A 113,737-nucleotide genomic window follows, 5' to 3' on the forward strand; every position below is an offset into this window, starting at 1 on the left:
CATCAATGGGTTCTACAATCCACGCAGGCGGCATTCATCCCTTGGCGGGAAAAGCCCCTTGGCATTCGAACGAAGGACTGCATAACATAAGCTGAGAGACCGGAACTTTTGCGCGGCAAGACCAGTTGCAGCTTGCATGAACGCATGCAGCAGTCACAGACTGGCCATATTCGCACGATATCGCCATCATATAAAAAAAACGATCTTAGTACTTTTTGTTGCCTTAACGGTCTTGGTGGCCTGGCAGAATAAACTTCTGAGAACGGCAAATCAGCAGCTTGCAGTACCCGGAAGATAGACGCGCGGGCTGCGACCGCCCCAGTCCACGAAAAGGTCCGCCATGATGGTTCGGAACTGATGTTCGGACCGGACAATATCGATGCATTCCTGTCCCTGTTGGCCAAAAACCACGGCTTCGTCACCGCTTTGCACCTCGGTCAGGCCGGTGACATCTGCGATGATCGTGTTCATAGATATTTTGCCCAGGATCGGCACCTTCTGCCCCCGGATCAGGATCTCTCCGCGACCGAAGCTATCGCGACCAAAACCATTGGCATACCCAAGTGACACATTCGCCAGCCTGCGCGGTTGATCCAGAGTCACGGCCCGGTCATATCCGATTGTGCTGCCCTTGGGATAGCTGCCCACATTGGTGATATGTGCCTTCAGTTCAATCGTCGGGCGGAAGCCAAGTTCACGGTTGATAATGCCGTAAAGAAGGGCGCCGCAGCGATACATATCAGTTGTCACAGGTTGCCGCGACCCAAGCGTCAGGGAACTGCCGGCGTGCACCAGAACATCCGTTCGTTTCAGCCGGGAATGTTCAATAACCCAGCTGACATCCGCCTGAAAACGCTGATCACTGTGGCGCAGATCTTCCGGTGTGTTTGACGGAAAATGTGTGCAGATGCCCGCGATATGGCCCCCGACCAGATCAAGAATGCGCAAACAGGCCTGCTGTCCTTCAGCTGTGGAAAGTTCCAGCCCGTCCCGCGACATGCCATCCGCATTCAGGGCCAGATGCAACCCGGGGTTCGGATGCCCTTCCTGCGCCAGCTTTGCAAAGATCTGCGCGGCCTCTGGTGAACTGACCTGTTCCTGCACCCTGTCCTGCAACGCATCACGTATTTCAACCGGCGTTGCAGATCTCAGTCGCAGCAGGTTTCCGGCAAAGCCCGCATCCCGCACAGCGCGGGCTTCGGCATTTGAGGTGATCCCGATATGGTTCACGCCCGCAGCCATAACAACCGGCACAACCGCATTGATCCCATGACCATAGGCGTCGGCTTTCAGCACCGCACAAAACCCGGTTTCAGGCGGGATCAGATCAAGCCCAATTTTCAGATTATTCGCAATGCGATCCGGGTAAATTTCACACCAGGACGCTTTTACAGGTTCAGTCATGGCAGTTTATCCCACGGCTTTACCAAGTATCTGTCGGGTGATTTCCAGGAAAACTGCGGGACCAATGGTCAGCAGACTGTCAGGGAAATCATAATCCGGATTGTGCAATTGCGGATGGGTTTCACCTGCGCCCAGAAACAGCAGACAGGCCTCGGCCCCGTCCTGGCCGAAGCGACCGAAATCCTCGGACCAACGCATGGGGTGATCCATCTCACGTGTGATCGCGCCCGCAGTTTCAGCGGCGGTTCCGGCAATGGCCGTGGCCTTATTGCCGTTGGTCACAGCGTGAAACACGTCGTGCCAGGTGACATCTGTCTGAAGCGGGCCACGCGCTGCATCCAGTAGCTTTTCAGCACCTTCGGTCAGAAATGTCATGCGATCATCCGTCATGCTGCGCAGCGTGACGCGCAATTCCCCCGTCCCCGGAGAAATGCCAAAAGCCGCCTCGCCGATATTCACATGGGTCAGCGTACTAAGCCCGAAATCTGGATCCGAAATCGTGCCGGAAGACAATTCAGGCAGGGCCCCGATCAGCTGGGCAATCGCAGGCGCAGGCGAAATTCCGTCTTCAGGGGCGGCGGCATGTGAACTTTTGCCATCAAAATTAATCTGCATGCCACGTGAGGCGCAGTTCGCAGGCCCGTTGCGCAGGCCAATTTCACCCAACGCATGACCGGGCACATTGTGATAGGCAAAGGCATAATCCGGTCGGATTTCAGGCCAGCGGGGATCGTCAATCACGGCCTGTGCGCCAAATCCGGTTTCCTCGGCGGGCTGAAACAACAAGATGACACGACCACATGCCGGACGTTGTGCAAGCGCCATGCCAAGGCCCAGAACCATGCACATATGCCCATCATGACCACACAGATGCCCCTTACCGACCACTTCTGATTTATAGGGCAGTTCGGACAATTCGGTGATCGGCAATCCATCCAGTTCGCAACGAAACAGCACTGTGGGGCCAGCTTCCGCCCCCCGAAACTCAGCTGCAACACCTGCGCCACCGAGACCTTCCCAAATGCGATCGGCACCCAGATCTTTCAGCTCACGAACAATACGTGCAGCGGTCTGGACCTCTTCCCCTGATATCTCAGGCTGACGGTGCAGATCGTGACGCAGTTCTGTCAGATATGTCAGCTGCACCCGTGACAAAACACTCATGCAGCACCTTTTTGCGCCGGCGTTGCGCGCAGAACCATGCCGAACAGATCACGCGGGTCATCGGGATCTGCCAGTAAGTCAAGCTGCTGGAACAGGCCAGTACCTTCCAGCTGATCACGGATATAGCGCAGGGCGGAGAAATCCTCAGTCGCGAAACCAACGCCATCAAACAAGGTAATCTGACGATCAGAGGTGCGGCCTTTTTCTTCGCCCCGGATCACTTTCCACATCTCTGTCACCGGGAAATCTTCCGGCATGTTCTGAATTTCACCTTCAATGCGGGTTTGCGGGGGGTATTCCACAAAAACATCCGCACGTTTCAGGATATCAGCCTGCAGTTCAGTCTTGCCCGGGCAGTCGCCGCCAATTGCGTTGATGTGGATGCCCGCGCCCACCATATTGTCGTTCAGCACGGTCGCGTTTTGCTTGTCCGCGGTGCAGGTCGTAATGATTTGCGCGCCCTGAACGGCTTCTTCCGCGGTCTTGCAGGGATGCAGTGTCATGCCCAGACCCTGCAGATTGCGCATCAGTTTTGCGGTTGCGGCCGGGTCTGTATCGTACAGGCGCAACGTGTCGATGCCGCAGATCACCTTCATCGCCAGGGCCTGAAATTCCGACTGCGCGCCGTTGCCAATCATCGCCATAGTGCGGGCGTTTGCCGGTGCCAGATGCTTTGCAACCACTGCCGAGGTCGCCGCTGTGCGCAGGGCCGTCAGCACGGTCATTTCGGTCAGAAGCACCGGATAGCCAGTGTAAACATCCGCCAGCAGGCCAAAAGCCGTCACGGTCTGCAGGCCTTCTTTGGTGTTCTTCGGGTGACCGTTCACATATTTGAAACCATAAGTCGTGCCGTCAGAAGTCGGCATCAGTTCAATCACGCCTTCCTTGGAATGCGCCGCCACGCGTGGGGTTTTGTCGAACAATTCCCAGCGTTTGAAGTCTTCTTCAATATAAGCAGCGATCCCGGACAGCATGTCCTCAATGCCAATCCGGTGGATCAGCTGCATCATGTTATCAACGCTGACGAAGGGAACCATCGCCAGTTCGGACGGAGAAGTATTGGTCATTTTCAGGAACTCTTATCGAAGGTTTAACCAAAGATCGCAGTGGGCAGCCACAGTGCAATCTGGGGAATGAAGGTTGTCAGCATCAGGGTCGGCAGCCAGGCAAAGGCGATCATCAGCAGGGTTGGTTTGATCATCTTATTCACCGGCGTTTCAGTCACCCGCGCACCCAGATACAAAAGCGGCGCAGTTGGAGGCGTGATATTGGCCATGCCAAGGTTCACCCCCAGAACGGCCGCGAAATGCACCGGATCCATACCCACACTTTGCACGATCGGCAAAAGCAGCGGGGCAGACAAAAGCAGGCCGGAAATATCATCCATCAGCATGCCGATCAGGATCATCACAAGGTTCACCATCAGAAGAATGATGATCGGATTGTCCGACACGGAATAGATCAGATCTTTTGCCATCGCCGGGATGTTTTCAAACACCAGGAACTGACTGACGATCAGCACCATAAAGACCATCATCATGACAACGCCAATGGTCGTGCCAGCATAGCGCAGAGTTGGGAAAAAATTTTCTTTTGTCAGCCCCTTATAGACGAAAAAGCCAATCGGGATCGCATAGACAACGGCCACGCCTGCGGCTTCAGTCGGGGTCATGAAACCACCGTAGATGCCGCCCAAAATGATTACGGGCATCATCAGGGCCGGCATTGCTTTCAGGCCGCGTGCACGGAATTCAGCGCTGAAATTGCCATCCACGCGACCGATTTTCAGGTCTTTGACTTTGCGCAGCATGACGAAATTCACAATGCACAGCATCACGATCAGGATCAGCCCGGGCACAACCGTCGCCAGGAAACATTTCAGAACCGATTGCTGGGTCGTCCAGGCATAGAGGATCTGGGATGAACTGGGTGGGATCAACAGGCCAAGCGGGCTGGCGGATACGATCAGGGCGGCGGCCATACCTTCGGGGTAATTGGCCTTGCGCAGATGCGGCATCATGATCGACCCAATGCAGGTCAGCGTCGCGGCAGCAGACCCGGAAATCGCACCGAAAATACCGCTGGCGACCACCGCAGCCGCACTAAGGCCCCCGCGAATATGGCCAACCATCAGTTCCGCCAGCGACACCAGAGGGGCGGCAATGCGGCCGCGTTCCATGATGGCACCGGCCAGGATAAACAGCGGGATCGCCAGCAACACAAGCGAGCTGACCTTCCAGTGACCGGTGGGCAAAAAGCCCGACACATCATGCCCACCAAAGACGGAAATAAAGATCAGGACGCCGCCAAAGGCCAGGGGAACGCTGACACCGATCAGCAGCAGCACACAGATAAGAATGAGACTTCCGAGGATAATCACGTCAGATCCTTTCGATAGATTGGGGGAAAGGTGGCTTAGCCAGCCTCAGAACTTGTCACGTCACCGGTCTTTTCAGATGGGCCAGATTTCCACAGCGCCCAGAGATGCAGCGCGCTGTAAAAGGCCATCATGGCAAAGCCGACAAAGATCGCGATACGGGGCACAAGGAAGGGGATCCGCAGGGCGATTGTCGTGCGCCAGCGCGGGTAACTGTCGATTTCATCAATCAACATCAAAAGCGCCCAGTAGATCAGGAAACAGGTCACGAACAGCTCAATTGCGCCAATGGTCAGGGCCCGGACATGGGCCTTTTTCGGGTCGGTGATGACATAAGACAGCAGATCCGCCGTCACATGTGATCCGTCATGGGTGGCGACGGCGCTGCCGACAAAATACATCCAAAAACAGATGATCAGCAGCCATTCTTCATAGGCGAAAAGATCAGCATTCAGCACATAGCGAAAGATCACCACAAAAAAGAAGGTCACAGCCATAATCAGGCAGCTGAACACGAGAAACCAGGTTTTGACCTTGATCATCCGGTCTACAAACCGCGCCAGGCCTTGCGACAGATGGGGATGCAGATCCTGCATGGGGCCGTCCTTCTTTCAGAAACATAACAGAAGAGAGGCAGGCGACCAGAACATCAGGCCGCCTGCGAAAGCAATCTATTGATTACATGTCGTTTTTCAGGGCGTCGATCACGTCCTGGCCTACGATTTCTGCAATCTGTGGCCAGACATCGCTGCGCACTTTATCGGCAATCGCAGCGCGTTCTTCTGCGCTCATTTCCAGAACTTCATATCCCATTTCGGTCAGCTTCCCGAGGTAGGATGATTCATTGTTACGACCCCATGCGGCGTAATCCGTGGCGGCCTTATCAAAAGCTGCCTGAACAACGGTCTGCTGTTCTTCGGTCATCTCATTCCAGGTATCAAGCGACGCGTAATATGTGGTGTTCTCAACAACAGCGTTATACGGCAGATAGGCTGCGCCAACGTTCGACGTTGCAAAGGCGCTATAGGCCAGTTGCGCTGTGCAGCAGATCGCGCCGTCAACAGTGCCGGATTGGATCGCCGGGAAGATTTCACCCCAGTTCATGGTGGTCGCGTTGAAGCCTATGGCTTCGACAGTGGCTTTGATCACCTGTGAACTCCAGACACGGATGTTCATGTCTTTGTCGCCGGTGCCGGCTGCATCTTCAGGAATGCTGTTGGCAACAACGCCGACAAAACCTTCGGGGGCATTCGCCAGCAGGTGCAGGTCAAGCGCGGCCAGACGTTCAGCAAAAATGGTGTTAAACGCAGAATCTTTGCGCAGATATACGTTTTCAGCTTCGTCCCAGTTGCTGACCAGGAAGGGCAGAGAATTGATTTCAAGCACCGGGTCGTTGTGGGCGTAAACCACTGCATGCACCAGATCGACATTGCCCCGCGCCGCAGCTTCGAACAGTTCTTCACCGGAACCAAGCTGACCCGCAGGGAAAACGGTGACTTCGATGCCAACGCCTGCGCCTTCGATGTCTGCTTCGATCTGAGACAGCAGTTCATTGCCGAAATGCTCAACCGGAACAACGCCAGCCAGCTTCAATGTGATATCGTCGGCAAATGCGGTGCTGGTCAGGCAAAGACCCATGGCCGTCGCGGTTGCAAAGTTTTTCAGTGTAGTCATCAGGATTACCCTATGTTTGACGCGCCGGGCGTCGTTCCATTTCGCGGGAAGTAGTCTGCAGGATGCACGGCCTCCTCCCAAAGTCGCGCCTTTACACTGAAACAGTCGCCCATCTATAAATCAAATTCATAATGATTATGCTGGCATAACCATGGATTATGAAAAATGAACCGCACGGACATCGAACATTTTTGCCGAAACCTTGACTGGAACCTTTTGTTTTCATTTATGATTATCGTCGAGGAAGAAGGCGTAACACGGGCTGCATCGCGTCTTTTAGTGTCTCAGCCTGCGGTAACCAATTCTCTCAAACGGCTCGAATCCCATCTGGATTGCACCCTTGTGGATCGCAGCGCATCTGAGTTCACGCTGACCCCAACCGGTCAGATCGTCTATGAGGAATGCCAGGAAATCTACAGTGCGGTATCGCGGATGGCTGGCGTTCTGCGCACCGTGCGCGACGAGGTTACAGGCCATGTATCCATCGAAGCACCCACACATGTGGAAACCCCGATCCTGGACGCGGCCCTTGTACGGTTTCACAAATCCCACCCCAAAGCGACCCTGTCGATCAAGGTCGTGACATCCGGCGATGTCATCACATCTGTGAAACGCAAAAATGCATCCTGCGGACTGGCACTGGTCACCGAACGCCCTGCGGGTCTGGAATATGAGGTGATCTACCGCGAACGTTTTGCGCTGTATTGCGGGTATGGCAGCGATCTGTTTGGCCGGAATGACATCACACTGGAGGAAATATGCCACCAGCCCTATGTGACATTCCCAACTGATATTGTGGGAGGGGAGTTGCATAACTTTACGCTGGCCCGCCAGAAGTACGGTATCAATTCACCGCCCGTCGGGCGATCTTACCACCTGGAAGAACTGCGTCGTTTTATTGAGATCGGCATCGGCATCGGCCCCCACCCTGTCCACGTCGCCCAACGCTTTGTTGATCAGGGCCGTCTCTGGCAACTGACCGCATTTGACGACCTGCCGGTGTTTGAGCTTTGCCTTGTCACAAACCCCCGCACCCGCCTGAACCATGCGGAAAAAGCATTCATCCGCATTCTTCAGGAGGAAATAGCTAAGATCCCCTTACCAGATCGCAGCTACTGAAGCCGGGATAGGAAAGCGACCACTTCCGCTTGCCTGATTGAAACCAACTGATTGTGACGTTATAGCTCAGCGATGCTCAAACTGGACCGGATTGATTTCCAAATACTCAGGGTTTTATCCGACAACGGACGGATCGCGAAAGCAGCTTTGGCGGCTAAGGTCGGGCTGTCACCTTCCCCCTGTTGGGAACGTCTGCGTCGTCTGGAAAAATCCGGATTGATTTCAGGCTATCAGGCGCAAATCAACCTGCGCAAACTGCCCGGTGTCATCACCGTTTTTGTCACGATTGAGCTGGATTCACACGCCGCCGCCCGCTTTCAGTCTTTTGAACGCACCATCGGCGCCCACCCCGAAATCACCGGATGCTGGGCCATTGGCGGGGGCTATGATTACCTGATCCAGGTCGTCACGTCATCCATCGAAGCCTATCAGGAACTGATCGAAACCATCCTGGAAACCTCAGGCGATATCGCGCGTTATTATTCCTACATCGTCACCAAAACCGTGCGCAGCCCCGGCCCGCCATTACATCTGCTGGCTGGTGGCGCAGATGAATAAACTGACTTGAGACAAAAATTCAGTTAAATATTCTGCAAACTCAGGCAACTTCAGCCCCATCATCTTTCGCTTCTACGTAGGGTTCTTCCCAACACAGGAACCGAAATATGCTGCACAAAGATCCCTCTGCTCAGGACACCAATATTCCGACGGGCCCGCTGGTGAAAACCCGCGCCTTCATCAATGGCGAATGGGTGGCCGGAACCGAAACATTCCCCGTGACAGACCCGGCGACCGGCCAGACCATCGCAAATGTCAGCGCCATGACCGCCGCCACGGCAACCGATGCGGTGAACGTCGCCCAAAACGCCTTTGCACCCTGGGCCGCTCTTTTACCCCAGGACCGCGCTGCATTGCTGAAAAAATGGTATACAAAGATCATTGAAAACCGCGAAGAACTGACCTGGATCATGGTTGCGGAACAAGGCAAACCCATCTCTGAGGCCCGAGGCGAAATTGACTATGCCGCCAGCTTTGTTGATTTCTACGCCGAAGAGGCCCGCCGCCCAAACATCGAAGGCATCACCAGCCATCTGCCCACAGCCGAAGTCGAACTCTGGCGTGAACCCATTGGTGTTGTTGCGCTGATCACGCCCTGGAATTTCCCATCCGCCATGCTGACCCGCAAAGCCGCCGCGGCCCTGGCTGCCGGATGCACCATCGTTGCGCATCCATCAGCGGAAACACCTTTATCCGCCCTGGCGCTTGCCCAGCTGGCCGATGACGCAGGCCTGCCAGCTGGTGTTTTTAACGTCTTGCCGGGGGACGCGAAAACCATCGTCATCCCCTGGTGCGACGACACCCGCGTGCGCGCGTTGTCTTTTACCGGATCAACCGAAGTCGGTCGCCTTTTGTACCGCCAATGCGCAAACACCGTGAAACGTCTGGTGATGGAACTAGGCGGCCATGCCCCCTTCATCGTCTTTGAAGACGCAGATCTGGACCGCGCCGTCGCTGAGGCCATCAAAGCCAAATTCGCAACCGGTGGCCAGGACTGCCTGGGCGCAAACCGCATGTTTATCGCACGCAACATTTATGATGAATTTTGCACCCGTTTCACCGACGCCGCCCGTCAACTGACCCTGGGCGCAGGCAAAGACGACCCGGACATTGGCCCCCTGATGCACGACCGTCTGGTGCAAAAACAGGAAGAACAAGTCGCAGACGCCGTCTCAAAAGGGGCAAAACTGGCCCTTGGTGGTACGCGCCTTGCAGAAGGATCACTGTTTTACCCCCCAACGGTCCTGACCGACGTGCCTGCAAGCGCCGATATCATGCATGACGAAACCTTCGGCCCCGTCGCAGCACTGACACCGTTTGACACTGAGGGCGAGGTCATCAAGCGCGCCAATGACACGGAATATGGCCTGGTCGCCTATGTCCACACCCAGGCCCCCCGCCGCATTTATCGCATGTCACGGGCGCTGGAATTTGGCATGGTCGCGATCAATCGCACCTCTGTCACTGGGCCACCCATTCCGTTTGGCGGCGTCAAACAGTCAGGCCTTGGGCGCGAAGGTGCGCGTCAGGGCCTGGAAGAGTTTACTGAAATCAAATACATCTGCCGGGACTGGAGCTAAGGAAAACACATGCTGCACAATGATCAACTCAGCCAATGGGATCGCGAAAATTTCTTCCATCCCTCAACCCACCTTGCCAAACACGCACGCGGTGACATGCCAACCCGCGTCATTTCCGGTGCAAAAGGTGTCTATATCGAAGACCGCGACGGTAAAAAACTGCTGGATGCCTTTGCCGGTTTGTATTGCGTAAACGTTGGCTATGGCCGCACCGAAATCGCAGAAGCAATTTCTGCGCAGGCGCATGAACTGGCCTATTACCATTCCTATGTCGGCCACGGCACCGAAGCCTCCATCACGCTTGCAAAAATGGTGATGGACCGTGCCCCCGCCAATATGTCCAAGGTCTATTTTGGCCTGGGCGGATCTGATGCGAATGAAACCAATATCAAATTACTTTGGTATTACAACAACATCCTGGGTCGTCCGAAAAAGAAAAAGATCATTTCCCGTTGGCGCGGCTATCATGGATCTGGTCTTGTCACCGGTTCTCTGACCGGCCTTGAACTGTTCCACAAGAAATTCGACCTGCCCCTTGATCAGGTCATCCACACAGAGGCGCCATATTATTTCCGCCGCGATGATCTGGACATGTCCGAAGCAGATTTCACCAATCATTGCGTGCAAAAGCTGGAAGAGCTGATCGCCCGTGAAGGCGCTGAAAACATTGCCGGTTTCATTGGTGAACCCGTGCTTGGCACCGGCGGCATTGTGCCCCCGCCCGAAGGATACTGGCCCGCCATTCAGGCCGTGTTGAAGAAACATGACATCCTTCTGATCTCTGACGAAGTTGTCACAGGCTTCGGTCGCACCGGGTCCATGATGGGATCCACCCATTACGGTATGGAACCCGACATCATCACCATCGCCAAAGGTCTGACCTCTGCCTATGCGCCTTTGTCCGGATCCATCGTATCCGACAAAGTCTGGAAGGTTCTGGAAGACGGCACCGATGAATTCGGCCCGATCGGCCACGGCTGGACATATTCCGCCCACCCCATCGGGGCGGCTGCGGGTGTGGCCAACCTGAAACTGATCGATGATCTGAACCTGATCGAAAACAACACGGTCACCGGTGATTATCTGCGCGCAGGTTTCATGGAACGTCTGGGCGATCACCCGAATGTCGGTGACATCCGTGGTGTTGGCATGCTGGCAGCGATTGAATTCGTTGAGGAAAAACAAGGTCGTAAATTCTTTGATCCGTCCAAAACAGTCGGTGCACAGGTGTCCGCCGCTTTGGCTGCTAAAGGTGTGATCGGGCGTGCAATGCCACAAGGCGACATCCTTGGTTTCGCCCCGCCCTTCTGCCTGACAAAAGACGAAGCAGACATTGTCATCACAAATACTGAGATGGCCGTACGCGAAGTATTGGGCTAAAACATCGTCGCGCGGGCCCGTCCCGCGCGACCTCCTGCTGTAGAAAAGGGCACCGCGTTGAACGTCAATTTGGATCAGCTGATCAGCCTGCGTCACTGGCTTCATGCCCATCCCGAAATCTCCCGCCAGGAGGTTGAAACAGCCAAACACATGCGTGGCTTTCTAACCGAACACGCCACCCCGGATGACATCATTCCTCTGGATGGGGCCGGGTTTGCGGCGATTTATAATGGTAACCCCCCCGGTAAAACTGTGCTTTTGCGCTGTGAACTTGACGCGCTGCCCATCCATGAAATCAACACTGATCTGCCGCATCTCTCCCTGACAGACGGCGTCGGTCACAAATGCGGTCACGACGGTCATATGACCATCCTTGCAGGTGTCGCCCAGGCCCTGAAACAGCGGCCAGATCAGGGGCGGGTGGTTCTGTTGTTCCAGCCTGACGAAGAAACCGGAACCGGTGCGCGCAACTGCGTGGCGCACGAAAACTTTAAACAAATCACCCCTGATTACGCCTTCGCCCTGCACAATCTTCCGGGTTTCCCAGCGGGTGCAATCATTTGTAAACATGATACTTTTGCGTCTCAGGTGCGCTATGGCGCGATCCGTTTCAACGGCAAAGAAGCCCACAGCGCCCAGCCCGAAACCGGCGCAAGCCCGTCGTTCGCCATGGCCGAACTCACCCTGAAAGCCCGCGAAATTCAGGCGATTTATGACCGCCCCGACGCCTATGCGCTGGTTGTGCCCGTCTATAATCAGATGGGTGTTCAGGCCTCGGGTATCTGCCCCGCCCGGGGTGAAGTGCAATTCACCCTGCGTTCCCCCCATGCGGACATCGTTATAAAAATGTGGGATGAACTGTTCCAGTTCGCAGACACCCTGGCGGACCGCTACAACCTTGAAGTATCACAGGAAATTCTTGAAGAATTCACCGCAACCGTCAATCACCCCGATGGTTTTGATATGATCCGGCAGGCCGCCGCATCCACAAATAACGCCCTTCACACCATTGATCAGCCTTTCCGCTGGGGCGAAGATTTTGGCGAAATCACCAGCCGTTACAAAGGCGCGATGTTCGGCCTTGGCGCAGGCGAAAATCGTCCGGATCTGCACAACCCGGACTATGATTTTCCTGATGAGATTTTAACAAACGGCATCGAAATGATGGTTGCTCTGATCAAGCTGTCGTTAAAAGGTTCTGCCGCATAGTTTGCACAATCGCGCCAGTCGGATTATGCGACGGGCTTCACAGGGGCGACTTCCCCCCATCGCGCCAGATCCTCTTTTCCTTTTGGCGTCAGGGCATAAATGCCTTTTTCCACCTTTTCAAACCAGCCATAGTGATCGTTGCGCATGATCGTGGTGGCTGTCGGGGCACCGGTTTCTCTGGCAACCACAGCCCCCTTTGTCGGGCCATGCGCTTCCAGATATGTGGCGCAACGCAGGGCATCCTGACGGTAAGCGGTCATCAGCCCGCGCCGGGTGGAACCGCCCGCATTCGGGTCCCCCACACGGCGTTGAAATTCCCGCAACAGACGTTGTTTGCGCTGTTTTGATTTGATGGGCTTATAGGGGGCCGGATCCAGCAACACCTCGGCAAAGCCATCGCGCAGACGCACAAGGATCAGGCCAAGACCCAGACGGCGACACAGGGCGGTATTGTCTTTCAGATTGCGCTGAAAGACCTTTCCTGTCTGGCGCGGCACGGCGATATACACGAGATCCGTGACTTTCAGCCGTTCCACCCCCTGGTGAAACAACGCCAGCGAAAACCCGGTCTTGAGTTCGACAATCACAGGGTCTTCCGACCCGCGACAGGCCATGACATCCGCATCGCCAATCTCGCCCTTCACCTCATAGCCCTGGGTTTCCAGCAGGGCTTTGACGGGCGGATACAGATCCGTTTCAGAAGGTTTGGTCATTTGGCTTTATCGTTCACGGTCAAATAATTGATTTTCATCTTAACCCTCTCAACTCTCTTAATCCTTGCATAAACCTGATCATCGCCTCAACATAAACCCATATTCACGAGGATCCCATGAACCAATCCGATTTCAACGCCTTTTGCAAAAGCCTTCCGCAGACCACCCATGTGGTGCAATGGGGGAATGCGGATGTGTGGAAGGTTGGGGGCAAGTTGTTTGCGGTCGGTGGCTGGAACAAGGATACTGACCAGTTCGCCGTCACGTTCAAGGTCACTAACATGGGGTTTGAAATCCTGCCCGAAATGCCCGGCGTGCGCCCTGCCCCCTATCTGGCCTCACGCGGGATGAAATGGGTGCAGCATTATGATCTGCCCGGCCTGTCAGAAAGCGAGCTGCGCAATCACATCACCGCATCTTACGAGATGATCCGCGATAAGCTGACAAAGAAACTGAAACGCGAATTGGGGTTTGAGACCTGAACCCGTGGCCAATTGTCCACCTGCAGCGCAAACATAGCGGCCTTGCGTCTGATGCAGGTGACAAGGCCGCGCGCCCTGCGTATAAGGCGGCAAAATCACCTCCCGTAACATGGACATTCTGATGACCGTAAAAGTTTTTGGCCATAAGGCCCCCGATACAGATTCAACCGGCTGCGCTATTATCCAGGCCTGGTATATGAACGAAGTCTTGGGCGTTGCCGCTGAACCCCGCCTGCTGGGCACCCCAAACACCGAAGCCGCTTTTGTTGTGGAAAAATGGGGCTTTGAAACCCCTGCGCTGCTGGAAGATGTCCAGGACGGCGAAGCTGTTGTCATCGTTGACACCAACAACCCGGCTGAACTGCCAGCGAACATCAACAATGCTGACATCCGTCAAATCATCGACCACCACGCGCTGATCGGCGGGTTGACCACCAAAGGCCCGATCGACATCACCATCCGTCCGCTGGCCTGTGCTGCGACTGTGATTTATGATCTTATGGGTGATGACGCCGCGGAAATGCCAGACAACATCAAAGGCGTGATGCTGTCCTGTATCCTGTCTGACACGCTGGAATTCCGCTCCCCGACCACCACGGAACACGACAAGGCGCTGGCGATCAAACTGGCGTCTGAACTGAACCTGGATCTGGCAGCATATGCTGGCGAAATGTTCGAAGCGAAATCCGACGTTTCTGCATTCTCAGACGCGGAACTTCTGCGCATGGACAGCAAAGAATACGCTGTAGACGGCACCAAATTCCGCGTGTCCGTTCTGGAAACCACAGCGCCAAAAATGGTTCTGGACCGCAAGGCAAGCCTGATGGAAACCATGACCACCGTGGCGTCTGAAGACGGCGTTGACCAGGTTCTGCTGTTTGTCGTCGACATCCTCAATGAAGAAGCCACCATGCTGATCCCGAACGATCTGACCAAAACAGTGGCAGAGAAAAGCTTTGGCGCATCTGTGGACGGCGACACCGTGGTTCTGCCGGGCGTTATGTCCCGCAAAAAACAGATCATTCCGAACCTGGCTGTCTGAGACTTGCGCAACAGGCGTTAATCTGATTTCTGCAAAGGGCCCTGATTGTGGGGCCCTTTTCTTTTGGGAACACACGCCATGACACAGATCATCGAACACCTGTCTGAAATTTCCGATCAGTATGACGCATTGTTTGTCGATCTCTGGGGCTGTGTGCACAACGGCTTAACCCCCTTCCCCGCCGCTGTCGCCGCATTGCAGCAATATCGCGCAAAAGGTGGCAAAGTGGTTCTGGTCACCAATTCCCCCCGCCCGCATGCATCGGTTGAAATTCAGCTGGAACAAATCGGCGTGCCGCGTGACGCCTGGGACACGATGGCGACCTCTGGTGATTCCGCCCGCGCCGCGATGCATCTGGGTGCTGTGGGCGATAAGATTTACTTCATTGGTGATGGCGAAGTTGACATGGGCTTCTTTGATCACATGTCGATCATCGACACACCGCGCGACATTCTGCAGGTGCCGCTGGCTGAGGCCGAAGGCATCGTCTGCACCGGGCCGTTTGATCCCTATGCTGATCCGTCTGTTTACCGCGCCGATTTCCTGATGGCGAAACAGATGGGGCTGAAATTGCTCTGTGCGAACCCGGATATCGTTGTAGATCGGGGCGAAAAGCGAGAATGGTGTGCCGGCGCGCTGGCGCAATTGTATACGGAGATGGGCGGTGAAAGCCTCTATTTCGGCAAGCCGCATCCGCCGATTTATGACCTTGCCCGTCGCCGCCTGGCAGCCCTTGAGGTAGACGTGGCTGACGATAAAATCCTGGCGATTGGTGACGGGATCATCACGGATGTCGCCGGAGGTGTGGGGGAAAACATCGACGTTCTGTTCATTTCCGGCGGTCTGGCCGCACTGGAAACAGCGACGAAATATCAACCGGATGAGGCCCTGTTGAACCTATGGCTGAAGGATCAGGATCATCATCCGACCTATACAATCGGCTTCCTGCGATAAAATCCACCGCGCAACCAAATTACAAAACAGATAAATCCAACGACACAAAGTTACCTTAACGATTGATTTCATACTCACGCGGGGTTATGCTGCACCGCAGTATAACCCGGGAATCGGATCAGGATGGCTAAGATGCTGGATACAACACAACAGCGCGGCACGATCTTCATTGAAGATCTGGAAATCGGCACGCATCGTCACCTGACAAAGGTGGTGACGGATGAGGATATCCAGATGTTCGCCGAGGTCTCAACCGACCGCAATCCCGTGCATCTGGATGATGAATACGCCGCCGGCACCATGTTCAAAGGCCGCATTGCGCACGGCATGCTGACCGCCGGGTTGATTTCAGCTGTGATCGGCGAGCAACTGCCGGGTCATGGCACGATTTACCTGTCCCAGAACCTGAAATTCATGGGCCCCGTGCGCCCAGGAGATGAGGTTCGCACCGATGTGATCGTGACCGACATCAACCGTGAAAAACGCAAAGTCACCATGGAAACCAAATGCGTGGTGGACGGCAAACCCGTCCTGATAGGGGAAGCCGTGGTTCTGGCCCCGTCGCGGGGATGATGGTCTTTTCCGAACAGTCCTGACCAGCTTCAGCCTCGTGCTTGCCGGGCCTGAATAACAGGTTCCACGACGTCCTGCAGCAACTCTATCAGTTCCGGATCCATGAACTGATAATCATCCGGGATATCGAGAACGTGCAGATCTTTGTGAGCGACCTCGCCTCGAAAATCAGCCCGAAGCCGTGACAAATGTTTATTTTCCATGACGCAGATTACATCTGCCCAGCGGATATCGGAGACGGTGATATGATGTCGTGCTTTCCGGCTGGTGCCAGCAGATCGCACGCTGACACCTTCTGTTCGACGAAGCACTTTCTCGGCCGTGGGACTGCGCCACTTATTCATGCTGCAGACAAAAAGAATATTCATACTTCAGCTCCAGTCATCTGTAAGTGCAAAATAGCCTTCCTTCCGGCGCAGAAACATCTTGTCGCGCCTTCTACACAGATATTTCCGTGGAAACCCCAAACGCCGGGCTGGATGCCCCTCAGGGTTTCTGCGGGAAACTACGCGTCTTGCATGCGCTCTTCTCCAGGCGCGGCTTCTGACTTTTGTCATTCTTAACTCCTGTTTTGGTGGTTCAGCAGCCACGGCAATACAGGATGGGAACTGCGTACATTCTCATGCTGCCTGATGTCAACGAAATGGCACCAAAACCCACAAGATCTCCGCGATGCACCTCTTGCACCGGGGCGCATTGCGGGCTAGGCCCTTGGCATGAGAATTATCCGAGATACCAGCTTTATGGCGCCTGAAGATGGCGGCGCCTCCGTTGCGATTGGCAACTTTGACGGGGTGCATCTGGGTCACCAGGCGGTGATTGATATCGCGCGTGCAAAGGCCACCAGCCTGAACTGCCCGCTGGGCGTTATGACCTTTGAACCGCACCCGCGTCAGTTCTTTGCACCAGATGCGCCGCCCTTCCGTCTGATGAATGCACAGGCGCGCGCGCACCGGCTGGAAAAGCTGGGCGTGGAACGTCTGTATGAGCTGAACTTTGGCGGGGCGCTGGCGGAACTATCGGCTGAGGAATTCGCCCGTGATATCATCAGCGGTGCGCTGGGACTGCGCCATGTGGTTGTCGGGGCAGATTTCTGCTTTGGCAAAGGCCGCAGTGGCAATGTGGAAGACCTGCAACGCTTTGGTGCAGAATTTGGATTTGAGGTAACCGTGGCCGAACTTGTCAAAGATGCGAAAAGCGAATTTTCATCCACCAATATCCGGCAGGCTCTGAGTGATGGCCGCCCCGGTGATGCGGCGCGTATGCTGGGCCACTGGCACCGGATGGAAGGCGAAGTCATTCGCGGGGATCAGCGCGGGCGTGATCTGGGCTTCCCCACCGCCAATATGTCAATCGACGGACTGCACCTCCCGAAATTCGGTGTTTACGCGGTGGAGGTCGACGTGATCGACGGCCCTCATGCCGGACAATATCATGGCGCGGCCAGCATGGGCGTGCGCCCGATGTTCGGGGAAAACCTACCGAACCTTGAAACCTTCATCTTTGATTTTCAGGGCGACCTTTATGGCTCCAACATCTCGGTCGCATTGGTGGAATATCTACGTCCCGAGGAAAAATTCGACAGCCTCGATGCGCTGATTGCCCAGATGGATGCGGATTGCACCCGCGCCCGCGACATTCTGAAAGCCCTGCCATGAGTCTGCGTGAAAAGTTCTGGGAGAAATACCCGTTCGACAAGCTGACCGCCGGAGAATGGGAAGCGCTGTGCGATGGCTGCGGCAAATGTTGTCTGAACAAACTGGAAGATGAAGACAGCGGCGTTGTTGTCTTCACCCGCGTCGCCTGTCGTCTGCTCGATGATGAAACCTGCCGCTGTTCACAATATGAAATCCGCCGTCAATTCGTGCCGGAATGTATCGTGTTGACGCCAAAGACCCTACCCGATGTGTCCTATTTCATGCCCTACAGCTGTGCCTATCGCCGCTTGCATGAAGGGCGCGGGCTGGCCGACTGGCACCCGCTGGTTTCCGGCGATCCCGAAAGCGTCCATAAGGCCGGGATTTCCATGCAGGGGCAGACTGTCCCGGAATTTGAAGTTCCCGAGGAGGAGTGGGAACATTATCTGATTGAGGAGCAACTCTGATGTATTTCGCCTCTGATAACGCGGGCCCCGTGCACCCGAATGTGATGGCTGCGCTGGAAGCCGCCAATGACCATTACGCCATGCCTTACGGGGCGGACCGTATCAATCAAGAGGTCGTGAAACGCATCCGTCAGATGTTTGATGCTCCGGAAGCGGCAGTCTACCTGGTGGCAACAGGCACGGCGGCGAACTCCCTTGCTCTGGCGACACTTTCCAATCCCTGGGAGACGGTTTTCTGTTCCCCAATGGCGCATATCCATGAAGATGAATGCAATGCCCCGGAATTCTACATGGGTGGCGGCAAGCTGACGCTGGTGCCTGCTATGAATGCCAAAATGACGCCGGACGCCCTGCGCGCCAGTATCGCCAAAGAAGAAAGCCGCGGCGTACACGGCCCGCAACGCGGCCCTGTGTCGATCACCCAGGTCACGGAACGCGGCACAGTTTACAGCATTTCTGAAATCCGGGCGCTGACAGCTGTGGCAAAAGAATACGACCTGCCTGTGCATCTGGATGGCGCACGTTTCACCAATGCGATGGTGTCGCTTGGGTGCAGCCCGGCGGATATGACATGGCGCGCCGGTGTGGATGCGGTCAGCTTTGGCGGCACGAAAAACGGACTGATGGGCGTGGAAGCCGTGATTTTCTTTGACCCGAAGCACGCCTGGGAATTTGAGTTGCGCCGCAAACGTGGCGCGCATCTGTTTTCCAAGCACCGCTATCTGTCAGCCCAGATGATGGCTTATCTGGCAAATGATCTCTGGGTGGAACTGGCCAATTCTGCCAATACCAATGCCCGCCGCCTGGCCATGGGGCTGCGCCAGTCTGAACATGTGCGCTTTGAATTTGAAACCGAAGCCAATATCGTTTTCGCCAGTTTCCCCCGTTCCGCCCATAAACGTCTACAGGATGCCGGGGCGCTTTATTACGTCTGGAACGATGATCTTGAAGGCGAAGATCCCGATGAAATGTTAATGGCCCGCATGGTCTGTGACTGGTCCATCAGTGACGCGCGCATTGATCGATTTGTCGGACTTGTAAAAGGCTGACCACATTCCGGGCCTGAAAGCCCGGATTGCTTCACAGCCCCATTAGGTCCTGCACAAGTCCTGCAACCACGTCCGGATGTGTGATGGGCACCATGTGACCTGCACCGGCAACCACATGTTCCCGGATACTAAAGGCCTTTTCCAGTTCCTGATGGATCAGGGTGATATCCGCCGGGGAATGTTCGCCGCGAATGATCTGTACCGGACAGCGCAGGCCCAGTAGGCGTTCCGGCGCGAAATGACCATCTTCGTCAAAATAGATCGTATGCCAGCTGGCCGGGATCAGGTGGATGCATTGCGTAATATATGCGCGCTGGTTCTCTGGCAGGTCTTCCCAGATCGTGCCATTGCCCCAGAGGTTGGTGAATTGCCGTGCGGCTTCTTCCCGCTGGCCCGCATCGATCAAAGCTTTCAGAGGTTGTGCCAGAGCGAAAGACTTAGCGTGGGCTTCTGTTCCCTTCAGCATGTAAAACAGCACCGGTTCAATCAGGGTCAGGCTGCGCACACGATCCGGGTTTTCCAGTGCCAGGCGCAGGGCCACCGTGCCCCCAAAGGAATGCCCGATCAAATCCAGCGGACCATTTGCCGGGAACGCGCCCAGGGCAAATTCTGTGGCCTGATCGTGCAGGGGGCGGCTTTCATCCCAGGCAGGCGATCGGCCGTGCCCCGGGTGATCTGTTGCAACCATATGCAGGTCAGCTTCCAGGTGCGCCGCCAGCCCTTTCCACGCCCCGGAATGGGCGTTACCGCAATGCAAAAGCAACGCTTCGCGCGGATTACCCGCGCCCCATTCACGCCAGTAGGCATCTGTTGGTAATGTCATTGGCCGGATCCCTGATCAGTCTCCGGCCGTTGATGTCAGAGTTTGCCGGACAGGTGAAGGTCCAGATCTTCCAGTTTGTCATGTCCCCAGAATAACGTCCCGTCATCCAGCACATAGAACGGTGCCCCAAAGACACCGGCCTCGACTGCGTCCTCGAGGTTACGCGCATAGGTTTCCGCGCCGGCAAGGAGACCGCTGTCGGCAAGCGCGGCATCAAAGCCGGCGCCTGCAAGGCAATCCCGGATCACATCCTCATCGGCGACGTTTTTCTCTTCCGCCCAGCAGCCCGTCAGCACGGAATGCACAAGCTTGCCCATATCCCCGCCACCGGCGTTTTGCGCCGCGATAATCGCATAGGAAGACGGCGCCATATTGGTTGGGAAATGCGCGGGCTGCATGTTCATATCCATCCCGGCCTTTTTCGCCGCGCGCGCCAGTTCCTGGCCCCGGTAAGCAATCCGGTTCGGGTGGCGATCTTTGGGGGGAACACCACCGGTGCGGGCAAAAAGCGCCATAATGTCCAGCGGTTTGTAAGTCACAGATGCACCGTGCTTTTCTGCAATCGCTTCAAGCCCTTCCCCCGCGAGGTAGGTGAAGGGGGAAATTGTCGCGAAGTAGTAATCGATATGGGCCATTTGGGCACGCTCTCCTGTCTGAATCGGCAAGTCTTGCTGTCTTTTCTTTATTTGAACCTAGCGCGGTGGTAAGCGGTGTCACGTCACGATTCTGTTACGATCTGCGCCAACCAGGACCTCATCATGCCCACACCCACCTCTGAGCCGAAACTGATCGCCGGTAACGCCAACCAGCCCCTTGCCAAGGCCGTTTCCCGCCGCATTTCTATGCACCGCGGTCAGCCGATCAATCTGCTGGATGCCCGCGTTGAACGCTTTAACGACGGCGAAATCTTCGTCGAAGTTTATGAAAACGTCCGCGGCGAGGATATGTATATTATCCAGCCGACGTCAAACCCTGCCAATGACAACCTGATGGAACTGCTGATCATCGCGGATGCCCTGCGTCGCTCATCCGCAGATCGCATCACCGCTGTGATCCCTTACTTCGGCTACGCCCGTCAGGACCGCCGCGCCAAGGCCCGCACACCGATCTCTGCCAAGCTGGTTGCCAATATGCTGGTCGAAGCCGGTGTGGAACGCATCCTGACGCTGGATCTGCACGCAACCCAGATCCAGGGCTTCTTTGATATTCCAGTCGACAACCTCTACGCGTCCCCGATCTATGCGCTGGACGTACAGCATCACTTCAAAGATCAGATGGAAGACATCATGGTGGTGTCCCCTGATGTGGGTGGCGTCGCCCGTGCCCGTGATCTGGCGCAACGTATTGGCGCGCCCCTGTCTATTGTGGACAAACGCCGTGGTAAGCCGGGTGAAGTGGCTGAGATGACCGTGATCGGTGATGTGAAAGACAAAGTCTGCCTGATCATCGATGACATCGTGGATACCGCTGGCACGCTCTGTAAGGCGGCTGAGGTCTTGATGGAGAACGGTGCGAAGGAAGTGCACTCTTACATCACTCACGGCGTTCTGTCGGGTCCTGCGGTGGAACGTATCACCAATTCTGTAATGAAGAACCTGGTGATCACGGATACCATAGAGGCAACCGAGGCTGTGAAAGCCGCGCCAAATATCCGTATCGTTCAGACGGCACCGATGTTTGCCCAGGCGATTATCAACACCTGGAGCGGCACCTCTGTGTCTTCCCTATTTGACCACCAGACACTCGTGCCGCTGTATGAAGGGCACTATTCTCTGGGCTAACCCCGGGCGCATAAATTGCAAAAGCCGGTGTTTCACGACACCGGCTTTTTTATTGGGCAGCACAAATGCCGGTGCAAAGCCCCTGCCCTGCCCGGTCGCTGCTATATCTGTCAGGTATGGTGATCGTGCCGTTGGTAAAATGGCGGCGCCGCCCATACGGAGAATGAGACCGGGATGGTTAATCCCGGCGAGGAAGCTTATTTCGCCCGGTATTTTATCGGGCCTCGTTCCGTTTATGGTTCCCGGGCCTTGTGGTCCGGGTGTGATCGATCAGGCAAGACTATGCCGCCCACATCTTGAGAAATCATAAGGGGGGCGTACGGTGGTTACCCAGGAAATTTCAGATCAGAGAAAAAGCGAGACACCCCTGCAAGGGCGCAACGCGCTGATCAGTAAAGATCCCATTCTTCTTCATGGCCCACGGGACCAATTGCCAGCCAGGACGCACGGATCCGGGCCACGCGGGAATCGCCCCAGGTGCGGAACACCAGTTCAAATCCGTCACGGGTAATTTTTTCAGCCTGAAGATCGCCACGCAGATTTGTTTTGCTGTCTGCATCCCACATGGTCATGTTCACCTGGACCACTGGCGTTGCATTAAAACGCTGAGAGAACTTAACCTTGTGACGGCTCTGGCGTGGCCCCTGGCCTTTCCACATTTCGCCATCATGTTCGAAATCAGAGAACATCACCTGCTCTCCGGTATCAATCCCGGTCATATGGCTTTCAATTTTCAACATGGAATCAATTCTCACTCGCTCTCAGATAACAAATACAGCGAATTTCCTTTCTAAACAGCAAAAAGCCCCACAATCAGGCGGGGCTTTTAAGAATTTTTTTCCCCGTGACGTTTAGTCAACGGTCTGCCGTGCTACAGATCAGGCGGAAAGGCCCAGTTCTGCACCCATAGCAGTCAGGTCATTCAGACGCTTGTCAGCCACATCGCGGCCGGTGTCAGACGCCTGATCACGATCTTCTTTTGCTTCCGCGATAAGCGCAGCAAAAGCATCCTGTGTCAGGTCAGACGCCGGAATTGCCTGTTCAGCCAGCACGGAAGTCGCGCTGGCAGACACTTCGGCAAAACCACCGGTTACAGCGAATGCCTGCGTTTCACCACTGCCCTGGATCTTGAGGATACCAGGACGCAGAGTGGTGATCAGCGGGGCGTGGCCGGCCATTGCGGTGAGGTCACCCTCGGCCGCCGGAATCTGAACCTCAGTGGCTTCCAGAGAAGCCAGGTTCTTTTCCGGTGAGACCAGATCAAATTGCATTGTATCGGCCATGCGACCCTCCTTTAAGCGGCGTCAGCAGCCATTTTTTCGGCTTTAGCGATCACTTCGTCGATGCCGCCAACCATATAGAAGGCGCCTTCTGGAAGGTGATCGTATTCACCGGCTACAACAGCTTTGAACGATGAGATTGTATCTTCCAGTTTCACCTGTTTGCCGTCGGCACCGGTGAAGACCTTCGCCACGTCGAATGGCTGGGACAGGAAGCGTTCAATCTTACGCGCACGGGCAACGGTCAGTTTGTCTTCTTCAGACAGTTCGTCCATGCCGAGAATCGCGATGATGTCTTGCAGCGATTTGTAGCGCTGAAGGATCTGCTGAACGTCGGTTGCAACTTTATAGTGCTCGTCACCAATGATCAGTGGGTCCAGAAGACGTGATGTGGAACCAAGTGGGTCCACCGCAGGGTAGATGCCTTTTTCAGAGATGGAACGATCCAAAACTGTTGTCGCATCCAAGTGCGCAAAAGACGTCGCAGGTGCAGGGTCGGTAAGGTCATCCGCAGGAACGTAAACGGCCTGAACGGAAGTAATGGAACCGGATTTGGTTGAGGAAATCCGTTCCTGCATCGCACCCATGTCGGTTGCCAGTGTTGGCTGGTAACCCACAGCGGAAGGAATACGACCCAGAAGCGCGGATACTTCGGAACCAGCCTGTGTGAAGCGGAAGATGTTGTCCACGAAGAACAGAACGTCAGAACCGGATTCGTCACGGAATTGTTCCGCCAGCGTCAGGCCGGACAGAGCAACACGCATACGCGCACCGGGAGGCTCGTTCATCTGACCGTAAACCAGAGCAATCTTTGAGTCAGGCAGGTTATCAGGAACGATAACGCCGGATTCGATCATCTCGTGGTAAAGGTCGTTACCTTCACGTGTACGTTCACCCACACCCGCGAATACGGATACACCAGAGTGCACTTTCGCGATGTTGTTGATCAGTTCCATGATGAGAACGGTTTTACCCACACCCGCACCACCGAAGAGACCAATTTTACCACCTTTGGTGTAAGGGGCGAGAAGGTCGATCACTTTGATACCTGTTGTCAGGATCTCAGTTTCAGTGGACTGCTGGTCGAACGCTGGCGCTTCACCGTGGATCGCACGGGTGCCGGTTGCTTCAACAGGGCCCTGCTCGTCAACTGGTTCGCCAGTTACGTTCAGAATACGACCCAGAGTGCCCGGACCAACTGGTACGGAAATAGGCGCGCCTGTATCTTCTACCGCAGCGCCACGAACCAGACCTTCGGTCCCGTCCATCGCGATGGTACGCACAGTGTTTTCGCCAAGGTGCTGGGCAACTTCCAGAACCAGTTTCTTACCATTGTTGCTTGTGGTCAGTGAGTTAAGGATGGCCGGCAGGTCATCTTCAAACTGAACGTCAACAACGGCGCCAATCACCTGGGTGATTTTGCCTTTTGCATTTGCCATGTTTTCGTCTCCGATCTCTAGAGCGCTTCCGCGCCCGAAATGATTTCAATAAGCTCGTTTGTGATCACTGCCTGACGGGATCGGTTGTACTGAATGGTCAGTTTGTCGATCATATCGCCTGCGTTGCGTGTCGCGTTATCCATAGCGGACATACGCGCACCCTGTTCAGAGGCGCCGTTTTCAAGCAGAGCCGCGAAGATTTGCGTGGCAACGCCGCGCGGCAGCAGATCCGCAAGGATTGCTTCTTCTTCTGGCTCGTAATCATAGAGCGTTGCTTCTTCACCCGACACATCTTCAAAAGATGCAGGGATGATTTGTTGTGCGGTCGGGATCTGGCTGATCACGGACTGGAAGCGGTTATAGAAGATGGTCGCCACGTCAAATTCGCCCGCATCAAAGCGGTGCAGAACGTCACGTGCGATGTCATGCGCATTGGCATAACCCAGGTTTTTAACCTCAGAGAGGTCAACATGGTCGATCATCAACTCGCCGAAGTCACGCTTCAACTGTTCACGGCCTTTTTTACCGACAGTCAGCATCTTCACAGTTTTGCCGGCGGCCAGCAGCTCGGAAGCTTTTGCGCGCACCAGTTTAACGATGGTTGAGTTGAAGCCGCCACAAAGGCCACGTTCAGACGTCATTACCACCAGAAGATGGACCTGGTCTGCACCAGTGCCCGAAAGCAGTTTTGGTGCAGTATCAGACCCGCCGACGGAAGCCGCCAGCCCACCCAGAACCGCATTCATGCGATCTGCGTAGGGGCGACCCGCTTCGGCTGCTTCCTGTGCCCGCCGCAGCTTAGCTGCGGCGACCATTTGCATAGCCTTCGTGATCTTACGAGTGTTCTTGACACTCCCGATCCGGTTTTTCAGGTCCTTCAGGTTTGGCATTTAAATATCCAGTCCTGGTTTAAGCGAAGTCAGCTGCGAATTCGTCCAGCGCGGCTTTGATCTTGTCAGCAAGCTCACCTTTAACCTTACGGTCATTTTCGGTGATGTCTGCCAGAAGGTCAGCGTGCTTGGAACGCAGGTGGTTCAGCATGCCTGCTTCATAACGGCCAACGTCGGAAACTTCGATTTTGTCGAGGTAACCATTGGTGCCCGCGTAGATCACGCAAACGATTTCAGAGTTGGTCAGCGGGGAATACTGCGGTTGTTTCATCAGCTCAGTCAGACGTGCGCCACGGGCCAGCAGCTGCTGGGTTGCGGCGTCAAGGTCGGAACCAAACTGAGCAAACGCTGCCATCTCGCGGTACTGAGCGAGGGACAGCTTAACCGGGCCAGCCACAGAGGACATAGCTTTGGTTTGCGCAGAAGAACCCACACGGGATACGGACAGACCGGTGTTCACCGCAGGACGGATGCCCTGATAGAACAGTTCGGTTTCCAGGAAGATCTGACCGTCGGTGATGGAAATCACGTTGGTTGGAATAAACGCGGAAACGTCGCCGCCCTGGGTCTCAATAACTGGCAGAGCAGTCAGGGAACCGGAACCGTTATCTTCGTTCAGCTTGGAAGAACGTTCCAGCAGACGGGAGTGAAGGTAGAAAACGTCACCTGGGTAAGCTTCACGTCCAGGTGGACGACGCAGCAGCAGGGACATCTGACGATAAGAAACCGCTTGCTTGGACAGGTCATCATAGATGATCAGTGCGTGCTTGCCACTGTCACGGAAGTATTCCGCCATGGAAGTCGCAGCATATGGTGCCAGGAACTGCATTGGTGCAGGGTCAGAAGCAGTCGCAGCAACAACGATTGAATAGTCAATCGCGCCGGATTCTTCCAGTTTCTTCACCAGCTGTGCAACGGTGGAGCGCTTTTGGCCGATCGCAACGTATACGCAGTACAGTTTCTTGGAATCATCATCGCCAGCAGCCTCGTTATAAGACTTCTGGTTCAGGATGGTGTCGAGCGCGATAGCTGTTTTACCAGTCTGACGGTCACCGATGATAAGCTCACGCTGGCCACGGCCAACAGGGATCATCGCATCAACAGATTTCAGGCCGGTTGCCATTGGCTCGTGCACAGATTTACGCGGGATGATGCCCGGCGCTTTCTGGTCAGCGATGGCACGCTTTTTGGTTTTGATCGGACCTTTGCCGTCGATCGGGTTACCCAGACCGTCAACAACACGACCCAGCAGTTCTTCACCAACTGGCACGTCCACAATCGCGTTGGTACGCTTAACTGTGTCGCCTTCTTTAATGTCACGGTCGGAACCGAAGATAACAACACCTACGTTGTCAGCTTCAAGGTTCAGCGCCATGCCGCGGATCCCGCCAGGGAATTCGACCATTTCACCAGCCTGGATGTTATCCAAACCGTGTACACGCGCAATACCGTCACCAACGGAGAGCACGCGGCCCACCTCGGCAACTTCGGCGTCCTGGCCAAAGTTTTTGATCTGCTCCTTAAGGATCGCAGAGATTTCGGCTGCCTGGATTCCCATTATCCGACCTCTTTCATTGAATTCTGGAGTGCTGCGAGTTTGGAGGCAACCGAGCTATCGATCATCTGCGAACCCACTTTAATAACAAGACCACCGATGAGTGCATCATCTACGGTCGCGTTGATTTTCACGTCTTTCCCAACAGTGCCTTTCAGCACTTTGGCAAGCTTTTCAGACTGCGCTTTGGTCAGAGCTTTCGCGCTGACAACATCCGCAGTCACTTCGCCCTTTTCTTCAGCAATCAGATCGCCCAGGGCGCTGATCAGCTGCGGCAGTACAAAAAGACGACGCTTAGACGCCATCAGCGCCAGCGCGTTTGCAACTGCAGGGGAAAGTTTCATTTTCTTGGCGATAGCGCCAACAGAGGCACCTTGCTCTTCGCGGGTATACACCGGCGAATTGATCAGATCGGCGAATTCGCCGCTTTCAGCAAGTGCCGCGCCCAGCGCGTCGAGGTCGCTTTCCAGCGCCTTCAGTTTCTTGCTTTCTTTGGCCAGTTCGAAAACCGCCGTGGCATAGCGGTTTGCAATGCCAGTTGATACAGAAGCAGATTCAGACACGTCCACCCTTCCGATTATTGGCCTGTGCCCCTTCCCGATGAGCCGGAGATCGCGCAGACAGCGTGAGGCGCGCCGGTTTCCCTGCGCACAAAATCGAGAGCGATGTAGCAGAGCAGACGCGTTGTCGCAACATGGTTTGCGCTATCTCTTGTGGATGGCTTTTACTTTTTGGGAAGATTTTCCGGGCGCGATGCCTGGGTGCGACGCTTTGACATGGGTAAAGCGTCAATTTGGCGATTTTCAGCAGTTTCCCTGCACATGGGCGATTCCCTTGTCGGGACCGATTGTTCTTTCACGGGATCCGAGCGTTTCTTATGATAGCAGCAGGCAACAGAAGGAAAGCCTGTGCAGGTTCTGATTTTACCCGGCCTTGATGGGCAAGCTGCGCTGCGCGCCGGTTTTATGGCCTGTCTCGCTGCATCATGTCCGACGGAATGTCTGAGCTACCCGGATCATCTGTCGGGTTATGATGATCTGTTTCCCATCATTAAGGCCAGGATGGCTGAAATTGATGAAGATTTCGTCCTGATTGCCGAATCTTTCTCAGGCCCTCTCGCCCTGCGCATTGCGCAAGACCCGCCTGCCGGTCTGAAGGGGATCATATGGGTTGGCAGCTTTATCTCTGCCCCGCGGCAGCTTCCGTCGTGGTTTGCTGATTTTGCCTGCATTGCCCCGATACACCGGACACCCTTCCGACAACTCATGAATGTCGCGGGATTTGGGCCTTATGGCTCAGCTGAGGCCCGAAATCTTTGTGCAGATGTCCTGCAAGGCCTGCCCGGCAAATCCATTTCGGCGCGCCTGAAAAAGATCCTCGCGCTCAGGACGACCCCGGCGCGTCACCCGCTGCGCATGCCCACCATTGCCCTTTGTGCTGATGAAGACCGGTTATTGCACAGACGCACGCGGCAGGTATTTGATGATCACGGCATACCAACCGAATTAGTCGCTGGTCCGCATTTTCTGCTGCAATCCTGCCCCGCTGAGATCGCCGGCCGTGTCCGCAGGTTTTGCGACACTCTCTGATGTCTCCCGCCCGATGGGCTTGACCTCTGGCGCGACCAGCCCTTCCAGCACGCGCAGAGGTTTGCGGGCACGGTCCACAAGCCCGGGCGGACGTGGGGCCAGCATTTGTTTCTTTACTTCCACCATAAGCACGCCACCAGCAAGCCATGGCGCGGCTTTGCCAAAACGTTCCCACAGGGTCGTGCTGCGCAGCCAGAAACGTTTGTCAGAGGGTGGCGCAAACAGGGCCGACATATGACGACCGGGTATGAAATCATGGGCTTTCAGCTGCCCCTCAAGCTGGCTGTTGCTGTAAGGACGGCCATAACCAAAAGGCGTACCATCGCGCCGCGCCCAGAGCCCGGCCCGGTTCGGCACAATAAAGACGGCACGCCCCCCGGGTCCCAATACGCGCCAGCATTCATCAAGCAGGGTTTTCGGGCGGTCTGATGTTTCAAGCCCATGCATCAGAACCAGTCGATCCACAGACCCTGTTTCCAGCGGCCACATGGTTTCTTCTGCCAGCACCGCAACGTTCTGTTCCCCCGCGGGCCAGGACATCACCCCCTGCTGCGCAGGCATAAGACCAGTGACCCGACGCGCGGTCGGCAGATAGGGCCGCAGCAGCGGAACAGCAAAGCCAAAGCCCACGATACTCTGTCCCTTCACATCCTCTGGTGACCAGAACTGTAACAGGCGATCCCGCACGCCTTTCTGCGCCGCCCGCCCCAGAAGGCTGCGATAGTAAAATTCACGAAGGTCGAGAACATCAAGGTGCATAGGTGGTCCGTCAGAAGATGTGGTTATCCCAGTCTAGGCCGTAGAGAAGGACAGGCGCAACAGGCAGTCACAACGCCGCACGAAAACCAGAAAACCAGAAAACCAGAAAACCAGAAAACTGGTATTCCCGCATTCCTTAAAGTCAAGGCGCAGCCAGGGGATCTTCAGCTGCCAGACAGCCAAAACTTCAGGAACAGGAAGATTTCACGGCATACAGGATCAGGTTATTCGCCGGCATCTGCCGTTCAGACAGATCCTTCAGCCCCGCAGCCTCCAGTCGCGACAGCACCCATTGCGAATCTTTATATCCAATCTCAGGATCCTGACTTTGCAGGCTGGAATGAAAAGACGCATCCCCTTCACTGCGGAATGCGCTGTTGTCAGAAAACGGCCCGTAGATCATCACCTGACCACCGGGGCTCAGAGCCCCCGCCATACCCGACAACACCGCCGCTGCCTGATCGTCAGAAATCAGATGCAGAAGGTTCACCACATAGATGAAATCATAGGTCTTCCCCAAGGCATCCCAGCCACCCACCGCATCCAGGCGTATCGCCTCACGCAGGTTCGCAAGCTTGGCCTCACGCCCCCAGGCCCCAACGCTGTCCAGGCGGTCATCTTCGACATCACTGGGCTGCCAGGTCAGATCCGGCCAGCGGGCGGCAAAAGCACAGATATGCTGGCCTGTGCCACTGGCCAGTTCCAGAACATCGCCCCGCTCTGGCAGAATCTGCGCCAGCACCTCCGCAATCGGTTCCTGATTGCGCGCAGCTGAGGGCGCATGCAGACGGCCATCGCCGGTCTGATCCTTCAGATGCGGACTGTCAGGCAATATCAGAGGTTTTTTCATGACGTCATCCTTTTACTGCCTCCTCTGTTGCACCTCCTGACGATTTGGGCAAGTCTGTCGACAAGGCTATAAAAGGATCAGATATGTCTCTGGAAATTGTCACCCTGCCCGCTCTTGCAGACAACTACTTCTTTCTGATCCACAATTCAGAAACCGGTGAAACCGCGCTAATCGACGCGCCCGAGGCCGCCCCCGTGAAAGCCGCCCTCGCGGAACGTCGCTGGCAGTTAACGCAAATCCTGCTGACACATCATCACTATGATCACATCGACGGTGCGGAAGAATTGCGCAGTGCGACCGGTGCCAAAGTTATCGGGGCAAAAGCCGATGCACACCGTCTGCCCGCGTTGGACCTGGAGGTTTCTGAAGGCGATCGCTTTGAGATCGCCGGAACGTCCTGCGAAGTCTTTGATGTCTCTGGCCATACACTCGGTCATATCGCTTTTTACCTGCCAGATGAAAAAGCCGTATTCACCGCAGACAGCCTTATGGCCTTTGGCTGTGGCAGGTTATTTGAGGGCACGCCTGAGGTGATGTTCGAAAGCCTTGCAAAACTCACTGCCCTGCCCGCTGACACCACGGTTTATTCTGGTCATGAATATAGTGCGGGCAACGGCACCTTTGCCTTATCTGTCGACGGGGACAATCCGGCCGTTCAGGCCCGGGTTGCAGAAAATGCACGTAAGCGCGATGCAGGAGAACCCACTGGCGTTTCCACATTGCAGCTTGAGCTGAACACAAACCCTTTCCTGCGCTGCCAGGAAAAAGCGCTGATCCGGGCAGCGGGTCTGGGGACAGATGCCGCCCCTGCTGCGGTCTTTGCTGAAATCCGGCGACAGAAGGATAACTTCTGAAACCACCGAGAAAGTGAGATCGCAACCAGACAGCAGAGGTATTTTCGGAAAAAATCACCCTAAAAACACCGAATGTGATGTAATTTGAACAAAAAGCACTTGTATCGCCCCGGATCACAACCGAACTTTAAGAGTAATGGACCATCCTGGGAAAGCACGCAGACTTCCTGCGCGCCCCATGGCCGGAAGGATAAGGAGCACAATCGCCATGCCTTCATTTTCTACGACGCTTGAGCAGTCTATTCACGCGGCACTTGCTCTGGCAAACGCCCGCCGCCATGAATTTGCAACCCTGGAACATCTTTTGCTGGCCCTGGTCGACGAACCGGACGCTGCCCGGGTCATGCAGGCCTGTGAAGTCAACCTTGATATATTGCGCGGCGAACTTCAGGATTTCATCGACGAAGAACTGACCGGCCTGATTACAGACATCGAAGGATCAGAAGCCGCACCGACAGCCGCCTTTCAACGCGTGATTCAGCGGGCCGCAATTCATGTACAATCATCCGGCCGCACAGAAGTGACCGGTGCGAATGTGCTGGTTGCTATCTTTGCGGAACGGGAAAGCAATGCGGTTTACTTCCTGCAGGCCCAGGATATGACCCGTTATGACGCGGTGAACTTCATCGCCCATGGCATGGCCAAAGACCCGGATTTTTCTGAAGACCGCCCGCTGACTGGCGCATCTGCTTCGGCAGAAGACCATGACGGGTTTTCAGGTACTGAGCCTGAAGAAAAAGAAACTGCGCTGTCCAAATACTGCGTTGATCTGAACCATAAGGCGGAAGAAGGCGAAGTCGATCCGCTGATCGGGCGGGAACACGAAGTCGAACGCTGCATTCAGGTTCTGTGTCGTCGCCGCAAGAACAACCCCCTGCTGGTTGGTGATCCGGGTGTTGGTAAAACCGCGATTGCGGAAGGGCTTGCACGTAAGATTGTTCAGGGTGAAACCCCTGAAATCCTCGCCGAAACGATCATCTATTCCCTTGATATGGGCGCACTTCTGGCGGGTACCCGCTATCGTGGTGATTTTGAGGAACGCCTGAAAGCAGTGATGACCGAGCTGGAAGAACACCCCAATGCCGTTCTTTTCATTGATGAGATCCACACCATCATAGGTGCCGGTGCCACATCCGGAGGGGCGATGGATGCATCAAATCTGCTGAAACCCGCACTGCAGGGCGGCAATCTGCGCTGCATGGGGTCCACCACCTATAAGGAATTCCGCCAACATTTTGAAAAAGACCGCGCGCTTGCACGGCGCTTCCAGAAGATTGACGTGAATGAACCCTCTGTCCCGGATACGATCAAAATCCTCAAGGGGATCAAACCCTATTTTGAGGAACATCACGACATTCGCTACACCCTGGATGCGATCAAATCCGCGGTGGAACTGTCCGCGCGCTATATCACCGATCGCAAACTGCCGGATAAGGCCATTGACGTGATTGACGAGGCAGGTGCCGCCCAGCATCTGGTGGCGGAAAGCAAACGTCGCAAAACCATCGGCACGAAAGAAATCGAAGCCGTGGTTTCGAAAATCGCCCGTATTCCGGCGAAGAATGTGTCAAAAGACGATGCCGAAGTGCTGCGCGACCTGGAAAAATCCCTGAAACGGGTTGTCTTTGGTCAGGATACGGCGATCGAAGCGCTGTCCAGCGCGATCAAACTGGCGCGTGCAGGCCTGCGTGAACCTGAAAAACCCATCGGGAACTATCTGTTCGCCGGGCCGACCGGTGTGGGTAAAACCGAAGTCGCCAAACAGCTGTCCAGCACGCTTGGTGTGGAAATGCTGAGGTTTGACATGTCCGAATATATGGAAAAACACGCGGTTTCCCGTCTGATCGGTGCACCTCCGGGCTATGTTGGTTTTGACCAGGGCGGTCTGCTGACCGATGGCGTCGATCAGCATCCGCATTGTGTGCTTCTGCTTGATGAAATCGAAAAGGCCCACCCGGATGTCTTTAACATCCTGCTTCAGGTTATGGATAACGGCCAGCTGACGGACCACAACGGGCGCACTGTGGATTTCCGCAATGTCATTCTGATCATGACATCAAACGCCGGTGCCGCAGATCAGGCGAAAGAAGCCGTTGGTTTTGGTCGTGACCGTCGCGAAGGCGAAGACACCGCTGCGATTGAACGCACCTTCAGCCCGGAATTCCGCAACCGTCTGGATGCAGTTGTAAGCTTTGCGCCACTGGGCAAAGACGTGATCATGAAAGTGGTTGAGAAGTTCGTTCTGCAACTTGAAGCGCAGCTGATGGATCGCAACGTGACCTTTGAACTGACCCCGGAAGCCGCCGAATGGTTGGGTGAAAAAGGTTATGATGCGAAAATGGGCGCGCGTCCTCTGGGCCGTGTGATCCAGGAACACATCAAGAAACCGCTGGCGGAAGAACTGTTGTTCGGATCGCTTGCAAAAGGTGGCGTTGTTCGGGTTGGCGTAAAGAAAGATGAGCTGGACCTGGAAATCCTGCCGCAGGAAGCCAAACAGCTATCGGGTAAGTCCCCGCGCCTGCTGACAGCTGAGTGATCCGTTTCACATAAAAAAGAAAAGGCCGCCCGTCACTGGGCGGCTTTTTTATTGCCTGCCGGAACTCAGCGGCTGGACCTTGCAAGCACCAAAACCGCGCAAAGCCCGGTCAAAATCACCAGCATTGCTGCGGGGGCCGCCTGTTCCAGGTTTTCAAGTGAGGCCTGTTCATACACACGGGTTGCCAGCGTGTTAAAGTTGAACGGGCGCAGCAGCAGGGTCGCGGGCAGTTCTTTTGAGCAATCAACAAAGACCAGCAGGACGGCCGTCGTCACAGACCCCCGGATCAGCGGCACATGCACGGATCGCAATACACCGCCTTCGGTACGTCCAAGGGAACGCGCGGCCATGGGCAGGCTTGGCGCAACACGGCCAAGCGCTGAATCCGCTGCCCCCTGGGCAATCGCGAAGAAGCGCACACAATACGCAAAGATCAGGGCGAAAGCCGTGCCCGTCAGCAGCAGCCCGGGATCATATCCTGTCAGGGCCAACACGCCATCCGCCAGCATATGATCAAGCCCCGCCAGCGGGATCAGAATGCCCACGGCCAGAACCGCACCGGGGGCGGCGTAACCAATCGTGGTGATCGGCATCAATAGCCGTGGCAGACGTCGCCCGCTGAGGCGGACACCATAGACCATAAACAGCGCCGCAGTTACAGTCAGCAGCCCCGCGCTGATACCAGTAAACAGCGTGTTCCAGAGTGCTGAAAACAGCGATGCATCCAACCAGAAATCATAATTTTTGAGACTGTGCCAGGAAATCACGCCCGCTGGCAGAACAAACCCGATGGCAAATGGCACAAGACAGAACATCATCGCCGCCAGGCCTCTGGTACCTTTCAGGCGTACCTGCGTCAGCGGGCGCGGATTACGGGCCGGGTTGTGATAGCGATGTTTGCGACGGCTGATCCGCTCGAACCCCAGCAGCAAAAGCACAAGCGTCAGAACCACACAGGCAATTTGCGCCGCCCCGCCGGCATTGTTGCTTTCCAGCCAGGTTGTGAAGATTCCGGTTGTCAGGGTCTGGACCGCGAAATATTCAACCGTGCCGAAATCAGCGACGGTTTCCATCATCACGACGGCACAGCTGGCTGCAAGTGCCGGGCGCGCCAACGGCAGACCCAGCCGGAAGAACCGCGCAAAAGGCCCTGCACCCAGGGCACGCGCCACATCATACCCGGCGGATGACTGTTCCCGGAAAGACGCCCGGCACAGCAGATAAACATAAGGATACAAGGCTCCGGCCAGCACGATGACAGCTGCGCCACGGGACCGGATGTCAGGGAACCAGTAGTCGCGCGATGTCGCCCATCCAAAGGTTGATCGCAACGCAGTCTGCACAGGTCCGGCATATTCCAGAAAATCCACTAGCGCATAAGCACCGACATAGGCCGGGATCGCCAGAGGCAGAAGCAAAAGCCATTCGAGAATTCCTGCGCCCGGAAAACGGTACATGACGATAAGCCAGGCCGTCGTAACACCGGTGATCCCGGCAAGTGTCCCAACGCTGAGCATCAGAAACAGCGTGTTTGAAAAATAGCGTGGCAGGGTTGTGTTCAGAAGATGTGGCCAGATGTTTTCGGTCGGGAAAAACGCCAGAAAAACCACGGCCAGAACCGGCAGCACAACACAGACTGCAATCAAAAATGCCCCAAGGGACCATCCTGATATACCGCGCCGCTTCCGGGCGGCCTGACCTCTGGTGGCTTTTTTTGCCACACCTGCGGGCTCTGCCTGTCTCATCAAAGGATCACCACCTTTTTTCCCTGATATTTTTGTGCTTATACTTGGCGCGTAATCGCCATGCCAGCAGAGTTTGATGAAATGGGCGACGGAAATTAATTGGGGCAATGGGTATATATGAAGATCGCTTATCACATTGGTGCGCATTCGGCGGATGGCGACAATCTGTTGCGGGGGTTGCTGAAAGACCGGGAGCGTCTTTCAAAAGGCGGCATTGCTGTCCCTGGCCCGGGAAAATACCGACGCAATCTGCGTGAAGTGCTGGCTTACGCCGAAGGTGGGAAGCTGAACAAAACTCAGGGGCAGGAAATCCTGAGCAACATCCTTGAAGATGGCAAAGCCGACAGGCTTGTTCTGTCAGCCCCTAACTTCATGGGGTTTCCGAAGTTTGCGGTCAGAGGCAACGTCTTGTATCCGGAAGCCCCTGCTCGTGTGGCCACGCTGGTGAACCTGCTTCCTGCGACTGATATTGAACTTCACCTGAGCATCAGTAACCCTGTGACCTTTGTACCAACCTTGCTGGAACAAAGTTCCGGCCCCGGAGACAGGGCAGAACTTCAGCAAACCGATCCACGCAAATTGCTCTGGTCAGAATTGATCGGGCGCCTGCGCCAGGCCTGCCCGAATGCACAAATGGTGGTCTGGTGTCAGGAAGACACCCCGCTGATCTGGTCTGAGGTGCTGTTGTCTGTCGCTGGCCTGCCTGCCAACGTGACCCCACTGCACGGCGCAAACGATGTTCTGGCCGAGATCATGACAAAGGAGGGATTGCAGCGGTATCAGGCCTATATGAAGGCCCGATCCCCCATGACGCAGCAGCAACACAGCGCTGTTGCCACCGCTTTCCTTGATAAATTCTCAGTGCCGGATGCACTTGAACAGGAAATCAATATGCCTGGCTGGGATATGGCTTTGATTGATGAAGCCACCCGAAACTATGAAGAAGACACGCAGCGTATCATTGCAATGAATGATATTGATGTGATCCTGCCCTGATCAGAGGGCAGGACTGCTTCAGTGCATGCCCAGTGCTTCTTTATACATTTCAAGCACGGCTTCTTCTTCCGCAATGTCATTTGGTTCACGCTTGCGCAGCGCGATCACTTTGCGGATGATCTTGGTGTCGTAGCCACGACCTTTGGCTTCGGCCAGCACTTCTTTCTGCTGTTCCGCAAGATCTTTCTTTTCGGCGTCAAGACGCTCGATGCGCTCAATAAACTGGCGCAGTTCATCCGCAGTCACGCGATAGCTGGAGTCGGCAGAAAAATCGTTCATAACAGCATCCTTTGTTTCGAGCCTCTGATTACCGCGCCTTTTCCGCCACCGCAAGCCCGTGCCGTACATCCGGTCAGCTTGCGTAATTCCCTGCCAGGCAGTAGAGGAGACAGCAAGTTCAAACGGAGCAAAATATGTCCTTCCTGATCTGGCCCGGCGCGGCCCTGTCCTTTCTTGGTCTCTGTGGCATCTTCTGGTGTATTTTCCGGGCGATGAAAGCCCGCAACGCTGGCCTGGAAGACGATGAACTGCGCGCCCGCCTGCAAAAAATCGTCGCGGTGAACCTGGGCGCACTGGGTGTGTCGGCGCTGGGTCTGATGCTGGTTGTGATTGGAATTATTCTGGGCTGATCCTGCGGGATCAGATTGCAATCAGATGATTGTCCCACTGCCGCGTATGTTGTGACAATTTCTGATACTTTCCGCTGGCATCAATTTCTGCGACTTCACCTGTGCCCGTGGTCACAATAAAACCAGTGCCTGTCGCGGGGGCTGCACCACAGACATCTTCCAGACTGTGCTGCGTCAGAAACGCGCCGTCCCGGTCAAAGATCTGCGCCACGCCGCCGCGCGGGGATGTGACCGCAATATGTGATCCATCGCCACTAAAGCTGACAGACCCGCCATAGGCCTGCATCTGCAAATGCTGCGTATCAGACGCCATAGCGAACTGCAAAGCCCCGCCCTGCCGATGGATCGCCAGCAAAGCAGGCGCATCAAAACGATCCCCCTGCCATTGCAACGCACAGGCCACCAACCCATCTGCATTCACGGCCAGATGCCGCAGGGAATTCATGTGATCCGCAACGGGTGGTTCAACCTGTTCCAGAAGATGGCCATTGGCAGTTATATAACTGAGGTTCGGACGCATATCCGGGATGTTCAGTTTCGCACGTCCTGTTTCCGGGTGGGTTTCGATCCCGCCATTCGCCACCACCAGCACATCCTGCCCGGGCAGCCGGGTGATTTCATGCGGGCCAGTGCCGCCGGACGAAAACGCGCCGACCCGGTCCCAATGCGCGCTGCGATCCCAGACACCAATGACACCTGTCCCGTTGTCGTAATCATTTTCAGGTGTGAACAGCAGATTTCCATCCTGCGAGAACACCCCATGCCCGTAGAAATGCCGTCCTTCCGGCGCTTCCAGCCGGGTAATTTCGCGACCTGCAAGGCAATCAATCACCAGGGCGAATGTGCCGGGACGGCGGGCAAAGGCGATGGCTTCGGGATGCTTTGGGTGGGCCGTCGCCGCATGGCCGCGTCCGGGCAGTGGAATACTGAAACGCCCTGCCCCGTCACGTGCAAGCCCCGCCAGATGATACGCCCCGTCGCTATCCCGTGCAGCCGCCAGATAGGCCGGATTGCCAGCTTCGGCCCATGACGTTGCAGGCACAGCGCCCGCAGCCATCATACCCGCCAGAAAACCGCGCCGCGTCGATTGCATGATCAGTCACCATCCAGTGCGTTGAAGCCGATCCCAACACCCATAGCCGGACCCAGTTCCATCACCAGAATTTCGCGCAGACGTTCCACCGATTGCTGAAGGATCTCGACCTTCAGGCGACCGGAAATCTCATCGACTGAGGCAAAGACCGGATCGTCGGGATTGGCAGCATGGCCAAGCGCCACTTCAAATTCCGCCGCGAACAGCGCCGCGATCGCAGGATGATCCGCGGACAAAAGCGCTGCCAGTTCAGAAAGTTCTTCAAGCGCGACAATCACCTGATGGCGGGACCGGTCTGACCGGTGCAGCTCTGCCCGGCGCGGACGCGGGCGGTCAAAGCTGCCCAACGGGCGACCAATACGGGTTTCTGCCGTGAACTGAAGCCCGGTCGACAAAGCCTTGAACAATTCCCGGAACACTTCTTCTTCATTGCGCCAGGCACTTTCTTCAACCGGGTTCAGCATCTGATCTGCGTACTCACTTTCCCAGTCACCCAGGATCACAGCGCTGGTTTCCACAAGACCATTGGCAATAGCCCGGATCAGGGCGCAGCGGTATTCTGGCGTGGCCTGTTCGGCATAGGCCGGATCATAAAGCAGGAATTCCAGCGCATAGAGCCCACGGGCCGCAACGGAAACTTCGGCAAATTCTTCCGGCGTGCCGACAGAAGGGTCAAGATCTGTCAGAATCTGGTTCAGGGCTTTGGCGGTTTTACCGCGCGGATCCGGCCAGAAGGCAATGGCAAAAGCACGCCCGTCAACCTCGGACGGACCAAAGCGCAGGTGGCTGACCCGTGTCCAGGCATCCATCATTCCGCCCCAGGCATCGCGCAGATCAGGATCGCTGGCGGCACAATGGCTTGCCGTCGCAAGCGACAGAGATTGTGCGTGATTGTGCAGGGCCTGATAGCCCGGCAGGATCTGATCCTGCACCGTGTTTTCAATAATCGTTTTCATGTCTGCCTGCGCGCCTGCAGGCAGCAACCCCATAAGCGCAAAAACAGCAGGTTTTAAAATACGGCGCATGGCCAATCCTTCATATCTACCCGCTGCCCCCAGGCCTACAGGCTTTCTAAAAATGCGATCAGATCCGCACGCGCATCCGGTTCCATAGCAACCACAGCATCCCGCATATTCTGCGCTTCGCCCCCGTGCCAGAGAATCGCTTCTAACAAAGAACGCGCCCGACCGTCATGCAGGAAGTATGTGTGCCCGGAAACCTGGCGCGTCAAGCCAATCCCCCAAAGCGGCGGCGTGCGCCACTCACGTCCCGTTGCGCGGGCTTCGGGGCGGTTATCCGCAAGCCCTTCACCCATATCGTGCAACAGCATGTCAGAATAGGGCCAGATCAGCTGAAAACTTTGTTCCACCTGATCTTCCAGACGATGGGTGACAAAAGCCGGTGTGTGACAGGAAATGCAGCCGGTTTCATAAAAGACCTGTTTGCCGCGCAGAACCTCTGGCGCATCCACGTTGCGCCGCGCGGGCACACCAAGGTTGCGACTGTAGAAGGTGACAAGTTCCAGCCCTTCAGAGTCGACTTCAAGGTTTTCACGGTTGTCCGGTTCCTCGCCATGCACGGCGTTGCGACAATGTTGTTGTGCTTCGGTGCATTCGCCCCAGCCACCAGGGAACAGCGGGTTCGAGATGCCGATATCACCGGCGAAAGCCCCCGCAGACTGTTCATTCACCGTCGCGGTGCCTGCCTTCAGGCCAAAGCGCCCAAGCATGGGCATGTCAAATTCACGGGACCAGACAATATTGGGGCGACCGGAAACACCATCACCATCCAGATCATCCGGATCCGCGTTTGCCAAGATATCCGCCGCTGGGATGGATTCCAGCAGGCCAAGGCCAATCATTTGCGGGGCAATACGCGGGCTGAACATCGCGTCAGGATGAAACGCCCCATAAGCCGGATCAGCAGGCGTATAGGTCGGTACACGCAGACTGGCGGTCTCACCGTTCAGTTGTATCTCACGTTCTTCATAGCTGATCTCAAGCCGGATTTCCGGATCATGTCCGGGCAGGGCCAAATCCTGAAGCTGGCTGCCATAGGTCGGCTCAGGCAGGGTCGCGAGATAACCTTCGATCTCTGCCATGCCTTCCGGCAACTCGTAACCAATCGGTGCAGGAATGGAGGTGCGCAGGAAGATTGAAACATTGCTGGTCTCACCCGCTTCCGGCGGATGGCCGCGCCCATCTTTCAGGTGGCACCGCTGGCAGGAACGTGCGTTGTAAAGCGGCCCAAGGCCGTCGGAGGCAAGCGTTGAGGCAGGCGAAGACACCCAGAGTTTGCGGAAAAACCCATTGCCGATCTTGAAGGTCAGCTCGTCCTCGAACGGCATATTGCCGGAGGATTGAGAAAAGGCATTGGCATCGCGGCGCGCACGCACCGTGGCAGCACCGGCGGAGTTCACTTCGAACCGGTTGGCTTCAGAGAAATCAGTCATTGGCGTGGTGACAGTTTCGATCCGGGCAGCTTCTGCCCCGGTGCGGGGAATGATGTTCAGGTGGGGTTCATCTGTAACGCCGGCAAAGGCGGATGAAGTTGCACTGATGAGCATGACTGTCGAAGCAACGCTCAGGGCTGTAACCGGCATGTTTCGCACGGGCACTGGCATCCTGTATCGGGGCATGAATTTCGCTTTTCTTTCTGGCTGTCACCTCGCGCAAGTCACAGCGTTTTGCCTGATATGGACAGGCGGCCAGTGGATGGGCAAGGGGCAATATGCCCCCTGCCCGTTTGTATTATTCGAACACAGAGCCCGGGTTGTCGAGGGAGTCAGAACCTTCGAACTCAATCCCGTCAAGACCCAGAACCGCAACAACGCGTTCAATAGACTGGGTCTGATCAACCAGGCCGTTCACACCGCCCATGATCAGGGCTTCACCGGCTTCATTGCCCTGCGCCAGCATCTGGTCGTAGGAGAAACCAGCTTCCGCAGCGGTCTTGATACGACCCAGCGCCATCATAGTGGTGGACAGTTTGGACTGCATTTCCGCATCCAGAGCCGCATCTTCATGGGACACAAGATCCGCAAGGGACGCGCCAGACACCAGTTCGCCGTTCACACGCACATATTCGCCGAGGTACACGTTCTGCACGCCCAGACCATCGTAATAGTGGCTGTTGTGGGTGTTATCAGAGAAACAGTCGTGCTCCTCCTCAGGGTCGTTCAGCAGAACGCCAAGCTTCATACGCTCGCCCGCTTGTTCACCATAGGACAGGGAACCCATGCCGGTCAGCATCGCAACGATGCCGGCATCTTCATTGCCCAGAACGGTGCCGCGTGCTTCGCCGCTGTCCGCCCATTCAGCAGTCATGAACTCAAGATCAGAGATCAGCAGATCTGTCGCCGCTTTCAGGTATTCACCGCGACGATCACAGTTGCCGCCGGTGCAGGCATCGCCCGCCGCATAATCTGTCCAGGACCGATCGCCTGCGCCGTGATCGGTGCCGTTGTTGTCCTGCCCCCAGAGCAGAAATTCAATAGCGTGGTAACCGGTTGCCACGTTTGCTTCGACGCCATCTGCTTCGTGCAGCGTGCCTTCCAGCAGTGCAGGTGTGATCGCGGATGCGTCAATTTCAGCACCGGAGAGGGAGAATGTCGGGTTTGCAATCACGTTCAGCGCAGCCAGTTCGTTTTCATCCGTCGGGCCACCGTAAGCGGTGCCAACATAGTCGATCAGACCTTCATCCAGCGGCCAGGCGTTTACTTTGCCTTCCCAATCATCAACAGCAGCGTTACCAAAACGGTAAACTTCGGTCTGCTGATAAGGCACACGTGCGGCCAGCCAGGCTTCTTTTGCGGCTTCGAGGTTTTCAGCAGATGGTGTCGCAATCAGCGCGTCTACAGCGTCGCCCAGCACACGTGCGGTCAGCAGGCTGTCTTCATACTTCGCATGCGCAATATTCGCATAGTTGGTCAGAACGTCAGATTTGCTGACAGCATGGCCGTCTGCAAATGCAGCACCGGCCGTCAGCGCCAGAGCGGAAGTCGCAAGAATAAGAGATTTCATGTTATGTCCCTGTGTTTCAGACAGGCCGCAAAAGGCAGCCAGATAAGATTCTCGCATAACTTACTAAAAAAATCAGGAATGACAATCTGATTATTTTACCTGGGTATTTTCTGTCGCACCCCGACCTATATATATGTATCGATAATTTCCTGCATCGAGGCATAGCATTCGCGAAATTCAAACGATCCCAACTGTCCCCCGATCCGCACAGCGATATAGAACGACGTCGCCAGAAACAGCGCCGGAAGCCGTGTAATCAGAAGGTATTTCTGGCAAAACGCATCTCTGAGCATTGCCGCGTAGAACTTCCAGTCACAGCGCGCCCGGTCCCACCGGCCACCACCCACCGCATAACCAAAATCGTGATGCCGCCAGCTTACGGAATTGAAGAACCAGCTCGCGGTCCTTGTAATGAATTCCCGCATTCTTTCCGGCAACCAATGGGGGCCAACGCCGTTTCCGAAGTTCAACTGTTGTTCTGGTGTAAGATCTTCAAACTGTGGTCTTTTTATAAATCACTCCTCGTTACTTTAAGAACAATAGTATGGTCTTCATACCAGAAAACGATGTTTACCCTCTGTCACGTAGCTGATTCAGGATGCCGCAAAGCGCCTCCGCCTGATCAATAAACTCAGCATCTTCCCGGAAAATCAGAAAGAGCGGCATTTCGATCTGTACGCCCAGATGATGCGCACCGTCGACATCTGTGATGAAAGTCTGCGGAAAGAAACCACGCCCGCCCCGTCCGCGCAAATAGCGCAAAGCCATGGTGCAATTGCCGAGAAACACAGAATGCCCCGGCGCATCGGCGACATAGCGTTTGACCGCCACATCATACACCCCGCCCAGACGCAGATCAATAAACCGCTCCGGCACCTGACCATCAGGCCCGGCAATTTCCACCAGATGCAGAATTTCGGTTGGCAACGCCACCGTATGCAAGCCAGCCTGCGCGGGACGATCCGGCGTCAGAGCGATATCAAGAATATGCCCGGCCACGGCCTGATGCACATCCATGGTGTGATCAAAATTCAGAGTCAGAAGGTGATCTTCGCCCGCGCCATCCAGCTGCACCGCAAGATCGGTCAGCAGCGGATCCCAGATACTCAGCGCAGCGCCCATACGCAAAGGCCGCCTGCCCCGCGCACGCCCTGGCAGATCCCGGCTGGCCATATGCCAGAGATGCACCATTTCGCGGGCGTAGGTTTCAAATTGCCGGCCAAAATCCGTGACGCTGACCCGCCGCCCGTCACGCGTGAACAGATCCGCACCAAGGCGGTCTTCCAGCGCCCGGATACGCGCGGTCACTGTTGTCTGTGCGACGGACAAGCTGCGGGCGGCGGCGTGAAAGCTGCCTTCGCGCAGGATCACCAGAAATGTTTCGATCGCTTCAATCTGCATCTGATCACTATTTTCGCTTAGACTGATAAAATCAATTCGTTTTATTTATCAGCGTATGCGCGGCATTCTGTGGGCAACAGATAATGGAAGGACAGCCCCATGCCAGACACCCTTCACGCGCCAGATGACGCGGAACACCGCCACAAACCCACCTGGACCAGTTTTGAAAACGCCACCCGGGAAGATTTCCTGGCGGTGATGGATTATGAAGACGCCTATAACGCCGCCCTGCCCAACCGGATCCTGGAGGCGATCAAATCGCTGGACGAGGCCTGGACGCCTTACCCTGTGAACCGCTATCAGCACTCCCTGCAAGCCGCGACGCGCGCTCATGCGGACGGCGCAGATGAGGAAATCATCGTTGCGGCCTTGATCCATGACACCGGCGATATCCTTTCCCCTTACAATCACGGCGAACTGGCCGCGGCGATGATGAAGCCTTACGTCAGCGAACGCTGTTACTGGATCCTGAAGCATCACTGCGTGTTCCAGGGCTACTACTACAATCACCACCTGGGCGGGGATCGCAATGCCCGCGACAAATACCGCGACAGCCCGTTTTGGGAAGACTGCCGCTATTTCTGTCATGAATATGACCAATGCGCCTTTGATCCGGACTATCCGACCAAACCGCTCACGTTCTTTGAACCCATGCTCCGCCGACTGTTGTCCAAAGGCGAAGGACATATGGAACTGAATGAAACCGCTGAAGATTAAAACACAAAAGACCGGGGATCATCGCCCCGGCCCTTTTTTATTCTGTGATCAATGATCAGTCGCTTTCACTCATATCCACGCCAAGGGCCTTGGCCACGGTGAAGATGTCTTTATCCCCGCGACCACACATGTTCATCACGATGATGTGGTCTTTCGGCAGGGTCGGCGCCATTTTCATCACATGGGCCAGCGCGTGGGAGGGTTCCAGCGCCGGGATGATGCCTTCCTGCGTACAGCAGAACTGGAAGGCTTCCAGTGCTTCGGTGTCGGTGATCGACACATATTGCGCACGGCCAATGTCATGCAGCCAGGAATGTTCCGGCCCAATACCCGGATAATCCAGACCCGCAGAGATCGAGAACCCTTCAAGGATCTGACCGTCATCATCTTGCAAAAGATAGGTGCGGTTGCCATGCAGAACACCCGGACGGCCGCCAGTCAGCGATGCGCAGTGTTCCATCTTTTCATTCACGCCTTTGCCGCCGGCTTCAACACCAACGATATTGACGCTGTCATCATCAAGGAACGGGAAGAACAGGCCCATGGCGTTGGATCCGCCACCAATCGCCGCGATGATGGTATCGGGCAGACGGCCTTCGCCTTCGTGTTCTGGCAGCTGCTCGCGCACTTCTTTACCGATGATCGCCTGGAAATCGCGCACCATCGCAGGGTATGGGTGCGGACCGGCCACGGTGCCGATGCAGTAGAACGTGTCGCGCACATTGGTCACCCAGTCACGCAGCGCATCGTTCATCGCATCTTTCAGCGTGCCACGACCAGAAGTCACAGGCACAACTTTTGCGCCCAGCAATTTCATGCGGAACACGTTGGGTGCCTGACGTTCAACGTCATGCGCGCCCATGTAAACGATGCATTCCAGGCCGAAACGCGCACAGACGGTCGCGGTTGCAACACCGTGCTGACCTGCGCCAGTTTCTGCGATGATCCGGGTTTTGCCCATACGACGCGCCAGCAGGATCTGACCCAGCACATTGTTGATCTTATGCGCGCCGGTGTGGTTCAGCTCGTCGCGTTTCAGGTAGATCTTAGCGCCACCCAGAGCTTCGGTCATGCGTTCGGCATAATACAGCGGGCTTGGGCGACCGACGTAATGTTTCCACAGGTCATCCATTTCCGCGTGGAATTCCGGGTCAACTTTCGCACGTTCGTATTCTTCCTCAAGGTCAAGGATCAGCGGCATCAGGGTTTCAGACACGAAACGCCCGCCAAAATCACCAAAACGGCCGTTTTCATCCGGTCCGTTCATAAAGCTGTTGAACAGATCATCCATAGTTTTTCCCCTCAGAAACGTGGCACGGGATTTGTCGCTGCCTGGACGAAATCCGCTATCTTCTTTGCATTCTTTACGCCTGGCGCGCTCTCAACACCAGAGGAAACGTCAACCTGCGTTGCGCCCGTCAGGTGGATGGCCTCGGCGACATTTTCCGGGTTCAGCCCGCCCGCCAGCATCCATGGTGTGGCCCAGCGACGCCCGGCCAGCAAACGCCAGTCAAAAGCCAGACCATTCCCCCCGGGCAGATCGGCGTGTTTTGGCGGTTTGGCGTCGATCAGCAGCTGATCGGCAACCTGGGTGTAGGTGCTGATTTGCGCAAGATCCGCTTCATCCGCAATCCCAATGGCTTTCATCACCGGCAGACCATAACGCGCACGTACTTCCTGCACACGTTCAACGCTTTCTTTCCCGTGCAGCTGTAACATATCCAGCGGCACTTGCGCGGTGATCGCATCCAGCGTGGCATCATCTGCATTCACGGTCAGGGCAACCTTCGCCACCCCTTCCGGAATTTCAAGCGCCAGGTTGCGCGCCTGGTCAATCTCAAGATGTCGGGGGGATTTCGCAAAAAATACGAGGCCCGCATAACGGGCCCCGGCGGCAGCAACTGCAGCCACATCATCAGTGGTCTTCAGACCGCAAATCTTAACACTGGTGGTCATATTCTGATGCCCTGCCTTTTCGTGGCAGCTTATGCTTTGCTTTCCAGAAGCGCCAGCACATCATCGGCCTTGCCGCCTTTTTCTGCCGGCGTCGTCGCCCGCAGCGTTTCCACTTCTTTCTTCAGCTTCTCAGCCTGACGCGCTGTACCGCGGAATTTCATTTCGCGCAGCCATTCCCAGACAAAGCCGATCAGCAGACCGGCGATGATCCCGCCAACGACAACCACAAAAAGCGGCAGTTGCAGCGGTGCACCTGAAAGGCCCAGAAAAGCCGACAATTCCGGCGGCAGCAGATAAAGCGAAACAAATCCGCGATTGGCCAGTGCAACTGTAATCAGCACAAAGGCCAGAGCGGCAAGAAACAGATATTTAAGATAGCGCATTCGTTACTTTCCGTTAAGCCGGTCTCGCAGTAGTTTACCTGTCTTAAAGAACGGCACATTTTTCGCGGGCACTTCAACAGATTCACCGGTGCGTGGATTGCGACCCGTACGTGCCTCACGTTGTTTAACAGAAAATGCACCGAAACCACGTAGTTCTACGCGGTCGCCACGGACCATTGCTTCTGTTATTTCATCAAATACAGTGTTTACGATGCGTTCAACATCGCGCTGATAAAGGTGCGGATTTTCATCCGCGATAGATTGAATAAGTTCCGAACGGATCATTCCTGTTTTCCCCTGGCTGGATTAGGCACATTTTAACATGTGCTCATTTGGAATTCGTCATGTGGACGTTTCTATATTCACCGCTGCAAACTAAAACCGCAACGGGAAAGGCCCTTTCAAGCCGGGCTTTCAGCGATTTGAGACAAAATTATGCCTATTTTCCGACCAGTATCGGCGAATTCCACCCTATTGTACACGAAATTAGACGGCTTTAAGGAAATTTGATTCGTTTAAAAAGGCGGCCCGATATATCACCAGGCCGCCTTTCAATGTTTTTTTCAGTCTACGGACTGAATGATCAGTCGTCAGACTTCAGAGCTGCGCCAAGGATATCGCCCAGGGACGCGCCAGAGTCAGAAGAACCATACTGTTCCACTGCTTCTTTCTCTTCAGCGATCTCACGTGCTTTGATGGAGAGACCCAGACGACGGGTTTTCGCATCAACGTTGGTTACACGTACGTCAAGCTTGTCACCAACCTGGAAGCGCTCTGGGCGCTGCTCGGCACGGTCACGGGACAGGTCGGAACGACGGATGAAGGATTTCATGCCTTCATAGTCAACTTCCACGCCGCCATCTTCGATCGCAGTCACTTCAACAGTGATGATAGAACCGCGCTTCACGCCGTCAGCAACTTCAGCGAACGGATCGCCGCCCAGTGCTTTAACGGACAGAGAGATGCGTTCTTTTTCAACGTCCACTTCGGTTACAACAGCCTGAACCATTTCACCTTTGCGGTAGTCGCCGATCACATCTTCGCCACGGCCTTCCCATGTCAGATCTGACAGGTGAACCATGCCGTCGATTTCATTGTCGAGACCGATGAACAGGCCGAATTCAGTGATGTTCTTAACTTCACCTTCAACTTCGGTACCAACTGGGTTGTTCTCAGCGAACACTTCCCATGGGTTGCGCATGGTCTGTTTCAGACCAAGGGATACACGACGCTTGGAACCGTCGATTTCCAGAACCATGACTTCGACTTCTTGTGAAGTAGACACGATTTTGCCCGGGTGTACGTTCTTCTTTGTCCAGGACATTTCGGAAACGTGTACGAGGCCTTCAACACCGGCTTCGAGTTCAACAAATGCACCGTAATCGGTGATGTTGGTGACGCGACCCTTGTGGACGGAATCCAGTGGGTATTTCGCAGCAACAGCATCCCATGGATCGTCCTGCAGCTGTTTCATGCCGAGGGAGATACGGTGGGTTTCTTTGTTGATCTTGATCACCTGAACCTTGATGGTCTCACCGATTGTGAGGATCTCGGATGGGTGGTTCACACGGCGCCATGCCATGTCGGTCACGTGCAGCAGGCCGTCAACGCCGCCGAGGTCAACGAATGCACCGTATTCAGTGATGTTCTTAACAACACCGTCAACTGCCTGACCTTCGGAAAGGTTGCCGATAACTTCAGCACGCTGTTCTGCGCGGGACTCTTCGAGGATCGCACGACGGGATACAACGATGTTGCCACGACGACGGTCCATTTTCAGAATCTGGAACGGCTGCTTCAGACCCATCAGTGGGCCTGCGTCACGTACTGGGCGTACGTCAACCTGGGAACCTGGCAGGAACGCAACAGCGCCGCCGAGGTCAACAGTGAAGCCGCCTTTAACGCGACCGAAGATAGCACCGTCAACACGCTCTTCGTCAGCATATGCTTTCTCGAGGCGATCCCATGCTTCTTCACGGCGTGCCATCTCACGAGAGATAACAGCTTCACCGCGGGCGTTTTCAGCTGCGCGCAGGAACACTTCTACAGTGTCGCCGACAGCGATTTCAGCTTCTTCACCAGGGTTTGCGAATTCTTTCAGATCAACGCGGCCTTCCATTTTGTAGCCAACGTCGATGATAGCCTGGCCCGCCTGAATAGCGATAACCTTGCCTTTGACAACAGACCCTTCCTGAGGGGTGTCAATCTCGAAGCTTTCCTGCAGCAGGGCTTCGAATTCTTCCATAGATATATTTTGAGCCATTTGGTCTCAGTTTCCTTTACAGTCGTTTTTCCGGCCGTGCGGTTGTCTCCGCCGGTCTTGGTTTCAGTTGGTCAGCGGGCAGCCTGAAACAAACAGACCAAACACAAACAAAGAGGGCCGGTATGTGCCGACCCTGCCCGTCATTTTTTTTGTTTTATGGCATATATGCCTTACTGACCCGGGCTATATAGCGTTAACTGCAAGGAAACACAAGCCTGCATCCTCTGCAAAACAAGGCCATTCTCTTGCTTTTCGGGGGCTGTGACAGGCCAATCACAGTAAAGCCCGAAAGGTCAGAAATGATTCGGATGATCAATATCGAACAGGCCCTGCCTCTGCGCCAGGGCGTTCTTTGGCCGGGGCATCCGCTTTCGCATGCGATGGTGCCCGGCGATGAGGCTGCTTTGCATTTTGGTCTGTATCATGAAGAAACCCTGGTTTCAGTTGCGTCATTGTTTCCGGATGATCATTCCGGCATCCAGCTGCGCAAATTTGCCACCCTGCCCCACCTGCAGGGCCAGGGCTTTGGTCGCCGGATGCTGGATCACCTTCTGACACAGGCACGGGACAGCGGGGCAACACATCTTTGGTGTGATGCGCGTGTGTCTGCCCGGGATTTTTATGCAAAATCAGGATTTCGGGAAGAAGGTGAGGTTTTTGAACGAAAGGGCCAGTCTTATATCGTCATGCAGCACACGTTCGACCGGCCCTGACCCAAAGAACGTGCGCAGTCCCTGGCAAATCTTAACCCTCCTTTGCGATAAATCCCCCGTTGCGCAACACCGGGAAACCCCGGACCCAAGATCGGATGAGAGGCCCCGGCGAAAGCATAAGGGGCGGATCACAGCTTACCTGTCAGGGCGTAACGATCCCTGGCACTTAGATCATATCCGCAAAGGCGGCGCCGCCATCTTTACTGGTCCTGCAAACAGGCCTGCGATGGAATGCTTCATCTGAACAGCTTTCAGGAACCGCCGGGACCACCCGCGCGGACAAAACCTGTGCGTTCAACAATCAGCCTGCGTTCCGGACAGCATCCACGGCAGCGACACACCGAGCGACAGCGTCGTCGATGGACAATTCAGATGTATCCAGAAGAATAGCATCCTCCGCGGCCTTCAAAGGGGCCGTTGCGCGTTCACTGTCACGTTTGTCCCTGGCCTGCAGATCTTCCAGGACACCTTCCGGTGTCACATCCTGACCCTTCGCCGACAATTCCAGATATCGCCGTTCTGCCCGTACCTCATCGGAAGCCGTAACATACAACTTCACCTCTGCTTCGGGGCAAATCACTGTGCCGATGTCACGCCCGTCCAGGACCGCGCCCCCGGCCCGGCGCGCAAATGCCCGCTGAAAATCAAGCAAAGCCTGGCGCACTTCCGGAATTGCAGCAACTTTAGACGCGGCCTGCGCCACAGCCGAATTGCGCAACGCGTCTGCATCAATATCTTCCGCACGCAGAGATCTCGCCGCCTCCAGCGGGTCAGCGCCCTGCAACAACTGCGCGCCAACCGCACGATACAAAAGCCCGGTATCAAGGTGCGCAAAGGCAAAATGCGCGGCAAGCGCTTTGGAAATTGTCCCTTTGCCCGATGCTGCCGGGCCGTCAACTGCGATGGTAAGTGCCATATGTTCTGCCTCCGTCTGGTCGGGGTACCTTTACAGAGGCCAACTGTCAAACCCGGGCAGGTCGCATACGTCTGTGTTCCCGGAAATGACACAGTGCCAGCCAGAACAGCAAAATCAACGCCCCGGCAGAACACAGTGTTTTCAATACGGTCCATTGATTGGCCTGCATCACCATCACATGGGAAGGCGCACCTTCTGTCACAAGCAACCGTGTGATCACCATATTTTCGAAATAGTCTGCCGTTGCGCTGCCAATGGCCAGCCCCATTCCGACAAGTGCCCCGGCACCATCGGAAATTCTGTTAAAAATCAGACAAAGCGTCAGCGCAAGGGCCCCGGGAAACACCATATCCAGCAAATGTTGGGGGCCCAGATAGATCTGACGCGCACCGGGTGTTAAAGCTGTCAGGAACGCATGGGCTTCTTCATAGGTGTAACCTGTCAGCCTCTGATCGAACGGCACCAGCCCACCTGCCCCGTCTGCAATCGACGGAAGCGTCCAAAACACCATCGCAGCATATAAAAACGCTGTGACGGAAAACAAAGCCGTAAAAAGCATCGTAAACCGCATCGTATCCTCCGGCCTACAGGGTACTGAACAATCCTTCAGTCAAAGTTAACATATCTTGCCATCTCTTGTGCAGATATTGCCAACCCGGGGACCGCCCCCTCGAAATGCAGGAAACAGCCATTTAATCAGAAACAGACAACAAAAGGAAACACGATATGTCGATCTGGTTTTTCGCCGGCGTCGCGCTCACACTTTGGGTGCTATACGATCTTCTGATGGGCTACACTTACCTGTGGGAACCCGTCGTACGCGCCGAAAACCCCTGGGGGTACTGGGCCGTCCTAACCCTGTGGTCAGGGGCTGCGATCAGCTGCTTTGTCGTCGCCTGAACACGTCAGTCTTTGATCATGGTTGTCAGCTCTGGATCATATCCCGCTGACTGTGGTGCATCCGTGGGGATATCGTAGTAATCCCCTTTATACTCGCAATAGATATGTCCACGGATGTCCAGGCCTGTATCCCCATCAAGGGTGCCGGCAAAAACTGAAATATTCGCACCGGTCCCATCCCAGAACAGATTGCTGCCACAGGTCGCACAAAATCCGCGCCGGGCCGTGTCTGAGGATTGATACCAGGTAACCTCCCCCTGCACTGTAATCTGATCTCGTCGTACAGAGGTCGCCGCAACATGATGGCCCGAGGTTTTCCGGCACTGCACACAGTGACAAGCTATCACGGGGCGTAATTCACCCGTCAGTTCAAAACGCACATCGCCACAAAGGCAGGACCCGGTTTTCATCACTTTTTCCTCCTGATATCAGGAGCAGGATCAAAGGAAACATCCCGCTGATGCCCTCTGAAAACGACACACCCGGAACATTTTCAGTCCCGGGTGTATAAAAATTCCTGCGAATTGCCCTGCCTGTGTCAGGCGTTATCGCGTGTGATCTGTGCGCCCAGGGTCTTCATCAGATCCTCAAACACCGGGAAGGATGTGGCAATTGGCGTGCCGTCATCGACAGACACAGGGTTCTGCGCCGCCATGCCAAGCACCATGAAAGACATCGCAATCCGGTGATCCAGGAAGCTTTCGCAGGTTGCACCACCCGGCACACCGCCCGGCCCCATGCCATGCACGATCATCGTGTCTTCATCTTCCTCAACCGTCACGCCACAGGCGCGCAGACCACGGGCCATGGCGTCAATACGGTCGCATTCCTTCACGCGCAGTTCTTTCACGCCGCGCATCACGGTTTTACCGGTGGACAGGGCCGCAACAACGGACAGCACCGGGTATTCGTCAATCATCGACGCCGCACGTGCAGGTGGCACTTCGATGCCATGTGTTTCAGCGTAACGCACGCGCAGGTCGGCGACGGGTTCACCACCCTCAAGGCGTTCATTTTCAAACGTAATATCCGCGCCCATTTCAACAAGCGTCGTGTAGATCCCGTTGCGCGTCAGGTTCTGGGACACGCCAGGCACGAACACTTCGGACCCGGGCACAATTGTCGCCGCACAGGTCGGAAAAGCAGCAGAGCTTGGGTCGCGAGGCACAGAGATCACCTGCGGTTTCAGTTCTGGCTGGCCGGTCAGGGTGATACGACGGCCGTCCTCTGTTTCTTCAACGGAAATCTCAGCCCCGAAACCTTCCAGCATGCGTTCGGTATGGTCACGGGTGGCTTCTTTTTCGATCACCACAGTCTGGCCCGGCGCATTCAACCCCGCCAGAAGCACCGCGGATTTCACCTGCGCTGACGGCATTGGAACGGTGTATTCCACCGGCACAGGTTCGGTTGCGCCCACAATGGTCATCGGCAGACGACCACCGGACCGGCCCACGGATTGCGCGCCAAACAGCGCAATCGGATCGGTCACACGGCCCATCGGGCGCTTGTTCAGGCTGGCGTCACCTGTGAAAGTCGCATTGATCCCCTGGGTCGCCATAACGCCCATGATCAGACGCACGCCAGTGCCGGAATTACCGCAATCAATCACATTGTCAGGTTCGGAAAAACCGCCAACGCCCACACCGTTCACGGACCATTCGCCGGGGCCATGTTGGGTAACGGTCGCACCAAAGGCCCGCATGGCTTTTGCCGTATCCAGCACGTCTTCGCCTTCCAGCAGGCCGGTGACTTTGGTTTCACCCACAGCCAGCGCGCCAAAGATCAGCGCGCGGTGCGAAATGGATTTATCCCCAGGTACAGCAGCTTCGCCGTTCAGCGGGCCGCATTTACGAGAGGTCATCGGGATCGGGGTGCCATGGCCGGACATTTGCGCTTCCTTCATTCAGTCTGACGACACTGATAGCGCAAGCAAAGGGGGGCGTAAATCATGCAAATGATCCACGCCCACCCTTATCTTTTATGTTTGCGTCAGGTCACCTCGTTAAACCGTGGTCCTTTGAAGGTGCGATGGGCATTCCCGCGTTTCAGAGCATGGTGGCGCAGGTTCGCATCCCGGGCCTGATCAGCCGTATCAATTTCCGCCTGCGCGGCCCTCAACGCGGCCAGCCGTTCCACAGCCAGGGCCTTGTTGCGATGCTGCGAACGCCCGTCCCGCACGACCACCGACACGCCGCTTTGCAGGCAGGTCGCCCGCACAGCGCTGTCGGTGGTGTTCTGATGCTGGCCACCTGGGCCACCGGCACGGAAGGTATCAAAGCGCACATCCCCCGTTGCCGCGATGGCTTTCACCGCCGCAAGACGCGAAACACCCGCAAACCAGTTCTGGCGCTTATAACCGGGGCGCAGCGTGCTTTTGCTGATCCAGCGGATGGTACCAACCCAATGCTGTGCAAAGCAATCCGCGCAGGGCCCGTGCAATGTCACGACCGCAGATTTCACACCGTGTTTTGCAGGCACTTCACTGATGTCCAGATCCGCACCCATGTCTTCCGCTTCTTCCCGCATCCGCGCCAGGATATGTGCCGCCGCAAGACAGCACTCTCCCGGCCCGTTGCCGCTGGTCACAAGAAAAGTCACGCGATCAGTCGTCTTCTCAGTCATGGCGGCCCCCGGTCTTTGCGTGCTTAAACGTCATCAGCGGTGCAAGCGTCGCCACCACATTTGCCACATCAAAACGCGCCAGATCATTCGCCACATCCGCGGCGGATTTATAGGCCTGGGGCGCTTCTTCAATCAGCATGGCTTTATCTTCGCAGATCACCCGCCCATTGGCGGTTGGCCTGCGCAGAGCCTCAAGCGAAGACTTCGCCTTTGACACACGCCCATGCATAGAGGCGCGATCATAGCGTCGCCCTGCCCCATGCGCGCAGGAGTTCAGCGCAGTGCCGCCACCCGCTCCGGGCTTCAGCAGAAAGCTTTCCGTCGCACGCGTACCGGCCAGCGGCACCAGATCCTGCAATTGCGCAGCCCCTTTCCGATGCAGCCATGCACCCTGTTTCTGCGTCACCAGGTTATGCGCGCAATCGCTGATTGGGGTGAGATTGCAACGCAGGGCATGCGCCGCACGTTCTGCGATGATCTGACGGTTCAGCCGTGCCCAAATCGCCGCCTGGTCATGACGCTCAAGCCAGGCCCGGCCCTCTTCGGACGCGGGGTCATAAGCGACCAGCCCATCAGCCAGGACATCCTGCAAAAATTGATGTCCAAGGCCACGAGACCCCGAATGCACAAGCAGACAAAGCTGATCTTTCTTCAACCCGCTTTCCGGATCCGCCTGTACCACCCGCTGCACTTCACAGAAATGGTTACCAGTGCCGATTGTACCCAGCGCCCCTGCGAACAGATCCCCAGGCAGACCAGATTGCAGCAGATCCCCTGACACATCCCAGCCATTCGGTTCAGCCAGGCAGCGCAATTTGGCCGCCATCTTATCCGGCTTCCAGCGGCGCAGCGGCAGATCCAGCGCATACAGCGCCATGCCACAACCGATGTCAGATCCCACAAGCTGTGGGTGCAGCTTGTCTGACAGAACCGCGCAGCCTACTGGTCCGTATTTTCCCGGATGCAGGTCTGGAAACGCCGCAACCGCACGCACGCCTTCAAGACACGCAACCTGTTGCAACTGATCTTCCGCACGCCCTTCGATCCAGGCATTTTCATTGTAATAGAGATGGATCGCAGCCCCGCCCTTTTTGGCAGGCAGCACACGACCCGAGGCAAAATTGCCCATGGTATATTCCAGTATTTTGATTTTGTCGGCCGCTGTCACCAGCGCACCTGTACAAAGTCTGGGGCTTATGTGGCCTTAAACTTTGCGAACCCCGGCAGGGATGAATGTAAGTGTCGTCATGTTATTCTCCCTTGCTTCTGAGGATACGGAATGCCCGATGGGCGGTGTGTCTGCCTTTTAGCGGCAGATATGAAAACAGCAAAGCCCCGCTCGAGCGACAGGGCCTGCATGTGGTTTAGCGGTAACAGTGGTGTCAGCCCTTACGGCGGAACGTCATATAATGTGGCGTCCGGCCTTCGCGCAAAGCCTTTTGTTCATAGCGTGTGGAAATCCAGTCATCCCAGGAATTGCGCCAGTCGTCCGCGCTTTCCGCCAGCCATTCAAACCCGGCCTTTGGCACTTCTTCCATAGTCTGACGCACGTAATCTTCAATATCCGTCGCAACCCGGAAAATCGCACCCGGTTTCAGAACCTTCGCCAGTGGCTCCAGGTGTTCCTGGGTCACAAAGCGGCGGCGGTGGTGACGTTTCTTGGGCCAGGGGTCCGGGTAAAGCAGGAAGGCTTTGTCAATGGATTGTTCCGGCAGCACATCAAACATGTCACGTGCATCCCCGGGGTGGATCGCAACATTGCTGACACCGGCTTCGCGGATTTTACCAAGTAGCATAGCAACGCCGTTGATATAGGGTTCACAGCCGATGATGCCGACATCCGGGTAGGTCTTTGCCTGATGCACCATATGTTCGCCACCGCCAAAACCAACTTCCAGCCAGACAGGTTTATCGCCAAACAGCGCCTTCAGGTCGATATTCTCACGGGTCGGATTGTCTTCCCAGGTCACTTTCCCCGGAGAAAGTTTCGCGAGATCTTCGTCGAGATAAGTCTGCTGAGAGTCCCGCAGGCCTTTACCCTTGAAACGACCATAGAAGTTACGCCAGGGCGCGCCGGAGGGATGATTACCTTCAGGTTTTTTATCGTCAGACATGGTCACTCCGCAGGCAAGAGAAAGGCAGGCAAATTGCCCGCCTTCCCTAAACTTTAAGCCCGCAAAGTGCAATCCACCCTGTGAGAGGGTTAGAGGTCACGAGCCTGAGCAAGCTTCAGAGCTTTATTCAGGGGCTTTGCTTCTTTCGCCGGAAACGCACACAGTGTAATTTTCCAACCTGCGCCCATAGCCTTCAGAAAGTGATGGGATTCCCGGATGGCAATCACTGCGGCCTCATCTTTGGGAAACCCGTAAACGCCAGTAGAAATCGCGGGAAATACGATGCGTTTCAGACCGTGTTCAGCTGCCAGTTTCAGGCTGTTACGATAGGCATTGGCCAGCAGTTCCGGTTCATCATTGCCGCCACCACGCCAGATTGGACCGACGGTGTGAATGATATTGAGAAAGGGCAGATCATGGGCACCGGTAATAACGGCGTCTCCGGTTTCACATCCACCAAAGGCCCGGCATTCTTCTTTTAGCCCGGGGCCGGCTGCGCGATGGATTACGCCATCAACGCCGCCGCCCCCAAGCAAAGATTTATTGGCCGCGTTCACAATTACATCGGCAACACACTCAATGATGCTTCCGACATGAACAACCGGCCACATGCTTAAACCGCTTTCTTAAGCGCCTCGGCCAGATCCGTGCGTTCCCAGGAGAACCCGCCATCATCGGTCGGGGTCCGCCCAAAGTGACCATAAGCAGCCGTGCGCTGATAAACCGGTTTATTCAGGCCCAGGTGGGTCCGGATGCCCTGTGGCGTCAGATCCATACAGGCCGCGACCGCTTTTTCGATCTCACTTTCATGCACCTGACCTGTGCCATGGGTATCGGCGTAAATCGACAGAGGTTTTGCAACACCGATTGCATAAGACAGCTGCAGCGTGCAGCGATCAGCCATACCGGCAGCAACGATGTTTTTCGCCAGATAACGCGCCGCATAGGCTGCGGAACGGTCAACCTTTGTCGGATCTTTCCCGGAAAATGCACCGCCACCATGTGGGGCTGCACCGCCGTAAGTATCCACGATGATCTTACGACCCGTCAGACCGGCATCCCCATCCGGGCCGCCAATGACGAATTTCCCGGTTGGGTTCACGTGCCATTCCGTCGCCGCAGAGACCCAGCCTTCCGGCAGTGTTTCGCGGATGTAAGGCTCTACAATCGCACGCACATCATCCGAGGTCAGATTTTCATCCAGGTGCTGTGTGGACAGAACGATGGAAGACACGCCAACTGGCTTGCCCCCTTCATACACAACGGACAGCTGGCTTTTGGCGTCCGGGCCCAGCGCTGGTTCTGTGCCGTTTTTGCGCACTTCCGCAAGACGACGCAGGATCGCGTGGGAATACTGAATCGGGGCTGGCATCAGGGCTTCGGTTTCATTTACCGCATAGCCAAACATGATACCCTGATCACCTGCGCCTTCGTCTTTGTCAGCGCTTGCATCTACACCCTGGGCGATATGGGCGGACTGTTCATGCAGCAGGTTGGTGATTTCCACGGTTTCGTGGTGGAACTTATCCTGCTCATAGCCGATGCCTTTGATGCAATCGCGCACGATGGCATCGGTCTTTTCAAGATATTCTTTAAGTTTCGCCTGATCAGACAGGCCAACTTCACCACCAATCACAACACGGTTTGTTGTGGCGAAGGTTTCACAGGCAACCCGTGCTTCGGGTTCTTCAGAAAGAAAGGCGTCAAGGATGGCATCCGAAATCTGGTCACAGACTTTATCAGGATGCCCTTCGGAAACGGATTCCGAAGTGAACGTATAGTTTTCACGAGTCATTTGAAAGTGCTCCGGTACAAAATGAAACCGCCACGCCAGGAAGCCGTTGTGGCAGCAGATGCATCGCCCCTACGCCTGTAATGGTGGAGGGTCAACCGTGCTTAGCGCGAAGTTGTCTCAAAAAGATTAATACGCAACCGAAAAACAACAAAAACAGGAATACAGGCCTGTCGCCTGTTGAACGGTATAAGGTTTCGCTGCGGGCCTCTGGCAGATACGCATCCAGAAAACCTTCAGTCGCAAAAGGCAGCTGCGCAGTGATCGTTCCATAAGGATCAATCATCGCAGTCACACCTGTATTGGCCACCCGCACCAGCGGTTTCCCCTGCTCGACCGCCCGGAACTGCGCCTGAACCAGATGTTGCCAGGGGCCGGAAATCTGGCCGAACCAGGCATCATTGGTGATCTGCAAAATCCAGTCCGCGCCATCCGGGGCGGCATTCACATCCTGGGGAAACACGGCCTCATAACAGATCAGGGGCAGCGCCTGCCCAAGCGGGCCCAGATCAAACAGTTTTGCCTCAGCACCAGCGGTGAACCCATATCTCTGATTGGCCGCAAGGCCGTAAATCCCAAACTGCGCCATAACATCACCAAAGGGCACATATTCCCCGAAGGGCACCAGATGACGCTTGTCATAGCTTTGGTCCAGGCCGCCTTCTGCATTCATGTGAACGATGGAATTATAAAAACCTTCGTCGCGCGCATGCCCGATCCCAAAGAGCACCGGCACGCCATTCGCCGCATCCCGCAACAGCTGCATGCCATATTCTTCCTCAGAAAGGCGCACAGGTACGGATGTTTCCGGCCAGACGATCAGATCCGGGCGGCCCTGTGCACCAGGATCCGCGGTGAAGGCAAGGTTGCGATCATAGAATACAGAAACCCATTCCGGATCCCACTTCAGGTGCTGTGGCGCATTGGGTTGCAGCAGACGGATCAGAGGTCGCTCATCCGACACAGGAACAGCATCCCAGGTGAGATAACCAGAAACAACGGGCGCCACGCCCCAGACTGCAACCCCCAGGACAAACGCAGCATTCCGGCTGATCCCGCTTGCGCCCCAGACACCCGCTGTCATCAGCACCGTCAGCACATTCAACCCATGCGGCCCGATGAGGGACACAAGCTGCATCGGGGCCAGATCAACCCAGATATAAGCGGGCATGGCCCAGGGGAAACCCGTGAAAACATAAGCGCGCAACAGTTCCGCCAGCGGCAACGTCACACAAAGTGCCAATGCAGCTCGTTTCTGACCTGCCAGTTTGCGCGCGCCCCAGAAGGAGACAGCCCAGAATATCGCCAGACCACCTGCCATCAGGAAGATCGCAAAAGGGGCCATCCAGCCATGGCGGGCGATATCGACAAAGAAAGGCTCAACAATCCAACTAAGGGAAACGGCAAAATAGCCGCCACCAGCCCCCCAGCCACGCCAAAGCGCCGTCCGTGGGGTATCTGCCGCTTCCAGCAGCATCGCCAACACAACAAAGCCAACCAACGTCAGCGGCCAGAGCCCCCAGGGCGCATGGCCAAGCGCCATAAGCGCACCGGTCAGGAAGGTGGCGAAGATTGCCCGGCGACCCGTCAATCCGCCAAACAGCGCCATCAGCTTCTGCATAATGCCCCCGCCATCCCCAGGTTATTCCGCTGCCATATTCGGCAGATGCACGCGCATGCGTTTGATCTTGCGCGGGTCGGCATCAATCACTTCGAAATCCGGGCCAGCCGGATGGCGGATCATCTCGCCGCGTCCGGGCACATGGCCAAGCAGAACAAAGACCAGTCCGCCCAACGTGTCGATTTCATCATCATCCAGGCCTTCGCGCAGATTCAGGCCGATCTCTGCTTCGAATTCTTCCATCGGCGTGCGGGCTTCGGCAACATAGCAGCCAGGACGTTCCTCAAACCAGAGCGCACCTTCAACCGCATCATGTTCATCTTCGATCTCACCAATGACCTGTTCGATCAGATCCTCGATGGTCACCAGACCGTCCACGCCGCCATATTCATCAATCATCAACGCCATGTGTTTGCGCTCTGTCTGCATTTTCTGCAGCAGAATGCCGATGGGCATGGACGGCGGCGCAAAGATCAGCGGGCGCATCAGATTGCGCACGGAAAAATCACCATTGCCGTTTTGTCCGTTGAACCCGTATTTCAGCGAGAAATCTTTCAGGTGGATCATACCAATCGGCGTATCCAGCGTGCCTTCGAACACCGGCAAACGCGACAGACCGCTTTCGCGGAACACTTCGACCAGTTCATCGCGGCCAATATCATCCGGCACCGCCACCACTTCCACGCGGGGAATAGCGACTTCTTCCAGACGCATCCGGTGAAGGTTCAGCATACCATGCAGCGCAGTTTGTCCCGGGGCCGGAGTATCTTTCTCCGCCTCGCTGTCCTGTTCATTTTCAGTCTGGGAAAATCCCGCGAAAAGCCTGCGGAAAAAACCGCTGTCCTTCGCGTTACCGTTCTTCGGGTCTGACGACCCCGGTTCTATCTCTTCCTGCGCGCTTTGCGCCGCAGTAGAAGATCCGTCAATATTGTCGCCCATTGGTCCTTTCCGGGTCACTTAAACGGCGCACAACACGCGCCTGTCCTTAATATGGGTCAGCAATGCCAAGATTGCCAAGTATTTCTGTCTCAAGCCCTTCCATAAGGGCCGCATCTTTATCGTGAATGTGGTCGTAACCCAACAGATGTAAAATTCCATGAACGGCAAGATGTGTCACGTGATCCGTAAATGTCTTGCCTGCCTCAGCGGCTTCGCGCGCACAGGTGTCATAGGAAATTGCGATATCACCCAGTTCAGGATCCGGGCCAACAGGTGACAGAGGCTGCCCGCCCGCGTCATCAGCCGCGCGTTCTTCTGAGGGCCAGGACAATACATTTGTCGCCTTATCCTTGTCACGGAAGTCCGCGTTCAGCACCGCAATGCGCGCGTCATCACAGCCCATGACAACCACTTCCCAGTCGCCCGTCAGATCAAGATGCGCAAACACCGCCTGCGCGGCTGTTTCTGACAAAGCCTCCAGCCCCGCCTCTTCCCAGCGCGGGTCTTCACAAATCACATCGGTGATCATTTCTCAGCCTTTTTCGCTTCGCGCTTGATAAAAGCTTTTTGATCGGCGTCGTCATAGGCCTCAATAATTTTCGCAACCAGCGGATGGCGCACCACATCTTTCGCGGTGAAATAGTTGAACGAAATGCTGTCGATATGTTTCAGCAGACGTTCCGCATCATGCAGACCCGACGTCACGCCGCGCGGCAGATCGACCTGCGACCGGTCCCCGGTGATCACCATGCGCGATCCTTCGCCAAGACGGGTCAGGAACATTTTCATCTGCATGGTGGTCGCGTTTTGCGCCTCATCCAGCACAACAAACGCATTCGCCAGTGTCCGCCCGCGCATGAAAGCCAGCGGCGCGATTTCAATGCGCTTTTCTTCGATCAGCTTTGTGACCTGTTTCCCCGGAAGGAAATCGCCCAGCGCATCATACAGCGGCTGCATGAAAGGATCGACTTTGTCTTTCATGTCACCGGGCAGATAGCCCAGCTTTTCACCCGCTTCCACCGCCGGACGTGACAAGATGATCTTATCCACCAGCCCGTCAACAAACATCGATACCCCCGCCGCCACAGCCAGATAGGTTTTACCAGTGCCCGCAGGCCCGATGCCAAAGGCCAGTTCGTTTTCAAACAGCGCCCGCACGTAAGCTTTCTGGGCCTCGGTGCGGGGTTCAACGGTTTTCTTGCGGGTGCGGATTTCCACCCGGCCACCAGAGAACATTTCCATCTGCTGGTCCGGCGCATTTTCATGCCCGCCATTGTCACCGCCCATACGGATTTCAGCGGCAATATCGCCCGTTTCCACCGAACGACCAGCTTCAAGGCGCCCATAAAGCGCGTTCAACACATCCACAGCTTTGCCGCGTTCATAATCCTTACCGTGCAACACCAGCTGATTGCCACGGCGGATGATCTGCACGCCGAGGCTGCTTTCAATTTGCGTCAGGTTTTTGTCAAATTCACCGCAAAGCTCAATCAACAGGCGGTTGTCTGGATATTCCAGCGGGGTCTCCGCAGGGTTTACCGCGGCTTCAGCTTCGATCTGCAGGTCTTCAGTACCCAAGTTGGCTCCAGTCTGTCATCTGCCGGGCGAATCCGGCGCTTAAACCTATCGTCGCAATTTGAAAGGCCCCGCGCAAGGCAGGGGCGACAAACTTCACGAATTTGCAACAAAGGCGCTTATGGCAGGATTTCCCCGGTCAGTGAGTTGCTTTCGGTTGCGATAATCTTCACGTCCCGGATGTCACCTACCTGAACACCTTCCGCAGCCGCGTGCACCGCGTGCAGGTAGCCGGATTTACCGATCATCTGGCCTTCAATGCGCCCTGGCTTTTCAAACATCACACTGACGGTGCGGCCAATCATATCGGTCTGGGTCTGGCGTTGCTGTTCCCACAGAAGTTCCTGCAACCGGTGCAGGCGTTCTTTTGCAACCTGTGGATCGACCAGCGCACGTTCAGCAGCGGGCGTACCAGGACGCGAGGAATAGCAGAAAGAATAGGCCTGGCCGTAATGCACTTCGCGCACAAGCGCCATTGTGTCTTCAAAGTCCTGATCTGTTTCTTCAGGGAAGCCAACAATAAAGTCGCCAGACAACAGGATGTCAGGGCGCGCTTCGCGGAACCGTTCAATCACCCGCAGATAGCTTTCGGCGGTGTGGTTGCGGTTCATGCGCTTCAGGATCTTATCGCTGCCGGATTGCACCGGCAGATGCAGGTAAGGCATCAGTTTTGCACAGGTGCCGTGCGCCTCAATCAGGGCATCTTCCATGTCGTTCGGGTGGGACGTGGTGTAACGAATACGTTCCAGACCATCAACTTTGTCCAGCTCTGCAATCAGACCTGCCAGCCCCATGGTGCCTTTCGGCCCCTGCCCGTGGTAGGCATTCACATTCTGACCGAGCAGTGTGATTTCACGCACACCACGTTCGACCAATTCATTGGCTTCGCGAATAATGCGTTCCACCGGGCGGGACACCTCAGCACCGCGCGTATAGGGCACAACACAGAAGGCGCAGAATTTGTCGCACCCTTCCTGCACCGTCAGAAACGCAGCGGGCGCGCGTTTTGCTTTGGGGCGCAGTTTCAGATGTTCAAATTTATCTTCTTCCGGAAAGTCCGTGTCCAAAGCGCGTTTGCCCTGCTTCACGGTTTCCATCATTTTCGGCAGGCGGTGATAGGTCTGCGGGCCAACCACCAGATCCACCATCGGCTGGCGACGAATGATTTCTTCGCCTTCCGCCTGGGCCACACATCCCGCAACGCCGATCTTCAGATCGGGGTTTTCTGCTTTCAGGCCCTTAAAGCGGCCCAGTTCAGAATAAATCTTTTCAGCGGCTTTTTCGCGGATGTGACAGGTGTTCAGCAGAATCATATCTGCGTCTTCAACCTTCTCTGTTGACTCATATCCTTCGTGCCCAAGGCTTTCTGCCATGCGCTCGCTGTCATAGACATTCATCTGACAGCCCCAGGTTTTAATGAAGAGTTTTTTCTTTTCTGACATCAGAAAGGCCCCGCGTTTGATCGCTGCTGTTTACATGTGCAGAGAGAGGCTTGCAATATCCCCGGAATTATCCGATTTTCCGCCTGAGTGAGGGCATATGATTTACGATAGTTTACAGACATTTCTTGAAAACGGGCAAAAGGCAATTGCCAAAGGTCCGGTTGCAATCATCCTGGTCGAAGATCTGGTTGAGGTCGAAAGCACCATCCGGCATCACCAGAAGCTGGATTTCGCATCCATACTGGTTTTGCGCCCCGCCGGGCTTGAGCTGCCCGAAGATTTATCTGACACCCTGCATATCATTACCTGGGATCCTTTTGAGGATGACGCGACAGAAACCGCTGTGAACGCGATTTCCCAGGCGACGGCACCGGGCACCTGGATCTATTACTGCTATAACGCCGAATATCTTATGTACCCGTTCATGGAAACACGCAGCGTTGCAGAATTGCTGGCCTTCCACACAGAAGAACGCCGTCACGCAATGCTGACCTATGTGGTTGATCTTTATGCAAAAGATCTGAACCAATATCCATCTGGTGTTTCTCTGGATGATGCCTGGTTTGACAGAACCGGTTACTATGCGCTGGCCCGTGAAGATGCGGCAAATGGCTATGCCCGTAAGGAACGTCAGCTGGATTTCTACGGTGGGCTGCGCTGGCGCTTTGAGGAACATGTGCCTTACCTCAAGCGCACAATTGACCGGATTTCCCTGTTCACCTCGGCACCTTACCTGGAAATGAAATCCGGGCATGTGTTTAATGATGAGGAATACAACACCTATTCCTGCGAATGGCATCACAACCTGACGGCCTCTATTGCGTCTTTCCGGGCTGCCAAAGCCCTGCGATCCAACCCCGGCAGCCGGGATGTGATCGGGAATTTCAGCTGGCACAATTCCGTGAAATTTGACTGGAACAGTCAGCAATTGCTGGATCTGGGCCTGATGGAACCGGGACAGTGGTTCTGAACGTCGCGCATAGTGCCCGTCGTTCAGAAACCTCATTTATGACAGCTTGCGAAAAGCTTAACCCATTGCCTGCGCCTGCAGGAAGGGCTCTGGCGTGTCGACCTCCTGCAGTTTTGTGCCATTGATCCACCAGAACCGATTCCCGGTATTGCGCAGAAAACTGCGGTCGTGACTGACAAGAAGACAGGCGGCATCATGGGCGATTAATTCACCCTCCAGCGCCTCCTGTCCTTCAATGTCCAGATGATTGGTTGGCTCATCCAACAGGTAGAAATTCGGGTTTCTCAGGCGCAGCATCAGCATGGCCAGCCGGGCTTTTTGTCCCCCGGACAGGGCAGAAACAGCGGTGTCCTGCATCCGGACAGACACCCCCGCCCCGGCAAGAACCCCACGTGCTCGCTGATCCCCAAGATCAAAGGCATGGGTCACAAGCGACATAGGCGTTTCATCCGCTTTCAGCTGACTCAGATGCTGATCTGAACAGGCGGGCACGATGGATGGCGCATATTTCACGGGTGTGTCAGCACCTTCCAGCGCATCCTGGATCAAACTGAGCAAACGGGTCTTCCCCGTGCCATTCGCCCCCAAAAGCACCACCCTGTCCCCCGGACAGATCCATTTCTTTCCGGTGGCATACAAAGGACGGCCATCCGGTGTTTCAACCTGAATATCATCCAGCGTGATCAGGGCTTTCGCATGGGTGCCACTGTTGCCAAGACGAATATCACCCGCCCCCCGGTCTTTATGGGCCGGGCGTGCGGCGGCCTCAATTTTATCGGCACGATCCGCCAGCTGACGGGTTTTGGTCAGTAAAAGATCTGAACCGGAATTGATCCCGATATTCTTCAGCTTCGCCGCCTGTTTGCGCAATTGCTTTGCCTTATTCAGGTCATTGGCAAAGCGGCGTTCCTCAGCCGCATCAGTTTCCTCCAGCGCAAGGCGTGCGCCAGTGAAGGGCAGCGGAAAGATGCGCGACTGATCTGCCCTCAGAAATAAGGTGCGGTTTGTAACCTCATCCAGAAAGGCCCGGTCATGCGAGGTGATCACGACAGGCAATTCTCGCGGCAATCCCTGCAACCAGTTCTGCAACAGGCCCAGACGATACAGATCAAGGTGGTTGGTTGGTTCATCCAGCAGCAATACATCGGGTTCGGTGATCCAGGCGCGGGCCAGCATCGCCATGCGCTGCCACCCGCCACTCAGATCGCTAAGCGGCTTATGCTGGAATTCATAAGGCACCTGCAAATCGTTCAGAACCACATCCACGCGCCAGCTTTCATAATCGGCCTGATCCTGCGGCAATACTGACAACACCCAGTCATACATCGTGCTGTTCAGGGCCGTATCCGGCAGGTTCTGCAGAACACCGGCAACCTGCGTGCCCCGGGCCCGGGTGACTTGCCCTGATGTCGGTGCAAGATCATCGGCAAGACAGCGCAGCAACGTGGATTTCCCGCGCCCATTGGCCGCGACAAGGCCAATCCGGTCGCCTTTGGAAATTGTCAGATTCAGGTCAGAAAAAAGCGGCTCACCCAGGGTGATGCCCAAAGCATTGATAGTCATGATAGTCATAGGAAACTCAGGTCAATAAGAGACGGCCGCAAAGCGGCTATGAGCAGACCAGTGAGACAAATGTTTCATGACCTGCCCTGCAAACGAATTTACAGGGCGAGACGGGGACCATGCCAAAGTACGTAATTCCACCGCATTTCAGCCATCGTCCTCCCGTTGTGCATTGTTGAGCTGTTACAGGCAGTCTAGCACCCGCATTTCCCAATGCAAGCCCTTCCCCACAAAGCGCTTGCCCTCAAGCACTCTTGAGGTTTTATCAAAACCCCCAAAGCACGAATCATGGGGACAGGAAAGATGACGATGCACGCAGATCAACACAGCGAACATGTCGCCTGGGGCGAAATTTTAACACGCGAGGCAGCGGTGCCTCTTGTGCTGGTGTCGCTTGGCATCTGGTTACACGCGGCAGACAGCCTGCTGTTGGCGACGATGATCCCGCAGATCCTGGCAGATATCGGCGGCGATCGCTTTGTCGCCTGGACCATCGCCACCTATGAAATCGGATCCATCGTGGCCGGGGCCTGTGCGGCGATTGCCACCATGCGGGCGGGCATCCGCAACGTGATGACCTGCTGTGCGGTGGTCTTTGCCCTTGGCTGCGCCGCCTCGATGATGGCGACAAATATGCCTGTGCTTCTGGCTGGGCGTGTGTTGCAGGGGCTGGGCGGCGGCGGGCTGACGGCGATGACATTCATTTCCATCGCCATCCTGTTTTCCTCCCGCCATCAGGCGCGCGTCATGGCCGTGATATCTGCGCTTTGGGGGGCGTCGGCCTTTATGGGCCCGCTGATTGGCGCGTTCTTTGTGGAATATTTCACCTGGCGCTGGGGCTTTGGCTTTTTCCTGGTACAGGCGTTGATCCTCGCGCTGTGGATCTGGTTCACCCCGGGCATCAGCCAGGGGCGCAACATGGACAACGCGCCTACCCTGCCCCTGAAACGCCTGATCCTGCTGGTCGCGGGCACCACGATGATCGCCAGCGCCGGGATTGAAGTCAGTTTCCCGCAGACACCCCTTCTGATCCTTGGTGCATTTACCCTGCTACTGCTGTTCCTGCGGCAGGATGCCCGATCGGGCGACAACCGCATGTTGCCCGCCAATGCCTTTCACCTGCGTGACCGGGCCGGTGCCGCACTGCTGATGTGGTTTGCCATGGCAGCGGGAGTCATGGGATTGATGAGCTATGGTCCGGTGTTGCTTGCCAGCCTGCATGGTGTCGAACCTATTGTGGTTGGCTATATCCTTGCCGGTGCATCCTTTGGCTGGACGGTTTCCGCGATTGTCGTGTCCGGCTCCCCCGAACGGCTGGATCGTTTCTGGATCACGCTGGGCCTGGCGCTGGTCGCCTGTTCCGTTACCGGCATGTATTTTGCCGCCCCTGCCGGTCCCGTCTGGCTGATCGCGGGCCTGACCTGGCTGGAAGGCGTTGGCTTTGGCAGCGCCTATACATTCATCCAGCGCCGCCTGATTTCAATCACCCCGGAAAACGAGCAGGCCCGCGTCACCGGTGCCATGCCAACGGTCGCCCGCTTTGGCTATGCAGTGGGCGCCGCGACCTGTGGAATCATGGCAAATGCTGCCGGGTTCTCGCTGGAGGCTTCCCCTGAGATCCTGCAAACCGTCGCCCGCTACGTCTTCGCTGGCAGCCTGCCGTTTATTGCGCTGGGACTTTGGGCGATGCGGGGGTTTGTGCGGGGTTGAGAAAATTGCGAATGAGAACTGCAACTGCAACAATCATGAAGCGAGACCGATCAAACGGGTTACTTGCCCAAAGGCACAGGACTTACTGGCTTCCCGGCACTCAAATTGAGTTCCTACCGAAATGAAACCACGATGAAAATCCATCATCTCTTCGAAGAGAATATACATGAATGCATGATATTCTCCTTCAAGGGGAACGCCATACTCAAGCGGCTCCCTTGACGCACTCAGAAAATACGGATGAATACAATATATGCAATCATGCCCCGCAGTTTCGACATATGCGAAGTCCCACCTGATACCATTCCCTGGAGGTGTTCGCCTGGGACTTTGTGCGAGTGGTGGAACTGTTATCAGCGCTTCGAAATCAGGATCACGACCATACAACTGAAACATGTCAGATCTCATCACTGCGCTTGTAGCGTTAACATCACTTCGCCCGCAGGCGGATCACCACGTCGACCTTAGCGATTTCCATACCGGCAGGGGCATCCGGCACGCGGGCGAGTTCAAGCTCTTCCGCCGGGGCGTCTGTCAGGGTGCCACTGTCTTCCCAGTAGAAATGCGGATGATCTGTTAAGTTGGTATCGAAATAGGATTTGGACCCGTCCACAGTGATTTCGCGCAACACGCCTGCATCACAAAACGCCTTCAGCGTGTTGTAAACCGTGGCCAGAGACACGGGATCAGCAGACATGCGGGACGCGTCATAAAGGGTTTCCGCAGTCACGTGACGATCCTGACCGTCCCCCACCAAGAGAGTCGCCAGATTCACCCGCTGACGGGTCGGGCGCAGACCGGCCTGGGAAAGCCAGGCGGTGCTGAGATCAATGGCGCTTTGTCTTGCTTCAGGCGGGATTTGCGCAGTCATAACCGGTATCTTCTTTGCGAGTTATTCTCATATAGCGTGAAATCTGCGGGGAATTCAAACATATTCGCGACATATGTGCCGTAACGGCACCGCATGCGCACCACAGTGCTTGCCCTGTCAGGCCCCGCTCTGTTAAATGAGCCAACCAACAGTGAAGATAAAGGACCGCCATCAATGGCCCAATACCCAAGCAGCTTTGATAAAGAAGACCTTCTGAAATGTTCCCGCGGCGAGCTTTTCGGCCCCGGCAACGCACAGCTGCCTGCGCCGCCCATGCTGATGATGGACCGTATCACTGAGATTTCCGGCGATGGCGGTGCCCATGGCAAAGGTCATGTTCTGGCAGAATTCGACATCACCCCGGACCTGTGGTTCTTTGACTGCCACTTCCCCGGCAACCCAATCATGCCCGGCTGTCTTGGCCTTGATGGCCTGTGGCAGCTGACCGGTTTCAACCTTGGCTGGCGTGGCTGGCTGGGTCGTGGCTATGCGCTGGGCGTTGGCGAAGTAAAGCTGACCGGCATGGTGCGCCCTGACCGTAAGAAGCTGACTTATAAGATTGATTTCACCAAAGCGATCCAGACCCGCCGCCTGACCATGGGTGTTGCTGACGGTATCGTTGAGGCCGACGGCGAAGTGATCTACCAGGTCAAAGACATGAAAGTTGCCCTGTCGGAAAGCTGATTTCGGCTGAAATCTCTGAAAAACTGTCCTATATCTGATGCAGCCCTGTGTTAAAACGGGGCTGACAGACCCTGAAGAAGGAGAGCGCAGATGCGCCGAGTAGTCATCACCGGGATGGGCGTTGTGTCCTCCATCGGGAACAATATTTCCGAAGTCACCGAAGCCCTGCGCACCGGAAAATCCGGTATTGTTAAAGCTGAAGAATACACGGAAAACGGTTTCCGCAGCCAGATCCACGGCATGCCACAGATCGACATCACCGAACATATCGACAAGCGCCAGCTGCGCTTTATGGGCCCGGGTGCGGCCTATAACTATATCGCGATGGAAGAAGCGATTAAAGATTCGGGCCTTGAGGAAAGCGACATTTCCAATGAGCGCACCGGTCTGGTGATGGGGTCCGGTGGCCCGTCCACCTCAAACTTCTTCCAGGCCCATAACATCGTGAAAGAAAAAGGCGCGCCAAAGCGTATGGGCCCTTTCATGGTGACGCGCTGCATGTCGTCCACGAACTCTGCCTGTCTTGCGACTCCGTTTAAGATCAAGGGCGTGAACTATTCCATCACCTCCGCCTGCACCACCTCCCTGCACTGCATGGGCAACGGTGTTGAGCAGATCCAGATGGGCAAGCAGGACGTGATCTTTGCCGGTGGCGGTGAAGAACTCGACTGGACCCTGTCTTGTCTGTTTGACGCCATGGGTGCCATGTCTTCCAAATATAACGACACGCCGGAAAAAGCCTCGCGTGCGTTTGACGCAAATCGCGATGGTTTCGTGATTGCTGGCGGTGGTGGTGTTGTGGTTCTTGAGGAACTGAACCACGCTTTGGCCCGTGGCGCAAAGATCTACGCAGAAGTCACCGGTTACGGCGCGACATCTGATGGCCACGATATGGTTGCCCCATCCGGTGAAGGCGGAGAACGTTCCATGCGTCTGGCCATGTCCACCATTGGTGATCGCAAAGTCGGTTATATTAACGCCCACGGCACATCCACCCCTGCCGGTGACGTGACCGAAGTTGAAGCCGTGCGTCGTGTGTTTGGCGAAGGCAATGTGCCGCCGATCACCTCCACAAAATCCGTGACCGGTCACTGCCTTGGTGGTGCTGGTGTGCAGGAAGCGATCTATTCCCTCATCATGATGGAAAATAAATTCATCGCGCCTTCCGCAAACATCGAAGAACTCGACCCGGCCATTCGCGCCGATGAAATCGCGACTGAATTCGTTGCGAACGCGGATATCGACACAGTTCTGTCCAACAGCTTCGGCTTTGGCGGCACCAATGGCACTGTCGCCATGAGTAAATATCACGGCTGATCAAACAGCCCGACCTGACATTGACGCGCCCGGAAACTTTCAAAGTTTCCGGGTCGTTTTCTTTGAAAGAAAACGTCAGGCAACGTCCCTCTTCTCGGCCATTGCCTGACGAATGATCTGCGCTGCAGACGACAGAAACAGCCCCGCCATTATCCCGGCTACAATCAGATCCGGCCAGCCAGTGGCTGAACCCCAGACGCCCAGCGCCGCAATCATCACCGCAACATTGCCGATCGCATCATTGCGGGAACACAGCCAGACAGATCGCACATTCGCATCCCCGTCTTTATAGCGCGCAAGGATCAGAACACTGGCCAGATTTGCCACCAGTGCAAGAAAACCGATCAGCCCCATAATGTCTGCTTCAGGCACCCCAACATAAAACACGCGATACAGGGTCGAACCGAACACCCAGCCCCCCATGGCAAGCAGGCTGATCCCCTTCAGCATCGCCGCATTCGCCCGCACCCGCAAAGATGCCCCGATCACCGCCAGCGAAATCCCGTAGGTCAGCGAATCCCCCAGAAAATCCAGTGCATCAGCTTGCAAAGCCTGGGATTTCGCCAGATGCCCCGCCACGATTTCCACCACAAACATCACCGCATTGATCGCGATCACCAGCCAAAGCCGGCGTTTATAATCATCCGATACCCCGTCAAACCGGGCCTCATGTCCGCAACAACCTGCCATGCGAATCTCCTTTTCGATTTCATAGCAGATGATATAGTTTCTCCAGTGACTAGAGGTTCAAGAGGTTTTTCATGTATTCCATCGGCACATTGTCGGAACACACAAAGGTAAAGGTCCCGACTATCCGCTATTACGAAGAAATCGGCCTGCTGGCCGAAGCTGGGCGTACCGCAGGCAATCAGCGCCGCTATGATGACGCAGCCCTGGAACGGCTCAGCTTTATCAGACACGCAAGGGATCTGGGTTTCCCGATTGATGCGATCCGTGCCCTGATCACTTTGCAGAACCACCCGGATCGTTCCTGCGCCGAAGCCAGTGAGATCGCAGATCAGCAACTGTCTGGCGTGCGGGAAAAAATGGCAAAATTGCAAAACCTGGAACAGGAACTGTCCCGCATTTCAGAAGGCTGCAGTGGCACAGGACAGGCCGCAAACTGTTATGTATTGGCATCACTTTCTGATCATTCGAAGTGCGATCATGATCACTGATCTGACGCGACTTGCCCCGCCTGGCAGCGCAACCTATCGCCATAACAATCATTTCCAAAGGTGTTCAAAGTGCTTCTGATCGGTGCCCTCTTCCTCAGCTTTCTCACTTATCTGACCCTGCGCGGCGGGTTACGGGCCAAACGTGCCCTGCGTCTGGGCGGGAATGAACCACAATCGCTTTTGATGGGCGCGCTGGCCGTCGGGCTTGCCATGTGGGTTTTTGGCTGGATGTTTGGCATTGCGATTATGCTGGGTGTGGTGATCCATGAATACGGCCATGTCGCTGCTTTCCGGGTCTGCGGCCATCAGGATGCACGGTTCCGGCTGGTGCCGCTGTTTGGCGGCGTCGCCATTTCAGACCGCTTGCCCGACACACAGAAAGAGGATCTGTTTATCACCATCATGGGACCCGGCATCTGCCTTGCGCCGATGCTACTGGCCCTGGGGTTGGCAAATGTTCTGATGAACATGGGGTTCTTTATGGCGTCTTCATTCCTGCAGATGTTTGCCATGGTTCTGGGGCTTTTGAACTTCTTTAACCTCCTGCCTTTCTGGCCGCTTGATGGTGGCCGCATCTTGCGCACAATCTTCTATGCCTTCAGCCCGGGGTTTGCCCAGTTCATGACCATCGGCATGTCCGTCATGTTCGCTGGCATCGGCCTGTTGACGCAGTCCGTCTTCCTGACAATTTTTGCCCTTTTCGGCCTACAAAGCGCCTTCACAGCCCCGGTCGTTTCCTCACATCAGCGCCCGCTGACCCGCTTTCAGGCCACTTGGTGCTTCATTGCCTGGGCGACCTGTACGCTGGCATTTTTGCTGGGCGCCTTCCCGATGATCGCCGCTCTGATCCTGCCCCGTCTCATGTGACCACAGAAGGGGTTCACCTTCGCCCCGCACTGTGCCACCTTCCCCATGAAGGGAGACTGTCATGACGATCACGACCTGCATCTTTGATGCCTATGGCACTTTGTTTGATGTCAGTGCTGCGGCACGTGAGGCTGCGGAAGAACCCGGGAACGAAACCCTGGCCGCCTGCTGGCAGGCGCTGGCCGCGGACTGGCGATTGAAGCAACTGGAATACACCTGGCTGCGGGCCGTTGCAGATGCCCATGATGATTTCTGGCAAGTCACGCGCGACGGGCTTGACTGGGCGATGGAGAAACACGGGCTGGAAGGCGACGATCTGCGCACTCGCCTGATGCAACTCTATGCAGAATTGTCAGCGTATCCGGAGGTTCCGGAGATGTTAAAGACTTTAAAGAATGCCGGATATAGACTTGCAATTCTTTCAAATGGCGAACCGAAGATGTTGCAAAGTGCGATGAAAAGCGCGGACATTGCAGATCTGCTGGATGACTGCCTGTCGGTCGAAAACGTCGGCGTCTACAAACCCCACGCGCGGGTCTATGATATGGTAGGCGACAGGTTCGGTAGCGCCAATGAAGAGGTGCTGTTTGTGTCCTCCAACGGCTGGGATGCGGCCTGCGCCACGGGTTATGGATTTCACACGGCCTGGGTTAATCGCATGGGCCTGCCGGTCGATCGTATGCCCTGGACGCCCCGGCATATCGTGAGCGATCTGACAACAATCCCGGAACTGGCGAAATCTCTGTGAATACAAAATACTACACAACATCCGACGGCATTCAGATCGGCTATTCTGACGAGGGCGAGGGCAAGCCCCTGCTGCTACTTTCCGGCCTGACCCGCAATGCAAAAGACTTCAATCACCTGGTGCCACATCTGACCGATTACCGCGTGATCCGCCCGGATTATCGCGGCCGGGGGCGATCCGATCACGCACCATATCAGACCTACACGGTTGAAATTGAGGCCCGCGATCAGCTTGAACTGCTGGATCACCTGGCGCTGGATCAGGTCACCATCATCGGTACCTCTCGTGGCGGGTTGATCGCCATGCTTCTGGCGGCTGTTGCAAAACAAAGACTTAGCGGCGTTTGTCTGAACGACATCGGTCCGGAAATCGCGGCCAGCGGGCGTAAATATATTATGACCTATCTGGGTCGTCGCCCGCCGCAAAAAACCTATGAAGATGCCGCCGCGATGCGGGCGAAGTATTTCACGGACTTTCCGAATGTGCCGATGACCCGCTGGTTGGAAGAGGTCCAGAACCAGTTCACCCTGTCTGATCGCGGCCTTGAAATCATGTATGACCGCAATCTGCGCGACGCAGTGGGCGAAGGGTTGAAAACCACGGAACAACCGAATCTCTGGCCGTTGTTTGATGCGCTGGATGGTCTGCCGCTGGCGCTGTTGCGCGGGACAAATTCCAATCTTCTGACGGAAGAATGCGCACAAGAAATGCAGCGCCGCCGCCCGGATATGTCGTTTGCCAATGTGCCTGATCGTGGCCATGTGCCGTTCCTGGATGAGGTAGAAAGCCTTGATGTAATTCACAAATTTCTAAGGATGATCTGATGATCACTTACGCTGATATCCAAGCCGCACAACACCGCCTGAGCGGGCAATCCCGCCACACGCCGCTGCTGTCCTCTCCCTTTCTGGACGAAATCGCCGGGCGGAAGATCTTTGTAAAACCGGAATGCCTGCAACATACAGGATCATTCAAATTTCGCGGTGCCTGGTCAGCGGTCTCTGCCCTGCCCGAGGATCAGCGCAAAAACGGTGTCATCGCATTTTCGTCTGGCAACCACGCCCAGGGCGTGGCGCTGGCCGCAGCGCGCCACGGCATCCCGTCCGTGATCATCATGCCCCAAAACGCCCCGGCCCTGAAAATCGCCAACACCCGCGCGCTGGGGGCTGAAGTTGTGCTGTATGACCGCGCAACAGAAGCCCGCGAAGAAATCGGTGATCGCCTGTCTGCGGAACGTAGCCTGACACTGATCAAACCCTATGACGAACCCATGGTGATCGCAGGTCAGGGGACGGTAGGCCTTGAAATTGCTACAGATTTACCCGGTGACAATGCCGAAGTTCTGGTGCCTTGTGGCGGCGGCGGGCTGACCTCGGGCATCTCAATTGCCCTTGCGCAGGACGTCCCTGACATGCTGGTCCGCCCATGTGAACCCGAAGGATTTGACGACACCGCACGCTCGCTCGCGTCCGGGCGGATTGAACAGAACGCAACCCCGGAAGGGTCAATCTGTGACGCAATCGTCACCCCGGCCCCAGGCGACATCACCTTCCCGATTATGAAAGAAAACTGCGGTTCCGGCATTGTCGTCACGGATGAGGAATGCCTGCGCGCCATGGCCCTGGCCTTTTTGCGCCTGAAGATCGTGATTGAACCCGGCGGCGCGACCTCCCTTGCGGCGGCCCTGTTCCACGGCGATAAGTTAACCAAAGATACAGCGGTCTGCGTGGCCTCGGGCGGCAATGTCGACCCGGCCATGTTTGCCCGCGCCCTACAGACACTGGAGAGCTGATATGCCCCGATTTACGATTGCATCTTTTAACGTCAAAAACCTGATTGGCGCCGATCAGGAATATTACCGTTTTGAAAAATACACCCCGGAAGAACACGCCTGGAAGGAAGACTGGCTGGCCGATCAGGTTCTGTCGCTGGACGCGGATGTTGTTGGTTTTCAGGAGATTTTTGAAGAAGACGCCCTGCGTGCCGTGATTGCTGAGGCCGACAAACGCGGCGAAGCCTCTAACGAAAGCGCGATCCCGGATCGGTCCAAACGCTATGCGAAAAAGGCGATCTTCTGTAAACTAGCCTACGCACCCTATGGCAAAAACGCCGCCCTCGCCTTTGCGGCCAACGTGAATGACGGTGAGCCCGGTGAACGCCGCCCAGGCGTTGCAGTTCTGTCGCGCATGGGGTTTGTTGGCGACCCGGAAGTGATCCAGGCACTGCCTGAGCCGCTGGATATTGAATTTGGTGGCCTGACTGATGGCGATGGCGGATCTTTCCGCATTTCACGCCTGTCGCGACCTGTTTTGAAGGTGCGTATCCCCGTTGGCGATCAGGTGGTGACTGTCTTCAACTGTCACCTGAAATCCAAGCTTGGCGAATTCAAACGTCCGGAAGGTGCTGATTTCGCACCCGAATCGGATCTTCTGGCCTATGATCCCGCCGGTCGTGCCCTTGGTGCCCTGCGTGCTGGCCTGCGCCGCATGGCCGAAGCCTGGGTTCTGCGCAATGAGATCGTGAAGGAACTGACCGCCGGCAATCCGGTGATGGTGCTGGGGGATTTCAACGACAGTGAACATGCGGTCAGCAGCGAGATCATCACGGGCGAGGCCCCGTTTAAGAACTATTCCTGGATGCGCCGCCATGATGCGGATCGCGCCAATGAACGCTATTCCCGCGATCAGAATGAACAGATCCAAAAGGCGATTACATCTATGCGCCTGCATTCCGCTGAAAAGCTGTTTGTGCGCAAATCGCTGCGCGACATGGTTTATACCTCTGCCTTTGGCGGGGTGTTTGAGAGCATCGATCAGATCCTGATGAGCCACCATTTCATGCCGGAAAACCCGGATGCGATTGGTGAGATGGAATATTTCTCTGTCCTCAATGATCACCTGACCGACGGATCCCACGCCGAAGCGCCTTATAACAAGCTGGCCTCTGACCACGGGCAGATCATGGCGCATATGCGGATCGGCGACGACTGATGCCCTTTGCGGAAGTGAATGGCACCCGGCTGCACTACATGGATGAAGGTCCACGTGATGGCGCGCCTCTGGTGCTGTTGCATGCGCTGGGGACGAACCTGCATCTGTGGGATGCGGTCCTGCCGCATGTGCCAGACGGGCTGCGCGTGGTGCGCATTGATCTGCGCGGGCACGGACAAAGTGATGCGCCGCCCGCCCCCTATTCTATGGGGGCAATGGTGCGTGATGTGGAAAGCCTGCTGGATCATCTGGAGCTGCGCGACGTCATGCTGTGCGGCTTGTCCCTTGGCGGGATGATTGCCCAGGGGCTGGCGGTGAAGCGGCTGGATCAGGTGCGCGCACTGATGCTTGTGGGCACTGCGGCAAAGATCGGCATGCCGAAGCTTTGGGATGATCGGGCTGAGGCGGTGCGCAAACATGGGCTGTCTGCGCTGGCGGATGAGATTGCCAAACACTGGTTCCTGCGCAAAGGCCAGACGTTTGTCAGTCCTGACGGGCTTTCGCACTGGCGTGACATGTTGGTGAACACACCGATTGATGGGTATTGCGGGGCGATTGCGGCCGTGTCCGGCACGGATTTCTTCACCCCCACATCAGGCCTGCGCCTGCCTGCACTGGGCCTGTGTGGCGTAGATGATCGCGCCACACCACCCGACCTGATGCGCGAAACACTGGAGTTGATCCCCGGCAGTGATTTCAAAATCATCCGTCACGCCGGGCACCTGTGTTGTGCAGAACAGCCCGAAGAATTCGCCCGACATCTGACCGATTTCCTGATCCGCACCGGGCATATTCGCACATCCGATCGTGCACCATTGCTGAAAAATCACGGTAGTTGCTGTGGCGGGCATGCTTGATTTCTGAACTGATCCGTTTAGATGTAGGGAACTTATTCAGGAGCGCGCAATGTCCGGTAAATCCACCCGCCTTCAGGTGATCTTTGTTCTGATCACCCTGGTGATAGACGCCATGGGCATTGGTCTGATCATGCCGGTGATGCCGGATCTGATCCGTGAAATTGAAGGCGCGACACTGGCCGATGCGGCGATCTGGGGCGGGTATCTGTCGTTTTCCTTTGCGATCATGCAGTTTCTGTTTGGCCCGACCGTTGGCAGTCTGTCGGATCGATATGGACGACGCCCGGTTCTGCTGATTTCCCTGTTTATCATGGCGGTGGATTACGCGGTTATGGCGCTGGCGGACACTATGTGGCTGCTGCTTCTGGGCCGTATTATCGGCGGCATCACGGCCGCGACGCATTCCACTGCCGCAGCCTTTATTGCGGATATCTCCAGCGATGAGGAACGTTCTCAGAACTTCGGGCTGGTCTCTGCTGCCTTTGGCGTTGGCTTTGTACTGGGTCCGGTGATTGGCGGGTTGCTTGCCAGTTTTGGTCCACGCGCACCTTTTATCGCCGCTGCGATCCTTGCGGGCAGTAACTTTGTCTTCGGCTATTTCGTGTTCCCGGAAACCGTAACCGATAAGATCCGCCGCCCGTTTGACTGGAAACGCGCCAATCCCTTTGGGGCACTTATGAACATTGGCCGCCTGCCGGGCATCAAACCACTGCTGATGGTCTATTTCCTCTATCAGGTCGCGTTTTACGTTTACCCGGCAATCTGGTCATACTTCACCCAGGAACGCTTCGGCTGGTCGCCTGCTATGGTCGGCTGGTCTCTGGCTGTGTTTGGCATATCTATGGCGATCTCTCAGGGGTTGCTTATCCGCAAGATCATCCCCTGGATTGGTGAACGTAAAACCGTGATCCTGGGTTTTGCACTGGATATTGTTGTCTTCTTCTTAACCGCGATCCTGACCAATGGCTGGATCGTTCTTGGGCTAACGCCGCTGTCCGCCCTCGGCGGCATGGCGACACCGGCGATGCAGGGGCTAATGAGCCGCGCGGCGGGTGCGGATCAGCAAGGCGAATTACAGGGGCTTCTGACCAGCATTGGTGCCCTTGGGATGATTCTGTCCCCGCTGATCATGACCCGCACATTTGCGATGTTCAGCGAAGATGGTGCAGCATACTACCTGCCTGGCGCGCCTTTCCTGCTGTCGATGGTCCTGATGGCCCTGGGTCTTGGGATTTATCTGGCAGGCTGGCGCAAATTAATCCCCACAGGCGAAAAAACCTGACGCAAATACGCCATTCTGTCGCAAACATTGCTTGCAGCGCCGTTTCAGATTTCGCAGGGTCACCTTTAAGCAACGAAGGAGAGACCCCATGGCCCGTATCCGCGCAGCTGTCGCCCGTGAATTTGGTGCACCTCTGGTGATTGAAGAGGTCGATCTGCGCGCGCCGATTGCCGGCGAGGTTGAGGTCACTCTGGATGCCTGCGCAATCTGCCATTCCGACATCTCTTTCATAGATGGTGGCTGGGGTGGTGAATTGCCCGCGATTTATGGCCATGAAGCCGCCGGCACCATCACCGCGATGGGGGCTGGCGTCAAAGGCTACGCTATGGGGGATAAGGTTCTGGTCACCCTGATCCGGTCCTGCGGGGATTGCGCCCCTTGTTCGTCCGGCGCGCCTGTGGCCTGCAATGGCGACATTTCCATGGAAGGTCCGATCACCCTGCCCGATGGCACCGCTGTGACCCAGGGCATGGCTTGCGGCGCATTTGCAGAAAAAGTTGTGGTACAGCCACGCCAGCTGGCCAAACTGCCGGATAATATGGCGATGGATGTGGCATCATTGCTGGCCTGTGGTGTGATCACCGGCGTCGGGGCTGTGGTGAACTCTGCCGCGCTGCGTCCGGGGCAAACCGCCGTGGTGATTGGCGCGGGCGGTGTGGGCCTGAACGCCATTCAGGGTGCGCGCATTGCAGGGGCGGCAAAGATTATCGCGATTGATATGGTTCCGGAGAAGCTGGAAATCGCAAAAGAATTCGGCGCAACGCATGGTGTTCTGGCCTCAGATGGTGAACCATGGAAGGAAGTTGCAAAGATTACAGGTGATGCAATGGCGGATGCTGTTTTCATCACCGTTGGCGCTATTCCTGCGTATGAGCAGGCGTTGCGCTACATTGGCCCGAAAGGAAAAATGGTCATGGTTGGCATGCCGCATTCAGGTGCAAAGGCTGACTATGAACCCGTTATTGTTGCCGCGCTGGGGCAACAAATGATCGGCTCGAAGATGGGGGATGTTGTTTTGGCCAGAGACATCCCCTGGCTGATCGATCTTTACCAGCAGAACCGCTTGAAACTTGATGAGTTAATTTCCGGGCGCTGGTCGCTTGATGACATCAACGAAGCTATCGCAAACACGAAATCCGGCGCAGCGCGCCGAAATGTGGTAATATTCAGATGACATATACGACCAAAATCGAAGACAATATCCTGCACCTGACGGGTGCAGGCAAAGAAACACGTTTCCACGCCGTCTGGCTGCGGGACAATCTGCCAGGTGCAGATTACCGCGATCCCGGCAACGGGCAGCGGCTGGTGACACTGGCAAATCTGCCGGAAGAGATCACCCTGGAGGCTGCGGATGTCAAAGGCGACACCGCAGAGCTGTGTTTTGCAGATGATGACACTGCGCATTCTTTCGATATCAACTGGCTGCTGGAAAATGCCTATGACAAGCCTGCTGTTTCGGGCATGAACCCGGACATCACCGCCTGGACGTCTGCCCTGACAGATGTTCCGACAGGTGACATGACCGAGCTGAAAACAGACAAGGCCGCCAAACTGAAGTGGCTGTCTGCGGTGCAGGATTACGGCTTTGCCAAAGTCACCGGCATGGAACCCGTGGAAGGCGGGCTGTTTGATATCGCAGACCTGTTTGGTTACGTGCGTGAGACCAACTATGGTCGCCACTTTGAGGTGCGCACAGAAGTGAACCCGGTGAACCTTGCCTACACCGGGCTGGGCCTTCAGGCGCATACGGACAACCCGTATCGCGATCCTGTACCAACCCTGCAGATCCTGTCCTGCCTTGAAAACTCTGCCGCTGGCGGGGAGAACATGGTGGTTGACGGTTTCGCCTGTGCAGAACGTTTGCGCCAGGAAGATCCGGAAGGGTTTGACGCCCTTGCAAGCTATTCCATTCGTTTTGAGTACGCCGGCAGCGCGGATGTCTGCCTGCAATCCCACCGCCCGATGATTGAACTGTCACCGGAAGGTCTGTTTGTGCAGATGCGCTTTAACTCACGTTCTATCGCACCGGTGCAGGATGTGCCTTTTGACGCGATGGAGGTCTGGTATCGCGCCTATCGCCGTTTGTCCGCGATCATTGATGATCCTGCGATGGAAGTGACATTCAAACTGTCACCAGGCGAGGCATTCATCGTCGATAACACCCGCGTGCTGCACGCGCGCAAGGGCTATTCCGGCGAAGGCAGCCGCTGGTTGCAGGGGTGCTATGCGGATAAGGACGGCCTGCGGTCCACCCGTGCGGCCATCGCACGTGAGCTGGGAGAAGCCTGATGCAACCAGATCCAAGCGAGCTGAACGCAAGCAACATCGTGGACTTCATCGGCGGCATTTTTGAACGCTGTGGTGATGAGGAATATCTGGGCGAACCGGTGACCATGGCGCAGCATATGCTGCAGGGCGCAACCATTGCTGAAAACAACGGCATGGATGATGAGATTGTCGTCGCGGCCCTGTTGCATGACATCGGCCATTTCACCAGCGAATTCGGCACGTTTTCCATGGAAGACACGGAAGATCGTTTCCATGAGGAAGCCGGCGCGAAGGTGTTGGAACGCTTTTTCCCAAGCGTGATCACCGATTGTGTGCGTTACCATGTGGCGGCGAAACGCTATCTTTGCGCGACAAGACCCAGCTATTTTGACCGTCTGTCTGATGCATCAATCCATTCCCTGAACCTTCAGGGCGGGCCGATGTCGGATGACGAAGTGACTGCGTTTGAAAAGAACCCAAATCTCGCGAAAATCATCCAGGTCCGTTACCTGGATGAGGCGGGCAAACATCCGGATATGGAAACCCCGGATTACGCCCATTTCGCGCCAGCCGTCCAACGCATTGTTGATGCGCATATGACTGCACAATAAAAACCGGAAGGTGCCAATGAAACTGAAAGACCTTGAGATTTTCACCGTTGGCACCCCGCCCCCGGGCTGGGGTGGCCGCTACTGGATTTTTGTCAAACTGACGACCGATTGTGGCATTGTGGGCTATGGCGAAGTCTATGCTGCCTCTATCGGACCTGCCGCGATGGAACATGTGATCCGCGATATGTTTGAACGGCACATGTACGGCGAAAACCCTGAAAACGTGGAAATGATGTTTCGCCGGGCTTATTCTTCGGGCTTTACGCAGCGGCCTGACCTGACGGTCATTGGTGCCTTTTCCGGCCTTGAAATCGCCTGCTGGGATATCCTTGGCAAAGCCCGCGAACGACCGGTTTGGGCGATGCTGGGCGGGATGATGAACGAACGCATCCGGTCTTACACCTATCTGTATCCACAGCCCCACCACAATGTGCAGGATTTCTGGTCCAGCCCTGAAATGGCCGCCGAAACCGCGTCAGAGATGGTCAAACTGGGCTTTACCGCCGTAAAGTTTGACCCTGCCGGTCCTTATACATTGCGCGGCGGTCATATGCCCGCCATGTCCGACATCAGCCAATCCGCCGCCTTCTGCAAAGCTATTCGTGAAGCTGTTGGCGATAAAGCAGATCTGCTGTTTGGCACCCATGGGCAGTTCTCAACCGCCGGTGCGATCCGTCTTGCCAAAGCGATCGAACCCTATGATCCATTGTGGTATGAAGAACCCGTGCCGCCAGACAATATCAACGAAATGGCGAAGGTTGCGCGCGCGACCTCCATCCCAATTGCAACCGGTGAACGCCTGACAACAAAGGCCGAATTTGCACCCATCCTGCGCAATGGTGCCGCAACGATTCTGCAACCTGCTCTGGGCCGCTCTGGTGGTCTCTGGGAAACCAAAAAAATCGCTGTCCTGGCCGAAGCTTACAACGCCCAGATGGCCCCGCATCTTTACGCGGGTCCTGTGGAATGGGCAGCGAATATTCATCTTGCCGCGTCGATCCCGAACCTTTTGATGGCAGAAACGATTGGCACGGGCGGTGACTTCCACATGCCTCTGATCAAACATTCAATTGAATGGGAGAATGGATACATCATCGCACCACAGGCGCCAGGCCTCGGCATTGAGTTTGATGAAGATCTTGCCCGGGCGCATCCTTATACGGATACAGGCCTGCACTTGGAAATGCAGGAAGCGCCTTGTAACTATCAGGACGGCAACAACTTTGGTGGCGGTGCGCCGGCACGCGAATGAGGGCATGGGGGCGCTGCCCCCGTCCTTTCAGGACTCCCCCGGAGTATTTTTGGAAAGATGAATGGATAAAACCGCGAGATGTTTCGTGAAAGCCTGGACCGACATAGCTGCCTGCAAGGACGCGCTGGTGTCGAGCAGGTTCGGGGCTTTTTCAGGACCGACAAGCGCAAAAATTTTTGCGGATAGCCGGGTTTTGATCACATCAAGCGGAAGAGGTTCCGCGAGATCAAAGCTGGCTTTGTTTTCGCCGCCTGAATGGGTGATTGCGATTTTTGCTGCCGTTTCGGGAATCTCTTCATCAAACACCACAGCCACACTGTTGGCCAGTTTCCGGGCATCATCCTGCATGCAAAAGCTGTCTTCGAACTGATCGGCGCGCCCTGTATCACGACCAAGCAATGCCATTGCTGCGGTCATTTTATAGCTGAACTTCGCTTCCAGCCCGGTTTGCGGGGTTTCGATATTACAGACCCGGGCCCAACGGGGATTTGTCTGAATGGTGATGCCCATGATCTGATCTACGGACAGATCTTCCGTAGCGATTTTCAGGGCCTCAAGCGCGGCGTGGGTGCCGTGACAACAGGCGTGGAACTTATGTGATACGGTTTCTGTCACCCAGGTTCCTCCCAACCCGTCCAAAGCGAGGATATCACTTGCGCCTGCATGGGTATCGCCGAACCCTTGCAAACACTCCAGCCCATCTGGTCGTGAGATGAAACCACGAGAAATCAATAGCGCGACTTCCACCGCATTCGAGGCTGCAAGCCCTGCATTATAGGGTTTTCCCATTGTACCAAACTGGCTTTTCAACCCGCTGGCCCGGGTGGCGCAAAGACCCAGCGCATGTTGGGTCTGTTCTGCAGTCAGTCCAAGCAAGCGTGCACAGGCAAGGGTTGCGCCAAAACTGCCCGCTGTTGCAGTCTGATGGAACCCGGTTTCATAGTGGCCACGCCCAAGCCATGCGCCAATGCGGGCACTGGTTTCAAAGCCGATCAGGGTGGCTTCCAGAAATTGCGCGCCCGTGGCGTTGATCTGTTGCGCCAGTGCCAGACAGGCCGGGAAGATCACCACAGAAGGATGACCAATATGCAGGAAATGCGTGTCATCGAAATCAAGCGCATGTGACGTCGCGCCATTCACCAGCGCCGCCGCGCGGGCGGGTGCAACGCCGCCCCCAAACAGAACAGATGCGCCCGCGCCCGCTTCAGCCAGAACCATATCGCGGGTGATCTGCGCAACGGGTTCCTCCGCGCCAGCCAGGCCACAGGCTGCCCAGTCCGCCAGCGAAAGACGTATGATTTCACGGGCGCGTTCCGAGGGCGAAATCGCGCCTGTTGCAAACGCTGCCAATACCCTGCTGATGCCACTCATGATCCATTCCCCGCAATTTTATGCCAATATGCCCGCAGCGCTGACGCTGCGCAAACAATTTACGCCGCCTTTTCGGGAATGTTTCTGAAAAACTGGCCTTAAATTGAGTTTCGTCTGGCCCTAATTATTCCCCTTCTTTAAGGCCAGACTTCATGCTTAAGATTTGCAGTAATGCAACGCCAAAGATTCGCTCTGCTCACAGAGCCTCAGCCCGCAAGGAGTTCACCTCATGAATGACCTGTCCGATGTCATCGAAGCCGACCGCGCCCATGTCTGGCACCACCTGACCCAGCATAAGCCGCTGGAAACCAATAACCCACGCATCATCGTGGAAGGCAAAGGCATGCGTGTCTGGGACCAGTCCGGCCGTGAATTCCTGGATGCTGTGTCCGGCGGTGTCTGGACCGTTAACGTGGGCTACGGCCGCACAGCCATTGCCGATGCGGTCCACGCGCAGCTGGTGAAAATGAACTATTTCGCACAAAGCGTTGGGTCCATCCCAGGTTCGGAATTCGCGAAAAAGCTGATCGAAAAGATGCCTGGCCTCAGCCGCGTTTATTACGTGAACTCTGGTTCTGAAGCGAACGAAAAAGTATTCAAGATGGTGCGCCAGATTGCGCACAAAAAATACGACGGTAAGAAAACCAAGATCCTGTATCGTGACCGCGATTATCACGGCTCTACTCTGGCAACCATGTCCGCAGGTGGTCAGGACGAACGTGTAATGCAGTTTGGCCCGCTTGCCCCTGATTTCGTTCGCGTTCCACATTGCATGGAATACCGTGCACAATGGGATCTGACCGGTGCTGAATATGGCCGCAAAGCCGCCGATGCGATCGAAGAAGTTATCCTGCGCGAAGGTCCTGAAACCGTTGGCCTGCTCTGCCTTGAGCCTGTGACCGCCGGTGGTGGCGTTATTGAGGCGCCAGAAGGTTACTGGGAGCGCGTTCAGGAAATCTGTAAGAAATATGATGTTCTGCTGCACATCGACGAAGTTGTCTGTGGCATGGGCCGTACCGGCAAATGGTTCGGTTATCAGCACTACGGCATCAAGCCAGATTTCGTGACTATGGCGAAAGGTGTGGCTTCCGGTTATGCAGCGATTGCGATCACTGTGACCACTGAAGAAGTCTTTGAACTCTTCAAGGATGACCCATCCGACAAGCTGAACTACTTCCGTGATATTTCCACATTCGGCGGCTGTACTGCTGGTCCTGCTGCGGCACTTGCTAACATGCAGATCATCGAGGATGAAAATCTGCTCGATAACACCACCAAGATGGGTGAGCGCATGCTCGCAAACCTCAACAAGCTTGCTGAAAAGCATGAGGTCATTGGTGATGTACGCGGTAAAGGTCTGTTTGTCGGTGCGGAACTGGTCGTGGATCGTGAAACCAAAGAACCTGCGGAAGAAGCCAAAGTTGGCGCGGTTGTTGCCGCCTGTAACGCCCGTGGCGTGATCATCGGCGCGACCAACCGGTCTGTTCCGGGTTTCAACAACACGCTTTGCTTCAGCCCGGCGCTGATCGCAACTGCGGATGACATTGATGAAATCTGCAACGCGGTTGACGAAGCCCTGACCGAAGTTTTCGGCGGGTGATACGCCCCACAGCGTAAACAACCGACGGCCACGCAGAATTGTGTGGCCGTTTTCACAGGGGCATGCCGCCCGCGCGATTTGACAGATTGCGTGGCATCTGCCCTTATATCCAGATACAACCGGATAGAGCCAGTTACATGCCCATCTCTGAAGAAACCTTTTTCCTGGACCCCCGTTTTGAAGGCACGCTTCAAAGCCAGATCCAGCAGTTGGTGGCCGAAGGCATTCTGTCCGGGCGCTTTCAGCCTGGTGAAAAACTGCCGTCTTCCCGCAAACTGGCGAACCATCTGGGCGTCAGCCGGATCACAGTGACGCTGGCCTATAACGAATTGATCGCGGATGACTATCTGACCAGCGCCGGACGGTCCGGCTATTACGTGTCACATTCCGCCCCGCCCCCGCCGGAAATTCCGCAGAACCGCAGCAATGATACCGTAGACTGGGCGCGTGCGATTGGCCAAAGTTATTCCAATGTGCGCCAGGTCGACAAACCTTCGGGCTGGGGCGGTTTTCCTTATCCCTTTGTCTATGGTCAGGCCGACCCGACGCTGTTTGACCAGCAGAACTGGCGGCTTTGTGCATTGCAGGCGCTTGGGAAGAAAGATTTCACCTCGCTGACCGGCGATTTCGCCGACCGTGATGATCCGCAACTGGTTGAATTTATCGCCCGCCATACGCTTCCGCGCCGTGGTATTCTGGCCCGGCCAGAAGAAATTCTGATCACTGTGGGTGCACAAAACGCGCTGTGGATCACCGCACAACTTTTGCTGGGTCAGCGCCGGAAGGCCGTGTTTGAAAACCCGTGTTACCCAGGCCTGCGTGAGGTTCTGGGGCAGACCCGTTGCCATCTGTCGCCCGTGGATGTGGATGAGAAAGGCCTTGATCCGGAGAAACTTCCATCGGATCTTGACGTGCTTTTTGCCACCCCAAGCCACCAGTGCCCGACCACCGCAACCATGCCGATTGAGCGCCGCCGCGCGCTTTTGGAAAAGGCGCGTGCTGACGATTTTCTGATCGTAGAAGACGATTACGAATTTGAGATGTCCTTCCTGACAACCGCCTCGCCCGCGTTAAAATCTCTGGATGAAGATGGACGCGTGATCTATGTCGGATCCTTCTCAAAATCTCTGTTCCCAGGATTGCGTCTTGGCTATCTTGTTGGATCCGAAACCTTTATTCGCGAAGCTCGTGGCTTGCGCGCCACAATCCTGCGCCACCTGCCCGGCCATATTCAGCGCACGGCGGCTTACTTTCTGTCGCGCGGTCACTATGATGCGCTGGTGCGCCGGATCCGTCTGGCTCTGCATGAGCGCCGCGAAGTGATGGACCGTGCGATCCGCACCCAAGGGCTGGAAATTGCCGGCGCTGCGCAATTCGGCGGATCATCTTACTGGATGGCAACGCCCCCCGGGGTGAACATCGATGAAAAGGTCGAAGCGCTGCGCAAGCGCGGTGTGCTGATCGAGCCGGGCATGCCGTTCTTTGAAGATGCGGAAGACGGGCGCGGATATTTCCGCCTGGCTTATTCATCCATCCCTGCAAGCCGCATCAACGACGGCATCCGCATTCTGGCGGAAGAGCTGCGCAGCTGAATACCACTGCTATCTTCGGATGAGACCAGATGTCGCAACTGGACTTAATCCGGAATTCCACTGGCCCTAACGGACAATCCTCAGGGCAAGTATTCATATAACTGGAAATCCCGTGATTCACGGGAAATACACGTGAACCACGCCCGCTCACCCGGCCAGAATACCACAACAGGCCCGAAACACAGGATAAAATCCCATGAAAATGACCACCGAAGAAGCCTTCGTCAAAACCCTGCAGATGCACGGTATTGAACATGCTTTTGGTATTATCGGCTCTGCTATGATGCCAATTTCTGACATCTTCCCGAAAGCGGGCATCACTTTCTGGGATTGCGCCCATGAGGGTTCCGGCGGCTTTATGGCGGATGGGTACACCCGTGCGACCGGCAAAATGTCCATGATGATCGCGCAAAACGGCCCGGGCATCACAAACTTTGTGACCGCTGTGAAAACCGCATACTGGAACCACACACCGCTGTTGCTGGTGACACCGCAGGCTGCGAACAAAACCATCGGTCAGGGTGGCTTCCAGGAAATGGAACAGATGCGCATGTTTGCGGATTGTGTTTGCTACCAGGAAGAAGTGCGCGACCCATCCCGTGTTGCAGAAGTTCTGAACCGTGTGATCATGAACGCGAAACGCGCCTCTGCCCCTGCACAGTTGAACATCCCACGCGATATGTGGACCCAGGTGATCGACATCGTTCTGCCTGCAATCGTTGAATTTGAACTGCCATCTGGCGGCCAGACTGCGGTAACTGAAGCGGCCAAGCTGATCTCTGAAGCGAAAAACCCTGTGATCCTGAACGGCGCTGGCGTTGTTCTGTCTGCAGGCGGCATTGAAGCGTCCAAAGAACTGGCGGAACGTCTTGATGCGCCTGTTTGTGTTGGCTACCAGCACAATGACGCATTCCCGGGCAACCACCCATTGTTTGCCGGTCCTCTGGGCTATAACGGTTCAAAAGCGGGCATGGAGCTGATCAAGCAAGCCGACGTTGTTCTGTGCTTGGGTACTCGTCTGAACCCATTCTCAACCCTGCCAGGCTACGGCATGGAATACTGGCCAAGTGATGCGAAAATCATCCAGGTTGACATCAACCCTGATCGCATTGGCCTGACCAAAGACGTTTCCGTTGGTATCGTTGGCGATGCTGCGAAAGTTGCATCTGGCATCTTGGCACAACTGTCTGACACAGCTGGTGACGCGGGCCGTGAAGAACGCAAAGCAACCATCGCACAGACCAAATCTGCATGGGCGCAGCAACTGTCTTCCATGACCCACGAAGAAGACGATCCGGGCACAAACTGGAACGAACGTGCACGTGATGACAAGCCAGATTGGATGTCCCCACGGATGGCATGGCGCGCAATTCAATCTGCTCTGCCAGTTGAAGCGATCATTTCTTCTGACATCGGCAACAACTGTGCGATCGGTAACGCTTACCCAAGCTTTGAAGAAGGCCGCAAATACCTGGCACCCGGTCTGTTTGGCCCATGTGGCTACGGTCTGCCTTCTGTTGTTGGCGCGAAAATCGGGTGCCCTGATGTGCCTGTTGTTGGCTTCTCTGGTGACGGTGCCTTTGGTATCGCTGTGACAGAACTGACCGCGATTGGCCGTGAAGAATGGCCTGCTGTGACCCAGGTTGTGTTCCGTAACTACCAATGGGGTGCGGAAAAGCGTAACTCTACACTGTGGTTCGATGACAACTTTGTTGGCACCGAGCTTGACCAACAGGTTTCCTACGCTGGCATCGCCAACGCATGTGGCCTGAAGGGCGTTATCGCACGCACCCAGGACGAGCTGACAGCAGCACTGGCACAGGCTGTGACCGATCAGAAAAACGGCATCACAACCCTGATCGAAGCCATGATCAACCAGGAACTGGGTGACCCGTTCCGTCGTGACGCAATGAAGAAACCAGTCGAAGTTGCTGGCATCTCTGCTGACGACATGCGCCCACAGAAAGGCGCCTGATCAAATGACTGGACGTGATGTAATGACCCCGGTTGAGCTTTTGCAATCCAAGAAGCTTGCAACACGTCCGGTGATTTCCTTAAGCGAAGGCAGTGATCCCCGCATTGTCGCGGGGGCGCTGGCCGCCCATGACCTTGGTATCGCCGATGTCATCCTTGTCGGCGACACGGCTGATATCCAAGCCGGTTTAACAGACTTAAATCTGGAGCTCCGCCCTGGCGTCGAGATCCATGACCCTAAAACATCTGAATTGACCGCTGGGTTTTCCGACGCCTATCACGAGATGCGCAAACACAAAGGTGTTGATGCGGACAAGGCACGCACCGCCGTTGAAACACCTCTGGTCTATGCAGCCATGCTGGTGCGCGAAGGCCATGCCAATGGCACGCTTGGGGGCGCTGTCTTCACCACATCCAATGTTGTGCGCGCCGCGATCCAGGTGATTGGTGTCGCGCCAGATGCCGCGATGATTTCCAGCTTCTTCCTGATGTTCCCGCCCTCAAATGCAACGCCACATGCCCGCGCGATGCTCTATTCAGATGGCGGGCTGGTGATTGATCCCTCCTCTGACGAACTGGTTTCCATTGCCCAGCAATCCGCGGCCTCTGCACAGGCGCTGCTGCGGGTGGATCCAAAAATCGCCATGCTCAGTTTTTCGACTAAAGGCAGCGCAAAACACCCCGCCGTCACCAAAGTAAACCAGGCGACCGAAGCCTTGCGCGCCGCGCGACCTGATCTGGCGGTCGAGGGTGAATTGCAGTTTGATGCAGCCTTTGTGCCAGACATCGCAGATCGCAAAGCCCCGGGATCAGACGTGGCGGGCCATGCAAATGTCATGATCTTCCCCAATCTCGACGCGGGAAACATCGCCTATAAGATCACCCAACGTCTGGGCGGATACGCCGCCATCGGCCCGATCCTGCAAGGGGTCGCAAAACCGGCCAATGATCTGTCGCGCGGCTGCTCTGCCGAAGATGTCACCGAAATGATCGCCGTTACCGCCCTTCAGGGTCTGAAATCTTAACAAATCACAATCAATCCCCGTAGGTGGCTTGACCGGCCCCTGCTTGCCACCGCAAATGGAAGCCAGGGAAAACTTCCGGAATATGAACGAAAAATGAAAACACCTGCCCTTAATTTGTCCGATATTCAGGACCAAATCCGCGCCATGTTCCCCGGCGTGGCTGTTGCCGTGATCGTTGCGGTTACCGCGCAGTTCTTGTCTGAACATTACGCAACACCTGCCATGCTGCTTGCGCTGCTGTTGGGGATCGCCGTGAACTTCCTGGGCGAAGAAGGTAAAACCGTTGCGGGCATCGGCTTTTCCGCGCGGTCCCTGCTGCGTCTTGGCGTGGCCCTTTTGGGCGTACGGATTTCAGCGACATTGATGGCGGGCCTTGGCGCGCCGCTGATCGCATTGGTGATCGCAGGTGTTGTATTGACGATTTTGTTCGGTTTGTTTGTTGGAAAGTTCTTTGGTCACAAATGGCGTTTTTCTCTGCTGACCGCTGGTTCTGTTGCAATCTGTGGCGCCTCTGCGGCGATGGCAATCAGTGCGATCCTGCCAAAAGATGACCGGTCTGAAGAACGCCTGATCTTCACGGTTCTGGGCGTCACCGTTCTGTCGACCATCGCGATGATCGCATATCCGGTGGTTGTAACCACGCTGGAACTGACAGACCTGCAAGGCGGCGTTTTCCTGGGGGGAACCATCCATGATGTGGCCCAGGTTGTGGGCGCGGGTTTCTCGATCTCTGAACAAACCGGCGACACAGCGACCCTTGTGAAACTGATCCGCGTTGCCATGCTGGCCCCGGTTGTTCTGGTCACATCCCTGTTGATCCGCCGGTTCGACAGCACACCGGTTGAAGGCAAACGCCCGCCGATTTTGCCAGGCTTTGTGGTCGGGTTCCTGATCCTGGCGATCCTGTCCAGCTTCGGGGTGATCCCTGAGTTCATCAAAGATTTTCTCAGCCAGGCCTCGCGCTGGTTGCTGCTGACGGCCATCGCGGCTGTGGGCATGAAAACTCACCTCAAGCAGGTGCTCTCCGTGGGAGGAGCGGCAATCGCACTGCTTGTCACTGAAACACTATTTATTGCCGGGTTTATCCTGGTCGGGATCAGATTGCTAAGCTGATCCAGGAAACATCAAGGGAGGCCAGATGACATTCCAGCAACCCCACGTGGACACTCAACCGAAAGTCTCGGACGAGATCCGCAAAACCACTTGTTACATGTGCGCCTGCCGCTGTGGCATCAATGTGCATATGAAAAAAGACGATAAAGGCGAAATGCGTGTCGCCTATATCGAAGGCAACCGTGACCACCCGGTGAACAAAGGCGTACTTTGTGCCAAAGGGTCCGCCGGGATCATGCAGGTCAATGCCCCCTCCCGCCTGAAGGCCCCTTTGAAGCGGGTTGGCCCCCGTGGTTCTGGCGAGTTTGAGGAAATTTCCTGGGATGAAGCGCTGGACATCGCGACAGGTCACCTAGGCCGCATTCGCGAAAGCAACCCTGAAAAGCTGGCCTTCTTCACTGGCCGCGATCAATCCCAAAGCTTCACCGGCTTCTGGGCGCAGGCTTACGGCACGCCAAACTTTGCAGCCCACGGTGGGTTCTGTTCCGTGAACATGGCCGCCGCTGGTATCTACACCATGGGCGGGGCGTTTTGGGAATTTGGGCAACCCGATTGGGATCGCTCAAAACTGTTCATGCTGTTTGGCGTGGCGGAAGATCACGATTCAAACCCGATCAAAACCGGTCTGGCCAAACTGAAAGAACGCGGTGCGAAGATCATTGGCGTCAACCCGGTCCGCTCTGGCTATAACGCCATTGCTGACGAATGGGTCGGCATCACGCCTGGCACTGATGGCTTGTTCATCCTGTCTCTGGCGCATGAATTGCTGAACGCCGGCAAGATTGATCTCGACTATCTCACCCGTTTCACCAATGCCCCTGTGCTTGTGAATGGCGATGAGACATCAGATGAGTTCGGCCTGCTTCTGCGCGACAAGAACGATAAATTCGTGGTCATTGATCGGGCAACCGGCAAGCCTGCGGCCTTTGACAAAAAAGGCGTAAAGCCTGATCTGGCAGCGACCCACACCGTAAAAGGCGTGACCCATCGTCCCGTGTTCCAGCATCTTGCAGAACGCTATATGTCCGATGAATACGCCCCCGAGGCCGTGGCAGAACGCTGTGGCATCTCGGCAGGTCGCATCCGTGCGATCGCTGCGGAACTGGCGCGCGTTGCCTTTGACGAAGCCTTTGAGATTGAACAAGAATGGACCGATTTCCGCGGTGAGACACATAAGACCATGACAGGTCGCCCCGTGTCTTTCCACTCCATGCGCGGGATCTCGGCCCACTCGAACGGCTTCCAAACTTGTCGCGCTTTGCACGTGTTGCAGATCCTGCTTGGTACGGTTGAGGTTCCTGGCGGTTTCCGTTTCAAGCCACCTTATCCCAAACCTGCAGAAGCCCACCCCAAGCCCCATTGCAAAGTCACCCCCGGTGCCCCTTTGAACGGCCCGCATTTGGGTTACGTACAAGGGCCGGATGACCTGATGCTGAAAGAAGACGGGTCCCCCGCGCGCATCGACAAGGCCTATACTTGGGAAAACCCCATGTCGGCCCATGGCTTGATGCATATGGTGATTTCCAACGCGCACGCCGGTGATCCTTACAAGATCGACACGCTGTTTATGTATATGGCGAATATGTCCTGGAACTCGTCCATGAACACCAAAGGTGTGATGGAGATGCTGACGGACAAAGATGAAAACGGCGATTACGTGATCCCGAATATCATCTATTCCGATGCCTATTCCTCGGAAATGGTGGCTTACGCTGATCTGGTTCTGCCCGACACGACCTATCTGGAACGCCACGATTGTATCTCGCTTTTGGATCGCCCGATCTGTGAAGCCGATGCGGCCGCCGATGCCATCCGTTGGCCTGTGATCGAACCCGATCGTGATGTGCGTGGCTTCCAATCTGTGCTCTGTGATCTTGGCGCACGCCTTGGTATGGCTGGCTTCGTCAATGAAGACGGCAGCGCGAAATACAAGGATTACGCGGATTACATCGTCAACCACGAACGCAAACCGGGCATTGGCCCGCTGTCTGGCTTCCGTGGTGAAAATGGCGATGAATTTGGGCGCGGTGACGTGAACCCAGATCAAATGGATCGCTATATTGAAAACGGTGGTTTCGCCGTGCATCACATCCCGGAAGAGGCCGCGTTTTATAAGCCTTGGAACATGGCATATCAAGATTGGGCCGTGAAAACTGGTATCTATGACGCGCCACAACCTTACCTGTTCAACCTTTATGTTGAACCCCTGCGTAAGTTCCAATTGGCGGCGGAAGGCCATGGTCATCGTCAGCCCCCAGAACATCTGCGCGAACGCATCAAGGAAACCCTTGATCCCCTGCCCGTTTGGTATCCGCCCTTTGAGGACGGCAATGTCGACACAGATGAATTCACCGTGCATGCCCTGACACAACGCCCTATGGCGATGTACCATTCCTGGGGGACGCAAAACGCCTGGCTGCGTCAGTTGCATGGGCGTAACCCTATGTATCTGCCCACAAAGATCTTCACTGAAAAAGGTTTTGAAGATGGGGATTGGGCCAAGATCACTTCGGCCCATGGTGAGATCACGGTCCCTGTGGCCCATCATGGTGGCCTGAATGAGAACACCATCTGGACATGGAACGCGATCGGGAAACGCAAAGGTGCCTGGGCGTTGGACGAAAAAGCACCGGAGGCCACCAAAGGTTTCCTGCTGAACCATCTCATCCATGAACTCCAGCCGCCAAAAGGCGATGGTCTGCGGTGGGCGAACTCGGACCCCGTCACGGGGCAAGCCGCATGGTTTGATCTGCGCGTGAAAATCGAAAAAGTCGATGGTCCGCCCGAAAACAGCCAACCGGATTTCGATCCGATCAAATCCCCTGTCGGTCAGGGTCCTGAAGATCTGGCATGGAAGGTGGGCAAATGACACAGCTTCCCGCACAAACCGAACGTAAGCTTGGCCTGGTGATCGATCTGGATACCTGCGTGGGCTGTCATGCCTGCGTGATTTCCTGCAAAGGCTGGAACACCGAAAACTATGGTGAACCGCTGTCCGATAAGGATGCTTACGGCGCGAACCCATCGGGTACGTTCCTGAACCGCGTGCATGCGTTTGAGGTCAAGCCAGACACAGGCCCGGCCCAGACGATCCACTTCCCGAAAAGCTGCCTGCACTGCGAAGACGCGCCCTGCGTCACCGTATGCCCGACCGGCGCAAGCTATAAGCGCACGGAAGACGGCATTGTTCTTGTGAATGAGAAAGACTGTATTGGCTGTGGCCTTTGCGCATGGTCCTGCCCTTATGGCGCGCGCGAGCTGGATCAGGTTGCCGGTGTGATGAAGAAATGCACTCTGTGTGTGGATCGGATCTACAACGAAAACCTGCCGGAAGAGGACCGCGAGCCAACTTGCGTGCGCACCTGCCCTGCAAATGCCCGCCACTTTGGTGATTTCGCCGATCCGGACAGCAACGTATCCAAACTGACACGCGAACGTGGTGGGATGGATCTGATGCCGGAACAAGGCACCAAACCCGTGAACAAATATCTTCCGCCACGTCCCAAAGACACGATGGAAGAAATCGACATTCTTGCGCCCCTGCTGGCCCCTGTCGCCAGCGAGCCAAAGGGCTTCCTTGGCTGGCTTGATAAAGCTCTGGAGAAACTCTGATGCATCCTGCTCCTTCAGTTATTCTGTTCACTGTCCTGTCTGGCCTTGGCTTTGGTCTGTTGGCCTTTCTGGGCATGGGCCTGCCGGATGTGTCCGGCGGCGTCGCCTTTGTCTTCTTCTTCCTGGGCTTTGCTCTTGCGGTTGGCGGATTAATTTCCTCAACCTTCCACCTGGGCAACCCGAAAAACGCCATGAAAGCCTTTTCCCAGTGGCGCACAAGCTGGCTGTCACGTGAAGGCTGTGTGTCCGTTGCTGCGCTGATCCTGATGGGGATTTATGCGGCGGGCGTGATCTTCTTTGATGTGAAGCTGGCGCAAATCGGCTGGATCGCAGCGGCCCTCTGCATTGGCACGGTCTTCACGACTTCAATGATTTATGGGCAGTTGGCGACGATCCCACGCTGGAACCACCCACTGACCAGCGCCTATTTCCTGTCGCTTTCCGTGGCGGGAGGAGCTTTGCTGGCGGGTCAGGTGAAAGCCGCCGGTGTGTTGCTGTTGATCGCAGGTGGCGTGCAGATTGTGACCTGGATGTCCGGTGACAAACGTTTTGCAGAACGCGGCCACACGATTGAGACTGCAACAGGACTGGGTGATATCGGCAAAGTGCGCATGTTTGAACCGCCCCATACCGGCACAAACTATCTGCTGCATGAAATGGTTTATGTGGTGGGGCGTAAACACGCGCAGAAACTGCGGATGATTGCGCTGGGTCTGATGGTGGTTCTGCCTGCTGCGCTGCTCTTGATCTTCCACGCGGGCCACATGCTGGCGCTGGTTGCCGTGCTGAGCCACCTGGCGGGTGTTATGGTGTCCCGCTGGCTTTTCTTTGCAGAAGCTGAACATGTGGTCGGGCTTTACTACGACAAACGGTGACACCGTTTTCTTTCAAAGAAAATGGGGCGGAAACTTTCAAAGTTTCCGCCCCACTGCGTTTAACGCCAATCAAAAAAATCCCTGGGTGCAGCTTTTAGCAATCTCTCGCCAAGGTTTTTACCAAGCTCGGCGGCCTCAGACACAGGTGCTACGCCTTCTTCCGCCAGCTTTTCTGATCCATCCGGACGCAGGATTTCGCCGCGCAGATGAATCTGATCCCCGTGCAATTGGGCCAGCGCCGCGATCGGGGTTTCACAAGAGCCATCCAGCGCTGCCAGAAACGCCCGTTCCGCCGCCAGGCGTTGTGCGGTCAGCTCACAATGGATCGCCTTCAACATTCCATCGGCCCGCGCATCATCCGCACGGCGTTCAATGCTGATCGCACCCTGGGCCACCGCTGGCAACAGATCATCACTTTCAATTGCCGACTTAGGCACGTCCAGTCCCAGGCGGTTCAGCCCGGCCATGGCAAGGAAAGTTGCTTCTGCCAGGCCATCTTCCAGCTTCTTCAGACGGGTCTGCACATTGCCACGAAATTCCACGACCTGCAGATCAGGTCGTGCACTCAGCAGCTGCGCTTTGCGTCGCAGAGAAGATGTCCCCACGACAGCTCCTTCCGGCAGCTCAGCAATGCTTTGATATTTCAGGGACACAAACGCATCCCGCACGTCTTCACGTGGCAGGAAGCAATCCAGCACAAGGCCATCCGGTTGCACCGTTGGCATATCCTTTGTCGAATGCACCGCAATGTCGATATCGCCGCGCAGCATCGCTTCTTCGATCTCTTTGGTGAACAGGCCCTTATTGCCGATTTCCTTCAGAGGTCGGTCGGCATCAATCATCGCACGGTTGTCACCGGTTGTCTGGATCACAACAACCTCAAACGCCTCTTCCGGCAGGGCATGCGCTTCCATCAACCGCGCGCGGGTTTCACAGGCCTGGGCCAGCGCAAGGGGTGATCCACGGGTGCCGATTTTCAGCGGTGAGGCGGGGGTGGGGAGCGTCAGTGTCATAGGCTTCGTTTAACGCCCCTCGCCCCCGCTGACAATGGGGATACGGGGACCGCGACAGTTGTTCCCTTGACATCGCGCCGCAGGCGGGAGAGGCAGGGACAACTGAAGAAAGGCGCATGACATGGCAGAGCAGAAAACCATCCTGAAAGCACTGGCGGGCGAAACGCAGGACATCCCCCCGATCTGGATGATGCGCCAGGCCGGGCGCTATCTGCCGGAATATCGCGCCACCCGCGCCCAGGCAGGCGATTTCCTGTCGCTTTGCTATAATCCGGAACTGGCCGCCGAAGTGACACTGCAGCCGATCCGTCGCTATGGCTTTGATGCGGCGATCCTGTTTGCGGATATTCTTCTTATTCCACAAGCGCTTGGCGCAGATCTATGGTTTGTCACCGGCGAAGGCCCGCGGCTGTCCACGATCACCTCTATGGATGAAGTGAATGCCCTGAAACCGGTAGATGAGATCGACGCAACCCTGTCGCCAATCTATGAAACCGTGAAGATCCTGTCAGGTGAATTGCCAAAGGAAACCACGCTGATTGGTTTTGCAGGCGCGCCCTGGACCGTGGCGACCTATATGGTGGCCGGACGGGGCACGCCGGATCAGGGGCCAGCACATAAGTTGAAGGATGAGAACCCGGAAGCTTTTGATGCGCTTATGGCGAAAATCACGGCAGCGACCATCGAATATCTGTCCAAACAGATTGAAGCTGGTGCAGAGGTTGTGAAGCTGTTTGACAGTTGGGCGGGATCCTTAAAAGGCGTTGATTTTCAACGCTATGCGCTGCAGCCGGCGCGTGAGATTATCACAGCTCTGAAGGCGCGTTATCCGCATGTGCCCGTGATCGCATTCCCACGCGAAGCCGGTGCAGGATACATTGGTTTTGCCAAAGCGACCGGGGCGGATTGCCTGGCGATTGACAATTCTATCAGTGCCGAATGGGCCGCAGAGAACCTGCAGGTTGATGGCTGCGTTCAGGGAAATCTTGCGTCAAAACATATGGTTACAGGTGGTGAAAAACTGACATCTGAAACCAAACGCATTTGTGCTGCTCTGAAAAACGGACCACATATCTTTAACCTGGGCCATGGTATCACACCGGATGCAGACCCGGATAATGTGCAGCGTATGATTGACGCCGTGCGCGGAAACTGATGGTTCAGGCCGGGGGCCAGCCCCCGGACCCCGGGGATATTTGAGCTGAAAAGAAAGAGAATATCCCATACACAAAGCATGCACATCCTATGCACAATCTATGCATACCGGGCGCGCGCCATCAGAAGTTTCTGTTAACCCCTGAGACGCGCCCGTAAGGGAGCGAAGATGGCTTACACCCACTTCGCCATGGGTGGCAGGCTCATCAGAACCGCATTGGCATCATGGCCGGTTTCGAGGCCGAATTTTGTGCCGCGATCCCAGACCAGGTTGTATTCCGCATACAGGCCGCGATGCACAAGCTGTGCGTCTTTATCGGCCTCTGTAAAATCCGTTTCCCGGCGGCGTTCAATCAGCGGCACAAAGGCGGGCAGAAAAGCCTGACCGACGGATTGCAGGAAAGCGAAATCTGTGGCCCAGTCGCCGGTGTTGTGATCGTCAAAGAAGATCCCGCCCACACCCCGGGCACGGCCACGATGCGGCACAAAGAAATATTCATCTGCCCAGGCTTTGAACTGGTCGTAGTAGGTTTCGTCATGGGCATCACAGGCGGCCTTTTGCACCCCGTGGAAATCAGCGGTATCTGCCTCATATTCCAGTGCCGGGTTCAGATCGGAACCGCCACCAAACCACCAGCCGTGCGGTGTCCAGAACATGCGGGTGTTCATATGCACCGCCGGGCAATGGGGGTTCTGCATATGCGCCACAAGGGAAATGCCCGCAGCCCAGAACCGCGGGTCATCTTTCATGCCGGGCAGATCTTTGCGCGCCGCCATGGCCGCCACGGCCCGTTCGCCCAGGGTGCCGTGCACAGTTGAAATATTCACGCCGACTTTTTCGAACACGCGTCCGCCGCGCATGACGGACATCAACCCGCCGCCCGCGTCTGATCCGTCGTCTGATGTACGCTTTGTCTCGGATACTTCGAACCGGCCCGCGGGTTGGTCAGAAAACGGGCCTGCGGCGTGGCTGTCTTCCAGGGCCTCAAAGCGGGCCACAATTTCATCGCGCAGAGTGCGGAACCAGGCAGAGGCCTGTTGCTTTTCATCCTGCATTTCGCTGATTTCTGTGCTGCTCATGATGCGCTCCTGACTGGTTTGCACCCTTCTAGGCAATTCGGAAAAAAACCGCCAGAAAAAGCCTGCGGCCCCCTATCATATTGGCAAGCCACCCCTGCCAGCATAGCCTGTGACCATAACCGGAGTATGCCCCATGCAAATGAAATGCCTTTTCGCCCTGCCGATGATCGCGCTGGCAGCCTGTGGAACACCCCAGGAACGCTGCATTATGACGGCCTCTGAAGAGCTGCGGACAGTCGAACGCCTGATGGCTGAGACTGAGGAAAACCTTGCGCGTGGTTACCGGCTTGAACAGGAGTTGAAACCCGGGTTTGAGCTGCGTTTCTGCCACCATCCTAATGGGTATTTCCACTGGTGCAATCACCATACAACGCGTGTCAGCGAGGTAGAGGTTGCGGTTGATCCCCAGGCGGAACAACGCAAGCTGGATGCGTTGACTGCGCGGCGTGATGTGCTGGTCCAGGATTATGGCAATGATCTGGCCAGTTGTGAGGCGCGTTTTCCCGAGGGTTGATCGCCGTTAGTGGGCGGGCACGGCCACCGGATCCAGCAGGGTCCGGCCGCCATCGACATTCAGGATCTGACCGGTCACAAAGGCTGAGCTTTCGGACGCAAGGAATTGCGCGACTTCGGCCACTTCGCCCGGAGGCGCGATGCGCCCCATCGGGGTATGGGCGAGGATTTCAGCGCGGTAAGTGTCGTGGGTTTTCAACTCATCCAGCAGGCTTGCACTCAGGACCGATCCAATCGCCACGGCGTTCACCCGGATACGGTTGGGCGCAAGCGCCACCGCCAGGGTGCGGGTCATCTGTTCCAATGCAGCCGCACTGATGGAATAGGCCAGAAGCGACGGATGCGTGTGCCGCGCCGCGATAGAGCTGAGGTTGATGATGGACCCAAGGCAGGTGTGATCCTGTTCATCCTCATCGGCCTGAGAAATCATCCGTTTCGCCACGGCCTGAGACAGGCGTAGGGAACACATCAGGTTCTGATCCAGCAGATCGCCCACGTGATCTTCTTTTGGGTTCAGCGGGTCAGACGGTTGCACCTGACGGGCCGCATTGACCAGGATATCAACGCTTTCAAAGGCATCAATTGTGGCAGACAGCAGGTTGGCGATGGTCAGTTTTTTGCGCAGATCACCGGCGAACCAGCGGATATTGCTGTCTTCGCTGATTTCGCCCAGCTCTTCACGCAATTTGTCTTCGTCGCGGTCGGCAAACATAACATTTGCGCCGGCTTCAGCAAAGTGACGACCAATCGCAAGGCCAACCCCATTGGCAGCCCCGGTAACAATCGCGGTTTTTCCGGAAATCGAAAATGACATAGGTGATCCGTTCTGTGATTCTCTGGTTCAGCCTAGGCGAATTCAGCGCGTGGGGCGAGGTTTTGCAAGCGGTGCCAGCGCTCTGAGCACTTTAAAGCCGTTTTCAAGCGCGATCTGATCGACCTGACGGAAGAGTTCCTGCAGGGTGCGTTCATAGGGCAGACCCTGATTGGCCACGACAAGGAGCGTGCCCTTGGGGGTCAGCAGTTTTGCCGCGTTGGTCAGAAAAGCCTGGCCCAGCGCGGGTTCGGCGGCGCGACCGGTGTGAAAGGGTGGATTGGTGATGACGGTGTCAACGGGGCCAGACAGTTTTACCTGGCGGGCATCATTCCAGTGGAATTCTGCACGCGGGTCTGTGACGTTCCGGCGCGCGCAGGCAAGGGCCGTATGGGAGGCCTCGATCAGGTGCAGGTTCTGAACCGCGTCTGATTTCAGGATCTGCGCTGAAAGATAGCCCCAGCCCGCCCCCAGATCGGCCACACGACGGCCCGGTTTTTCTGGCAAAACAGATGCCAGGAGGGCAGAGCCTTTGTCGACCTTAGCCTCGGAAAACACGCCGGGGGCTGTGATGAAACCTTCAGGGCCTTCCGCAGGGGCTGCAAGCCAGTTGGTGAAGGCGGTTTTGCGGCTGTCGTCCGGCAGGGTGAAGAATTTACCATGCGCGCGGGACTGGGTTTCTGACACAGCGGTCAGTTTCTTACAGGCCTTGTAAATACTGTCGATCCCGGCAGTCTTGGCGCCGTCAATCGCGATGGAACCGGTGGTGATGGCGCAGGCCTGGGCCAGCCAGTGGCGGGCAAGGTTCTTGGCACGGGGCATGCAAATCACGCTGGCGGCGGCCGTTTCCGGCAGATCCTGCACCACGCGGTAACCGCGTTTTTTCCAGGTTTCACAATCCGGGAAGAAGTCATCCAGGATCAGAACCTGATCACGGGGCAGATCGGACAGGTCATCTTCAACAGATGGGCTAAAGACCAGGATGTCGCCGGTCTCCGGCACAACAAAAGACCCGTTTTCAAGGGCGAGCGGCAGACGAGCAGACAGCATGGTTTATTCTTCTTTTTCCATTGTGCATTGCAGCGGGTGTTGGTTCTGACGGGCAGATTCCATGACCTGGGCCACTTTGGTTTCCGCGATCTCACGGGTAAACACACCCACGACAGCCAGACCTTTCTTATGCACGGTCAGCATAATTTCGAAGCTTTCGGCATGGGTCAGCGAAAAGTAGCGTTCCAGAATGTGAACGACGAATTCCATCGGCGTATAATCATCGTTCAGAAGCATAACTTTATACATCGGCGGACGTTTGGTTTTCGGTTTGGTCCGGGTCAGAACACCGGTTTCACCTTCACCATCCTCTGCCATCATAACCGGGCCGGAAATCAAATCTGTCAGGTCGCGCAAAAGAACATTCCATCATCTGGGTCGCAGAGAGTATATATCCCCCTGAACACCAGTGAAAAGGGGCATTCCGTTAATGTCAGGTAAATATGGCCGCAAACTGAAGACAATTGCCTTTGATGCGGATGATACGCTTTGGCAGAATGAAAGTTTCTTTCGTCTGACACAGGATCGCTTTGCCGAGCTTCTGAAGGATTATGCCGAGGCAGATCACCTTGAAGACCGCCTTCTGGCGGCAGAGCGGCGCAATATCGGGCATTACGGGTTTGGTGTGAAAGGGTTCACCCTGTCGATGATTGAAACCGCGATTGAAGTGACCGAAGAACGTGTGCCTGCCCGCGTGATCCGCGAGTTGATCGAAGCCGGGCAGGATATGCTGGCCCATCCGATCCATCTGTTGGACGGGGTGCAGGACGTGTTGAAGGCGATTGCGCCGGATTATAACCTGATGCTGATCACCAAGGGGGATCTTCTGGATCAGGAGCGCAAACTGGCGCAAAGCGGGCTGGGGGATTTCTTTGATGCGGCTGAAATTGTGTCAGATAAGAACACACAGACCTATGGGGATATTTTCCAACGCCATGGCTGTGACCCCGCAGAAACGGTGATGATCGGCAATTCGGTGAAATCCGATGTGATTCCCCCGATCGAAGCCGGGGCCTGGGGGATCTGGATTCCCTATGGGGTAACCTGGGCGCTGGAAGAGGCAGAATCCCCCACCCATCATCCCTGCTACCTTGAATTGCACTGCATGACGGAACTGCCACAGGCCCTGCGGACAATCCAGGCGAAGCAATAACGGCGATCCACAATATCTGGTAATATCAGCGGATTAACCACACAATCGAGTTGCCTGAAAAATAAGGGTTTTCTGATACCCATCCCTGTGCTAGCCTTCTAAGCAATAATAATAAGCTGACCGGAAAAATCCGGCGGCATGAGGCAGATAAAAAAGGCAGGCGACGTCATGACGCGTCTTAAGAGCGTTCTCCGTTCGGGGGTATTCCATTTTTTTGTGGCACTGATGTTGCTGACTGGCGTTGCTATGGCCGCGCCTTATGCAGCGATGGTGATTGATGCGCGATCAGGCGAAGTCCTGCATTCGCGCAATGCTGATACGCGTCTGCATCCGGCCTCTCTTACCAAAATGATGACGCTGTATGTTGCCTTTGAAGCCATCGCAAACGGTGAGATTTCCCTGGATACCCAGGTGCGCATTTCCCGCAATGCCGCGGCTGAACCCTGTTCCTGCCTTGGCCTGCGTGCCGGGCAACGCATTCGTCTGCGCTATCTGATCCGGGCTGCCGCGATCAAAAGCGGTAATGACGCCGCCACCGCGATCGGCGAAGCGATCGAAGGGTCAGAGGCTGCTTTTGCCCGCCGTATGACCCGCACCGCCCGCGCCCTTGGCATGAGCCGTACGACCTTTCGCAATGCCCATGGTCTGACCGAAGCCGGTCACTTGTCCACCGCCCGTGATATGACCACCCTGGGCCGTCATCTGTTTTATGACTATCCGGATTACTACAACCTGTTCTCCCGCATCACCACAGATGCCGGCGTGCGTCAGGTGACCAACACCAACCGTCGTCTGCTGGGCAGCTACCGCGGCGCGGATGGGATCAAAACCGGATATACACGTGCCGCAGGGTCTAACCTTGTGGCCTCTGCCGAACGTGGCAGTGAACGTATTATCGCAACCATGTTTGGCGGATCTTCTTCTGCGGCACGAAATGCGCGCGTGGCAGAACTGCTTGATATGGGGTTTCAGCGCGCGCCAACACGGGTTGCTGTGCGCCGCCCTGCCCGCCCGCAATACGCTGGCAGTGCCGCAAGACCAGCAACGCCAGCGTCTACACCAACAGTAACTGCTGTGACCCGTTCACTGATCCCGGTTCTGCGCCCGGTGCAGGTTGCGGCTGTGGAACCCGAAGTGGTAGCGCCGGATGATGATCTGCTGCAGGCGCTTGAGGCAGAGATCGCCAGCGCGGTAGAAGAAATCCAGGCTGCGGAAGCCGCGCCTGAACCAGAAGCACCTGTGACGGAAGAGGTCGTGGTTGCTGAAGTCGAGGCAGAATCAGAACCTGAAGTGACAGAAGAGGTTGTCGTTGCAGAAGCCCCGCAAGAGGCCCCGCAGGATGACGCAGACATCATAACCGCAGCGGTTGCCGCAGCCATTGGCGATGTTCAGGATGTGGATGCTGTTCCGGCACGATTTGTCCCGGCAGAGGACACCCCGCGCCCGGTGATCAACACCATTGTGCCCGAAGCCCGGCCTGTACCGCAGGAACCTGTTGTGATTACGCGTCTTTCCGGGTCCGGCAATCAGGACTGGGGCGTGAGCCTTGGGAAATACGGATCGCAGTTTGAAGCGGAACGGGTTTTGTTGCGGACGGCCCTGGCAGAAACATCAGCTCTGAATGGCACATTGCGCCGGGTGCGTTCTGGCAACGGTGGCTACGAAGCCCGCTTCACCGGTCTTTCCGAAGATCGTGCACAACTGGCCTGTCGCCGCCTTCAGGCCCGCGCACAGGATTGTGAGGTTGTAAGACCGTAACTTTGCGGCCTTGCAGCCCCCTCCCCTTCGGCGCAGACTGTGCGCAAAGAGGAGAATGACCATGTCAGATTATGTTTTTGACGCGCCTGAACAGCCTTCCGTGGCTGTTGCCGGGCGTGACACCCGTTTCCCCGTGCGCCGGATTTTCTGTGTCGGGAAAAACTACGCCGATCATGTGCGCGAAATGGGGGGCGATCCGAAATCTGACCCGCCGTTTTTCTTTACAAAGCCCGCTGACGCGCTGGTTGCGGATGGCGCAACAATCCCCTACCCGCAGATGACCAAAAACCTGCATCATGAGGCGGAGCTTGTGGTGGCGATCGGCAAGGGCGGCATTGAAATTACTGAGGCGGATGCACGCGATCATATCTGGGGATACGCCACGGGCAATGATCTGACCCGCCGCGACCTGCAACATGAAGCCAAAGGCGCGGGGCGGCCATGGGATATGTCGAAGGGTTTTGACAATGCGGCAGTCTGCGGCGCGATTGTGCCTGTTGATCAGTGTGATGGCATTGAAAACGCCGCGATCCGGGCCGTGGTAAACGGGGGCATCAAACAGGACAGCACCACCGCAGAAATGATCTGGTCTGTGCCAGAGATCATCGCGTATCTGTCCCGTTTTGTGGAACTGAAGGCAGGGGATCTGATCTTTACCGGCACGCCGGATGGTGTCGGGCCGCTGGTTTCTGGTGACAATTGCACCATTGAGGTCGCTGGCCTGCCCTCTGCCACCGTGGCAATCGCGTAAGGCGCGTCAGATCATCAGGCTTTGGCTGTCAGCGGCCCCATCCCGTGGCAGAAGATAACCAAGACCAATGCCCAGACCAAAGATCGCAATCGAAGCTGCAAGACGCAGAGACGGCTGATATGTGGCCTGCAGCTGCGCATTGCGGATCAGGGCCTGCATATGGGCGGTATCGCCAGCGATCCCGGTAGAGGTTCAGCATGATCTTTGTCAGCCAGGGTTTCAACGGCCGCCCCGGCATCCAAAGCAGACGTTTGCGCAGGGCACGTTCAATACAATCCTGCACCAGATCATCTGCAGCATCCTTGTCGTGCGTCAGCGAACAGGCATGCCGCCAGATATCAGGCAGGGCTTTCTCAAGCTGTGTGTTAAAGGATCGCATCATGGTCAGATCAGGGAGACACCAAAGAGGTTCCTCCCTGACATTGCCTTATGGGCGGGCAACATGCCAGACGTCTTTGACGCCGTCGCCGGTCATATCGCCCGGATTTGTATCGTTGATCCAGAGATACAGCGGCTGATTGTTATATGTGATCTGCATGCTGCCATCTGTGCGTTCGGTCAGGCCGTAGCCTTCGGGCAGGGCCATTTCTGCATCCCCAGCAAGCGGTGGCCAGTTCTGCGCGCAGGCGTCATAACAGCTGGACTGCCCTTCGGCATCATTGTCGAACGTGTAAAGTGTCATGTGATTTGCATCGACGATGACTTCCGCGCCGTTGATTTCTTCTACACCAACGGGGCCGGCCCCATGGCCGCCTGCGAAAGCCGTGATACCAGACAGGCAAAGGGCTGTGGTGCTGGCTGCAATGAATTTAAATGACATGTGAATTCTCCGATGTTCAGACATCTGCGTTGGTTGCAGATACAGGAACTACGAAGCACAGCCGGAAATATTCCCGGCGCGTGCAAATTTTTTCTGTCCCGCTTAAGGGCGGGGTTTATCGTCCCAGTCATTTGTCAGGATGCGCTGACTGTCGCCATCCGGATCGTCATATTGGCTGCTGCGCAGGGTCCAGACGAAGCCCGCCAGACCAAGCCCGCCTAACAGCAGAGACACAGGAATAAGCCAGGTCAGAACATTCATTGCGCTTCCTCCTGGGCGGCGCCGCGCAGGCGCAGGGCGTTGAGCGACACAAGGATGGATGAGGTGGACATGGCAAGTGCGGCTGCCAGCGGGCTTGCAAAGCCCATCAGCGCAATCGGCACGGAAATCGCGTTATAACCCGCAGCGATGGCGAAGTTTTCAAGGATCCGGCGGCGGGCGGATCGGGCGATGGCACGGGCATCTGAAATAGCCCCCAGGCGATTACCCAGAAGCACGATGTCAGACGCCACACGGGCTGCGTCCAGCGCAGAGGCCGGCGAGACAGACACATGGGCAGAGGCAAGCGCCACGGTGTCGTTCAGACCATCGCCGACCATCAAAACATGATGGCCCTGATCTGCCAGATCCTTCAGTTTGGCTGCTTTGTCTTCCGGGCGCATCCGGGCGTGGAACTGGTCAATGCCAAGGGCCTCGGCGGCCTGGGCCACGGCGGCGTCATTGTCACCGGACAAAAGCATGACCGGCAGGCCGGAGGATTTCAGTGCAGCGATGGTGTCGATTGCATCTGCGCGCAGGTGATCTTCAAACGGGATTTCCAGCACCTTGCCGTTTTCACATTGCAGGAAAGTCGCGGTCCCCTGCCCTGCTTCAGCACCCAGCCATTCGGCGCGGCCAAGGGCAACATCGGTGCCGTTCAGTTTTGCCTGCACGCCTTTGCCGGGAACCTCGCGGATGTCGGTCAGGGTTGCTGGGCTGATTCCACGCAATTGCAGCGCCTGCGCCAGAGCGCGCGCCAGCGGGTGGCCGGAGTTTTGCGCAAGCGCAAGTGCCAGGCGCTGGTTCTGCATAGACAGATCGTCCAGCGCGCCGGGCACCACATCGCCATCGGTCAGCGTGCCGGTCTTGTCGAAAACGACAAAATCAACTTCGGCCAGACGTTCCAGCGCGGTGGCGTTTTTCACAAGCAATCCCTTGCGGAAGAGATTGCCAGAGGCGGCTGTCACAACCGCAGGCACCGCAAGGCCAAGGGCGCAGGGACAGGTGATGATCAGAACCGCAACCGCGATGTTCAGGGCAAAGCGAATGTCCCCGCCAGACGCCCAGAGCCAGCCGATGAAGGCAAGGAAAGCCAGCGTATGCACACCAGGTGCGTAGATTTGTGCGGCTTTGTCAGCAAGGGACGAATAGCGGTTTTTCGCGCCCTCTGCGATGGTCACAAGATCAGCCATGCGGGACAGGGAACTGTCACGTCCCGCTGCGGTGACGCGGATTTCAAGCGGGCCGGTCAGGTTGATTTCGCCAGCGCTGACAATGGTTTCAACCCCAATCGCCACAGGCAGGGTTTCCCCGGTCAGCAGTGCGCGGTCGACCTCACTATCGCCTTTGGTGACGATGCCATCCACCGGGACGCGCGCGCCGGGGCGTACAAGCACCATGTCACCAGCGGCGATCTGCGCAAGGGGGACGGTTGCTTCGCCATCTTCCGTCAGTTGCACAACACGCGGCACTTCCAGCGCGGTCAGTTCTTCGGCCGCGGATCGTGCTGCGCGGCGGGTGCGCTGATCAAGATAGCGGCCAGCAAGCAGGAAGAAAGTCAGGGACAGGGCCGCATCAAAGTACGCTTCTTCACCGCCGTTGATGGTTTCAAACAGGCTCATGCCGCCGGCCAGGAAGATCGCCAGCGATATCGGCACATCCATATTCAGATGCCCCGCCCGCAGGGCTGTCCAGGCGTTTTTGAAGAAAGGCTGTGCGGCCCAGATGATCACCGGCAAAGCAATCATCGCGGAAATCCAGTGAAACAGATCACGGGTTGCGGCTTCGGCGCCGGACCAAACGGCAACCGACAACAGCATGACGTTCATCATGGCAAAGCCTGAAATGCCCAGGCGGAACAAAAGCGCACGTGCGGCTTTATCGGCGGCACTGGAAGACAGCGCCGTGCTGTCAAGTTCATGCGCCGGGTAGCCGATGGCTTCCAGCGCCTCGACCAGATCAGCGGCCTCAAGCGCACCGCCGGTTTCAGCGACCACACGTTTCAGCGACAGGTTCACCCGTGCGGATGTGACACCGGGGATCGTCAGCAGTTTGCGTTCGACCGCAGAGATGCAGCCAGCGCAGTGAATGGTCGGCAGGGACAGCAGGATATCACCCTGCTGATGCATCCGGTTTTCTGCGATCTGTTTCGCGATGGGTGCTGCGTCGCAGGCCGGACAGGCGGAGAAGGAAGCAGTGTCAGCCATTTGTCATACAAGCAGGTTCATCGACGCAGAGGTCGTGACGTTGTTGAAATTCAGTGCCATCCGGCGCGCGCAGGGTCAGGCGCAATTGCCAGGAGCCGGGTGCAAGATCGACATCGGCAAGGTAATCGGTACCGTCGAAACGGAAAGTCGGCACATAGTCATCCCGTTCATGGGTGCGCCGTGCGATAATCCCGTCGATCTGTGTGACTTCCAGAGGATCACCATGCACATCGCGCACCTGCACGCGCAGAAGCTTGTCTTCGACGATGCCTTCAACCTGCCAGCCCAGGGCTTCCTGTCGGGCGCGGTTGATGTCAAATTCCTGGCTGGCGATGTAGGAATTCTTCACCTCCAGCCCGGGGAAAGTATTCACCGCGCTGAAGGCAAGGAAGAGATTGACGCTGATGATCACGCCGAACCCCAGCACAAAGCCGCCAAAGACATGCCAGCCGGTCAGTTTGAAACCTGGTTTTTCGTTCTCAGTGTTCATCATTTTCGTCCTGTTTTATCCGCGTCCGTTGAAAACTGTATCCGCGTGCGCACGGTCGCCGTTTCCTTCATCGGTGATCCAGATACGCATGTCTGTCAGCGCGGCCGACGCGGCATCTGCATCTTCGCCCACTGTAAGATAGACACGGATTGTGCGCAATTCATCCGCCGCAACTGTGACGGTGCCATCGTCTGAACCTTCGACTTCCAGAAGCACTGCCTCATCTGCATTTGCCAGCAGACTGAAGCTGCGTTCTTCGCCGTGCTTGTTACGCAGGCGTACGTCATAGGCGTTGCGGATCGAACCGTCAGCCATGGTGATATAAACCGGGCTGCGCACGGGAGCGACAGAGATATCAATGTCGGAGCGGATGAACAGCATGAACATCAGCCCGACACCGATCAGCGACCAGAGGCCGGTGTAGATCATGGTGCGCAGACGGAAGATATGTTTCCAGGGGCTGACCGGGGTTTCGCCGGCGGTCTCTGAGACTTCGTCTTTCAGCGCCATGTAAGCGATGAGCCCGCGGGGTTTGCCGATTTTATCCATGATTTCATCACAGGCATCGATGCAAAGCGCACAGGTGATACATTCCATCTGCTGGCCGTCGCGGATATCAATTCCGGCCGGACAGACGTTCACGCAGGCCATACAATCGATGCAATCGCCTTTGGTGTCAGGTGCTTCGTTTTTGCGCAGCTTGCCACGGGGTTCACCGCGCCAGTGACGATAGGCCACGGTCAGCGTGTCAGTGTCCATCATCGCGGCCTGAATACGTGGCCATGGGCACATGTAGTTACAGACCTGTTCGCGCATGAAACCACCGAAGATAAAAGTGGTCGCAGTCATGACAAGGATGGTGGACCAGGCAACCGGGTGCGCGTTGAACGTCAGCAGGTCGACGGCCAGCTGTGGCGCATCGGTGAAGTAAAACACCCAGGCCCCGCCGGTGGAAACCGCAATCAGCAGCCAAGTCAGCCATTTTGTCACCCGCAGGCGCAGCTTGCGCAGGTCCCATTTCTTCTGTCGTTGCAGACGCAGGCGGGCATTGCGGTCGCCCTCAATCCAGCGTTCCACCAGAATAAACAGATCCACCCAGACGGTCTGTGGGCAGGTATAGCCGCACCAGACCCGGCCAAGGGCGGATGTAAAGAGAAACAGACCAAGGCCCGCCATGATCAGAAGGCCACCGATGAAGTAAAATTCATAGGGCCAGATTTCGATCCAGAAGAAATAGAACCGGCGACTTGCCAGATCAATCAGAACGGCCTGATCCGGCAGTTCTGCACCCCGGTCCCAACGGAGCCAGGGTGTAATGTAATAAATCCCCAGGGTCACAATCATAATCAACCATTTCAGGTTGCGGAAACGACCGTAGACACGTTTGGGGAAGATAGGCTCGCGGGCTGCGTAAAGCTGCGGGGCTTGCTGGGAATCGCTCACGGAATGGCTCCGGTTTATAACTGTTATCAGTGATACTTATTAAAGCGTGGTTTCTTTTTCTTTGACATCTGTCAAAGTGACGCTGAATAAATGATGGCGCCGACCCCCAGGAAACGCGCGAACAGGACGGGGATCAGCGCCGGTACCAGAAGCAGTCACTTCCGGTATTCTTTGCCAGTTGGCCGGTGGCTTATTCGCCACCGCCCAGCTGGTGAACATACAGAGACACAGCACGGATATCCGCTTCGGACATGCCACGTGCGCTCCAGGACGGCATCACACCGAAACGGGCGTTTGTGATGGTCTCTGTCAGAGCAGCTTCATCACCACCGAACAGCCAGATGCGGTCGGTCAGATCAGGTGCGCCCTGGAAGATATCGCCGGTCCCTGCGTCACCGTGACACGCTGCGCAGTTGTCATAGAAAAGCTGCGAGCCTGTTTCAGCAAGAGTTGTGTCGGCGTCCTGACCAGAGATGGTCTGAACATAGGCCACCAGAGATGAGATTTCTTCGTCAGACATGAAGTCGCCGTAAGCAGGCATCTGTGAATAGCGGGTATCCATGTCATCTTCGGTCCGGATCCCGTGGTTCACGGTCAGATAGATGTCATCAATGGTCCCACCCCAGAGCCAGTCGTTATCGACCAGCACTGGATAGCCTTTGGCACCGGCACCACCGGCCTGGTGACACTGAACACACCAGGTGTTGTAGACGGCCTGACCAGCGTTCTTGGCGAAGTCATTCAGTTCAGGATTCTGTTCAACATCCGCAAGAGGTGTTTCATTCAGCAGGGCTTCCATCGGTGCGTTTGCAACATCGAAACGTTCGATTTCTTCTGCAACTTCCGCACGCGTGGAATAGCCCAGCAGACCCGGTGTTGCACCGTTGATCAGCGGCCATGCCGGATATGCAATCACATAGCCGATGCCCCAGATAATGCAGAGATAGAAGCTCCACAGCCACCAGCGCGGCAGAGGGTTGTTCCATTCCTGGATACCATCCCACTCGTGGCCGGTTGTGCCATATTCGTGGTCTTCTTTGTCATGTTTGTTCGCAGCCATTAGCGTGTCTCCTCAGGCTGAACATCCACAGCCGGCGCATCTTCATGCCGGAAGGGAATGTCGGCAGTATCGCGGTAAGTGCGGGTTGATCCCGGGCGCATGACCCAGAAGACCACCCCGACGAAGAAGGAAAACAGAGCCAGAAGCATCCAGCTGTCTGCAAATTCCCTCAGGAGTGAATAAGTGTCCATTTCACCCCCCCATTACCGGCTTGCGTCAGGTGTGAAGGTTGAGAAATCAACCATGGTGCCCAGAACCTGAAGATAAGCGACAAGCGCGTCCATCTCAGAGACACCGGGCTGACGGTCGAAATTGCGGACCTGTGCGCCCGGGTAACGCTCAACCAGAGCATCCCAATCGCCATCCGGATCCACCTGCACGGTAAAGTCCGCGCGGGCGTTTTCGATCATCTCTTCGGTGTAAGGCACGCCAACCATACGGTGTGTGGCCAGCAGTTCATCCACATGTTCACCTGTCAGAAGGTTGCCTTCCAGGTAAGCATATTTCGGCATCACAGATTCCGGCACAACGGACTGTGGATCTTTCAGGTGATCCACATGCCATTCATCGGAATAGCGGCCACCCACACGGGCAAGGTCAGGACCGGTCCGTTTAGACCCCCACTGATGCGGGTGGTCATACTGGCTTTCTGCGGCCAGGGAATAGTGACCATAGCGTTCCACTTCGTCGCGCATCGGACGGATCATCTGTGAGTGACAGACATAGCAGCCTTCACGGACGTAGATGTCGCGCCCGGCCAGTTCCAGCGGGGAGTAAGGGCGCACGCCCTCAACATCCTCGATGGTGTTTTCCAGCCAGAAAAGCGGTGCGATTTCCACGATACCACCGATGGTGACAACCCCGAGGCTGCAAACCAGCAGAAGTGTGGCGTGACGTTCAAGCGCGGCGTGTTTATCAAGAATACCCATTGCTGACGCTCCTTATTCTGCGGGTGCCATTGCGGGGGTGGCTTCTTCTTTCGGCTCACCTTTTGCAACAGTCATCCAGAGGTTCCATGCCATGATCAGCGAACCGGTGAGATAAAGAACACCACCCAGGCCACGGACCACATACATCGGGAATTTAGCTTCTACAGTGTCAGCGAATGTGTTCACGAGGAAGCCATTTGCGTCCACTTCACGCCACATCAGGCCTTCCATAATACCGGTCACCCACATGGAGGCGGCATAAAGAACGATGCCCACAGTCGCCAGCCAGAAGTGCCAGTTCACGGCCTTGCTGGAATAGATGCCTGCTTTGTTCCAGAGTTTCGGGAACAGGAAGTAAAGCGCACCAAATGTCACCATACCGTTCCAGCCAAGCGCACCGGAGTGTACGTGACCAATGGTCCAGTCAGTGTAGTGTGACAGAGAGTTCACAGCTTTGATGGACATCATCGGGCCTTCAAAGGTCGACATGCCGTAGAACGCGAGAGACACAACCATCATACGCAGGATCGGATCGGTCCGCAGTTTGTCCCATGCGCCCTGCAGGGTCATCAGACCATTGATCATGCCACCCCAGCTTGGCATCCAGAGGATGATAGAGAACACCATACCAAGGGTAGACGCCCAATCCGGCAGAGCTGTGTAATGCAGGTGGTGAGGACCAGCCCAGATATACAGGAAGATCAGCGCCCAGAAGTGAATGATAGACAGTTTATAGGAATAAACCGGACGTTCCGCCTGCTTTGGCACGAAGTAATACATCATGCCCAGGAAGCCCGCTGTCAGGAAGAAGCCCACAGCATTGTGGCCGTACCACCACTGCACCATCGCATCCTGCACGCCAGAGAAGACCTGAACAGATTTCGAACCGAAGATGGAAACAGGGATCGACAGGTTGTTTATCAGGTGCAGCATTGCCACAGTCACGATGAAGGACAGGTAGAACCAGTTCGCCACATAGATGTGCGGTTCTTTCCGCTTCATCAGGGTGCCCATGTAGATCAGCAGATAAGCGACCCAGACAACGGTCAGCCAGATGTCGACATACCATTCAGGTTCCGCATATTCTTTGGACTGGGTTGCGCCCAGCAGATAACCGGTCGCCGCCAGAACGATGAACAGGTTATAGCCCCAGAACACAAACCACGCGAGATTACCGCCCCAGAGGCGTGCCGCGGTGGTCCGTTGCAGGACATAGAAAGAGGTTGCGATCAGGGCATTGCCACCGAAAGCAAAGATAACTGCGGAAGTATGCAGCGGGCGCAGGCGACCGAAGTTCCCGATCCCATCCAGGATTGAAATATTCAGCCCCGGAAAG

113 protein-coding genes, 1 pseudogene and 1 riboswitch (1 of these 115 cut by a window edge) are annotated in these 113,737 nt (G+C 56.0%); of the genes and pseudogenes, 49 read left to right on the top strand and 65 right to left on the bottom strand.

The window, feature by feature from the left end; translation table 11 throughout:
* Window positions 1–270 precede the first annotated feature (270 nt).
* From alr to dctP, 6 genes are all read right to left on the bottom strand, one after another.
* Window positions 271–1,404 carry an alanine racemase gene (gene alr, locus H1D41_RS11255; RefSeq protein WP_228848995.1) on the bottom strand — a complete coding sequence of 378 codons (1,134 nt, stop codon included), beginning with the start codon at window positions 1,402–1,404 and terminating at the stop codon, window positions 271–273.
* A gap of 6 nt (window positions 1,405–1,410) precedes the next feature.
* A complete protein-coding gene (locus tag H1D41_RS11260; RefSeq protein WP_228848996.1) occupies window positions 1,411–2,568 on the bottom strand; it encodes an amidohydrolase in 1,158 nt (385 codons plus the stop codon).
* Window positions 2,565–3,635 carry an ornithine cyclodeaminase gene (locus tag H1D41_RS11265; RefSeq protein WP_228848997.1) on the bottom strand — a complete coding sequence of 357 codons (1,071 nt, stop codon included), beginning with the start codon at window positions 3,633–3,635 and terminating at the stop codon, window positions 2,565–2,567. Before H1D41_RS11265 ends, H1D41_RS11260 begins: the two co-directional genes overlap by 4 nt.
* A gap of 23 nt (window positions 3,636–3,658) precedes the next feature.
* Complete coding sequence (locus H1D41_RS11270) at window positions 3,659–4,948, bottom strand: TRAP transporter large permease (protein ID WP_228848998.1); 1,290 nt, start codon at window positions 4,946–4,948, stop codon at window positions 3,659–3,661.
* Window positions 4,949–4,983: 35 nt separating this feature from the next.
* The gene (locus tag H1D41_RS11275; RefSeq protein ID WP_228848999.1) at window positions 4,984–5,541 is read right to left on the bottom strand and encodes a TRAP transporter small permease; all 558 of its coding nucleotides are present in this window, start codon (window positions 5,539–5,541) and stop codon (window positions 4,984–4,986) included.
* A gap of 82 nt (window positions 5,542–5,623) precedes the next feature.
* Entirely contained in the window at window positions 5,624–6,619 is a 996-nt protein-coding gene (gene dctP, locus H1D41_RS11280) for a TRAP transporter substrate-binding protein DctP (protein ID WP_228849000.1), read from the bottom strand.
* 165 nt (window positions 6,620–6,784) lie between these two features.
* On the opposite strand from dctP, the gene H1D41_RS11285 reads away from it, so the two are divergent.
* From H1D41_RS11285 to H1D41_RS11305, 5 genes are all read left to right on the top strand, one after another.
* Window positions 6,785–7,738, top strand: a complete 954-nt coding sequence (locus tag H1D41_RS11285) for a LysR family transcriptional regulator (protein WP_228849001.1) — start codon at window positions 6,785–6,787, stop codon at window positions 7,736–7,738.
* 72 nt (window positions 7,739–7,810) lie between these two features.
* The gene (locus H1D41_RS11290; RefSeq protein ID WP_228849002.1) at window positions 7,811–8,296 is read left to right on the top strand and encodes an Lrp/AsnC family transcriptional regulator; all 486 of its coding nucleotides are present in this window, start codon (window positions 7,811–7,813) and stop codon (window positions 8,294–8,296) included.
* Between the two features lie 107 nt (window positions 8,297–8,403).
* Entirely contained in the window at window positions 8,404–9,876 is a 1,473-nt protein-coding gene (locus H1D41_RS11295) for an NAD-dependent succinate-semialdehyde dehydrogenase (RefSeq protein ID WP_228849003.1), read from the top strand.
* A gap of 9 nt (window positions 9,877–9,885) precedes the next feature.
* Complete coding sequence (locus H1D41_RS11300) at window positions 9,886–11,256, top strand: aspartate aminotransferase family protein (protein ID WP_228849004.1); 1,371 nt, start codon at window positions 9,886–9,888, stop codon at window positions 11,254–11,256.
* Window positions 11,257–11,313: 57 nt separating this feature from the next.
* On the top strand, window positions 11,314–12,465 hold the full coding sequence (locus H1D41_RS11305) for an amidohydrolase (protein ID WP_228849005.1): 1,152 nt from the start codon (window positions 11,314–11,316) through the stop codon (window positions 12,463–12,465).
* A gap of 23 nt (window positions 12,466–12,488) precedes the next feature.
* Here the strand turns inward: H1D41_RS11305 and H1D41_RS11310 are convergent, their stop codons facing one another.
* On the bottom strand, window positions 12,489–13,178 hold the full coding sequence (locus H1D41_RS11310; RefSeq protein WP_228849006.1) for a DUF2161 domain-containing phosphodiesterase: 690 nt from the start codon (window positions 13,176–13,178) through the stop codon (window positions 12,489–12,491).
* Between the two features lie 116 nt (window positions 13,179–13,294).
* Here H1D41_RS11310 and H1D41_RS11315 point away from each other — a divergent pair, with 116 nt between their 5' ends.
* From H1D41_RS11315 to H1D41_RS11330, 4 genes are all read left to right on the top strand, one after another.
* Complete coding sequence (locus tag H1D41_RS11315) at window positions 13,295–13,660, top strand: MmcQ/YjbR family DNA-binding protein (protein WP_228849007.1); 366 nt, start codon at window positions 13,295–13,297, stop codon at window positions 13,658–13,660.
* A gap of 121 nt (window positions 13,661–13,781) precedes the next feature.
* Window positions 13,782–14,702 (top strand): manganese-dependent inorganic pyrophosphatase, encoded by a 921-nt coding sequence (locus tag H1D41_RS11320; protein ID WP_228849008.1) that lies wholly within the window; start codon window positions 13,782–13,784, stop codon window positions 14,700–14,702.
* 78 nt (window positions 14,703–14,780) lie between these two features.
* Window positions 14,781–15,656, top strand: coding sequence for a TIGR01459 family HAD-type hydrolase (locus H1D41_RS11325; RefSeq protein ID WP_228849009.1), 876 nt, complete (start codon window positions 14,781–14,783; stop codon window positions 15,654–15,656).
* 132 nt (window positions 15,657–15,788) lie between these two features.
* Window positions 15,789–16,229, top strand: a complete 441-nt coding sequence (locus tag H1D41_RS11330) for a MaoC family dehydratase (protein ID WP_228849010.1) — start codon at window positions 15,789–15,791, stop codon at window positions 16,227–16,229.
* Window positions 16,230–16,258: 29 nt separating this feature from the next.
* Here H1D41_RS11330 and H1D41_RS11335 read toward each other — a convergent pair whose 3' ends face one another.
* Window positions 16,259–16,597: a low molecular weight protein tyrosine phosphatase family protein gene (locus tag H1D41_RS11335; protein ID WP_228849011.1), complete on the bottom strand. Its 339-nt coding sequence runs from the start codon at window positions 16,595–16,597 to the stop codon at window positions 16,259–16,261.
* A gap of 348 nt (window positions 16,598–16,945) precedes the next feature.
* Between H1D41_RS11335 and H1D41_RS11340 the strand changes: the two genes are divergently transcribed.
* Genes H1D41_RS11340 through H1D41_RS11350 form a run of 3 tightly spaced genes read left to right on the top strand, consistent with a single transcriptional unit; the run spans window position 16,946 to window position 19,382 of the window.
* Complete coding sequence (locus H1D41_RS11340; protein WP_228849012.1) at window positions 16,946–17,887, top strand: bifunctional riboflavin kinase/FAD synthetase; 942 nt, start codon at window positions 16,946–16,948, stop codon at window positions 17,885–17,887.
* Window positions 17,884–18,333, top strand: a complete 450-nt coding sequence (locus H1D41_RS11345) for a YcgN family cysteine cluster protein (RefSeq protein WP_228849013.1) — start codon at window positions 17,884–17,886, stop codon at window positions 18,331–18,333. Before H1D41_RS11340 ends, H1D41_RS11345 begins: the two co-directional genes overlap by 4 nt.
* A complete protein-coding gene (locus H1D41_RS11350) occupies window positions 18,333–19,382 on the top strand; it encodes a threonine aldolase family protein (protein ID WP_228849014.1) in 1,050 nt (349 codons plus the stop codon). Before H1D41_RS11345 ends, H1D41_RS11350 begins: the two co-directional genes overlap by 1 nt.
* A 31-nt stretch (window positions 19,383–19,413) precedes the next feature.
* Here H1D41_RS11350 and H1D41_RS11355 read toward each other — a convergent pair whose 3' ends face one another.
* Entirely contained in the window at window positions 19,414–20,205 is a 792-nt protein-coding gene (locus H1D41_RS11355; protein WP_228849015.1) for an alpha/beta fold hydrolase, read from the bottom strand.
* Between the two features lie 35 nt (window positions 20,206–20,240).
* Window positions 20,241–20,840, bottom strand: a complete 600-nt coding sequence (locus H1D41_RS11360; protein ID WP_228849016.1) for a 2-hydroxychromene-2-carboxylate isomerase — start codon at window positions 20,838–20,840, stop codon at window positions 20,241–20,243.
* Window positions 20,841–20,963: 123 nt separating this feature from the next.
* Between H1D41_RS11360 and H1D41_RS11365 the strand changes: the two genes are divergently transcribed.
* Window positions 20,964–21,986 (top strand): ribose-phosphate pyrophosphokinase, encoded by a 1,023-nt coding sequence (locus H1D41_RS11365; protein WP_228849017.1) that lies wholly within the window; start codon window positions 20,964–20,966, stop codon window positions 21,984–21,986.
* Between the two features lie 389 nt (window positions 21,987–22,375).
* Here the strand turns inward: H1D41_RS11365 and H1D41_RS11370 are convergent, their stop codons facing one another.
* The 8 genes from H1D41_RS11370 to H1D41_RS11405 all read right to left on the bottom strand — a co-directional run bounded on the left by H1D41_RS11370 (window position 22,376) and on the right by H1D41_RS11405 (window position 30,348).
* Window positions 22,376–22,726, bottom strand: a complete 351-nt coding sequence (locus H1D41_RS11370; RefSeq protein ID WP_228849018.1) for an H-type lectin domain-containing protein — start codon at window positions 22,724–22,726, stop codon at window positions 22,376–22,378.
* A gap of 138 nt (window positions 22,727–22,864) precedes the next feature.
* Entirely contained in the window at window positions 22,865–23,269 is a 405-nt protein-coding gene (locus H1D41_RS11375) for a F0F1 ATP synthase subunit epsilon (RefSeq protein ID WP_228849019.1), read from the bottom strand.
* An 11-nt stretch (window positions 23,270–23,280) separates the two neighbouring features.
* Window positions 23,281–24,705 (bottom strand): F0F1 ATP synthase subunit beta, encoded by a 1,425-nt coding sequence (atpD, locus tag H1D41_RS11380; RefSeq protein ID WP_228849020.1) that lies wholly within the window; start codon window positions 24,703–24,705, stop codon window positions 23,281–23,283.
* 17 nt (window positions 24,706–24,722) lie between these two features.
* On the bottom strand, window positions 24,723–25,595 hold the full coding sequence (locus H1D41_RS11385) for a F0F1 ATP synthase subunit gamma (protein ID WP_107495739.1): 873 nt from the start codon (window positions 25,593–25,595) through the stop codon (window positions 24,723–24,725).
* 19 nt (window positions 25,596–25,614) lie between these two features.
* A complete protein-coding gene (gene atpA / locus H1D41_RS11390; protein WP_228849021.1) occupies window positions 25,615–27,153 on the bottom strand; it encodes a F0F1 ATP synthase subunit alpha in 1,539 nt (512 codons plus the stop codon).
* Window positions 27,153–27,719 (bottom strand): F0F1 ATP synthase subunit delta, encoded by a 567-nt coding sequence (locus H1D41_RS11395; protein WP_228849022.1) that lies wholly within the window; start codon window positions 27,717–27,719, stop codon window positions 27,153–27,155. The genes atpA and H1D41_RS11395 overlap by 1 nt, the downstream gene beginning before the upstream one ends.
* Window positions 27,720–28,655: 936 nt before the next feature.
* Window positions 28,656–29,498 (bottom strand): class I SAM-dependent methyltransferase, encoded by an 843-nt coding sequence (locus H1D41_RS11400; RefSeq protein WP_228849023.1) that lies wholly within the window; start codon window positions 29,496–29,498, stop codon window positions 28,656–28,658.
* Window positions 29,499–29,685: 187 nt separating this feature from the next.
* Complete coding sequence (locus tag H1D41_RS11405) at window positions 29,686–30,348, bottom strand: DUF938 domain-containing protein (protein WP_228849024.1); 663 nt, start codon at window positions 30,346–30,348, stop codon at window positions 29,686–29,688.
* Between the two features lie 83 nt (window positions 30,349–30,431).
* Between H1D41_RS11405 and gloB the strand changes: the two genes are divergently transcribed.
* Entirely contained in the window at window positions 30,432–31,202 is a 771-nt protein-coding gene (gene gloB, locus H1D41_RS11410; protein ID WP_228849025.1) for a hydroxyacylglutathione hydrolase, read from the top strand.
* A 208-nt stretch (window positions 31,203–31,410) separates the two neighbouring features.
* Window positions 31,411–33,738, top strand: a complete 2,328-nt coding sequence (clpA, locus tag H1D41_RS11415) for an ATP-dependent Clp protease ATP-binding subunit ClpA (RefSeq protein ID WP_228849026.1) — start codon at window positions 31,411–31,413, stop codon at window positions 33,736–33,738.
* 65 nt (window positions 33,739–33,803) lie between these two features.
* Here clpA and H1D41_RS11420 read toward each other — a convergent pair whose 3' ends face one another.
* Window positions 33,804–35,483 (bottom strand): ABC transporter permease, encoded by a 1,680-nt coding sequence (locus H1D41_RS11420; protein ID WP_228849027.1) that lies wholly within the window; start codon window positions 35,481–35,483, stop codon window positions 33,804–33,806.
* Between the two features lie 117 nt (window positions 35,484–35,600).
* Between H1D41_RS11420 and H1D41_RS11425 the strand changes: the two genes are divergently transcribed.
* A complete protein-coding gene (locus H1D41_RS11425; protein ID WP_228849028.1) occupies window positions 35,601–36,479 on the top strand; it encodes a hypothetical protein in 879 nt (292 codons plus the stop codon).
* Between the two features lie 18 nt (window positions 36,480–36,497).
* Here H1D41_RS11425 and H1D41_RS11430 read toward each other — a convergent pair whose 3' ends face one another.
* Entirely contained in the window at window positions 36,498–36,758 is a 261-nt protein-coding gene (locus tag H1D41_RS11430; protein WP_107495730.1) for a DUF2312 domain-containing protein, read from the bottom strand.
* A gap of 134 nt (window positions 36,759–36,892) precedes the next feature.
* Between H1D41_RS11430 and H1D41_RS11435 the strand changes: the two genes are divergently transcribed.
* Entirely contained in the window at window positions 36,893–37,108 is a 216-nt protein-coding gene (locus H1D41_RS11435; protein WP_228849029.1) for a hypothetical protein, read from the top strand.
* A gap of 10 nt (window positions 37,109–37,118) precedes the next feature.
* On the opposite strand, the gene H1D41_RS11440 is transcribed toward H1D41_RS11435, so the two are convergent.
* The 6 genes from H1D41_RS11440 to H1D41_RS11465 form a co-directional block, all read right to left on the bottom strand.
* Window positions 37,119–38,201: a DUF1513 domain-containing protein gene (locus H1D41_RS11440; protein ID WP_228849030.1), complete on the bottom strand. Its 1,083-nt coding sequence runs from the start codon at window positions 38,199–38,201 to the stop codon at window positions 37,119–37,121.
* Between the two features lie 2 nt (window positions 38,202–38,203).
* Window positions 38,204–39,226: an imelysin family protein gene (locus H1D41_RS11445; protein ID WP_228849031.1), complete on the bottom strand. Its 1,023-nt coding sequence runs from the start codon at window positions 39,224–39,226 to the stop codon at window positions 38,204–38,206.
* A gap of 35 nt (window positions 39,227–39,261) precedes the next feature.
* A complete protein-coding gene (locus tag H1D41_RS11450; protein WP_228849154.1) occupies window positions 39,262–40,767 on the bottom strand; it encodes a di-heme oxidoreductase family protein in 1,506 nt (501 codons plus the stop codon).
* A 184-nt stretch (window positions 40,768–40,951) separates the two neighbouring features.
* On the bottom strand, window positions 40,952–42,223 hold the full coding sequence (locus H1D41_RS11455) for an imelysin family protein (protein ID WP_228849032.1): 1,272 nt from the start codon (window positions 42,221–42,223) through the stop codon (window positions 40,952–40,954).
* A 125-nt stretch (window positions 42,224–42,348) separates the two neighbouring features.
* Window positions 42,349–42,648, bottom strand: a complete 300-nt coding sequence (locus tag H1D41_RS11460; RefSeq protein ID WP_228849033.1) for a hypothetical protein — start codon at window positions 42,646–42,648, stop codon at window positions 42,349–42,351.
* 145 nt (window positions 42,649–42,793) lie between these two features.
* Complete coding sequence (locus H1D41_RS11465) at window positions 42,794–43,624, bottom strand: LysR family transcriptional regulator (RefSeq protein ID WP_228849034.1); 831 nt, start codon at window positions 43,622–43,624, stop codon at window positions 42,794–42,796.
* Between the two features lie 99 nt (window positions 43,625–43,723).
* On the opposite strand from H1D41_RS11465, the gene H1D41_RS11470 reads away from it, so the two are divergent.
* Complete coding sequence (locus H1D41_RS11470) at window positions 43,724–44,341, top strand: HD domain-containing protein (RefSeq protein WP_228849035.1); 618 nt, start codon at window positions 43,724–43,726, stop codon at window positions 44,339–44,341.
* 55 nt (window positions 44,342–44,396) lie between these two features.
* On the opposite strand, the gene trpB is transcribed toward H1D41_RS11470, so the two are convergent.
* The 5 genes from trpB to rpsA form a co-directional block, all read right to left on the bottom strand.
* The gene (gene trpB, locus H1D41_RS11475) at window positions 44,397–45,632 is read right to left on the bottom strand and encodes a tryptophan synthase subunit beta (protein WP_228849036.1); all 1,236 of its coding nucleotides are present in this window, start codon (window positions 45,630–45,632) and stop codon (window positions 44,397–44,399) included.
* Window positions 45,633–45,643: 11 nt separating this feature from the next.
* Window positions 45,644–46,297, bottom strand: a complete 654-nt coding sequence (locus H1D41_RS11480) for a phosphoribosylanthranilate isomerase (RefSeq protein ID WP_228849037.1) — start codon at window positions 46,295–46,297, stop codon at window positions 45,644–45,646.
* A gap of 29 nt (window positions 46,298–46,326) precedes the next feature.
* The gene (locus H1D41_RS11485) at window positions 46,327–46,680 is read right to left on the bottom strand and encodes a DUF1049 domain-containing protein (protein WP_228849038.1); all 354 of its coding nucleotides are present in this window, start codon (window positions 46,678–46,680) and stop codon (window positions 46,327–46,329) included.
* Between the two features lie 3 nt (window positions 46,681–46,683).
* Window positions 46,684–46,965 (bottom strand): integration host factor subunit beta, encoded by a 282-nt coding sequence (ihfB, locus tag H1D41_RS11490; protein ID WP_107495717.1) that lies wholly within the window; start codon window positions 46,963–46,965, stop codon window positions 46,684–46,686.
* Window positions 46,966–47,263: 298 nt separating this feature from the next.
* A complete protein-coding gene (rpsA, locus tag H1D41_RS11495; protein ID WP_107495716.1) occupies window positions 47,264–48,943 on the bottom strand; it encodes a 30S ribosomal protein S1 in 1,680 nt (559 codons plus the stop codon).
* 308 nt (window positions 48,944–49,251) lie between these two features.
* Between rpsA and H1D41_RS11500 the strand changes: the two genes are divergently transcribed.
* Window positions 49,252–49,656: a GNAT family N-acetyltransferase gene (locus H1D41_RS11500; RefSeq protein WP_228849039.1), complete on the top strand. Its 405-nt coding sequence runs from the start codon at window positions 49,252–49,254 to the stop codon at window positions 49,654–49,656.
* A 301-nt stretch (window positions 49,657–49,957) separates the two neighbouring features.
* On the opposite strand, the gene cmk is transcribed toward H1D41_RS11500, so the two are convergent.
* Window positions 49,958–50,572, bottom strand: a complete 615-nt coding sequence (gene cmk / locus H1D41_RS11505; protein ID WP_228849040.1) for a (d)CMP kinase — start codon at window positions 50,570–50,572, stop codon at window positions 49,958–49,960.
* A gap of 46 nt (window positions 50,573–50,618) precedes the next feature.
* Entirely contained in the window at window positions 50,619–51,143 is a 525-nt protein-coding gene (locus H1D41_RS11510) for a hypothetical protein (protein ID WP_228849041.1), read from the bottom strand.
* 155 nt (window positions 51,144–51,298) lie between these two features.
* Here H1D41_RS11510 and H1D41_RS11515 point away from each other — a divergent pair, with 155 nt between their 5' ends.
* Window positions 51,299–51,472 carry a hypothetical protein gene (locus H1D41_RS11515; RefSeq protein ID WP_228849042.1) on the top strand — a complete coding sequence of 58 codons (174 nt, stop codon included), beginning with the start codon at window positions 51,299–51,301 and terminating at the stop codon, window positions 51,470–51,472.
* A 5-nt stretch (window positions 51,473–51,477) separates the two neighbouring features.
* On the opposite strand, the gene H1D41_RS11520 is transcribed toward H1D41_RS11515, so the two are convergent.
* From H1D41_RS11520 to miaB, 12 genes are all read right to left on the bottom strand, one after another.
* Window positions 51,478–51,882 carry a GFA family protein gene (locus H1D41_RS11520; RefSeq protein ID WP_228849043.1) on the bottom strand — a complete coding sequence of 135 codons (405 nt, stop codon included), beginning with the start codon at window positions 51,880–51,882 and terminating at the stop codon, window positions 51,478–51,480.
* A 128-nt stretch (window positions 51,883–52,010) separates the two neighbouring features.
* Entirely contained in the window at window positions 52,011–53,360 is a 1,350-nt protein-coding gene (aroA, locus tag H1D41_RS11525; RefSeq protein WP_228849044.1) for a 3-phosphoshikimate 1-carboxyvinyltransferase, read from the bottom strand.
* A 101-nt stretch (window positions 53,361–53,461) separates the two neighbouring features.
* Complete coding sequence (prfH, locus tag H1D41_RS11530; protein WP_228849045.1) at window positions 53,462–54,094, bottom strand: peptide chain release factor H; 633 nt, start codon at window positions 54,092–54,094, stop codon at window positions 53,462–53,464.
* The gene (locus H1D41_RS11535; RefSeq protein ID WP_228849046.1) at window positions 54,087–55,262 is read right to left on the bottom strand and encodes an RNA ligase RtcB family protein; all 1,176 of its coding nucleotides are present in this window, start codon (window positions 55,260–55,262) and stop codon (window positions 54,087–54,089) included. The genes prfH and H1D41_RS11535 overlap by 8 nt, the downstream gene beginning before the upstream one ends.
* A 214-nt stretch (window positions 55,263–55,476) precedes the next feature.
* Window positions 55,477–56,208 (bottom strand): tRNA (guanosine(46)-N7)-methyltransferase TrmB, encoded by a 732-nt coding sequence (gene trmB, locus H1D41_RS11540; protein WP_228849047.1) that lies wholly within the window; start codon window positions 56,206–56,208, stop codon window positions 55,477–55,479.
* 89 nt (window positions 56,209–56,297) lie between these two features.
* Window positions 56,298–56,819 carry a macro domain-containing protein gene (locus H1D41_RS11545; protein WP_228849048.1) on the bottom strand — a complete coding sequence of 174 codons (522 nt, stop codon included), beginning with the start codon at window positions 56,817–56,819 and terminating at the stop codon, window positions 56,298–56,300.
* Between the two features lie 2 nt (window positions 56,820–56,821).
* On the bottom strand, window positions 56,822–58,003 hold the full coding sequence (gene metK / locus H1D41_RS11550; RefSeq protein ID WP_228849049.1) for a methionine adenosyltransferase: 1,182 nt from the start codon (window positions 58,001–58,003) through the stop codon (window positions 56,822–56,824).
* A 7-nt stretch (window positions 58,004–58,010) separates the two neighbouring features.
* A riboswitch (SAM-SAH riboswitch) is annotated at window positions 58,011–58,061 on the bottom strand.
* 33 nt (window positions 58,062–58,094) lie between these two features.
* Window positions 58,095–59,621, bottom strand: a complete 1,527-nt coding sequence (gene lnt / locus H1D41_RS11555) for an apolipoprotein N-acyltransferase (RefSeq protein ID WP_228849050.1) — start codon at window positions 59,619–59,621, stop codon at window positions 58,095–58,097.
* Between the two features lie 21 nt (window positions 59,622–59,642).
* Window positions 59,643–60,560, bottom strand: a complete 918-nt coding sequence (locus tag H1D41_RS11560) for a hemolysin family protein (RefSeq protein WP_228849051.1) — start codon at window positions 60,558–60,560, stop codon at window positions 59,643–59,645.
* 46 nt (window positions 60,561–60,606) lie between these two features.
* Entirely contained in the window at window positions 60,607–61,089 is a 483-nt protein-coding gene (gene ybeY / locus H1D41_RS11565) for an rRNA maturation RNase YbeY (protein ID WP_228849052.1), read from the bottom strand.
* Window positions 61,086–62,138: a PhoH family protein gene (locus tag H1D41_RS11570; RefSeq protein WP_228849053.1), complete on the bottom strand. Its 1,053-nt coding sequence runs from the start codon at window positions 62,136–62,138 to the stop codon at window positions 61,086–61,088. The genes ybeY and H1D41_RS11570 overlap by 4 nt, the downstream gene beginning before the upstream one ends.
* A 116-nt stretch (window positions 62,139–62,254) precedes the next feature.
* On the bottom strand, window positions 62,255–63,577 hold the full coding sequence (gene miaB / locus H1D41_RS11575; protein WP_228849054.1) for a tRNA (N6-isopentenyl adenosine(37)-C2)-methylthiotransferase MiaB: 1,323 nt from the start codon (window positions 63,575–63,577) through the stop codon (window positions 62,255–62,257).
* Window positions 63,578–63,674: 97 nt separating this feature from the next.
* Between miaB and H1D41_RS11580 the strand changes: the two genes are divergently transcribed.
* Window positions 63,675–64,547, top strand: a complete 873-nt coding sequence (locus H1D41_RS11580; protein WP_228849055.1) for a glycosyltransferase family 2 protein — start codon at window positions 63,675–63,677, stop codon at window positions 64,545–64,547.
* 57 nt (window positions 64,548–64,604) lie between these two features.
* On the opposite strand, the gene H1D41_RS11585 is transcribed toward H1D41_RS11580, so the two are convergent.
* On the bottom strand, window positions 64,605–66,119 hold the full coding sequence (locus H1D41_RS11585) for an ABC-F family ATP-binding cassette domain-containing protein (protein ID WP_228849056.1): 1,515 nt from the start codon (window positions 66,117–66,119) through the stop codon (window positions 64,605–64,607).
* A gap of 294 nt (window positions 66,120–66,413) precedes the next feature.
* On the opposite strand from H1D41_RS11585, the gene H1D41_RS11590 reads away from it, so the two are divergent.
* Complete coding sequence (locus H1D41_RS11590; RefSeq protein ID WP_228849057.1) at window positions 66,414–67,820, top strand: MFS transporter; 1,407 nt, start codon at window positions 66,414–66,416, stop codon at window positions 67,818–67,820.
* 430 nt (window positions 67,821–68,250) lie between these two features.
* Here H1D41_RS11590 and irrA read toward each other — a convergent pair whose 3' ends face one another.
* Window positions 68,251–68,691, bottom strand: coding sequence for an iron response transcriptional regulator IrrA (gene irrA / locus H1D41_RS11595; RefSeq protein ID WP_228849058.1), 441 nt, complete (start codon window positions 68,689–68,691; stop codon window positions 68,251–68,253).
* A gap of 174 nt (window positions 68,692–68,865) precedes the next feature.
* Between irrA and fabA the strand changes: the two genes are divergently transcribed.
* Window positions 68,866–69,375 (top strand): bifunctional 3-hydroxydecanoyl-ACP dehydratase/trans-2-decenoyl-ACP isomerase, encoded by a 510-nt coding sequence (gene fabA, locus H1D41_RS11600; RefSeq protein WP_228849059.1) that lies wholly within the window; start codon window positions 68,866–68,868, stop codon window positions 69,373–69,375.
* A gap of 90 nt (window positions 69,376–69,465) precedes the next feature.
* Window positions 69,466–70,692: a beta-ketoacyl-ACP synthase I gene (fabB, locus tag H1D41_RS11605; protein WP_228849060.1), complete on the top strand. Its 1,227-nt coding sequence runs from the start codon at window positions 69,466–69,468 to the stop codon at window positions 70,690–70,692.
* A 75-nt stretch (window positions 70,693–70,767) separates the two neighbouring features.
* On the opposite strand, the gene H1D41_RS11610 is transcribed toward fabB, so the two are convergent.
* The gene (locus tag H1D41_RS11610; protein ID WP_228849061.1) at window positions 70,768–71,382 is read right to left on the bottom strand and encodes a cation transporter; all 615 of its coding nucleotides are present in this window, start codon (window positions 71,380–71,382) and stop codon (window positions 70,768–70,770) included.
* 71 nt (window positions 71,383–71,453) lie between these two features.
* Between H1D41_RS11610 and H1D41_RS11615 the strand changes: the two genes are divergently transcribed.
* The 12 genes from H1D41_RS11615 to H1D41_RS11670 all read left to right on the top strand — a co-directional run bounded on the left by H1D41_RS11615 (window position 71,454) and on the right by H1D41_RS11670 (window position 82,748).
* Window positions 71,454–71,870 (top strand): MerR family transcriptional regulator, encoded by a 417-nt coding sequence (locus H1D41_RS11615; protein WP_228849062.1) that lies wholly within the window; start codon window positions 71,454–71,456, stop codon window positions 71,868–71,870.
* Window positions 71,871–71,939: 69 nt separating this feature from the next.
* Entirely contained in the window at window positions 71,940–72,737 is a 798-nt protein-coding gene (locus H1D41_RS11620; protein WP_228849063.1) for a metalloprotease, read from the top strand.
* 61 nt (window positions 72,738–72,798) lie between these two features.
* The gene (locus tag H1D41_RS11625; protein ID WP_228849064.1) at window positions 72,799–73,485 is read left to right on the top strand and encodes a haloacid dehalogenase type II; all 687 of its coding nucleotides are present in this window, start codon (window positions 72,799–72,801) and stop codon (window positions 73,483–73,485) included.
* On the top strand, window positions 73,482–74,309 hold the full coding sequence (locus H1D41_RS11630) for an alpha/beta fold hydrolase (RefSeq protein ID WP_228849065.1): 828 nt from the start codon (window positions 73,482–73,484) through the stop codon (window positions 74,307–74,309). The genes H1D41_RS11625 and H1D41_RS11630 overlap by 4 nt, the downstream gene beginning before the upstream one ends.
* Window positions 74,309–75,277 (top strand): threonine ammonia-lyase, encoded by a 969-nt coding sequence (locus H1D41_RS11635; protein ID WP_228849066.1) that lies wholly within the window; start codon window positions 74,309–74,311, stop codon window positions 75,275–75,277. The genes H1D41_RS11630 and H1D41_RS11635 overlap by 1 nt, the downstream gene beginning before the upstream one ends.
* Before the next feature lies 1 nt (window position 75,278).
* Entirely contained in the window at window positions 75,279–76,475 is a 1,197-nt protein-coding gene (locus tag H1D41_RS11640; protein WP_228849067.1) for an endonuclease/exonuclease/phosphatase family protein, read from the top strand.
* Window positions 76,475–77,332: a 3-oxoadipate enol-lactonase gene (gene pcaD / locus H1D41_RS11645; protein ID WP_228849068.1), complete on the top strand. Its 858-nt coding sequence runs from the start codon at window positions 76,475–76,477 to the stop codon at window positions 77,330–77,332. The genes H1D41_RS11640 and pcaD overlap by 1 nt, the downstream gene beginning before the upstream one ends.
* Window positions 77,333–77,381: 49 nt before the next feature.
* Window positions 77,382–78,614 (top strand): TCR/Tet family MFS transporter, encoded by a 1,233-nt coding sequence (locus H1D41_RS11650; protein ID WP_228849069.1) that lies wholly within the window; start codon window positions 77,382–77,384, stop codon window positions 78,612–78,614.
* Between the two features lie 88 nt (window positions 78,615–78,702).
* Window positions 78,703–79,788 (top strand): zinc-binding dehydrogenase, encoded by a 1,086-nt coding sequence (locus H1D41_RS11655; protein WP_228849070.1) that lies wholly within the window; start codon window positions 78,703–78,705, stop codon window positions 79,786–79,788.
* On the top strand, window positions 79,785–80,906 hold the full coding sequence (gene tmpA, locus H1D41_RS11660; protein ID WP_228849071.1) for a 2-trimethylaminoethylphosphonate dioxygenase: 1,122 nt from the start codon (window positions 79,785–79,787) through the stop codon (window positions 80,904–80,906). The genes H1D41_RS11655 and tmpA overlap by 4 nt, the downstream gene beginning before the upstream one ends.
* Window positions 80,906–81,496 carry a (R)-1-hydroxy-2-trimethylaminoethylphosphonate oxygenase gene (gene tmpB / locus H1D41_RS11665; protein ID WP_228849072.1) on the top strand — a complete coding sequence of 197 codons (591 nt, stop codon included), beginning with the start codon at window positions 80,906–80,908 and terminating at the stop codon, window positions 81,494–81,496. The genes tmpA and tmpB overlap by 1 nt, the downstream gene beginning before the upstream one ends.
* A gap of 16 nt (window positions 81,497–81,512) precedes the next feature.
* Entirely contained in the window at window positions 81,513–82,748 is a 1,236-nt protein-coding gene (locus tag H1D41_RS11670) for a mandelate racemase/muconate lactonizing enzyme family protein (RefSeq protein WP_228849073.1), read from the top strand.
* A 27-nt stretch (window positions 82,749–82,775) separates the two neighbouring features.
* On the opposite strand, the gene H1D41_RS11675 is transcribed toward H1D41_RS11670, so the two are convergent.
* A complete protein-coding gene (locus H1D41_RS11675) occupies window positions 82,776–84,119 on the bottom strand; it encodes an MmgE/PrpD family protein (RefSeq protein WP_228849074.1) in 1,344 nt (447 codons plus the stop codon).
* A gap of 229 nt (window positions 84,120–84,348) precedes the next feature.
* Between H1D41_RS11675 and H1D41_RS11680 the strand changes: the two genes are divergently transcribed.
* The 8 genes from H1D41_RS11680 (at window position 84,349) to H1D41_RS11715 (ending at window position 95,910) form a co-directional block, all read left to right on the top strand.
* Window positions 84,349–85,719: an aminotransferase family protein gene (locus H1D41_RS11680; RefSeq protein WP_228849075.1), complete on the top strand. Its 1,371-nt coding sequence runs from the start codon at window positions 84,349–84,351 to the stop codon at window positions 85,717–85,719.
* 137 nt (window positions 85,720–85,856) lie between these two features.
* On the top strand, window positions 85,857–87,311 hold the full coding sequence (gene pdxR, locus H1D41_RS11685; protein WP_228849076.1) for a MocR-like pyridoxine biosynthesis transcription factor PdxR: 1,455 nt from the start codon (window positions 85,857–85,859) through the stop codon (window positions 87,309–87,311).
* Window positions 87,312–87,507: 196 nt separating this feature from the next.
* Window positions 87,508–89,286 carry a sulfoacetaldehyde acetyltransferase gene (xsc, locus tag H1D41_RS11690; protein ID WP_228849077.1) on the top strand — a complete coding sequence of 593 codons (1,779 nt, stop codon included), beginning with the start codon at window positions 87,508–87,510 and terminating at the stop codon, window positions 89,284–89,286.
* 4 nt (window positions 89,287–89,290) lie between these two features.
* Entirely contained in the window at window positions 89,291–90,310 is a 1,020-nt protein-coding gene (gene pta, locus H1D41_RS11695; protein WP_228849078.1) for a phosphate acetyltransferase, read from the top strand.
* A gap of 93 nt (window positions 90,311–90,403) precedes the next feature.
* The gene (locus H1D41_RS11700; RefSeq protein WP_228849079.1) at window positions 90,404–91,423 is read left to right on the top strand and encodes a YeiH family protein; all 1,020 of its coding nucleotides are present in this window, start codon (window positions 90,404–90,406) and stop codon (window positions 91,421–91,423) included.
* Between the two features lie 25 nt (window positions 91,424–91,448).
* Complete coding sequence (locus H1D41_RS11705; protein ID WP_228849080.1) at window positions 91,449–94,292, top strand: molybdopterin oxidoreductase family protein; 2,844 nt, start codon at window positions 91,449–91,451, stop codon at window positions 94,290–94,292.
* Complete coding sequence (locus H1D41_RS11710) at window positions 94,289–95,035, top strand: 4Fe-4S dicluster domain-containing protein (protein WP_107495068.1); 747 nt, start codon at window positions 94,289–94,291, stop codon at window positions 95,033–95,035. Before H1D41_RS11705 ends, H1D41_RS11710 begins: the two co-directional genes overlap by 4 nt.
* Window positions 95,035–95,910, top strand: coding sequence for a dimethyl sulfoxide reductase anchor subunit family protein (locus tag H1D41_RS11715; RefSeq protein WP_228849081.1), 876 nt, complete (start codon window positions 95,035–95,037; stop codon window positions 95,908–95,910). The genes H1D41_RS11710 and H1D41_RS11715 overlap by 1 nt, the downstream gene beginning before the upstream one ends.
* 59 nt (window positions 95,911–95,969) lie before the next feature.
* Here the strand turns inward: H1D41_RS11715 and hemC are convergent, their stop codons facing one another.
* Complete coding sequence (gene hemC, locus H1D41_RS11720) at window positions 95,970–96,923, bottom strand: hydroxymethylbilane synthase (RefSeq protein WP_228849082.1); 954 nt, start codon at window positions 96,921–96,923, stop codon at window positions 95,970–95,972.
* A 121-nt stretch (window positions 96,924–97,044) separates the two neighbouring features.
* On the opposite strand from hemC, the gene hemE reads away from it, so the two are divergent.
* The gene (gene hemE / locus H1D41_RS11725; protein WP_228849083.1) at window positions 97,045–98,079 is read left to right on the top strand and encodes a uroporphyrinogen decarboxylase; all 1,035 of its coding nucleotides are present in this window, start codon (window positions 97,045–97,047) and stop codon (window positions 98,077–98,079) included.
* Between the two features lie 173 nt (window positions 98,080–98,252).
* On the opposite strand, the gene hemF is transcribed toward hemE, so the two are convergent.
* On the bottom strand, window positions 98,253–99,158 hold the full coding sequence (gene hemF / locus H1D41_RS11730; RefSeq protein WP_228849084.1) for an oxygen-dependent coproporphyrinogen oxidase: 906 nt from the start codon (window positions 99,156–99,158) through the stop codon (window positions 98,253–98,255).
* Window positions 99,159–99,291: 133 nt separating this feature from the next.
* On the opposite strand from hemF, the gene H1D41_RS11735 reads away from it, so the two are divergent.
* Window positions 99,292–99,672 carry a hypothetical protein gene (locus H1D41_RS11735; RefSeq protein WP_228849085.1) on the top strand — a complete coding sequence of 127 codons (381 nt, stop codon included), beginning with the start codon at window positions 99,292–99,294 and terminating at the stop codon, window positions 99,670–99,672.
* Window positions 99,673–99,678: 6 nt separating this feature from the next.
* Here H1D41_RS11735 and H1D41_RS11740 read toward each other — a convergent pair whose 3' ends face one another.
* Genes H1D41_RS11740 through clpS form a run of 3 tightly spaced genes read right to left on the bottom strand, consistent with a single transcriptional unit; the run spans window position 99,679 to window position 101,853 of the window.
* Entirely contained in the window at window positions 99,679–100,485 is an 807-nt protein-coding gene (locus H1D41_RS11740) for an SDR family NAD(P)-dependent oxidoreductase (RefSeq protein ID WP_228849086.1), read from the bottom strand.
* Between the two features lie 42 nt (window positions 100,486–100,527).
* A complete protein-coding gene (locus tag H1D41_RS11745) occupies window positions 100,528–101,532 on the bottom strand; it encodes a class I SAM-dependent methyltransferase (protein WP_324250276.1) in 1,005 nt (334 codons plus the stop codon).
* Window positions 101,533–101,535: 3 nt separating this feature from the next.
* A complete protein-coding gene (gene clpS, locus H1D41_RS11750) occupies window positions 101,536–101,853 on the bottom strand; it encodes an ATP-dependent Clp protease adapter ClpS (RefSeq protein ID WP_107495070.1) in 318 nt (105 codons plus the stop codon).
* Between the two features lie 109 nt (window positions 101,854–101,962).
* Here clpS and H1D41_RS11755 point away from each other — a divergent pair, with 109 nt between their 5' ends.
* From H1D41_RS11755 to H1D41_RS11765, 3 genes are all read left to right on the top strand, one after another.
* Window positions 101,963–102,685, top strand: a complete 723-nt coding sequence (locus H1D41_RS11755) for an HAD family hydrolase (RefSeq protein ID WP_228849087.1) — start codon at window positions 101,963–101,965, stop codon at window positions 102,683–102,685.
* Between the two features lie 168 nt (window positions 102,686–102,853).
* Window positions 102,854–104,443 (top strand): D-alanyl-D-alanine carboxypeptidase family protein, encoded by a 1,590-nt coding sequence (locus tag H1D41_RS11760; protein ID WP_394355408.1) that lies wholly within the window; start codon window positions 102,854–102,856, stop codon window positions 104,441–104,443.
* A gap of 61 nt (window positions 104,444–104,504) precedes the next feature.
* Entirely contained in the window at window positions 104,505–105,194 is a 690-nt protein-coding gene (locus tag H1D41_RS11765; RefSeq protein WP_228849088.1) for a fumarylacetoacetate hydrolase family protein, read from the top strand.
* 6 nt (window positions 105,195–105,200) lie between these two features.
* Here the strand turns inward: H1D41_RS11765 and H1D41_RS11770 are convergent, their stop codons facing one another.
* The 11 genes and pseudogenes from H1D41_RS11770 to ccoN all read right to left on the bottom strand — a co-directional run.
* Complete coding sequence (locus tag H1D41_RS11770) at window positions 105,201–105,353, bottom strand: hypothetical protein (RefSeq protein WP_228849089.1); 153 nt, start codon at window positions 105,351–105,353, stop codon at window positions 105,201–105,203.
* A gap of 19 nt (window positions 105,354–105,372) precedes the next feature.
* Window positions 105,373–105,576, bottom strand: a pseudogene (locus H1D41_RS18500) (RNA polymerase sigma factor); the annotation flags it as partial.
* Window positions 105,577–105,621: 45 nt separating this feature from the next.
* A complete protein-coding gene (locus tag H1D41_RS11775) occupies window positions 105,622–106,014 on the bottom strand; it encodes a COG4315 family predicted lipoprotein (RefSeq protein ID WP_228849090.1) in 393 nt (130 codons plus the stop codon).
* A gap of 102 nt (window positions 106,015–106,116) precedes the next feature.
* Complete coding sequence (ccoS, locus tag H1D41_RS11780) at window positions 106,117–106,275, bottom strand: cbb3-type cytochrome oxidase assembly protein CcoS (protein ID WP_228849091.1); 159 nt, start codon at window positions 106,273–106,275, stop codon at window positions 106,117–106,119.
* The gene (locus tag H1D41_RS11785; RefSeq protein ID WP_228849092.1) at window positions 106,272–108,479 is read right to left on the bottom strand and encodes a heavy metal translocating P-type ATPase; all 2,208 of its coding nucleotides are present in this window, start codon (window positions 108,477–108,479) and stop codon (window positions 106,272–106,274) included. Before H1D41_RS11785 ends, ccoS begins: the two co-directional genes overlap by 4 nt.
* Complete coding sequence (locus H1D41_RS11790; protein WP_228849093.1) at window positions 108,472–108,969, bottom strand: FixH family protein; 498 nt, start codon at window positions 108,967–108,969, stop codon at window positions 108,472–108,474. Before H1D41_RS11790 ends, H1D41_RS11785 begins: the two co-directional genes overlap by 8 nt.
* Before the next feature lie 15 nt (window positions 108,970–108,984).
* The gene (gene ccoG / locus H1D41_RS11795) at window positions 108,985–110,412 is read right to left on the bottom strand and encodes a cytochrome c oxidase accessory protein CcoG (RefSeq protein WP_228849094.1); all 1,428 of its coding nucleotides are present in this window, start codon (window positions 110,410–110,412) and stop codon (window positions 108,985–108,987) included.
* Between the two features lie 190 nt (window positions 110,413–110,602).
* Window positions 110,603–111,472 (bottom strand): cytochrome-c oxidase, cbb3-type subunit III, encoded by an 870-nt coding sequence (gene ccoP / locus H1D41_RS11800; protein ID WP_228849095.1) that lies wholly within the window; start codon window positions 111,470–111,472, stop codon window positions 110,603–110,605.
* Window positions 111,472–111,663 carry a cbb3-type cytochrome c oxidase subunit 3 gene (locus tag H1D41_RS11805; protein ID WP_107495073.1) on the bottom strand — a complete coding sequence of 64 codons (192 nt, stop codon included), beginning with the start codon at window positions 111,661–111,663 and terminating at the stop codon, window positions 111,472–111,474. The genes ccoP and H1D41_RS11805 overlap by 1 nt, the downstream gene beginning before the upstream one ends.
* Window positions 111,664–111,675: 12 nt before the next feature.
* Window positions 111,676–112,401, bottom strand: coding sequence for a cytochrome-c oxidase, cbb3-type subunit II (ccoO, locus tag H1D41_RS11810; protein WP_228849096.1), 726 nt, complete (start codon window positions 112,399–112,401; stop codon window positions 111,676–111,678).
* 12 nt (window positions 112,402–112,413) lie between these two features.
* A protein-coding gene (gene ccoN, locus H1D41_RS11815) for a cytochrome-c oxidase, cbb3-type subunit I (RefSeq protein ID WP_228849097.1) crosses the window boundary here: on the bottom strand, window positions 112,414–113,737 show its 3' portion. Its footprint extends 278 nt past the window's final position; only the last 1,324 of its 1,602 coding nucleotides appear in the window; its start codon lies off the right edge, out of view; the stop codon is at window positions 112,414–112,416.

This window comes from Halocynthiibacter styelae (assembly GCF_016123485.1).
Classification (GTDB): Bacteria; Pseudomonadota; Alphaproteobacteria; order Rhodobacterales; family Rhodobacteraceae; genus Halocynthiibacter; species Halocynthiibacter styelae.

Excerpts from the sequence above, each read along its gene's own strand:
- H1D41_RS11430 (WP_107495730.1), bottom strand. The coding sequence starts at position 36,758 with ATGAACGATTTTTCTGCCGACTCCAGCTATCGCGTGACTGCGGATGAA.
- H1D41_RS11775 (WP_228849090.1), bottom strand. The coding sequence starts at position 106,014 with ATGTCATTTAAATTCATTGCAGCCAGCACCACAGCCCTTTGCCTGTCT.
- H1D41_RS11350 (WP_228849014.1), top strand. The coding sequence starts at position 18,333 with ATGTATTTCGCCTCTGATAACGCGGGCCCCGTGCACCCGAATGTGATG.
- pcaD (WP_228849068.1), top strand. The coding sequence starts at position 76,475 with ATGCCCTTTGCGGAAGTGAATGGCACCCGGCTGCACTACATGGATGAA.
- H1D41_RS11435 (WP_228849029.1), top strand. The coding sequence starts at position 36,893 with ATGTCCTTCCTGATCTGGCCCGGCGCGGCCCTGTCCTTTCTTGGTCTC.
- H1D41_RS11445 (WP_228849031.1), bottom strand. The coding sequence starts at position 39,226 with ATGCGCCGTATTTTAAAACCTGCTGTTTTTGCGCTTATGGGGTTGCTG.
- H1D41_RS11700 (WP_228849079.1), top strand. The coding sequence starts at position 90,404 with ATGAAAACACCTGCCCTTAATTTGTCCGATATTCAGGACCAAATCCGC.
- H1D41_RS11360 (WP_228849016.1), bottom strand. The coding sequence starts at position 20,840 with ATGGCCCATATCGATTACTACTTCGCGACAATTTCCCCCTTCACCTAC.
- H1D41_RS11260 (WP_228848996.1), bottom strand. The coding sequence starts at position 2,568 with ATGAGTGTTTTGTCACGGGTGCAGCTGACATATCTGACAGAACTGCGT.
- H1D41_RS11315 (WP_228849007.1), top strand. The coding sequence starts at position 13,295 with ATGAACCAATCCGATTTCAACGCCTTTTGCAAAAGCCTTCCGCAGACC.
- H1D41_RS11805 (WP_107495073.1), bottom strand. The coding sequence starts at position 111,663 with ATGGACACTTATTCACTCCTGAGGGAATTTGCAGACAGCTGGATGCTT.
- H1D41_RS11770 (WP_228849089.1), bottom strand. The coding sequence starts at position 105,353 with ATGCAGGCCCTGATCCGCAATGCGCAGCTGCAGGCCACATATCAGCCG.
- H1D41_RS11715 (WP_228849081.1), top strand. The coding sequence starts at position 95,035 with ATGCATCCTGCTCCTTCAGTTATTCTGTTCACTGTCCTGTCTGGCCTT.
- pdxR (WP_228849076.1), top strand. The coding sequence starts at position 85,857 with ATGCCCATCTCTGAAGAAACCTTTTTCCTGGACCCCCGTTTTGAAGGC.
- H1D41_RS11640 (WP_228849067.1), top strand. The coding sequence starts at position 75,279 with ATGCCCCGATTTACGATTGCATCTTTTAACGTCAAAAACCTGATTGGC.
- H1D41_RS11545 (WP_228849048.1), bottom strand. The coding sequence starts at position 56,819 with ATGTGGCCGGTTGTTCATGTCGGAAGCATCATTGAGTGTGTTGCCGAT.
- H1D41_RS11295 (WP_228849003.1), top strand. The coding sequence starts at position 8,404 with ATGCTGCACAAAGATCCCTCTGCTCAGGACACCAATATTCCGACGGGC.
- H1D41_RS11670 (WP_228849073.1), top strand. The coding sequence starts at position 81,513 with ATGAAACTGAAAGACCTTGAGATTTTCACCGTTGGCACCCCGCCCCCG.
- H1D41_RS11420 (WP_228849027.1), bottom strand. The coding sequence starts at position 35,483 with ATGAGACAGGCAGAGCCCGCAGGTGTGGCAAAAAAAGCCACCAGAGGT.
- aroA (WP_228849044.1), bottom strand. The coding sequence starts at position 53,360 with ATGTCCGGCCATGGCACCCCGATCCCGATGACCTCTCGTAAATGCGGC.
- hemF (WP_228849084.1), bottom strand. The coding sequence starts at position 99,158 with ATGAGCAGCACAGAAATCAGCGAAATGCAGGATGAAAAGCAACAGGCC.
- H1D41_RS11755 (WP_228849087.1), top strand. The coding sequence starts at position 101,963 with ATGTCAGGTAAATATGGCCGCAAACTGAAGACAATTGCCTTTGATGCG.
- fabA (WP_228849059.1), top strand. The coding sequence starts at position 68,866 with ATGGCCCAATACCCAAGCAGCTTTGATAAAGAAGACCTTCTGAAATGT.
- H1D41_RS11460 (WP_228849033.1), bottom strand. The coding sequence starts at position 42,648 with ATGCGGGAATTCATTACAAGGACCGCGAGCTGGTTCTTCAATTCCGTA.
- H1D41_RS11370 (WP_228849018.1), bottom strand. The coding sequence starts at position 22,726 with ATGTTGAAAATTGAAAGCCATATGACCGGGATTGATACCGGAGAGCAG.
- H1D41_RS11365 (WP_228849017.1), top strand. The coding sequence starts at position 20,964 with ATGCCCACACCCACCTCTGAGCCGAAACTGATCGCCGGTAACGCCAAC.
- H1D41_RS11650 (WP_228849069.1), top strand. The coding sequence starts at position 77,382 with ATGTCCGGTAAATCCACCCGCCTTCAGGTGATCTTTGTTCTGATCACC.
- irrA (WP_228849058.1), bottom strand. The coding sequence starts at position 68,691 with ATGACTGCGCAAATCCCGCCTGAAGCAAGACAAAGCGCCATTGATCTC.
- ihfB (WP_107495717.1), bottom strand. The coding sequence starts at position 46,965 with ATGATCCGTTCGGAACTTATTCAATCTATCGCGGATGAAAATCCGCAC.
- H1D41_RS11560 (WP_228849051.1), bottom strand. The coding sequence starts at position 60,560 with ATGGGCGACAATATTGACGGATCTTCTACTGCGGCGCAAAGCGCGCAG.
- H1D41_RS11615 (WP_228849062.1), top strand. The coding sequence starts at position 71,454 with ATGTATTCCATCGGCACATTGTCGGAACACACAAAGGTAAAGGTCCCG.
- H1D41_RS11470 (WP_228849035.1), top strand. The coding sequence starts at position 43,724 with ATGCCAGACACCCTTCACGCGCCAGATGACGCGGAACACCGCCACAAA.
- alr (WP_228848995.1), bottom strand. The coding sequence starts at position 1,404 with ATGACTGAACCTGTAAAAGCGTCCTGGTGTGAAATTTACCCGGATCGC.
- clpS (WP_107495070.1), bottom strand. The coding sequence starts at position 101,853 with ATGATGGCAGAGGATGGTGAAGGTGAAACCGGTGTTCTGACCCGGACC.
- H1D41_RS11480 (WP_228849037.1), bottom strand. The coding sequence starts at position 46,297 with ATGACCACCAGTGTTAAGATTTGCGGTCTGAAGACCACTGATGATGTG.
- H1D41_RS11610 (WP_228849061.1), bottom strand. The coding sequence starts at position 71,382 with ATGGCAGGTTGTTGCGGACATGAGGCCCGGTTTGACGGGGTATCGGAT.
- H1D41_RS11330 (WP_228849010.1), top strand. The coding sequence starts at position 15,789 with ATGCTGGATACAACACAACAGCGCGGCACGATCTTCATTGAAGATCTG.
- H1D41_RS11465 (WP_228849034.1), bottom strand. The coding sequence starts at position 43,624 with ATGCAGATTGAAGCGATCGAAACATTTCTGGTGATCCTGCGCGAAGGC.
- H1D41_RS11655 (WP_228849070.1), top strand. The coding sequence starts at position 78,703 with ATGGCCCGTATCCGCGCAGCTGTCGCCCGTGAATTTGGTGCACCTCTG.
- H1D41_RS11290 (WP_228849002.1), top strand. The coding sequence starts at position 7,811 with ATGCTCAAACTGGACCGGATTGATTTCCAAATACTCAGGGTTTTATCC.
- ccoP (WP_228849095.1), bottom strand. The coding sequence starts at position 111,472 with ATGGCTGCGAACAAACATGACAAAGAAGACCACGAATATGGCACAACC.
- H1D41_RS11275 (WP_228848999.1), bottom strand. The coding sequence starts at position 5,541 with ATGCAGGATCTGCATCCCCATCTGTCGCAAGGCCTGGCGCGGTTTGTA.
- clpA (WP_228849026.1), top strand. The coding sequence starts at position 31,411 with ATGCCTTCATTTTCTACGACGCTTGAGCAGTCTATTCACGCGGCACTT.
- H1D41_RS11785 (WP_228849092.1), bottom strand. The coding sequence starts at position 108,479 with ATGGCTGACACTGCTTCCTTCTCCGCCTGTCCGGCCTGCGACGCAGCA.
- H1D41_RS11735 (WP_228849085.1), top strand. The coding sequence starts at position 99,292 with ATGCAAATGAAATGCCTTTTCGCCCTGCCGATGATCGCGCTGGCAGCC.
- ccoO (WP_228849096.1), bottom strand. The coding sequence starts at position 112,401 with ATGGGTATTCTTGATAAACACGCCGCGCTTGAACGTCACGCCACACTT.
- H1D41_RS11400 (WP_228849023.1), bottom strand. The coding sequence starts at position 29,498 with ATGCACCTTGATGTTCTCGACCTTCGTGAATTTTACTATCGCAGCCTT.
- lnt (WP_228849050.1), bottom strand. The coding sequence starts at position 59,621 with ATGCAGAAGCTGATGGCGCTGTTTGGCGGATTGACGGGTCGCCGGGCA.
- pta (WP_228849078.1), top strand. The coding sequence starts at position 89,291 with ATGACTGGACGTGATGTAATGACCCCGGTTGAGCTTTTGCAATCCAAG.
- trpB (WP_228849036.1), bottom strand. The coding sequence starts at position 45,632 with ATGGATGATCTGTTCAACAGCTTTATGAACGGACCGGATGAAAACGGC.
- xsc (WP_228849077.1), top strand. The coding sequence starts at position 87,508 with ATGAAAATGACCACCGAAGAAGCCTTCGTCAAAACCCTGCAGATGCAC.
- fabB (WP_228849060.1), top strand. The coding sequence starts at position 69,466 with ATGCGCCGAGTAGTCATCACCGGGATGGGCGTTGTGTCCTCCATCGGG.
- H1D41_RS11485 (WP_228849038.1), bottom strand. The coding sequence starts at position 46,680 with ATGCGCTATCTTAAATATCTGTTTCTTGCCGCTCTGGCCTTTGTGCTG.
- rpsA (WP_107495716.1), bottom strand. The coding sequence starts at position 48,943 with ATGGCTCAAAATATATCTATGGAAGAATTCGAAGCCCTGCTGCAGGAA.
- cmk (WP_228849040.1), bottom strand. The coding sequence starts at position 50,572 with ATGGCACTTACCATCGCAGTTGACGGCCCGGCAGCATCGGGCAAAGGG.
- dctP (WP_228849000.1), bottom strand. The coding sequence starts at position 6,619 with ATGACTACACTGAAAAACTTTGCAACCGCGACGGCCATGGGTCTTTGC.
- H1D41_RS11450 (WP_228849154.1), bottom strand. The coding sequence starts at position 40,767 with ATGCTCATCAGTGCAACTTCATCCGCCTTTGCCGGCGTTACAGATGAA.
- H1D41_RS11425 (WP_228849028.1), top strand. The coding sequence starts at position 35,601 with ATGAAGATCGCTTATCACATTGGTGCGCATTCGGCGGATGGCGACAAT.
- ybeY (WP_228849052.1), bottom strand. The coding sequence starts at position 61,089 with ATGATCACCGATGTGATTTGTGAAGACCCGCGCTGGGAAGAGGCGGGG.
- ccoS (WP_228849091.1), bottom strand. The coding sequence starts at position 106,275 with ATGAATGTTCTGACCTGGCTTATTCCTGTGTCTCTGCTGTTAGGCGGG.
- trmB (WP_228849047.1), bottom strand. The coding sequence starts at position 56,208 with ATGTCTGACGATAAAAAACCTGAAGGTAATCATCCCTCCGGCGCGCCC.
- H1D41_RS11355 (WP_228849015.1), bottom strand. The coding sequence starts at position 20,205 with ATGACATTACCAACAGATGCCTACTGGCGTGAATGGGGCGCGGGTAAT.
- H1D41_RS11625 (WP_228849064.1), top strand. The coding sequence starts at position 72,799 with ATGACGATCACGACCTGCATCTTTGATGCCTATGGCACTTTGTTTGAT.
- H1D41_RS11515 (WP_228849042.1), top strand. The coding sequence starts at position 51,299 with ATGTCGATCTGGTTTTTCGCCGGCGTCGCGCTCACACTTTGGGTGCTA.
- atpD (WP_228849020.1), bottom strand. The coding sequence starts at position 24,705 with ATGGCAAATGCAAAAGGCAAAATCACCCAGGTGATTGGCGCCGTTGTT.
- H1D41_RS11405 (WP_228849024.1), bottom strand. The coding sequence starts at position 30,348 with ATGAAAAAACCTCTGATATTGCCTGACAGTCCGCATCTGAAGGATCAG.
- miaB (WP_228849054.1), bottom strand. The coding sequence starts at position 63,577 with ATGTCAGAAAAGAAAAAACTCTTCATTAAAACCTGGGGCTGTCAGATG.
- H1D41_RS11455 (WP_228849032.1), bottom strand. The coding sequence starts at position 42,223 with ATGAAATCTCTTATTCTTGCGACTTCCGCTCTGGCGCTGACGGCCGGT.
- H1D41_RS11500 (WP_228849039.1), top strand. The coding sequence starts at position 49,252 with ATGATCAATATCGAACAGGCCCTGCCTCTGCGCCAGGGCGTTCTTTGG.
- atpA (WP_228849021.1), bottom strand. The coding sequence starts at position 27,153 with ATGGGAATCCAGGCAGCCGAAATCTCTGCGATCCTTAAGGAGCAGATC.
- H1D41_RS11325 (WP_228849009.1), top strand. The coding sequence starts at position 14,781 with ATGACACAGATCATCGAACACCTGTCTGAAATTTCCGATCAGTATGAC.
- hemE (WP_228849083.1), top strand. The coding sequence starts at position 97,045 with ATGGCAGAGCAGAAAACCATCCTGAAAGCACTGGCGGGCGAAACGCAG.
- H1D41_RS11345 (WP_228849013.1), top strand. The coding sequence starts at position 17,884 with ATGAGTCTGCGTGAAAAGTTCTGGGAGAAATACCCGTTCGACAAGCTG.
- H1D41_RS11705 (WP_228849080.1), top strand. The coding sequence starts at position 91,449 with ATGACATTCCAGCAACCCCACGTGGACACTCAACCGAAAGTCTCGGAC.
- prfH (WP_228849045.1), bottom strand. The coding sequence starts at position 54,094 with ATGACTGAGAAGACGACTGATCGCGTGACTTTTCTTGTGACCAGCGGC.
- H1D41_RS11310 (WP_228849006.1), bottom strand. The coding sequence starts at position 13,178 with ATGACCAAACCTTCTGAAACGGATCTGTATCCGCCCGTCAAAGCCCTG.
- H1D41_RS11285 (WP_228849001.1), top strand. The coding sequence starts at position 6,785 with ATGAACCGCACGGACATCGAACATTTTTGCCGAAACCTTGACTGGAAC.
- H1D41_RS11265 (WP_228848997.1), bottom strand. The coding sequence starts at position 3,635 with ATGACCAATACTTCTCCGTCCGAACTGGCGATGGTTCCCTTCGTCAGC.
- H1D41_RS11740 (WP_228849086.1), bottom strand. The coding sequence starts at position 100,485 with ATGTCATTTTCGATTTCCGGAAAAACCGCGATTGTTACCGGGGCTGCC.
- H1D41_RS11760 (WP_394355408.1), top strand. The coding sequence starts at position 102,854 with ATGACGCGTCTTAAGAGCGTTCTCCGTTCGGGGGTATTCCATTTTTTT.
- H1D41_RS11335 (WP_228849011.1), bottom strand. The coding sequence starts at position 16,597 with ATGAATATTCTTTTTGTCTGCAGCATGAATAAGTGGCGCAGTCCCACG.
- H1D41_RS11765 (WP_228849088.1), top strand. The coding sequence starts at position 104,505 with ATGTCAGATTATGTTTTTGACGCGCCTGAACAGCCTTCCGTGGCTGTT.
- H1D41_RS11745 (WP_324250276.1), bottom strand. The coding sequence starts at position 101,532 with ATGCTGTCTGCTCGTCTGCCGCTCGCCCTTGAAAACGGGTCTTTTGTT.
- hemC (WP_228849082.1), bottom strand. The coding sequence starts at position 96,923 with ATGACACTGACGCTCCCCACCCCCGCCTCACCGCTGAAAATCGGCACC.
- gloB (WP_228849025.1), top strand. The coding sequence starts at position 30,432 with ATGTCTCTGGAAATTGTCACCCTGCCCGCTCTTGCAGACAACTACTTC.
- H1D41_RS11580 (WP_228849055.1), top strand. The coding sequence starts at position 63,675 with ATGATTTACGATAGTTTACAGACATTTCTTGAAAACGGGCAAAAGGCA.
- metK (WP_228849049.1), bottom strand. The coding sequence starts at position 58,003 with ATGACTCGTGAAAACTATACGTTCACTTCGGAATCCGTTTCCGAAGGG.
- H1D41_RS11680 (WP_228849075.1), top strand. The coding sequence starts at position 84,349 with ATGAATGACCTGTCCGATGTCATCGAAGCCGACCGCGCCCATGTCTGG.
- H1D41_RS11440 (WP_228849030.1), bottom strand. The coding sequence starts at position 38,201 with ATGCAATCGACGCGGCGCGGTTTTCTGGCGGGTATGATGGCTGCGGGC.
- H1D41_RS11300 (WP_228849004.1), top strand. The coding sequence starts at position 9,886 with ATGCTGCACAATGATCAACTCAGCCAATGGGATCGCGAAAATTTCTTC.
- tmpA (WP_228849071.1), top strand. The coding sequence starts at position 79,785 with ATGACATATACGACCAAAATCGAAGACAATATCCTGCACCTGACGGGT.
- H1D41_RS11375 (WP_228849019.1), bottom strand. The coding sequence starts at position 23,269 with ATGGCCGATACAATGCAATTTGATCTGGTCTCACCGGAAAAGAACCTG.
- H1D41_RS11790 (WP_228849093.1), bottom strand. The coding sequence starts at position 108,969 with ATGAACACTGAGAACGAAAAACCAGGTTTCAAACTGACCGGCTGGCAT.
- H1D41_RS11320 (WP_228849008.1), top strand. The coding sequence starts at position 13,782 with ATGACCGTAAAAGTTTTTGGCCATAAGGCCCCCGATACAGATTCAACC.
- H1D41_RS11520 (WP_228849043.1), bottom strand. The coding sequence starts at position 51,882 with ATGAAAACCGGGTCCTGCCTTTGTGGCGATGTGCGTTTTGAACTGACG.
- H1D41_RS11385 (WP_107495739.1), bottom strand. The coding sequence starts at position 25,595 with ATGCCAAACCTGAAGGACCTGAAAAACCGGATCGGGAGTGTCAAGAAC.
- H1D41_RS11635 (WP_228849066.1), top strand. The coding sequence starts at position 74,309 with ATGATCACTTACGCTGATATCCAAGCCGCACAACACCGCCTGAGCGGG.
- tmpB (WP_228849072.1), top strand. The coding sequence starts at position 80,906 with ATGCAACCAGATCCAAGCGAGCTGAACGCAAGCAACATCGTGGACTTC.
- H1D41_RS11510 (WP_228849041.1), bottom strand. The coding sequence starts at position 51,143 with ATGCGGTTTACGATGCTTTTTACGGCTTTGTTTTCCGTCACAGCGTTT.
- H1D41_RS11585 (WP_228849056.1), bottom strand. The coding sequence starts at position 66,119 with ATGACTATCATGACTATCAATGCTTTGGGCATCACCCTGGGTGAGCCG.
- H1D41_RS11675 (WP_228849074.1), bottom strand. The coding sequence starts at position 84,119 with ATGAGTGGCATCAGCAGGGTATTGGCAGCGTTTGCAACAGGCGCGATT.
- H1D41_RS11340 (WP_228849012.1), top strand. The coding sequence starts at position 16,946 with ATGAGAATTATCCGAGATACCAGCTTTATGGCGCCTGAAGATGGCGGC.
- H1D41_RS11710 (WP_107495068.1), top strand. The coding sequence starts at position 94,289 with ATGACACAGCTTCCCGCACAAACCGAACGTAAGCTTGGCCTGGTGATC.
- H1D41_RS11590 (WP_228849057.1), top strand. The coding sequence starts at position 66,414 with ATGACGATGCACGCAGATCAACACAGCGAACATGTCGCCTGGGGCGAA.